The sequence below is a fragment of the Citrobacter sp. Cb031 genome (genome assembly GCF_030336725.1).
Lineage (GTDB): Bacteria > Pseudomonadota > Gammaproteobacteria > Enterobacterales > Enterobacteriaceae > Citrobacter > Citrobacter braakii.
In genome coordinates this window covers 57,672-173,014 of sequence record NZ_JAOWDA010000035.1, presented here as the reverse complement: position 1 = coordinate 173,014, position 115,343 = coordinate 57,672, and the positions used below count along the sequence as shown (strand labels likewise).

Genomic DNA, 115,343 nt, shown 5'->3' with positions numbered 1-115,343 from the left:
GAGCAGCCTGGTAGCTCGTCGGGCTCATAACCCGAAGGTCGTCGGTTCAAATCCGGCCCCCGCAACCAACATTATAAACACCCTAAAGGGTGTTTTTTTGTATCTGCGGTCCATAAAAAAAGCGCTTTTCAGCGCTTTTTTGTTATCCCCTTCTCGCCAGCGTCGCGCCATCGGCAAAGTAGGCTTTGATCCCCGCCAGAATCGACTCTGCAACTTCCTGCTGGAAGGTCGCAGTTTTGAGCTTACGCTCTTCCTCAACGTTACTGATAAATGCGGTTTCCACCAGAATAGACGGAATATCCGGCGCTTTAAGTACCGCAAACCCGGCTTGTTCAACCTGGTTCTTATGCAGATTGTTAACTTTACCGAGCTTATTCAATACCGCTTTACCAAACTTCAGGCTGTCGGCGATGGTCAGCGATTGCACCATATCAAACATGGTATGGTCGACGTAGCGATCGCCGCTCTTGCTGACGCCGCCAATCAAATCCGAGGCGTTCTGAGTTTGCGCCAGATATTTCGCGGCGGTGCTGGTCGCCCCTTTAGTCGAGAGCGCAAATACCGACGAACCTCTGGGCTGTCGACTGGTAAATGCATCGGCGTGAATAGAGACAAACAGGTCTGCACGCTGCTTCTGCGCTTTCGCCACGCGGACTTTAAGCGGAATGAAGATATCTTCATTTCGCGTCATAAAGACCTTCATGTTGCCCTCTTTCTCTATGAGGGCTCGCAGGCGTCGGGCAATCTGCAGCACCACATCTTTTTCACGCGTCTTGTATTTCCCCACCGCACCGGAGTCCTCTCCGCCATGCCCTGGGTCGAGCATAATGACAATGGGGCGATCGCGCCCCGCTTTACCCGGCTGTGGGCCACTTTGCGCAGGCGGCACCTGTTTGTCCAGATCGCCCTTGTTGTATTCTTCCAGCAACGCCAGCAGCGGATCCTGAACATCCTGGGCATTCGCAGGATAGAGATCCATCACCAGACGTTCTTTAAAGCCTGCCACCGGAGCCAGCGCAAAAAGTTGCGGCTTCACATTCTGTTTCAGCTCGAACACCATCCGCACGGTCTGTGGGTCAAACTGCCCGACGCGCGCCGATTTAATATACGGATCGTCAGGACGGATCTGCGCACCCATGCCCTTGAGCACCGAGTTCAAATTAACGCCTTCAATATCCACAACCACACGCTCAGGATTACTCAGGGCAAACTGTTTGTATTTCAGCAGACGGTTAGATTCTACCGTGACGCGGGTATAGCTGGACGCTGGCCAGACACGTACGGCAACGACCTGACTCATGGCAGCCAGACCAACCTGGCTGACGCTTAAAAGCCACATAGCACCCGCACCTTTCAGTAAACGGCGGCGACTGATTGCTGAATTGGATCCCGACATGCTTCTCCCGAGCAAAAAGAAATCTTTATTGAGGTAATACGTAAAACGTCTGAATTGACCGGAAACTTTAGCGAATGACGCATAATCTGTCATCTATAAAAGGGTAAACATTCTTTTTATATTCACGGCATTACTGAGAAAAATCTTCGGCATGGGTAAAAATTACGCTTGCGCACAGCGCCAAAACAGAATAAAAATACACAAATTACGAATAATCATGCAGCGAGGGTGTGCCGTGGTGAAGGAGCGTAGAACCGAACTGGTACAGGGATTCCGCCATTCTGTTCCCTATATCAATACCCATCGGGGAAAGACGTTTGTCATTATGCTGGGCGGCGAAGCCATCGAGCATGAAAACTTTTCCAGTATCGTCAATGACATTGGCCTTCTTCATAGCCTCGGCATCCGCCTTGTCGTGGTCTATGGCGCACGACCGCAGATTGATGCCAATCTTGCGGCACATCATCATGAACCGGTGTACCACAAGAATACGCGCGTTACCGACGCTAAAACCCTGGAGCTGGTCAAACAGGCGGCAGGGTTACTTCAGCTTGATATTACCGCCCGCCTGTCAATGAGCCTGAATAATACGCCATTGCAGGGGGCGCACATCAATGTGGTCAGCGGTAATTTTATTATCTCCCAGCCGCTGGGCGTTGATGACGGCGTGGATTACTGCCATAGCGGACGTATTCGTCGTATTGATGAAGATGCCATTCACCGGCAGTTAGACAGTGGTGCGATTGTGCTGATGGGCCCGGTCGCCGTTTCCGTCACCGGTGAGAGCTTTAACCTGACTTCAGAAGAGGTCGCCACGCAGTTGGCTATCAAACTGAAGGCAGAGAAAATGATCGGCTTTTGCTCCTCTCAGGGCGTCACCAACGATGATGGCGATATTATTTCCGAGCTGTTTCCTAACGAAGCCCAGGCGCGCGTTGAGTTGCAGGAAGAGAAAGGCGATTACAGCTCCGGCACAGTGCGCTTCCTGCGTGGGGCAGTGAAAGCCTGTCGCAGTGGGGTACGGCGCTGCCATCTGATCAGCTATCAGGAAGATGGCGCATTGCTGCAGGAACTGTTCTCCCGTGACGGGATCGGTACGCAGATCGTAATGGAAAGCGCCGAGCAGATCCGCCGCGCTACCATTAACGATATCGGCGGGATTCTGGAGCTGATCCGCCCGCTGGAGCAGCAAGGCATTCTGGTACGTCGCTCCCGCGAACAACTGGAAATGGAGATCGACAAATTCACGATTATTCAGCGCGATAACCTGACCATCGCCTGCGCCGCTCTGTACCCTTTCCCGGAGGAGAGAATTGGCGAAATGGCGTGCGTGGCGGTGCATCCGGACTACCGTAGCTCATCGCGCGGGGAAGTATTGCTGGAGCGGATCGCCGCGCAGGCCCGGCAAATGGGACTGAGCAAACTGTTCGTGCTGACCACGCGCAGCATCCACTGGTTCCAGGAACGTGGTTTCACGCCGGTGGATATCGACCTGCTGCCGGAAAGCAAGAAAGAGATGTACAACTATCAGCGGCGGTCAAAGGTGCTGATGGCGGATTTGGGGTAGTGGTCGTTGCCGGATGCGGTATAAATGCCTTATCCGGCAACGAATTTTATTGATTAAACAACGCCGACAATCCGCTGCGACGTTCGGTGCGGGTGGCAATGGCGTTACTTAATATCCGCTCATCGGCATACAGTGACAGACGCCGGCGCGCGCGGGTGACGGCGGTATAGACCAGCTCGCGGGTAACCACGGGTGAATGCTGGCTGGGTAAAATCAACGCCGCATGGTCAAACTCAGATCCCTGCGATTTGTGCACGGTCATCGCCCAGGTGGTTTCATGTTCAGGTAAGCGACTGGGCTGGACTGATTTGATAGAACCGTCCGGCAGCGCAAACCACACCCTCAGGCCCTGTCCACGATCGAGGGCAATGCCGATATCACCGTTAAATAATCCCAGCGAACTGTCATTGCGCGCGATCATCACCGGCCTTCCCTCATACCAGCGGCTATGCGTTGAACGATGAATTTTACGTTTTTGCGCCATCACCTGCTCAAGGCGTTCATTCAAACCACCCACGCCAAACGGACCTTCACGCAGGGCACACAACAGCTGATACTCATTGAAGGCCTGAATGACGGCATCCGGCTCAGCGCCCTCTCTCAGTAAATCCAGATAGTGCCCATAACCCGCCAGCGCCTCATCCAACATCGCGGCGTAATCTTCGCTGCTATGTAGCGTGCGTTTTTCGATGTCGCTAAACCCCTGCTGGAAGACCGTTTTTAGCGCGGCTTTGTCACCACGATTAATCGCAGCAGCCAACTGACCGATTCCGGAATCGCTACCGAAACGGTAACTCTTTTGCAGCAGACACAAACTGTCGCGCAAAGCGGCGGCCTGAGTTCCCGGACCTGCCGGAATAGCGCTTCCGGTCAGACGACTGAGCTGGCGGGCGCGTTCCGGGGTAAACCCGTCACCGACGAAAGCACAGATATCCCCCAGCACCGCCCCCGCTTCGACGGAAGCGAGCTGGTCACGATCGCCAAGAAAAATCACCCGCCCGTGCGGCGGCAGCGCATCGATAAGGCGCGACATCATCGGCAAATCAATCATCGAGGCTTCATCCACCACCAGCACATCCAGATGCAGCGGGTTTCCCGCATGATGACGCAGGCGCTGACTGCCTGGCTGAGCGCCTAATAATCGATGCAACGTACTGGCGTCATCGGGTATGCGTTTCTTTTGCTCTTCGGTTAACGGCAGTTCTCGTAGCGCTGCGCCCAGCGAGGCAGTCAGGCGCGCTGCCGCCTTTCCAGTAGGAGCCGCCAGACGAATACGGCAGCGTTCCCCCTCCGCCATCTGAATCAACGCCGCCAAAAGCCTCGCAACTGTTGTCGTTTTTCCGGTCCCCGGCCCGCCGGAGATCACCGATATACGACGGGTCAACGCCACCGCAGCGGCCACTTTTTGCCAGTTAACACCTTCCGCTGGTGGAAACAACGCCGCCAGCGTGTGGGTAAGCCGTTGTTCATCCACCTCAATGGCGTGGTTAACTTCACTGAAAAAGCGAGCCACCGCCCGTTCGTTATGCCACATCCGGTTCAGATACAAGCGATCGCCGTGCAGCACCAGCGGCGTGGGTTGCTCACCACGGCTTACCGCCCCGGAGGCCAGCAGACATTCCGTCCAGTCTTCTGGCTCCCCCACTTCAGCGAGCCAGGCGCTTAAAAGGGGATGGGCATCCTCGCTCAGGGATAACCGCGAAAGTGGTAAGCAGACGTGCCCTTCTCCTGCTTCACGACTGAGCAACGCCGCCGCCAGCGCAACGGCAGGGTTGTCATTTCCGGCAACCGCCAGCGCAAACTGAGCATCCAGAGGCCGGAGCTGTTTTTGCTCCACAGCTTCCAGTAATCGTTTCTGGATTGTCATGACATCTCCTCCAGTGGCGCACCGACAAACATCTCGTCCATCAAGGCGATTAACTCCCCGTCAGGTCGGGTCGCGTAAATTCCCTGTTGCGGATTTTCACTGTCAATGCCACGCAAGAAGAGATAGATAACACCGCCAAAATGGCGTTCATAATCGTAATCAGCAATGCGATGGCGCAAGTAGCGATGCAGCGCCAGGGTATAAAGTTGATACTGCAGGTCGTAGCGATGCGCCTGCATGGCAGAGGCCATCGCCTGCTGCGTATACGCTGAGCTGTCTTCCCCCAGCCAGTTCGATTTGTAATCGAGAAGGTAATAACGCCCCTGGTGGCGGAAAACCAGGTCAATAAATCCTTTCAGCATGCCGCGTACCTGCATAAATTCCAACGCAGGGCACCCCGCGGAGAGCGGATCGTATTGGCGAATTAACGCATCAAGTTGGCTGGCCATCAGCGGCTGCGAAATCGGCAGGTAAAACTCCATCTCCACCTGTTTTTCACCCGCGGAAAGATGGCTCAAACTCACGCCCGTCTCGTTGAGAGGCGCCTGCAAAATGGCGTCCAGCCATTCGGTCAAAACCGGCGTCCAGTGCGCGTCATAACCGCCCAACGCAAGTTTTTCCTCGACCCAACGCGGATCTACCGGTTGAGTAAAGTCGAGATCTTCAAACAGGCTATGCAAGAATGTACCTGGCGAAGCGCCGCGCGGGAACTGATGCGGTGTAAGCCCTGACTCTTCAATAACCTCACCAACGCCTGCGGCATCAATATCCAGTCGCGGGATCAGATCCTGCGCGATTCCATGCCCACGCTGCTGCAGACCGGAATAACTGGTCACGCGCCAGCTATCGCCGGGCGTACGCTGCAGTATTTTCGCACTCAGTTCGCAGCTAACAGCCTGCGCAACTTGCCAGCGTTCACCGTCAGGCTGCGCAGGCGTCTGGCAGGCAATATCATCACTGCACAGCGCTTCAATCGCACTACGCAGACCCGCGGCATCCATCGGCTCACCTTTTTGCAACAGGCGACCAAGGGCGCTGTGATGTACATCGGTATCCCCTTTTTTATCGCCCCGACGTCGCACCAACGGCGCCACGCCAAGGCTGCAGTGCCATACCGAACGGGTTAGCGCGACATAGAGCAAACGCAGGTCTTCCGCCAGACGCTCCGCTTCAGCCAGCTCAACGCTCTCCTCGGCATCGCTGAGATCCAGCACGGCTTCAAAAGAGCTGCGATCGTGGTAGAAAGCCTGATCCTGGACGCGGAAATTCGTGATAAACGGCAGCCAGACCAGCGGATACTCCAGCCCTTTAGATTTATGGATAGTGACGATTTTGACCAGATGCTTGTCGCTTTCCAGCCTGAGCTGCTGGCTGGACGCGTTGCTGTCGGGTTCAAGAATATGCTGGGACAGCCAGCGCACCAGCGCATGATCGCTTTCCAGCTGCGAGCCCGCTTCCTGCAACAGTTCGCTGATATGTAAAATATCGGTCAGGCGGCGTTCGCCCCCCGCCGTCGCCAGCAGGTTTTCCGCAATCTGGCGGGTTGTCATCAGCGCGCGCAGCATCGGCATCACGCCGCGTTTATGCCAGATCTGACGATAGCCATCAAACTCTTCGACCACCGCATCCCAGGCATTTTCGTCGTTATTTAAGGCTTCAAGATCCTGCGCATTCAGCCCCATCATTGAGGTCGCCAGCGCGCTACGCAGCGTGTTCTCACGCTCCGGCGTCATCACCGCCTGCAGCACCCACAGCAACTCCCGCGCTTCCAGCGTTTCAAATACGCTGTCACGGTTGGAAAGGTAGACGGAGGGAATTGCCAGCTGCGTCAGCGCATCACGGACCAGTGCCGCCTCCTGGCGGCTACGAACCAGTACGCTGATATCCGACGCGCGTACCGGACTGGATGTTTTACCACTGACCAGTTGCGCAGCGCCTGACTGCCCGGCCTTAAGCCAGTCGCGAATTTGCGTGGCGCACACCTGGGCCATGTAGTTTTGATAATCGCCTACGCCGCAGCTTTCCCCTTCCATCAGCCACATGCTCATGGCTGGCTGTGTCTCACCGTGTAAAACAAACCGAAACGACTGGTTTTTTTCTGCAAATTTTACCGGGCTAAAGGGGATTTCGCGGAACATAAAGGCGTCATCCATCTGGCTGAAAAGCGTATTTACGCTATTGACCATGCCGGGGGCCGAACGCCAGTTGGTATCGAGCGTATAGTGTGCGCTGACCTCGCTGCGCGCCTTCATATAGGTGAAGATATCCGCGCCGCGGAACGCGTAAATCGCCTGTTTTGGGTCGCCAATCAGCAGCAGTGCGGTATCCGGCTGATGCTGCCAGATCCGGCGAAAAATACGGTACTGCTGCGGATCGGTATCCTGAAATTCATCGATCATCGCGACCGGAAAACGGGTACGGATAGCCGTCGCCAGCGCATCGCCGCTTTCACTGCGCAACGCCGCATCCAGACGGCTGAGCATATCGTCAAAGCCTAGCTCACCGCGGCGTCGTTTCTCCTCGGCAACCGCTGAACGGATCTCCGCCAGCGCCCGGGTGATCACCAGATCGCGGAGAGTTAACGGTTCGCTAAGCAGTTCATCAATAGCGACAAACAGCGGGTGCTGAGGGGTTATTCCGCCCGCTTTGGTGCGTTCTTCCAGAAAACGCTGAGAGAATTTCTCCAGCGCGTCAGGAAGCTGATAACTTTGGGTTTCTTCTTGCGCCCATGCACCGATCTTTTCGATCCACTTGCCCTGGTTACCACGATTAAATTTACGCCGGTCGATCCCGGAGGCTTCCAGCAGGCCATCCAGCTCATCAACGGAATCACGCCATTGCTGCTTGATCTGGTTAATGCGCGTGAGAATTTGTTCGTGCCGGGAAGCCAGCGTTTCGTCATCAGACGGCGGAGCCTTGATGACCGGCGCTTCCCCCTGCAGATAGCGATCGATGTCTCTCAGCAGAGCCTGAGGTCCTTTCCACGTTTCAAAAATCACCAGCGCAATGTCGCGGGGTAGCGGATAGCAGTGTCGACGCCAGAAGTCCGCACAGGCCTGATAGCGCAGCAGCGATTCATCTTCTATCAGTTGCTGTTCGAACAGCATGCCTGATTCAAAGGCGTTGAGACTGAGCATACGCTGACAAAAGCCGTGGATGGTAAACACCGCCGCTTCATCCATCTGTCTTTCAGCCAATAGCAGCCACTGAGCGGCCTGTTTTTTATCGGCGATTTCATCTAACAAACGGGCATATAGCGGGTTGTCGGTTGTTTCACGCAGGCAGGCAATTCGCAGTTCATGAATGTTGCTACGAATTCGACCACGCAACTCTTCGGTGGCCGCCTCGGTGAAGGTGACCACGAGCAGTTCTTCAACGGTCAGAGGACGAGGAAAGGCGGCAGAGCCGCCCAGTCCAAGCAGTAAACGTAAATACAGGGCGGCGATGGTAAAGGTTTTACCGGTGCCCGCAGAGGCTTCAATCAGGCGCTCGCCCGTCAGGGGCAAGCGCAGTGGATCAAGGGACTCAGCGGCATCATTCATTCTTATCACTCATCAGGGGTAAGGTTTGCTGCAACGCGCTGACTGTCTGCCACACTTTCCAGCCTTCCGGGTGCACATATTCTGCTTTCCCGTTCTGACTGCCGGAAACCTGTGACAGTATCGCCATGCCTTGCGGCTCAACCACCGCCTGATGGAAGAAGTCGGCAAGTTTTTGCGGCGTCAGCAGTTTAATCTGAGCCACTATTTTATCACGTGAATCGAAGCGCATATTGCCGCGATCAAAATCTTTGCTTAACTGTGAGGCTTCTTCCCCCAGCGTTTGCGGCGCCTGCAGCATTTGCGCAATAATCGCCTGCTGAATTTGCGCAAACTCTTCAGGTTTCATCGCCCGCAGCTTCGCTTCCGCCGTCGGGAAAAACGCTTTATAACGCTCCCAAAGATAAGACGGCTGCTTATCATTGCTTTGCAGCAGGAACCCCATTCCCCACTGACGGCCGATACTCATCGGGAAAGCAAATACAGCGTAGCCTAACTGCTCTTCAGTACGCAGTTGATTGTAGAACCACGGCTGAACAATCTGCCCTAACATGGCGCTGTAGGCTGAACTGGCGTATTCATCGTATCCGGTTGGCACAAATACCGCCGCCAGCGCGGAGTCCGTGCTACTGCCTGCTTTTTCAAAGATGACGGACTGCTTCTTGTCCACAACCACATCTTTATTGCGACACCACTGTGACCCGTTAGCGCCAAGCTGTTGTTGGATATCCCGCGCCATGGTCGTCGCCTGAGCGGCGCTCATATTACCAATTACCAGGAATTCAGGCCGCGCACCGGTTTTTAAGGCGTCGCGGTACGTCATCACCTCTTTCAGGGTGATGGAAGGCAGTAGCTTACGGCGCTCATCGCGTGAGAAGTACGGCACCTGAGAAAGCATTTGCACTGGCATAATTGCCTGATCGTAGGCTTTACCCTTCTCTGCAGAATCCATCATCTGGGCATACCAGGATTTCGCCTGTTCCAGCTGTTCATCCGTTGAGGTGTAGCTGAAATAGCCGCTCAGCAGCGCCTGAAAAAGCTGCGGCAGACGTTGGGTGTAGCCGTTGGCGTTAAGCATTAACCCATTGTTAGCGTTGGTAGAGAAACCAATTCCACCTACCGACGCCTGGTTGCTTAACTGATCGAGCGCAATCCCCGCCAGGTAATCGTTAAGTGCGAATAATACCTGGTTGCGAGCGCTGTCCATGGCCTTCGGGTTACGCAGGATCACGCTGACGTCAGCCTTCGGCTCACTGGCAAAATACTGGCTCGGCGCATACACCACGCGTAGATCCGGCTCATCAACGATCAGTTCCGGGTGCGCGTATTTTTTATCCGTTTTAATCAGCGTGAAATCATCCGGAATGTAGGGGTTCAACTCCGGTAACGACAGCGCAATGCCCTGCGCTTTTTGCTGCCAGTCGGCAAAGGTTTTGTCGCTGATTTTATCCACCTGGTAAGGCGCATCGACAAAATAAGCGGTTTTATTATGCGGTTCTTTCGCACTGATATACCAGATACGCGCATTCTGTGGCGTCATCATTGCCAGGCGTTGCTCAACGGCTTTCACATCGTACTGGTCGGCAATATTCACCGCATCCAGCGTATGTTCGACAGGAACGCGGATCATGGTATCAGCCAGCCATTCCACGTAGTCCATATCACGGGTGATGGAGGGATAACGGAAATCGAGATCCAGTACGTGCGCCAGTTCGTCAAAATAGCGTTTATCGACGCCTTTATCGCGTAACAGATTGAGATAACTGAAAATTGCCGCAACAACTTCATCGCGGTTCGCCAGCCCTTTGTCGGTTAACGTCGCGGAAATGGCTAACACGCCGCTGTTCCCATTGACCACCGGATCGGAATCCGCACGAATACCTTCAACCAGTCCCTGCTTTTGCAGCCAGTCAGACAACGTGCCAGGGCTACGATTACCAATCAGATAGGTCACCAGCTCATCGGTTTTACTGCGGAACTGCGCGCTGTTGTTATCGATACGAAACTCGACGCGCAGTACTTTACGCGGCATTGCCGGAACATAGTGGATGATGACGCCCTTTTGCGCCTCGGTGACTACCGGTACGGTAATTTCAGGCTTTGCGATATTTCTGTTCGGTACGCGTCCAAAGGTGTCAGCAGCTATCCGCGCCAGCTCTGGCAGCGGCTTATTGCTATAAATCACCGCCTTCATCAGGTTCGCGGAGTAGTACTTTTCATGAAATTTTTGTAATGCCTGCACCACCGGGTTTCCCGGTTTATCGCTTAATGTCTCGAGATTTCCGCCGGAGAAACGCGAACCAGGGTGCGCCGGGTTGATGGTCTCAGCACTCACCTGCGCCATACGCATCCCGTCTCGGGTACGCGCCAGCGTCAGCTCGGAGTTCACCGCGTTACGCTCACGATCGGCATATTTTTTATCCAGCAACGGATCGGCAATAGCGTCCGCCAGGCGATCCACCGCCCCCACCAACGCGTCGTTTTCGACTTCAAGATAGAAGGCCGTACGGTAAGGCGCGGTGCTGGCATTGTGGCTGCCACCGTGCATTTTCAGGAATTCAGCCAGACTGTCCGGCTGTGGGTATTTTTTCGAGCCCATCAGACACATGTGTTCGAGATAATGCGCCAGCCCCTGATGCTCGTCCGGATCTTCCAGCGAGCCCACGGGAACCACCAGTGCAGAAAGGGATTTCACAGCCTGAGGATCGGATACCAGCAACACGACCATGCCGTTATCAAGGCGCACGGCCTGATACTGGCGGGTGTCTTTATCGCTTTTACGGATGGTTTCAGCTAAAGGCTGCCAACCGGTATCTGCCTGACTTACGGGAACCCAAAGGGCGACGAACAACAGTAATGCGCTGAACCAGGTGCTGCGGGGCATTCACAAACCTCATCATTAACGTATTCACCTGTTCACAGCAAAGCACGCATAAATACGTGGTCTGAACAGGGCAAGACTATGTGCTGAACGAGCCAGCATCCTCTCTTTGTAAGAATCAGTCCGTGACAGAATGCGCATCATAGTGGAAGCCATCGGACTGCGCAATTTTTATACAATCATCATGACTGATTAAAGCGAAAAATCGGTAACAGGTAACGCTGAGACTGTAAAACAATGGTCTCCAGCGTAGCCGCATCCAGTTGACGCCAAAGACGCTGATACCAGATATCATCACCTTCACCCCGTACCATCATGTTGCCTTCATAGGCCTGCAGAAACTTACTGCGCGCTTTTTGCAACGTTGCATCGTCATCTAACATGGCATCATTTACGGCGTCATAACAGGTTTTTATCCAGGCGCCGCCGCTTTCGGGCAATACCAGCAATGGTGACGACATGCCTTCCCGATACCCGTCAATGAGCTGCGACAGGTACAGCAGTGCCTGCTCTGCATCCAGTGGCGGAAAACGCCATTCCCCGTCTTTACGCAGGAACAACCGGCTCTCTCCCGTACCGCCACTGGCACAATAGACAAGATGTTCCAGCCAAAGTTGCACACCCTGCGCAATGCTTATCAAAGATGGGCGCCAGCGCAACAAACCGTCCTCTTGCACCTGTGGCAGCCAACCGGTGATTTGCACGCCGTTACAGTTAAGATCGATTTCCATACTCTGGCAGGGCTGACGACAGGCGATAATGCGTTCAGCCAGCGACTGCATCTCCTGACGCTGCGTATCCCACAGAATTTCGCCAAATGGCCCATAGGGAAGCGTGCCCGCCGCACGAAAACGGCGAAACAGTTGTTCAGCATCCTTCTCTTCAACCAGCGTGTTAAGCAATTGCTGATTAAGCTGATAGCGGGTTAATCCTTCAAGAGTGAACGGTTCCGTTTCCGGGATCTCACTTTCTTCAGAGCGGAAGTTGACCCTCAGACGCATCTGGAAAAAAGCCCTTACCGGATGAGCCCAAAATCGCTGCAGCGTTTCCAGCGTCAGCGCTTCAGGCATCTCAAAGGGAAGCGTCTGGACAAAATCCGTGTGCGCTTTTCCTGACAGGCTCGCCGCAGGCAGCCATTCCCGGGCATAGCTTTGCTGTTCGCCCGGCAGATAGTTTTGTGCATCAAAGGGCATACGGGTATGCAAACGGGTAATGTGTGCTTTTACCCGGGCCTCGCTTTGATCGCAGGTCAACGATTCATCGCCCGGCAGGTAGTGGCTTTGCCCGATGTAGTCCATCAGTTCCTGCACCAGTACCGACGGGAAGCGCTCGCTGTTGTCCTGAATGGAGCGGCCAATGTAGCTGATGTAGAGCGTTTGCTGTGCTGAAATCAATGCTTCAAGAAACAGGTAGCGGTCATCATCGCGACGGCTGCGATCGCCCCTCATCGGTTTTTGACTCATCAAATCAAAGCCCAACGGCGCAAGCTGACGCGGATAAACGCCATCGTTCATACCCAGCAGGCAAACCACCTTGAAAGGAATAGAGCGCATCGGCATCAGCGTACAAATGTTAACTGGCCCCGCCAGGAAGCGCTGGCTAATGCGCTCCTGGTCAAGACGCTGAGCCAGCTCATCTCGCAATAGAGAAAGCGGTATGGCATCACCATACTCAGCCCCCAGACCTTCAGTGATAATGGCCTGCCACTGCTGTTCAATCAGTGTCATCGCCGCTTCGGTATCTGCATCCGGCAGGAAGAAATCATTAAGCATGTCCCGACAAACGGGCAGCCACTCTTCCAGCGGGCGCTCCTGCGCTAACCCTCTACGCCAGAGATTGAGCTGCATCAGCAACGAGGCCAGATGCCCTACCAACTCGGCAATCAAACCGTTGGACTCATCGTATGGCAATACCGATTGCCACTCGCCCTGCGCGCTTTCCATCGCGTAGCCGAGCAGCATGCGCGTTAAACCAAATTGCCAGGTATGCTGACCTGTAGGCGGAAGTTCCAGTTCACGCACGTTATCGTCGTCAATTCCCCAGCGAATCCCGGATTCATTGACCCATAACCGAAGATAGCGCAGCCCTTCTTCATCGATATTGAAACGCGCCGCCAGCACGGGCACATCCAGTAATGCCAGCACATCCTCTGAGACAAAACGGCTATCCGGCAGCGACAGCAGGCTAATAAAGGCCTGTAAGACGGGATGAGACTGGCGCGCCCGACGGTCGGAAATCGCATAAGGTAAGTAACGCTCAGCTGGCGCACTGCCAAAGACCGACTGAATAAATGGGCTGTAGCTGTCGATATCCGCCACCATCACAATAATATCGCGCGGCGTCAGCGTGGGATCCGCTTCCAGCATTGCCAGCAGGCGGTCATGAAGAATTTCTACCTCGCGCTGTGGGCTATGACAAACATGGAAAGTCACGCTGGTGTCGTTCAGTTCAAGCCGTCGTTTATTGTCGCTACGCGAATACTCTTCCAGCGTAACGCCCGCCACGGCATGACTTTCAAGTTCCAGAATATCCGATTGAATATTATGCAAAAGATTGTCAGGTGTTATATCGACAAACGCATCCAGCTCCTGACTATTTTCCAGTTCTGAAAGCAGATAAATGTAATCGCGCCCCAGTTTGCCCCACGAGGCCAGCATCGGGTTGCCCACATCCTGTTCACCATCGCTGTTAAACAACCCTTCGGCTTTCTGACTATCGCGAAACAGCGGCAGATGGCGTTCTTCAAAGCTGTGCCGACGCTGACGCGCCATCAGCTTCGCCAGCCAGGCGGGATCTTTTATATCTCCCCAGTAGTAGCGACAAGGGTTGGTAAACAGCAGATGAATATCAATGTGCTTGCCCAGCGCCTGCAATGCCTGCAAATAAACCGGCGGCAGAGCCGAAATGCCGCAAATAAAGACGCGAGAAGGCAGTCCCTGCGGGCACTCGGACGCACTTTCCAGAGTCTGAATAAATCGTTGGTATAAATTGGCGCGATGCCAGCGCGGCTGGCCCAATTCCTCGGTGTGTTCCACCAACGCTTTCCACAACGGCGCCTGCCAGGCCTGAGATTCGCCGAGTCCCTCAACCAGTCGCCCGGCTTCCCACTGGGTCAACCACTCAGGGCGATAGACTAAATACTGGTCAAAGAGGTCAGCCGCGCGCGAGGAAAGCTGAAACAGCTTACGTTTATCGGTGTCGTCCGTCAGATAGTGGCGCAGCAATGCGAAGTCATCGCCATCCAGCAATTGCGGCAACAGCGTCATCAACTTCCAGCTCATGCTCTGTTTGCTGAACGCGCTCTCTTTCGGGATATCCGGCAGCACGCGCACAAACATATCCCAGATAAAACTCGCGGGCAGCGGAAAATCGATGTTGGCGGCAATACTAAACTTCTGTGCAAGGGTCATTTGTAGCCACTGCGCCATACCGGTACTTTGAACCAGGATCATCTCAGGTTCAAAGGGGTCGTCCAGCCGCTCGCGCTCAACGATAAATTCCATTAACGCTTCCAACACATCCAGACGATTGGAGTGGTAGACCCTTAACATAGCGACTCCTGACTACTGACGATTCGGGCAATGCAGACGCGTCATCTGACCCTGCCTGCCCAAGGGTGAAGAAATTTTAACGTTGATGCTGACACATCCCGCGCTCGTTGTCTGCATTCGGTTAACCTGCCAGTTCAAAGGCGATGAAAACTGATACAGCTGGGTTTGCTGCCAGGCGTGACGCCAGAGTTGCTGATACTGGTTTCTGATGATAAAGCTGTTCATCAGCGCCCGCTGGTATCCTGACAGCGCGGTCACAATCATGATCATCAGCACCATTGCCAGCATCACTTCCGGCAGGCTAAAGCCACGCTGTCTGTTCAGGGGATCTGACATAATGCCTGCTCCTTTAGCGGACAAAAATCGCTCCAGCCGTGCGCCGAGTATTCGATATTGTCATCAATAATCGCCCCCTGCCGCCATAACGATACCCCTTCATAATGGACTATAAGCAGCACGGAATTATTAGTGAGCTGTCGCAGACAAACCGCGGCATCCTGCGTGGTATAACGCCGACACTGTGCGGCGAGTTGTAAGCGCCAGGGCTGCATACGCCCCCATTCCATCGCAGATTGCACCACCACCTGGCGCTGCAGAGCCTGACTTTGCGTGACCACTCGCGAAGCAAAACGGGACTCCTGCCTGCTAACGCCTTGCAGCAGAAGGCTACCGAGCACCAGCAGTAACAGGACCATCGCTAAAGATGAAACGCCCCGCTCACGGTTCACAGGTTGAATCCTGTCACGCTGTAGACTGCTTCAATAACCTTTTGTGGTTCGACATTGTTCACTCCGCGCAAACGCAGCGTAAGGAGCGGGGAATATCCGCTGATATTCAGACGTTCAACCTGAAATGCCTCAATCTGTATCGTGGCTGGATCGGACATTTTCTCCCACCCTTTTCCATTGCAGTCCGTTACTCCCCGCAGGGTCTCCAGTACCTTGTCCTGTAAACGAAATCCAATCGTATCGGCCTCTTTCGCGGGACTGCTCTCCCAAATGCCGTTGCTATTGGCATCCCAGCGCGCAATGACACAGTCGCCCTTAGCCGATATCTCCAGCCCTTCTCCGACACAGTTTCCGCGGCAGTACCCTGCCCGCTGAAGATGCTTCGCCACGGTGTATACCCGCTGCCATATTTCATCTTCAAGCGCTAACTGGCGCGTGTTGCGCAGGATCTCTCGCTGCAGCGCGGGTAAAAATCGCGCTGAGCTAAGCAATAAAACGCTGCTAATCGCCATAGCAATCAGCACCTCCAGGAGTGAAAAGCCCCGTTCATTTACTGACATAACCTGGCCTCATCTTTCTCGCAAAGCCTGATTCGCCCCCAGCCTGACACCACCACGCGCCATTCCCCTGTCGTATTTTTCAGGCGAATATGTCCAGCCCATGCCGTATTGCGCAGACCAAAAAAGGCCAGTGAAGGCGTTATCTCTGCCATTTCGACATCGTCCCAGGGCGGTGTAAAAACCAAGGGCGAAACGGGTAGACACGTGGTTTGCACAGCAGCAGAGCTGACAAAACACCAGGATGTGCCATCCCGAATCACGCTGATGACGTGATCGCGGTTACGCCAGTTAGCATCTTCACGCAGTTGCAGCAGGTAATCTCGCACCTGAATGGCGGTTTGCCATAGCCGCTGTTGCTGTTGCCAGCGCTGCCAACCATACAGCCCCGAGGCGCCAAGCGCCGCGACGATCAGCATCGCAATCAGGGTTTCGAGAAGCGTGTAGCCGTGTTGTTTTTTCATGTCGCCAGTATGGCGTGAGGAAAATGAATAACGAGCGGGAAATTCGGTTTCTACGGCGAGCTACGAGGAATATTTGTCGCGTTGCAGGTCGTTGCAATATTTCAGGAACCCACGCCGAAGAACGCGATTTGAGACAAAAAAAACCGACGCACACGGGCGTCGGTTGTGACAGCATGAAGCCGATTAGATAGCCACTGGCGCTTTAATACCAGGATGCGGATCGTAGCCTTCAATTTCGAAATCTTCGAAGCGATAGTCAAAGATAGATTTAGGCTTACGTTTGATGACCAGCTTCGGCAGCGCGCGCGGTTCGCGGCTAAGCTGCAGATGCGTTTGATCCATATGGTTGCTGTACAGGTGCGTGTCGCCGCCGGTCCAGACAAAATCACCCACTTCCAGATCGCACTGCTGCGCCATCATGTGTACCAGCAAGGCGTAGCTGGCAATGTTAAACGGCAAACCGAGGAACACATCGCACGAACGCTGATACAACTGGCAGGAGAGCTTGCCATCCGCCACGTAAAACTGGAAGAACGCGTGGCACGGCGCCAGCGCCATTTTATCCAGCTCACCGACGTTCCATGCAGAAACGATAATTCGGCGAGAGTCCGGGTCATTTTTGAGCTGGTTTAACACCGTGGTGATCTGGTCAATATGGCGACCGTCTGGCGTAGGCCACGCACGCCACTGTTTGCCATAAACCGGGCCCAGATTACCGTTTTCATCCGCCCATTCGTCCCAGATTGAGACGTTGTTTTCATGCAGGTAGGCAACGTTGGTGTCGCCCTGCAAAAACCACAGCAGTTCATGAATGATCGAGCGTAAATGACAGCGTTTAGTCGTAACCAGCGGGAACCCTTCCTGCAGATTAAAACGCATCTGATGACCAAAAATGGAAAGCGTTCCGGTTCCGGTACGGTCGTTTTTCTGTGTGCCTTCATCCAGCACTTTTTGCATCAGTTCTAAATACTGTTTCATGGTTCCTCAGGAAACGTGTTGCTGTGGGCTGCGGCGGTACGCCCAAACCATCATAATAATGCCTGCGACAATCATCGGGATTGAGAGGATTTGCCCCATGCTGATGTACTGTACCCAGGTGCCGGTAAACTGCGCATCCGGCTGGCGGAAGAATTCAACGATAATACGAAACGCGCCATAACCAATCAGGAACAGACCGGATACCGAGCCCATCGGGCGCGGTTTACGAATGTAAAGATTAAGAATGATAAACAGCACAACGCCTTCCAGCGCCATCTCATAAAGCTGTGAGGCGTGGCGCGGCAGCGAGCCGTAGGTATCAAAAATTGACTGCCATTGCGGGTTAGTTTGCAGCAGTAAAATGTCTTCGGTACGGGAGCCCGGGAACAGCATGGTGTACTTGAAGTTCGGATCAACGCGTCCCCACAGCTCACCGTTGATAAAGTTGCCCAGACGCCCTGCGCCCAGACCAAACGGAATCAGCGGGGCAATGAAATCAGAAACCTGGAAGAACGAACGCTTGGTGCGTTTGGCGAAGATAATCATCACCAGGATCACACCAATAAGCCCACCGTGGAAGGACATCCCGCCGTCCCAGACGCGGAACAGATACAGTGGGTTATCGAGGAATAACGGGAAGTTATAGAACAGTACGTAACCAATACGCCCTCCAAGGAAAACCCCGAGGAAGCCCGCATACAGTAGATTTTCTACTTCATTTTTGGTCCAGCCACTGCCCGGACGATTAGCACGGCGCGTCGCCAGCCACATCGCAAAAATAAACCCCACCAAATACATTAAGCCGTACCAGTGAAGCGCGACGGGTCCGATTGAGAAAATGACCGGATCGAAATCCGGAAAATGCAGATAGCTACTGGTCATCTGTCACCACAAGTTCTTGTTATTTCGCTGAAGTCAGACAGCAATTGATAAGCGCGCCTGCATAATGCAGGCGCTCCAAAGGTGCGAATGATAGCACATGGGGATCGCAGCGGATGCCGATTACAGTTAAAAGATATGTATACCTACTGTTACCAGCCCCCGATTCACAATCCCCCGCGAATCAGTCCCCCCATGCCACGGCGTTCCATAAAAGCCGCCACCTGATGGCGTACTTCTGTCGCCATCTGCGCTTCCAGGCTGCGTTGCGCCAGCGTTTGCGCCTCATCAAAATCGATATGGCGCAGCAGATATTTAACGCGAGCCACGGAACGACCGTTCATCGACAAATGGCGAAAACCCAGGCCGATCAGAATGGCCACGCACATCGGGTCGCCCGCCATTTCACCGCACAATCGCAAATCGATACCGCTTCTTTCGGCTTCCTGCGCAATCATCGCCAGCACACGTAACATACCCGGATGCAGGCTGTCATAAATGCTGGCCACCCGCGTATTGTTACGATCAACAGCCAGAATGTACTGAGTGAGATCGTTGGTTCCGACCGAGATAAAGTCTATCCGGTTTATCAGATGCGGCAGCATAAACACCATCGACGGAACTTCCAGCATGATGCCAATGCGCGGTTTTGGGATCGCGTAGCCGATCATCTCTTCCACTTCGCGTCCGGCGCGTTCAATCAAACGTCGCGCTTCGTCCACTTCATCAATGCTGGTGACCATCGGCAGCAAAATGCTCAGGTTGCCGGTTGCCGCGTTGGCACGCAGCATGGCCCGAACCTGGATCAAAAAGATCTCCGGCTGATCGAGCGTTATGCGAATACCACGCCAGCCAAGGCACGGGTTCTCTTCACTGATCGGCATGTAGGGCAGTTGTTTATCGGCGCCGACATCCAGCGTACGCAGAGTCACCGGCTTGTCGTTAAACATTTGCAGCATGCCCTGATACTGCGCAACCTGTTCTTCTTCCGAAGGAAAACCGCTTTGCAGCATGAACGGGATTTCGGTGCGATACAGGCCAATGCCGTCGATCCGGCTCCCCAGCTTCTCTTCATGCTCCGGGCTGAGGCCCGCATTGAGCATCACCTTCACACGCTCGCCGCTTTTCAACTGTGCTGGCTGGTTGACGTCGTCTTCCGCCAGGCGGCTCAGCTCAATTTCTTCAGTGATAAGACGCTGGTATTCCTGGATCAATACCGGTTCTGGATCGACCAGCAGTTCACCGCGATAACCGTCCACGACCAGCGTACGGCGATGTAACACCGATGGCTGGATATCGGCCCCCATGACGGTAGGGATACCCAGCGCACGAACCATAATAGCCGCATGAGAGTTGGCCGCGCCGTCCCGGACAACCACACCGACTAAGCGGTCCTGAGGAAGTTCCGCCAGCGTGGTGGCGGAAAGTTCATCCGCCACCAGCACAAAGCGCTCCGGCCAGGTATTCGGCCCCTGGATCGAGTCGTCAAGATGGAACAGCAGACGCTGGCCCAGCGCGCGTAAATCTCCGGCCCGCTCTTTGAGGTAGTTATCACTCAGCGCGGCAAACTGTTCGGCAAACTTTTCAATGATCGTTTTAACGGCCCACTCGGCCACCGAACCGTTATCCACTTCCGCAAACAGCTCACGGCGCAGACGAGTATCGGAAAGCAAGTGTGAGTAGAGATCAAAAATCGCCGCCGTTTCTTTTTGCGCCCCAGCGGTAAAGCGTTTGCTGTAGCGGCGGAATTCATTCGCCGCCTCTTCCAGCGCACCGGTGAGTCGCTCGCGCTCAAGCACCGGATCCAGCGTTGAAGCCTGATAGACCTGCTCCATCAGCGGCAGCGTCGCATCCTGCCAGCCTTCGGCTATTGCCACACCAGGGGCGGCGGGCAATGCGCGGATGCGCGTTTGCCGGTATTGGCCGAACAGCGCGTTAAGCTGCGACTGCGAAAGAATCGCCGCCATTTGCGTGGCGAGCGTGACGAGGAAAGACTCTTCACTTTCATCGTACTGGCGCAATTCGCGCTGCTGGACCACCAGCACACCTAACAACTGACGGCGCTGAATAATCGGTACGCCTAAGAACGCACGAAAGCGCTCTTCTTTTACCGAAGGGATGTATTTAAAGCTGGGATGTTTTTGCGCATCGGCGAGGTTGATAGGTTCCGCCAGCCTGCCAACCAGGCCAACGATACCTTCATCAAACGCGAGTGCGACAGTACGACCACGCGGTTTCTTCAGTCCCCGGGTCGCCATGAGGTAATAACAACGTCGATCGTGATCGGCCAAATAAACCGAACAGACCTCTGTATCCATCGCAAGACAGATGTCGGTAACCAGAATATTCAGCGCTTCATTCAGACGCGGAGCACTGGCCACCTTTTCGACTATTTCGCGCAGGCGGGTGAGCATAATTTGCGTAGCTTAACCTCTTTTACGTCTGTACGCAGGTGCGCTTTGCGGCTTAGGAGTGCTTTCCTGAAGCGCCATGACAACACTTGCGAATTCTTTCATCACCCTGCGATAGACATCGCGTTTAAATGACACCACCTGTCGAACCGGATACCAGTAACTCACCCAGCGCCAGCCGTCGAACTCAGGTGTACTGCTGGTTTGCATATTGATTTCAGCATCGCTGCTGACCAATTGCAGAAGAAACCATTTTTGTTTCTGGCCGATACAAACCGGCTTCGTGTCCCAACGCACCAAACGTTTCGGTAACTTGTAACGCAACCAGTTACGAGTAGAAGCAAGGATCCGTACATCTTTACGACTGAGACCCACTTCTTCAAAGAGTTCCCGGTACATCGCCTGCTCTGCTGTCTCTCCTGCATTTATCCCACCTTGCGGGAATTGCCAGGAGTGCTGACCAAATCGCCGGGCCCACATGACCTGCCCCTGGCGGTTACAAATTACTATCCCTACATTCGGGCGGTAGCCATCGTCATCAATCACCGGACTACCTCAATATAAACCTTATATACAAACGATTGTTTCACACTCCAGAGAGGCGGTAAACCACTCTGTTAAGGGCGCGATACTCTAATAACAATTGAATAACTCACAGCTAAGGGCGAAGTTATAAACAGAAGAAGGGCAAGCAAGGCGATTTTATTCACCTTTTCTGTGGATATAGTTGTGAAGAAGTACGGAATTACTATGGGAAAACCCAGAACAGTCCGAATAAGACATTCGTCACATATCAAAAATAGTCTTCTATATTCATAAAGTTAAAACCGTTCAGCGCAAATAAACCCATAGAAACGTGACGTATATCACGCACACGATCTTCAGGCTGATGAAAGATCGACCAGCGTTGGTTTTATCCACAGATTATGCCAATAAGTTAGGCACAATTTGTGTGAAAATTCGATTTTCGTCGCACGTCAAGGCTGTAAATTGAAACAGTAGTGGGGGTTTTTCACAGTTATCCCATCTTTCTGTGGATAACATGGTGTAAGATCCTGTTCATTGTCAGTGACCAGAATTGGAAAACCCGCTTCGCTGTTGCGCAACTCTGCGTATGTGAATCTAAAAATCAATATAAATCATAGAATTGAATAAAGCATGTGGAAAAAGATAAACTCTGTCCACACGGTATAAAATCTTTGCTCATTTTTTCACCTAAGGGTTAACCCGATGTCAGAACTCCATCCGCTGCTTTCTCCCCCTGAATCTGAAGCCCAGTTGTTGAGCCAGGCACAGCTGCTTTCGGGCTACGCGCTGGGAGAGTTGGCGGCAATGGCGGGACTCGTCGCCCCCAAGGATCTCAAGCGCGATAAAGGCTGGATTGGCGTGCTACTGGAAATCTGGCTCGGCGCCAGTGCGGGCAGCAAACCGGAGCAGGATTTTGCGGCGCTGGGCGTGGAGCTGAAAACAATCCCAGTGGATAGCCTTGGCAGACCGCTGGAAACCACCTTTGTGTGCGTGGCACCGTTAACCGGCAATACCGGCGTTACCTGGGAAACCAGCCATGTGCGGCACAAACTTAAACGCGTTCTGTGGATCCCGGTAGAAGGCGAACGCAGCATCCCGCTGGCGGAGCGCCGCGTCGGTTCTCCCCTGCTGTGGAGCCCGAATGAAGAAGAAGACCGGCAATTGCGTCTGGACTGGGAAGAGTTGATGGATATGATTGTGTTAGGCCACGTCGAACGCATCACTGCCCGCCATGGGGAAGTGCTACAGCTGCGTCCTAAAGCCGCCAACGCCCGAGCGCTTACCGAGGCCATTGGCGCCCATGGCGAACCCATCCTGACCCTACCACGCGGTTTTTACTTGAAAAAGAACTTCACGCGCGCATTGCTTGAGCGACATTTCTTGTTCCAGGCGCAATAGCACCGTCCGGTCTTTCACCCGCCGCGTTACGGGCCTATAATTACCGCTTCTTTTTTTTGGCAGGACTTTGTTCGATGTTATTTGCATGGATAACCGATCCTAACGCCTGGCTTGCGCTCGGTACGCTGACGCTGCTGGAGATCGTTCTTGGGATCGACAATATTATTTTCCTCTCTCTGGTTGTAGCCAAACTCCCGACAGCGCAACGCAATCATGCCCGACGTATTGGGCTTGCGGCGGCGATGATCATGCGTCTGGCACTGCTCGCCTCTATTGCCTGGGTAACGCGTCTGACAAACCCGCTATTCGAAGTGTTTGGCGAGGCAATATCAGCGCGCGACCTGATCCTTCTACTCGGGGGATTGTTCCTGATCTGGAAAGCCAGTAAGGAGATCCACGAATCCATTGAAGGTGAGGAAGAGGGGCTGAAAACCCGCGTTTCCTCTTTTCTGGGCGCGATTGTGCAGATCATGTTGTTAGACATAATCTTCAGCCTGGATTCCGTGATTACTGCGGTAGGCTTGTCCGATCATCTGTTTATCATGATGGCGGCAGTGGTGATTGCCGTGGGTGTGATGATGTTTGCTGCACGCCCGATTGGCGATTTTGTCGACCGCCATCCTTCGGTAAAAATGCTGGCGCTCTCGTTCCTGATTCTGGTCGGTTTCACGCTAATTCTGGAAAGTTTCGACGTCCACGTTCCGAAAGGATATATCTATTTCGCCATGTTCTTCTCTATTGCGGTAGAGACCCTGAACCTGTGGCGTAATAAAAAAAATCCGCTCTGATGAAATCCATCGCTCCCCGCACGGGGAGCGAATGCGCGCCACACCTACCTCTTCTCACAGTTTAAGATTTTACTGCTTTCGCCATGCACAACTTCGCGTTATTACTAAACTATTGTCAGATGCAGGCCATGTGAGGATAAGCAGATGAAAAAATGGGCAGTTTTGATTTCCGCCGTAGGACTGGCTTTTGCCGTTTCCGGATGCAGCAGTGATTATGTAATGGCGACAAAAGATGGTCGAATGATCCTGACCGATGGAAAACCAGAAATTGACGATGATACCGGTCTGGTGAGCTATCACGACCAGCAAGGCAATGCGATGCAGATTAATCGCGATGATGTGTCTCAAATCATTGAACGCTGATGGTTGAGGTCAGCAGCGCGCTGGCCTTAACAATTTTACTTCCCTTTTTCTCTTCCCTCAGCCATTTTTATAATCCTTATGTCGTGATTATAAAAAGGAAACGGCTATGCAATATCACCGTATACCCCACAGCTCGCTTGAAGTCAGTACACTGGGGCTGGGCACAATGACGTTTGGTGAACAAAACAGCGAAGCCGACGCACATGCACAGCTCGATTATGCCGTAGAACAAGGCATAAATTTGATCGACGTTGCCGAGATGTATCCGGTACCGCCGCGTCCTGAAACCCAGGGTCTCACCGAAACCTACGTAGGTAACTGGCTCGCCAAACACGGCAGCCGTGAAAAGCTAATCGTTGCTTCTAAGGTCAGTGGACCTTCACGTAACAACGACAGCGGTATTCGACCGAATCAGGCGCTGGACCGTAAAAATATTCGTGAAGCGCTGCACGACAGCCTGAAAAGACTGCAAACCGATTACCTGGATCTGTATCAGGTTCACTGGCCGCAGCGCCCGACCAACTGCTTTGGTAAGTTAGGCTACAGCTGGACGGACTCTGCGCCAGTCGTTTCGCTGCTGGATACGCTGGACGCGCTGGCAGAGTTTCAGCGCGCGGGGAAAATTCGCTACATCGGCGTGTCCAATGAAACCGCGTTTGGCGTGATGCGCTACCTGCACCTGGCGGACAAGCACGATCTGCCGCGCATCGCCACCATCCAGAACCCCTACAGCCTGCTGAATCGCAGCTTTGAGGTTGGACTAGCGGAAGTGAGCCAGTATGAAGGCGTTGAACTGCTGGCCTACTCTTGCCTTGGTTTCGGTACATTAACCGGTAAATACCTGAACGGCGCGAAGCCTGCCGGTGCACGCAATACGCTGTTTAGCCGTTTCACACGTTACAGCGGCGAGCAAACGCAAAAAGCCGTTGCGGCCTATGTGGATATCGCGAAACGCCATAATCTGGATCCTGCGCAAATGGCGTTGGCATTCGTGCGTCGTCAGCCGTTTGTCGCCAGCACCCTGCTGGGAGCCACGACGATGGAGCAGCTAAAAACCAACGTTGAAAGCCTGCATCTGGAGTTGAGCGAAGAAGTACTGGCAGAGATTGAAGCGGTGCATCAGGTGTATACCTATCCTGCACCGTGACGGTTAGTGCCTGATGGCGCTACGCTTATCAGACCTACAAATTGCTGCTCTCTGTAGGCCAGATAAGGCGACGCTGCCATCCGGCACATTCATTGTTCATTCATCTCGTACCAGGCTGGCGGCGCTGCCAAATCCACAGCGCCGCAATCGCCAGCGCAAACAGCGCGCCGAAACCAATACCAATCGCTACCGCCGGGATCCCCACCAGCACTGCCAGTGAGTAAATCCCAAGCATCAGCAGCATCGCGCTGTTTTCGCCCAGGTTTTGCACCGCGATCGCATTACCCGCACCGACGCTTTTCTTGCCCCGCTCCTGCAGCAACGCATTCAGCGGTACCACAAAGAAGCCACCTGACACGCCGATAAGCATCAGCAACGCGTAAGCCGGAAGCAGCGCATGCTGAAGTGAGAAAATCAGCACCACGACGCCAATCAGGATCCCCGCTGGCATACAGCGCGACACGGTTTCCAGCGTCACCAGCTTCGCTGCCGCCCCCGCGCCTACGACAATCCCAATCGCTACCATAGCATTGAGGTAGGTCGGCGTAGCGTTATCGGTGATGCCGAGCGCCACCGGAACCCACAGCACCAGCAGAAAACGCAGCGTGACGCCCGCGCCCCAAAAAAGGCTGGTTCCGACCAACGAAAAACGGGTTTCACCGTTGCGCCACAGCGAAGAGGCGGCGCAGAAGAAACTGCGCGTCATTTTCCCCAGATGCCAGGATTGGCCAGGACGAGCCGCGGCCAGTTTCGGGATGTACAGGTTAGCCACCACGGCGCCAGCATAGGCCAGCGCACAGGCAGAAAGTGCGGCAATCACATGCCAGTCGGCCAGAACGCCGCCGGCGACAGAACCGAGCAAAATCGCGGCGATGGTGGAGGCTTCCATCAGGCCGTTGGCTTTCACCAGTTTGTCACCGGTGGTCAATTCACCGAGAATGCCATACTTGGCCGGTGAGTACGCGGCCGCGCCAATCCCCACCAGCGTATACCCGAGAAACGGATTAATGCCGAAGCAAATACTCGCCGCGCCCAGCAGTTTCAGGGCGTTCGCGAACATCATCACTCTGCCTTTGGCAAAGCTATCCGCCACCTGTCCAACAAATGGCGCAAACAGGATGTAAGCGCCCACAAACACCATTTGCAGGATTGGCTGGCTCCAGTCCGGATAAAATTGTTCCTTCAGCAGCGCCAGCGTGGCGAACAGCAGCGCGTTATCGCCAAACGCCGACAGAAACTGCGCGGCGATGACGGACATCATCCCTTTGGACCAGATTGAAGTGTTAGTGTGCGCTGACTCAATCATGTTGTTTTTCCGGCTCATCGACCCAGCTTTTCAGCGTAACAAAATCCGGCTTACCGCTGCCGAGTAATGGGAGTTGCTTCAGGTGGCGAATATCACGCGGTACGGCAAGTTCAGGCACGCCATGCGCTCGCGCATACTGCTGTAGTTTTTCACGCGTGAGTTCGCTGTCGGTAGTGAACAGCACCAGCGCCTCACCTTTGCTGGCATCGCTCTTGATCGCCGTGGCGTGCATTTTGTCTGCAGATACCGCCAATGCCAGTTGCTCAACCATTTCCAGCGAGACCATCTCTCCGGCAATTTTAGCAAAACGCTTGGCGCGCCCCTGGATCTGTACAAAGCCGTTTTCATCAAAGCGGACGATGTCTCCGGTGTCATACCAGCCGCGCTCAATCTCACCCTGCGCATTTTCTGCCGTCGGCACTTCCAGCACGCCAGGTTTTTCGACGCGCAAATAGCCGCTCATAATATTCGGGCCTTTCAGTTGTAAACGCCCACCGTCCTCAATACCCGGAACAGCCAGCAGTCGGGCATCCATGCCAGGCAAGATGCGCCCTACCGTTCCTGATTTTGCCGCCATCGGCACATTGATCGACACAACCGGCGCACATTCCGTCACGCCATAGCCTTCAAGGACGCGCAGGCCAAATTTCTCCTGCCATAGCTGCTTTGTGCTGTCTTGCAGTTTTTCTGCGCCTGCCACCACATAGCGCAGGCGGTGGAAATCGTACGGATGCGCGAAACGCGCATAGTTACCGAGGAACGTTGAAGTACCAAACAACACGGTGCAGTTCCGGTCGTACACCAGCTCCGGCACAATGCGGTAATGAAGCGGGCTGGGATAAAGAAACACTTCTGCACCGGTCAGTAGCGGCGTGAATAATCCCACCGTCAGGCCAAAGGAGTGGAACAGCGGCAGTGCCGACATAAAACGGTCATCGGCGGTGAAATCGGCAATTGTTTTAATCTGCTCAACGTTCGCCAGAATACTCTTGTGGCTGTGGACCACGCCTTTCGGATGGCCTTCCGAACCAGACGTAAAGAGGATCACCGCAGCCTCTTCCGGCTGCTGTTTCACCTGCGCCAGATGCGGTGCCAGCAGATGTGAGAAAATCCACAGCTTATCGCTCAACGTCACATCGGCTTTTAAATCTTCCAGATAAACCCAGCGTACCTGGGTGAGCTGTTCCGGTAGATGCCAGAGTTTGCCTTTATCGAGAAACTGTCGGGAAGTGAAGATCGTTTTGATTTCAGACGCAGTAATGGCGCTGGTTAACCCTTTCACGCCCGCCGTGTAGTTCATCATGGCCGGAATGCGTCGACGCGCAATGGCTCCAAAAATGACCGCCGCGCTGATCCCCGCATTTGGCAGCATCAGGCCGATTTTTTCACCTTCGGCGCTGTATTTTTCCAGAATACGGGCCACAAAGAGCGTCTTAGTCAGCAGTTTGCGGTAGCTGTCCGGCGTAAAGTTAACATCTTCAATGCAGTTTTTGCCCGCGCCAAAACGGTATTTTGCCGCCAGCAGCGACTCGTATAGCGTTTCACGCGGGCGTACCGCCATACGTGCTTCCATCATAATTTGATGCAGCATTTCACCGGCGATTTTGCGGCGATCGCGAGCTCGCGGGGCTTCCGGCATTGGCATTTGGGTCGGCGGTAGAATGTGCAGTTGGATACGCGGGAAGAATCGCTGTTTAACCAGACCTTTCAAGCGGCTGAAGTGGGAAAGCTCTGCCCCCTCAATGCGGACAGGAACGACCGTCGCTCCCGACTTCGCGGCGACAAACCCGGCACCGTCATATATTTTCATCAACGAACCGGTGGTCGAAATGCGTCCTTCGGGAAAAATCACCACCGGACGGCCCTGCTCGACCAGACGGACCAGATGCTTAATCGACATCGGTTTGGTTGGGTCTAACGGCACAAAGTCAATCAGCGGGGTTAGCCAGCGCATATACCATTGCTGGCTGATCGAGGTGTAAACGGCGAAGACGGGACGAATCGGTAAAAATAGCGCCAGTAGGATGCCGTCTATAAATGAGACATGGTTGGGAATGATTAGAACGCGTTCTCCCTGTAGCGCGCTGACATTGCCCGTGACGCGAACGCGGAAAAGCACGCGAAACAGATTACGAAAAAAGCCAAATAGCATCTCAACTCCCTGTGCCATTAATTATAGAAACATTAATGGTGGGAGAGTATACGAGTTGGGGAATGGGCGCGACAGGTAAACAGGTAAATACAGTCCGAAAAAAAACCTGCGCATCCGCGCAGGTCGGTGCAAGAGACAGGTACGAAGTGCGTACCGAATAATCTCACCAATCAATACCTCTGGGATCTTGATTGTGGTCGTCAGCAGCCAGATACGCCAGTACGAAAACGCAAAGGAATGAACCCAAATGCAACGAGTTGTGTAAATTATCGGTTACTGTTACAGATAGGCTGAAGGCAAAAAAAAACCTGCGCATCTGCGCAGGCTGGTGTAATTCTAGTGATCAACCCGAAAGTTGATTTCACCTATCAATACCTCTGGGATCCCAACTTTAGCAATCCGCTCAGTTCTCCCACCAGCGAACAATCGCAACAGCACATCGCAAAGTGTAAGCAAAAATTAGCATTTTCTATTTTCTGTCTTACTTCGCTCGCGCGCGCTCACATTTGCGAGGTCCTGACGGGCAATCTGCTTGAACAGCCAGCCATTTTCCGTAACACTGACGGAATGTAAGCGTTTACCCACAACAGGTACTATCATGGCGACCATAAAGGATGTAGCCCGACTAGCTGGTGTATCAGTCGCCACCGTTTCTCGAGTGATCAATGATTCCCCCAAAGCCAGCGAAGCATCGCGTCTGGCCGTAACGAGTGCAATGGAATCACTCAGCTACCACCCCAATGCGAATGCGCGTGCACTGGCGCAACAATCCACAGAAACCATCGGTCTGGTCGTTGGTGATGTGTCCGATCCATTCTTCGGGGCAATGGTTAAAGCTGTCGAGCAGGTGGCCTATAACACCGGGAATTTTTTGCTGATTGGCAACGGCTACCATAATGAACAGAAGGAACGTCAGGCGATTGAACAGCTCATTCGCCACCGCTGCGCGGCCCTTGTTGTCCATGCCAAAATCATCCCGGATGCGGATCTGGCTTCATTAATGAAGCAAATCCCCGGCATGGTATTGATTAACCGAATTCTGCCGGGATTCGAACAACGCTGCGTTGCCCTCGATGACCGTTTCGGCGCGTGGCTCGCTACCCGACACCTTATTCAGCAGGGCCATACGCGCATTGGCTACCTGTGTTCTAATCACAGTATTTCTGATGCGGAAGATCGTCTGCAAGGCTATTACGACGCGCTGGCGGAGAGCAATATACCGGTGAGCGATCGACTGGTGACGTTCGGCGAACCGGATGAAAGCGGCGGTGAACAGGCCATGACCGAGTTACTTGGTCGTGGCAAAAACTTCACTGCGGTAGCCTGCTACAACGACTCAATGGCGGCTGGCGCCATGGGCGTATTGAATGATAACGGCATTGATGTGCCGGGAGAAATCTCGCTGATTGGCTTTGATGATGTGCTGATTTCCCGCTATGTGCGCCCACGTCTGACCACGGTACGCTATCCCATCGTGACGATGGCAACCCAGGCCGCTGAACTGGCGCTCGCGCTGGCGGAGAAGCGACCCGCACCTGAAATTACCCACGTCTTTAACCCAACTCTGGTGCGTCGCCATTCCGTTTCGGCGCTGACAGAGCCGGGGAACTCATCGTCAAACGATTAACCAGGATTGCGTCATGACTACGATGTTGGACGTTTCACGACACGCAGGCGTCTCAAAAGCGACAGTTTCGCGCGTACTAAATGGAACGGGCCAGGTAAAAGAGAGCACACGCCAGAAAGTGTTCAAGGCCATGCAGGCACTCGATTATCGGCCCAACTTTTTAGCGCGCTCTTTGGCGAATCGCACCAGCAACAGCATTGGCCTGGTGGTTTCCACATTTGATGGATTCTACTTTGGCCGCCTGCTGCAACAGGCCTCGCGCCAGACGGAGTCTCACGGCAAGCAGTTGATCGTCACCGATGGTCACGACACGCCGGAGCGTGAGCAGGAAGCCGTGCAAATGCTGGCCGACAGGCAGTGCGACGCCATTATTCTCTATACCCGCTATATGAGTGAAACGGCGATTATGTCGCTGATGAACAGCATTGCGATGCCTTTGCTGGTCATCAACCGTGATGTCAGTCAGGCCCGCGATCGCGCGATTTTCTTTGAGCAGGAAGACGCGGCGTATCAGGCGGTCAATTATCTGATCTCGCAGGGGCACAGCGATATTGCTTGCATCACCGTGCCAGGCCATACGCCTACCGGTAAATCCCGCCTGATGGGGTATCGTAAGGCTCTGGAAAAAAACGGTATTCCCTGGGATCCTGATAAGGTTAAATACGGCGACTCCACGATGACGCGAGGCTATGAAGCCTGTCGAGAACTGCTGGAGGAAGGGGTGAAATTCAGCGCCCTGTTCGCCTGTAACGATGATATGGCATTAGGTGCATCAAAAGCGTTACATCAGGCCGGACTGAGGATCCCGACGGACGTCTCGCTGTTTGGTTTTGATGATGCGCCCAGCGCCAAATGGCTGGAACCGGGGTTATCTACCGTTTATCTGCCGATTGATACCATGATAACCACGGCAATCGACCAGGCTATACGTCTGGCCAACGGTGAGAGCGTGGAGCCGATCCCTCCGTTTACCGGCAAACTGGTATTACGTGACTCAGTAACGCTCGGACCGTACTTTAAGTAATATGAAAAAGAGCCGGATGGCGACGCAAGCACCTTATCCGGCCAGCTTTACTCAGATTAATTCCAGCGCTAACAGCTCATCAATGGTCTGGCGACGACGAATCAGTCGCGCCACGCCGTTATCAAACAAGACCTCCGGCAGCAGCGGGCGGCTATTGTAGTTTGACGACATTGACGCTCCGTACGCCCCGGTATCATGCAAAACCAGATAATCACCCGGCGCCACCGCAGGCAACAGACGGGTTTCCACATTTCCGCCTTCCTGCTGGGTAAACACGTCGCCTGATTCGCACAGCGGTCCGGCCACCACGGTCTCCCGTTGAGGAGTTTGTTCCAGAGAACGACCATCTCCCGCCAGCGCGGAGATATGGTGATAGCTACCGTACATGGCCGGGCGCATCAGATCGTTGAAGCCCGCATCGATCAGCACAAAGTGACGGCTGCCCATCTCTTTTACGCTGCGCACCTGCGCCACTAACACACCGGCTTCCGCGACCAGGAAACGCCCTGGTTCGATCTCCAGTTTGACGGCATGACCCAGATGACGCGCAATACTATCGCGCGCAGCGTTCCACAATCCAAAATAGTGATCGGTGTCGATCGCCTCTTCACCTTCGCGATACGGGATTGATAAACCGCCGCCTGCGGAGATCGCCTCCAGATCCTGACCAAATTCCACCACCTGACGCACCATCGCGCCGCACACCTGCTCCAGATGCGCGTAGTCCACGCCAGAGCCGATATGCATATGAATACCTACCAGCTTCAGCTTATAGCGCTGAATTACCTCCAGCGCCGCCGGAAGATCGCTGTACCAGATACCGTGCTTGCTGTTTTCTCCCCCGGTATTGGTTTTCTGACTGTGTCCATGCCCAAAGCCAGGGTTTACGCGGAGCCACACGCGATGGCCCGGCGAGAGCTGGCCTAGTTGTTCCAGCATATCGACCGACCCGGCATTTACCGGAATGCTCAATTCATGCACCCGGGCGAGCGTCGCTTCATCAATCATATCGGCGGTAAAGACAATCTCATCTTTGCCCGGTACAAAACCTGCCGCCAGCGCGCGTTCAATTTCGCCAAGCGAGACGGAATCGACCTTCACGCCCTGCTCGCGCATCAGGCGCAAAATATGAATATTCGAACATGCCTTCTGGGCAAAACGCACTACGTCAAACTGACTCAGTTTGGCAATCTGCGCGCGAATAATCTGCGCATCATAGACCCACACCGGGCAGCCGAATTCGGCAGGCAGGCGCAACAGGTTGTCGGCGGTCAGGTCAGTGTCTGTGTTGTTGAGTGGGCGTGGCATGGTGTGCTCCGGTATTGGCTTTTTTATGATTACGCCACAGCCCAAAAAGAATAAAAAATATCGTTTTATCGTGAGTCTATGCAAAAATGATATGGATTAGCTCATTCGAGGATTGCCTATGCCCGCGGTTAACCTGCGCCACATTGAAATTTTTCACGCCATCATGACCGCTGGTAATCTGACGGAAGCCGCGCGCATGCTACATACCTCGCAGCCCACCGTCAGTCGGGAACTGGCCCGATTCGAAAAAGTCCTGGGATTAACGCTGTTTGAACGCACGCGTGGCCGACTGCATCCAACCGTGCAAGGCTTACGTCTGTTTGAAGAGGTACAACGTTCGTGGTACGGCCTGGACAGAATTGTGAGCGCCGCCGAAAGCCTGCGCGAATTTCGTCAAGGTGAATTGTCGATTGTTTGCCTGCCGGTATTTTCACAGTCCTTTTTACCGCCGCTGCTGCAGCCATTTCTCGCGCGCTATCCGCAGGTCAACATTCAGATCGTGCCGCAGGAGTCACCACTGTTGGAAGAGTGGCTGTCGGCGCAGCGCCACGATCTGGGGTTAACGGAAACGCTGCATACGCCAGCCGGAACGAAACGCACCGAATTGCTGGCGCTGGATGAAGTGTGTGTACTGCCGCAGGGGCATCCGCTGACCGAGAAAGCGGTATTAACGCCGCAGGATTTTCAGGGAGAGAACTACATCAGCCTGTCGCGGACCGACAGTTACCGTCAGCTATTGGACACCCTGTTTAACGAACATCAGGTGAAGCGCCGCATGGTGATTGAAACCCACAGCGCCGCTTCAATTTGTGCAATGGTGCGGGCGGGCGTGGGGATCTCGGTGGTAAACCCACTGACCGCGCTGGATTATGCCAGCAGCGGAGTGGTTATCCGCCGCTTCAGTATTTCGGTACCCTTTACGGTCAGCCTGATCCACCCACTTCATCGCCCTGCCTCGGCGCTGGTCGATGCTTTTACGGCGCATCTGCAAGCCCAACTCCCGAGGCTTATCGATCCACTGGAGGCTATTTTGTATCCACAGACGAAAGCATAAACGCCACCGCATCTTGCGCATGGATTGCCGCGGTGTCGAAAACCGGTAATGGACTTAGCTCGGCTGGAACCAGCAGACCAATCTCGGTACAGCCAAAGATAACCCCTTGAGCGCCCTGTTTAGCCAACTGATCAATTACGCTCAGGTAGTAGTCGCGGGAGGCGTTGCTGAACTCACCGAGGCACAGCTCGTCGAAAATAATCTGGTTTATTTTCTGACGGTCATCAGCCTCAGGAATAAGCGTGCTAATACCAAATTCAGTCTGTAGGCGTCCGCGGTAAAAATCCTGCTCCATGGTGTAGCGCGTACCCAGTAGCGCCACATTGCTCATCTGCTGTTTTTGTATGGCCCGACCCGTCGCATCGGCAATATGCAGGAACGGCACGTCACAGGCGGTTTCAATCGCCTCAGCAACTTTGTGCATGGTGTTGGTACACAACACAATCCCTTCCGCTCCGGCTTGCTGAAGCCCTGCGGCGGCCTGCGCGAGGATCTCCCCAGCTCGCTGCCAGTCACCGCCAGACTGACAGGCTTCAATCTCGTGAAAATCTACGCTGTGCAACAGAATCTGTGCCGAGTGCAGGCCACCCAGACGCTGTTTTACCCCTTCATTAATGAGTCGATAATAAGGAATGGTGGATTCCCAGCTCATTCCGCCTAACAGACCGATCGTTTTCATCATTTCCCCTGATTTGTTGTTATCTCTCCAGTGAACCAAAGATGTGATCAACTTTCCACATCTGTTGGCGTGCATTTCTTTTTTTAATTTTCTGATATAGGTTTAATGAAACATTGTTTTAATTACAGGAATACCGGATGTTTATTTTTCATAAAGAGACCACCCTTGAAGATCTGGGCAATGGCGTTACCCGACGCATTCTTGCTCACGACGGTAAAATGATGGCGGTTGAGGTGAACTTCGAGCAAGGCGCGATTGGCCCGATGCACAATCATCCGCATGAGCAGCTGACTTACGTTTTGTCTGGGGAGTTTGAATTTACCATCGGCGAAGAAAAGCATGTCGTTAGGGCAGGCGATACCCTATATAAACAGCCCAACATTATGCATGGCTGCGTCTGTTTAAAACCGGGAACGCTACTCGATACCTTTACGCCCATGCGCGAAGATTTTCTGTCTGCGTAATTTTATCTGTTCGTAATCTGCCTGGCGGCATAATGTTGTTCCAGAGGGAATGAATATGTCGCCTCCGGTGTATTGCTACATTCACCTTATGTTTAACCGACAAAACCTGCCAAAGGGCAGGGTTTGTCGGTTCTGGAAAGCGGATTAACGCGCCAGCCAGCCGCCGTCTACCGCAACGGTATAGCCGTTGATATAGTCAGATGCGCTGGATGCCAGGAACACAATCGGCCCCATCAGGTCACTCGGCAGACCCCAACGACCCGCCGGGATACGATCGAGAATTTCTGCGCTACGCTGCTCATCAGCGCGCAGCTGTTGAGTGTTGTTCGTCGCCATGTAACCCGGCGCAATTGCGTTGACGTTGATGTTATGTTTGGCCCACTCGTTCGCCATCAGGCGGGTGACGCCCATTACGCCGCTTTTAGACGCGGTGTAAGACGGCACGCGGATCCCGCCCTGGAAGGAAAGCATAGAGGCGATGTTGATAATTTTGCCGCCGTTACCCTGAGCGATAAAGTGCTTCGCCGCGGCCTGAGACATAAAGAACACGCTCTTAATGTTCAGGTTCATCACGTCGTCCCAGTCTTTTTCGCTGAAGTCGATCGCATCGTCACGACGGATAAGACCTGCGTTGTTGACCAGAATATCGATATGACCGAATTCTGCCACTGCGCGCTCCAGCAGCGCCGGAATGCCGTCAATTTGACGCAGGTCGGCGGTCAGACTTAAAAAACGGCGCCCCAGCGCGGTCACGCGTTCGATAGTTTCCGTCGGTTCAACGATGTTGATCCCCACGATATCGCAGCCCGCTTCAGCCAAACCCAACGCCATACCCTGACCCAGGCCAGTGTCACAACCGGTCACAACGGCGACCTTACCTTCAAGAGAGAATGCATTCAAAATCATTGTAAATCCTTAATTTTTTATAATGCCCGCCGCAGCAGGCACGGCTATCGCCCGCAACTAGCGCAGATCTTTGACCGCTACATGGTCCATATCATCAAAGACCTGGTTTTCGCCGACCATGCCCCAAATGAACGTATAAGCTTTTGTGCCAACGCCGGAGTGAATTGACCAGCTCGGCGAAATCACCGCCTGCTCGTTGTGCATCACAATATGACGCGTTTCCTGAGGCTGCCCCATCATGTGGAAGACGCAGGTATCTTCTTCCATATTGAAATAGAAATAGACTTCCATACGACGTTCATGGGTATGACACGGCATGGTGTTCCACAGGTTACCCGGCGCCAGTTCGGTCAGACCCATGCTCAACTGGCAGGTTTCCAGCACATCCGGCACAAAATATTTGTTGATGGTACGACGGTTACTGGTGAGGTCATCGCCCAGCGTCACTGGCGCAACGTCTGCTGGCGTGACTTTTTTGGTTGGATAAGTCGTGTGGGCCGGCGCGCAGTTGTAGTAAAACTTCGCTGGTTTCGCCGTATCGATGCTGGCGAATACCACTTCTTTGGCCCCTTTCCCGACGTACAGCGCGTCACGATGACCAATTTCATAGCACTGGCCGTCAACGGTAATCGTGCCCGGGCCACCGATGTTAATCACACCCAGCTCACGACGCTCGAGGAAGTAGGTTACGCCCAGCTGTTTGCCGACTTCGCCACCCACAGAGACGGTTTTGGCCACTGGCATAATGCCGCCAACAATGATGCGGTCAATGTGGCTGTAGACCATGGTGTATTCATCTGCGACAAACACTTCTTCGACCAAAAACTCATTACGTAGCTCCTGAGTGTCCAGGGTTTTCGCATGCGCACTATGGATGCTTTGTCTTACGTCCACATTTACCTCCAGTGATAAATTGACCGTGAATGCTTAAACGAATAGCAAAACGCTGTTCCGTTTTATCTTATGCGCTCATGATATCCCTCCCAGAATGGGTTTTCAATTACAAATAAAACAACGTTTCACTTTTTCTGCATCTTATTATCAAAAGTGTAATTGCGATCACGCTAGCGCATATAAATCGCGGGAATAATTTCAATAAAATTATTTAAAACAATTAGATAGATAAAAATAAACAAGAGTAGTTCATGAAGGGCAGGGATAAGACACTGAAAATACAGCCAGCCTCACACGCCGTTCACACACCTTTTCTAACAAAGTGCGCTGTTAATCACATGAAATGAAACGCCGTTTTGATACGTTAGCAGAGTTTAGAGTGTATGTTTCTGTAACTGGCCTTGCCCTCCTGTTGGAGGGCTTTTTTATAGATGCAGGGGATATACAGCGGGAAAGGCGTTTAAGCAGAGAAAACTTCGGGTGGTTAATCTCGCTCGATAGCGAGCGCCACGCCCTGACCACCGCCGATACATAACGTTGCCAGGCCCTTGTGCGCCCGACGCTTCACCATTTCATGCACCAGTGAAACCAGAATACGGCAGCCAGATGCGCCAATCGGATGACCGAGCGCAATGGCTCCGCCGTTCACATTCACCCGCCGTTCATCCCACTCCAACATTTTACCAACGGACAATGCCTGTGCGGCAAAGGCTTCGTTGGCCTCGATAAGATCAACATCAGCCAGTTGCCAGCCCACACGCTCAAGGCAACGGCGCGTCGCGTACACCGGCGCAATTCCCATGAGCGCGGGATCGACCCCGACGCTGGCAAAGGCACGAATGCGGGCCAGCACCGGCAAATTCAGCTCCTGGGCCTTGGCCTCGCTCATCATCATCACCGCAGCGGCGCCATCATTGATGGAGGACGCGTTGCCCGCGGTTACTGAACCGAGCCTGTCGAAGGTCGGATCCAGACGCGCCAATCCTTCTGCGCTGGCATCGGTGCGCGGCTGTTCGTCGGTATCCACCACGAACGATTGCCCATTACGCTGCGTTACCACCGGCACGATTTCATCTTTAAAGCGCCCGGCGTCAATTGCCATCCGCGCCTTGTGCTGCGAATGCAGTGCGTAGGCATCCTGCAGTTCACGGCTGATGCCATATTCCCGCGCCAGATTTTCCGCGGTAACGCCCATATGGTAATCGTTGAAAGCGTCCCACAGGCCGTCATGCACCAGGCTGTCGACCAGTTGACTGTTGCCCAACTGTGCGCCGGTACGGCTATCAGTAAGGACATGCGGCGCACGGCTCATATTCTCTTGTCCACCCGCAATGACAATGTCGGCTTCGCCGCACTGGATAGCCTGGGTCGCCAGATGCAGCGCTTTCAGACCCGAGCCGCAGACATCGTTAATGGTGATGGCGGAGACGGTATTGGGTAGCCCACCATTGATGGCGGACTGACGCGCCGGATTTTGCCCGGCACCTGCGGTAAGCACCTGTCCGAGGATCACTTCATCCACAGCGTGAACGTCCACGCCCGTGCGCTCCAGTAACGCCCTGACTACCATGCTACCTAATTCAACGGCAGAGTGGCGCGCCAGCGTCCCCTGGAAGCAGCCGATTGGTGTCCGTAACGCCCCGACTATCACAACCTCTTTCATCACCACCTCAGCGCAAAATAACACCGCAATAGTAGATGATTGTTAAAAAGAGTTATCAAGGTTGTTTAAAAACGGTGATTTTTATCACAAAGGAAATTCGTATCATTTATTGGTCATCTGAACGCCACTCTGCTGTAAATGGTCGCGCAGCCAACTTCCCGCCACGCCAGGCGGTGATTTCTTATTCCACAGCAGATCGATAGAGATAGCCTTTGGCCAGCCGGGCAGCATCAATTGAACCAGCGGTTTTTCTGCCGCAAACTCCTCCACCAGCGCACAAGGGAGCGCGCACCAGCCGAATCCCTGCACCGCCATACTCAGCAGCAACAAATAGTTAGGCGCCGACCAGACGGGGCCGCGCGCCACGTTAGTGCCGCTCTCCAGATAGGTATTCAGCCGCAGCTCTCGCCAGGTATGCAGCTGTTCCCACTGCAGTTTTTCTTGAGTCGCCAGTGGATGCGATGCCGCAACGTATAATCCCATCCAGGTTTGCATCGGCAGACGCGTGACGCCCATGTCGGTCGGGTAATCCTCCCGGGCTTCGATCAACCCAACCTGAGCACGTCCTTTTTGCAGCAGATCGATAACGTCTTCATCTTCGCCAATCAGACATTCAAACTCGGTATGGGGAAACTTGTGGTCAAACTGCACCATCAATTCTTCCAGCACATCCGGGTGCAGCGTGTCAGACAAAACGAAGGTCAGACGCGCTTCCGTTTCACCCGACAGCGAAATCGCTGCCTCATCAAGACGTTCGCTGGCCGTCAAAATTGCCTGCACATAGCCCAGCACCCGCTTACCTTCTTCGGTTAGCGTCGGCTGACGTGATGAGCGGTCAAACAGCGCAAAACCGAGATCGGCTTCCAGATGCGCAATGGCCGTGCTGATGGTGGACTGACTTTTACGCAGCCGCCGGGCCGCAGCAGAAAATGAGCCGCAGGAAACGGTCTCCACAAATGCCGTTAACGCTTCAGGAGAGTAACGCATGAACTATCTACTTTATCGATGGATACTATCTTTTAGATATCACATAAAACGATAAAATTGCCACCATTCCGTTATCCGGGCATCAAAGAAGGTTTTAGATTATGCAACACGATACAGTCCAACGCCGCTCGTTACTGGAGCGAATTTTTCATGCCGTCTGCTTTGAAGGCATTGCCACCGCGATCCTCGCACCAACCACCGCATGGTTGATGCAGCGCTCGGTGCTGGAAATGGGCGGACTGACCATTCTTCTCGCCACGACGGCGATGATCTGGAATATCATTTATAACGCCCTGTTTGACCGACTGTGGCCGTCGCACCTGGTAAAACGTACGGCTAAAGTGCGGGCATTCCACGCCTTAGGCTTCGAGAGCGGTTTTATTGTCATCGGGGTGAGCATCGTGGCGTATGTGCTGAACGTCAGCCTGCTCCAGGCATTCACGCTGGAAATAGGTTTCTTCCTGTTCTTCCTGCCATACACCATGTTCTATAACTGGGCTTATGACACTTTACGCGAGCGCGTTATGAAGCGTCGCCAGCAGCGCGTTACTGCCTGATAATTCAAACAATAGCCGGAATCTTCTCGGTTCCGGCTTTTGATCCATTCACTCGCCCGCTTGTTGACACCTCCCCCAGCCCCTGCCATTTGTGGTAAATTGCGCTTCTTTTTGTTTATTTTATAGTTGATACGTTCAAATAATGTCGAAATTTTGGTCAAAAGAAGAGACTCTCTGGAGCTTCGCACTATATGGGACTGCCGTCGGCGCAGGAACCCTCTTCCTCCCCATACAGCTGGGTTCTGCAGGCGCGGTGGTACTGTTTATCACCGCACTCGTCGCCTGGCCTTTAACCTACTGGCCGCACAAGGCGCTGTGCCAGTTTATCCTGTCCTCAAAAACCTCGGCAGGTGAAGGGATCACTGGTGCAGTTACGCACTACTACGGCAAAAAGATAGGCAGCCTGATCACGACCCTCTATTTTATTGCCTTCTTTGTGGTGGTACTGATCTACGCCGTGGCGATAACCAATTCACTCACTGAACAACTGGCAAAACATATCGCCATCGATCTGCGTGTTCGCATGCTGGTCAGTCTTGGCGTGGTGCTGGTGCTAAACTTGATTTTTCTGATGGGCCGACAAGCAACCATTCGGGTAATGGGCTTTCTGGTGTTCCCGCTCATCGCGTACTTTTTGTTCCTTTCGCTCTACCTGACCGGAAGCTGGCAGCCAACGCTACTCACCGGCCAGATGTCTTTCGATCAGCACACGCTTCATCAGGTTTGGATATCTATTCCCGTGATGGTTTTCGCTTTTAGCCATACGCCAATTATCTCGACGTTCGCCATCGACCGACGTGAGAAATATGGCGAGCAGGCCATGGGTAAATGCAAAAAAATCATGAAGGTAGCCTACATCATCATCTGCCTGAGCGTGCTGTTTTTCGTCTTCAGCTGTTTGCTTTCGATTCCGACAAACTATATCGAGGACGCGAAAAATGAAGGGGTGACCATTCTGTCAGCGCTATCGATGATGCCAAACGCACCAGCATGGCTGTCGATTTCTGGGATCATTGTCGCCGTCGTGGCGATGTCAAAATCGTTCCTCGGCACCTACTTTGGCGTGATTGAAGGGGCAACGGAGGTGGTAAAAACATCGTTGCATCAGGTGGGAGTGAAGAAAAGCCGGGCCTTTAACCGCGCCCTGTCCATTATGCTGGTTTCGACCATTACGTTTATCATTTGCTGCATTAACCCTAATGCAATTTCAATGATTTACGCGATTAGCGGGCCGCTGATTGCCATGATTCTGTTTATCATGCCGACATTATCTACCTATCTGATCCCGGCGCTAAAGCCGTACCGTTCAGTGGGTAATCTGATCACCCTGATTGTCGGTCTGCTGTGCGTATCTGTGATGTTTTTTGGCTAGAACGTGTTTTTAACGGCTCATTCATCAGTATATGGATGAGCCGTTAAACTGACTTATTTGATGTACGAATCGAGCACCTTCAAAACCACATCCAAATCTTCTTCGCGCTTAATTTCATCGCCCTGATGCACAATGTGCTCGGTCAGATGACCTTTAATCACCTCGCGCATTAACCCGTTTACCGCACCGCGGATCGCCGCTATTTGCTGCAATACAGCCGCGCATTCATGCGGTTCATCCAGCATGGTTTTCAACGCCGCTACCTGCCCCTGAATCTTACTGGCTCGGGCTTTCAGCTTTTGTTTGTCGCGGATCGTGTGTGACATAGCAATACCTTTTCAACGTCTGGCTGTAGCGACAATACCATCGTCATTCTACTGGGGGGTAGTATTTAATACTGGGGGGGAGTAGAATCTGGCAAAATTAAACAACGAAGAATCATTCTCATGGGTGAGTTTTCTACGCTTCTTCAGCAAGGCAACGCCTGGTTTTTCATTCCCAGCGCGATTCTATTAGGAGTGTTACACGGTCTGGAACCGGGGCATTCTAAGACGATGATGGCGGCCTTTATTATTGCCATTAAGGGAACCATCAAACAGGCGGTGATGCTGGGGCTGGCGGCAACGCTGTCGCATACCGCAGTGGTATGGCTGATTGCGCTCGGCGGGATGTATATCAGCAAAGCGTTTACTGCCCAGGCCGTTGAGCCGTGGCTGCAGTTTGTCTCGGCGATTATTATTCTCGGGACCGCATTCTGGATGTTCTGGCGAACCTGGCAGGGAGAACAGAACTGGCTGACCCAGACGCATCATGACCACGATCATGAGCATCACCATGATCATGATGACCATCACCACCATCATAACCACGGTGAAGCTCACCACCATCATCACGAACATGATCATCACCATAGCGCCCTGGCCGGACTGAGCGAAGATTCAAAAGCGTATCAGGACGCCCACGAGCGGGCACATGCTACCGATATTCAGCGCCGCTTTGCAGGCAAAGAGGTCACCAACGGCCAAATATTATTGTTTGGTCTGACCGGCGGGTTGATCCCCTGCCCTGCTGCCATTACGGTACTGCTGATTTGCATCCAGCTCAAAGCCTTCACGCTGGGTGCCACCATGGTGCTGTGCTTCAGCCTCGGGCTGGCGCTAACGCTGGTAACGGTGGGCGTGGGAGCGGCAATCAGCGTGCAGCAGGCGGCCAAACGCTGGAGCGGATTTAACACACTGGCACGCAAAACCCCCTATTTTTCCAGCGCGCTTATCGCGATGGTCGGCTTATATATGGGGATTCACGGCTATATGGGGATCGTCGGTTAACGAGCAGAGAGCGCAGCAGCGATTGCCGCTGCGCATCAAACCAGGCTAGCTTGCGACGTTCCCCCACACCAGTTGGCCTTTATGGAAGGTCGCGGTGCGTGGGGAGATTCGCGCGACCGCTTGCGCTGAGCAGGAGGCATCCACCAGTACAAAGCTGGCTTCATCCTGCGCCTTCGGCCAGACGCGCTCACCTTTATCGTTAAGCGGCAGCACATCGCCGGTGGCGAGGAACAGCGCTCGCGACAGGTTGAGTTCATTGGGACGAATATACAGCTGCGCGTACAGATTCGCCTTCTCCAGCATGTCTCCAAGTCCGTACGGCGACCAATGGTCAATCACACTGTCAGTCCCGGTAATCACTTCCACGCCTTTGTCACGCAGCTGCTTGAGCGGCATATGCAAGGTACCGATCGGCACCGTCGAGGCAATGGTAATCTGCTGCGCCGCCATGCGGCTCGCCAGCGCATCCACCTGCTGTTCGTTCAGCGTCGCCAGCGCAAATGCGTGGCTGATGGTCAGTTTGCCCTTCAACTGCGGCGTTTTCTCCACCGTTTCCACCATGTAATTCACCGCCGCAACGCCCGCCGGGCTGGTTTCATGCAGATGGATATCCACGCCTTTATCGTAATCCAGCGCAATCTGGAACATGGTGTCGAGGGATTTTTCCATCGCCCCGTCCACGCTGGTTGGGTCCAGACCGCCGACGTAATGCGCCCCCGCCTGCATTGCTTCACGCATCAACGGTTCAGACTTCGATAACAGCAGGCCATGCTGCGGAAACGCCACGATTTCACAGGCAAAACCCGGCTGGCGACGCGCCAGCACCGCCTGCAGATTTTCCAGGTTTTTCAGCCCGGAAACCGGTTCGATATTGCAGTGGCTGCGGGCGATCGAGGTGCCTTTTGATTGCAGCAGATCGATGAGCTTTTCCGCGCGCTCCTGCGTGTAAGGCTGGAGTTCAGGCAGCAGCTTTTGCTCAAGGCGGATCATATCCTGAATGGTGGTGCCAGCCGGGCGATTCAGCGAACGCCAGGGACCGCCGTAAAAGGTTTTATCCAGATGGATGTGCATGTCGCGCATGGCGGGCAGCATCAGCTTTCCACCCGCATCGTAGTGCGGCAGCGTCGCATCCGGATGCTGCTTATTCTCACGCAGTGCAACAATTTTCCCGTCCTGAATTTCAACGGTTTGCAGCGCGGTATGGGTATGCACCACCACCGAGTTTTCGTAATCAAACCCCGCTTCCAGCAGGACGTTATCCAGGTAATAGTGCTTATCGTTAATCGTCATTGTGCTCTTCGCCCCGCAGGTGTTCCCGACAGGATTAGCAGCATACGCGACCGGAGCCACTGCGCCAAACAGCGCGGCAGCGGTGACCATTTTTCCGCTCTGACTTAAAAATTCACGGCGGCTGTTACTTTCCTTCATTCACATTTCCTCTCAGGAATGGACAATATGAGTGCCCGTTTCGCCGCGCAGTGCGGCCGGCAGGCATTCCGGCGTGGTGATGATCACTCGCTTACCGCCACGCGCCAGGAACGCCAGACTGGCAACGATTTTGGGTAACATGCTCCCCGGCGGGAAATGTCCCTCCTGCATGTAACGGGTCATCGTTGCGACATCCACCTTATCCAGCGCCTGCTGGTTGGGTTTGCCAAAATGAATACAGACCTGTTCGACGCCGGTGGTGATCACCAGAATGTCAGCGCGGATCTCCTGCGCCAGCAGAGCCGTGGAGAGATCTTTATCAATCACCGCATCCACGCTCTGATAATCCCCCTGATCGCTACGCACCACCGGGATCCCACCGCCACCCGCGCCAATCACCACAAAGCCTTGCTGGGTCAGCGTTTTGATCGCCTCCGCCTCGACAATACGCTTCGGTTCCGGAGAGGCGACGACCCGGCGGTAGCCGCGTCCCGAATCTTCAACAAAGCGCCAGCCCGGATTGACCCGCTGCAGTTCATCGCGCTGCGCTTCGCTAAAGAACGCGCCGATAGGCTTGGTCGGGTTAGCGAAGCCCGGATCGTTTTTGTCGACCTCCACCTGCGTGACCACCGTAACCGCCTTCTGATCACCGCGCCGCGCCAGGCGGTTGTTCAGCGCCTGTTGGATCAGATAGCCGATCCCGCCCTGCGTATCGGCGACGCAGTTTGCCAGCGGGGTGAGCGGCAACCCTTCACGCTCATGCGCGATTTCCGCACGCCGTAGATCCAGCCCCACCTGCGGCCCGTTTCCGTGCGTCAGCACAATGTTGTAGTCCGATGCCAACATCTCCAGCACCGTGTCCGCCACCGCTTTCACCGCTTCAGCCTGGTGCTCAATCGACTGGCTGGCGTTATCTTTGATAATACTGTTGCCGCCAATGGCAACGACCACAAGTTCTTTCATAGTGTTATCTTCCGCTTACAGGCGATTCAGGTCGTTTTCGTCGGTTCCTGCTCAGGCGCAGTCACCGCTTCACGGCTATCAAGAACATGCTTGAGGACAAACATGCCGCTCATCATCAGGTAGGCCACAACAAACATCATCGAACTGCCTTCTGCAAAGCCAACCGTCGGAGAGTGGATCACACCAAACAGCGATAACAGCGCGCCAAAAGCTGCGGCAATCGCCCCACGCAGCGGCTTATTCATAATGGCGAAGATAGCGACGCAGCCCCACAGCATACTGGCCAGCGGCGCGCCGCTTCCCAGATGCACCAGCCCATCGTAATAGACACCTTTGCTGTGCAGCAGGTCGCTGCCCAGTTTCCCCGCGGATGTTCCGGCGGCGCCCATCACGCTGTTGACGATGGTCAACGCCCAGTTAGCGATCCACGGGAACAAGCAGATAAAGATAACGGGAACCTCGACTTTGGGCGTCTCTCGCACCACCTGGTTGGCGGTCACCACGCCGATAAACACCAGAATCGGCACTATCGCAGTCATCGGAATAATCGCGAGCATAAACGCCCCCAGCCCAAACAGCGGTACCAGGAACATGGTGATGCCTGAAGCGAGGGTATAACCGATGCTGGCCCCCATCGCTTTCCAGCCCGCATGCCCAACATATACGGTCACCGGGAATGGGTTGCCCAGCATGCAGCCGAGCATGGAGGCAAAACCGTTCGCCATCATGACTTTACGGGTGTTGTACTCATCCCCCGCCGCATGCGCACTTTCAATGTTCTCAAGGTCAAAAATGTAGTTCGCCAGACCCAGAGGAACCGCAGAAGCCAGGTACGGCAGCGCGTGCGGCAAACCCTGCAGGAAGCTGTCGACATGGATTTCCGGCGGGTTGAATCCAAAGGAAGACATCGAAGATTTAATGGCTTCCGGGCTTTGCAAACCGGAGATCCACGCCAACGCTGTACCGGCAATCAGCAGCAGCAAACCGGTGGGGATGCGGGCAAAAATCGGCTTCTTACCGAACCAGTTAATGAAGATCAACAACAAGACGATGAAAGAGACGGTCGGCGCTTCGAATGCCTGCAGCATCGGGTTCATCGCCAGCAGCAACAGTCCCAGACCGGACAGACAAGAAAGTAATACCGTACGCGGGATCATCTTGCGGATGGTCTCGCCTAGGAAGGAGCCGCCGACCAGGATCAACGCTTCTACAAAGCACCACACCAGGGCTATCTGGATAGCAAAGTTGGCATCTTTGGTTTGCTGATATACCGGCATTAGCACCAGGAAGGTCACGGTAAAAATTGACGGTGCGCTCGGCCCGGACGGTAGCGCTGTCACGTCTTTGCGCCCGGTGTGCTTTGCCATCTGCAGGCCAAACCAGGCGTAGCAGACGCTGGCCACCAGCACCGCCAGACCAAAGGCAGGCGCAATGCGACCATAGACAATTTCGGTAGGGATCCCGACGACAAAAATGAGCAGCCCCATCATTGTCAGCAGGTTAGTCAGGTTGTTGGTCATCAGCCCAAAGTAAGCAGCCCAGTCACCACGTTTCCATTCTAGTTTTATGCTGTTCATGGAATATCCTTAACAGGTTAAGCATCGTTTGCGATCCCGGGGATCGCCCAGCCCTGCAGGTAAGCAACGTTTTTCGCTTCGCTACTGTGGGGCTAACAGCGTTAGCCCCGATTGTTGTTATTGGCAGTAGCGGTCGCGCCAGTTGAGGATCGCCTTTTCAAAACAGGCGAACGGCGGATGGACTATTCCGGCGCCGATCATGCCGATCCCCGCATCTTTGTGCGCAATTGCGGTGTTAATCACCGGCAGAATGCCGGTGCTACCCACGCGCGTAATGTCGATAGCGGTCGGTACGCCCATAAAACCAAGTAACGGAATGGTAACGTTGGGGTTTTCGCCGAGAGTGATTTCACGCATCTGGCGAGAGAAATCGACCGCCTCTTCAACCGTACCGCCCACCAGCGCCACGATGGCCGGTGCCGTGGCCATGGCAAAACCGCCGATGCCGTAGGTTTCGGTAATTGCGCTATCACCGATATCACGTCCGGAATCTTCGGGCTTATAGCCCGCAAACATCGGGCCAATCACCTGCTGCGCCGGACCGGTAAACCACTGACCCGGTAAGCCGCTGATGCGCAGACCGAATTCAACGCCGTTACGCGCCATCGTCGTGACTACGGTGCTGTATTCGATCCCGTGTGCGGCGTCCATTGCGGCTTTACACATCGCCATCCAGGTCGGTCCGGAGAAGTAATCGCTGCTGAGGACGAACTCGAATACCTCACGCTGCTGCTCAACCGGATAGCCGGTCTGAATAATCCACGGCGTCAGTGCCTGTATCAGTAGCGCCGTCCCGGCGTTGTTGCGGTTATGGCACTCATCGCCCATGTGCAGCGCCTGCGCCAGCATCAGGCGCAGATCGATTTCGCCCGCCAGCTTCATGGCGTCGCGCAGCATCGGTCCCATCACATCGCGCATCCAGTTCAGGCGATCGATAACGCTCTGATCGTTCGCGCCCATGCGCAGGATCTTCGCCATCTGCTCGCTCATATTGGTATATGCGCGGTTGCCGTAGGTTTTGTTCTCGACGATGTGCATAAACATCGACGCCGACGTCACACCCGCCATCGAACCGACACAGTCATGCTCGTGGCACGGTGAGAAGATGATTTCACCCGAGGCGGCCAGGTCGGCGGCTTCATCCAGATCTTTCGCCAGCCCTTCAAACACCAAAGCCCCGGTGACCGCGCCCTTCATTGCGCCGCACATTTTTTCCCAGCAGATGGGCGGTCCGGCGTGCAGGATGGTGTTGCGGGTCATGCCCGGCACGACGTTGATCGCCTGGTCATAGCCAATCAGCACCGGATGCGACTGGATAATGCGTTCCAGCGCCTGCTGGTTAGCGGCAGCGATTTTGTCAGCCAGCGGCGAATCGGCAATTTCGTCCAGTGCGGCCACGACCTGCATGTTGCCCTGGCCCGGCGGCGTCCAGTCGAGCTGGGTCACGGGAACATTCTGCTTTTTCAGGTCATCGCTGAACATCGCGATGCCGACGTTAATTACGTTCAGCGGCTGGTTAAACAGTGTCTGGCTCATCAGGCTTCCTCCCCTTTACAGATAAATTCACGCGCCAGCAATCCGGTATTGGTGCTACTGCTCGCCCAGATCACACCTGCATCGGTCAGCATCTGGCACTGTTTTTCCAGCGACGGCGTATCGAGATCGGTTCCCAGCACGTAGCCGAGGATCTCAAGCGGACGCCCCTCTGCGGCGGCGATCGCTTTGGCTTCGACGATCGCCTCGATCATCACGCCAACCGGATCTTCATGTGATCCATATCCAAGAACGAAGTCCATAACGATCACGCCGACTTCAGGATCGCGTGCTTCCTGCAACAGACGACTAATGCGGTTGGTTGGATCGATCATCGGGTGCGGTTTACCGTTGGTAAAATCGTCATCTCCGAAATCAAGGAAGGTATGTCCCACGCTGCGGTTGAGATCTGTCAGGCGAAAAGCCGGATCCGGATGAATGTTGCTGTAAACCTCCGCATGTTTTTCCATGGCAGCAAACATCGCCTCATCACACAGCGTACCGCCACAGAACAAGCCGCGAATGTACTTTTGCTGCGGGGTCAGGCGGGCGCGAACCTCTTCAATCAGCGGCCAGTTGAGCGGATGCAGATCCAGACTCTCTTTTTTCACGCCAGTCAGCAGTACCGCTTTCAGCGCCGCCTCTTTAGTGCCGCGTGCAAACAGCAGACCGTTTTCATCCGCAGGCGCGGCTTCACGTCCGAGGAAACACACCACGACGGGCTTATGGCAGGCGCGCGCACGTTCCAGCACCTTGCGCGCCACTGTTGGCGCAGGAGGTTTGGAGATAAGCGCGATGATCTCGGTTTGCGGATCGGCCTCCAGCATGCCAATCGCGTCAAGCATCATCAGGCCGCCAATCTTTTCGCTCAGATCGCGTCCACCGGTGCCAATCAGTTGGGAAATCCCGCCGCCAAACTCGTGAATGCGTACGCTCAGCTCCTGGCTACCGGTACCGGAGGCACCAACAATTCCGATGTTGCCGCGACGCACCGCATTGCCAAAACACAGCGCCGCGCCGTTAATAATGGCGGTTCCGCAATCGGGCCCCATCATCAGCAGCCCTTTTTCATGCGCCAGCTGCTTGAGCGCCAGTTCGTCTTCAAGAGAGACGTTGTCAGAGAACAGCATCACGTTGAGGTTATTTTGCAGCGCCTGACGCGCTTCACGCGCGGCAAACAGACCATTGACCGAGATCACCGCCAGGTTGCTGTCAGGAACATGCTTCTTCGCACTGGCAAGCGTGGCATAGCGCGCTTCATGCTGCCCCCCCTGCTCTTTATGCGTAAACAAATCTTCAATCGCCACCAGCGTCTGATCGTTCGCCGCCTCGCTGGCACCTTTAATGACAATCATCAGGTCGCCACTTTTCGCCTCTTCAAGTTCAGGCGTGAGCAGACCGAGATTCTTCAGTACGCCCTTATTCATTTCTGTCGCCATAGCCACGAACGCCTGCTCAACGCCATCGAGCTTATTTGCGCGTGTGGAGATAGACATCAGTGAGACAGAATCAAAATACGTATTCTTTTTAACAACTATCCTGATCGACATAATTCCCTCCGGACCTGTGGCTCAGGGCGCAGGCATCCGCCATGCCATACAGCATGTCGCAGCCAGAACTTGAGCCGATATTTTTAATGTCAGTAATATATTGCGTAGAAACGGGTTGTTGCTCAGTAATAATATGGTTCAGCAGCCGTCCGACGCTTTCCCGATAACGTTGATGAAAGGCTTCCTCTAGCGTTATTTTGCTGAGTAGCGTGGTATTATTTCCGGCACGTTGTAAGGCTGCTAAAAAATCATCACGATATTTCCCCAGCGGATGTCCAGGAATAAATAAAATAGTGCTTAAACCCACTAAATAATCATCAGATGAAGGCGTCAAACCAATCCCCAGACCAATTAAATGGCTGACCGCTGTAGAGATATTTTCTCCTGTATGCAACACCGCCAGTAATGTTTGCCGGTGACTCAGTAATTGACGGGTGATTTCCAGATAAAACGGGTTATCACCCTGGTACAGAAATAATGTGTCAGCGCTTCTTAGCTGTTGGCGGATAACCTCTTCCCAGCGCAGCCAGCGGATTGCAGCAAGGCTTATTGCATCAGGCCTCCACTGTGGTATGCGCCACGGCAGACAACCGGAAGTTTCTATCCATTTATCGTTGCCAACGGCTATCCCCGATTCGGTAAAACTGACTCTCTCACCGGGGTGAAACAGCTCTTCACAATGCGTCAGCGCCAGCCGACAGCTGTTAGGCGCGTTATCACAACCTTCACTCAGTAACGTCAGCAACCGCTGCTGTTCAGGTATCAACAGGTTTACCGCGCGGGAAAAAACCTGTTCAACCCGTCCCGTTCCCCGGAAAGCGAGAAACGCGCCGTCTGCGGTTAGCGCCCGTACGCATCGCCGTGATGGCGTGGCGATAGTGGCGCTCCTCTGTCAGGCTCCGGCCGCAATCAGCAGCTCGGCAATTTCGTGGTATCCTTTCTCCCGCGCCAGCTCCAGCGGGGTTTTACCGTATTTATCCGTCATGTGCGGGTTTGCGCCATGGTCGAGCAGCAGCTTGACGATTTCCTGCTGTTTCGCGCCGCCGTCATTAAGCACGATGGCTTCCAGTAACGGCGTCCAGCCGACAAAGTTGGTATGATTAACATTGATATCGGTACGCAGCAGCAGTTCGCGCACGATCTCTACATGACCTTTTTCGCTGGCTGGCGTAATACCGACGCCGCCAAAACGGCTCAGGCAATTAAGATCGGGATTGGCCGGTAATACGGTACGCAGCAGCGTTAAATCGTTAGTCAGACAGCTAATCAGGAATGGATTAAAACAGGTTTGATCCTGTTTATTAATATCGGCACCGGCAGCAATCAATAAAGAAACACAGTCATAATGTTTATTCAGGCTGGCAATAATTATGGCAGTGCGCCCCTGGCGGTTAGTGGCATTAATATCCACATTTTTTGCCAGGCAGGATTTTAATCCATCGGCATCACCCTGCTCTGCCGCCAGCAGAAATTCAGTAATGAGTTCTTTCTCTGACATAATCGCTCTCCTGCAGTTTTTTAGACTTTTTAAATATCCGATAAGTTGAGAATAGCAACAGAGTGCAGAGAATAATATCCGCTTAAATTTCATTCATCGTAAGCGTGTCGATTATTGAATCAAATTTAACAATGAGAACAAAACGTGCTGTAGTGCAATCTTTTCCTTATGACAGAGCCGCTTTTAGCCATTAATCAGTTGTCAGAAAAATCAGGCGTGATGCTACACGGATAGCGGCCTGCAATTAATATACAGAAGTGTGATTGCCTTCAAATCAATTGTAAAACTAGTGTTAAATTCTGTTCAAAACTGATTGCTCTGCATAAGGATTACAAATACATTCAACAATCATCGCGTCGCAGATGCGCGTTTGTCGCCGGAGGGGAGGAATATGAATTCAATTTTTACCGAGGAAAACCTGCTGGCATTTACGATGGCAGCCCGCTACAGCAGCTTCAGCAAGGCGGCTGAGGAACTTGGCTTAACCACATCAGCAATTAGTTACACCATTAAGCGCATGGAGCTGGGGCTCGACGTGGTGCTGTTTACCCGCAGTACCCGCAGCATTGAGCTGACCGAGTCCGGACGCTATCTGTTTCGCAAGGCGACCGACCTGCTCAACGATTTCCACGCCATCAAGCGCAGTATTGATACCATTGCTCAGGGCATTGAAGCCCGGGTACGCATCTGTATTAATCAACTGTTGTATACCCCTCAACATACGGCACGACTGCTGCAGGTACTCAAGAAACAGTTTCCAACCTGCCAGATAACCGTCACCACCGAGGTGTATAACGGCGTCTGGGATTCGATCATTAACAACCTCGCCAACATCGCTATCGGCGCGCCGGATACGTTACTGGACGGCGGGGGGATTGATTACACCGAGATCGGCGCGATCCGTTGGTCGTTTGCGATTGCCCCGGATCATCCGCTGGCTTTTATGCCTGAACCGATTTCTGAGAGCCAGCTGCGCCTGTACCCGAACATCATGGTGGAAGACACCGCGCACACCATCAACAAGAAGGTCGGCTGGCTGTTACACGGACAGGAGTCGATTCTGGTTCCTGATTTTAATACCAAATGCCAGTGCCAGATCCTGGGTGAGGGCATCGGTTTTCTGCCGGACTATATGGTACGCGAGGCGATGGAAAAGTCGTTGCTGGTCACGCGGCAGATCCACAACCCGCGTCAGGATTCAAGGATGCTGCTGGCGACCCAGCATTCGGCCACCGGTCGTGTAACCCAGTGGATTAAAAAAGAGTTTGGCCCACAAGGTGTATTGACGGGAATTTATCAGGATTTGCTGCATCGGGAGTGATGCGCCGGACGGCGGTCATGCCTTCCGGCGCACGTAAGATTATCAGGCGCGAATATCGTCGTACTCGCGGGTTTTATCAAACTCATGTTTGGCAAACGGGCACAGCGGAATAACTTTGCGGTTTTCGGCGCGCATTTTCTCCACCACCTTCGCCACCAGCAGTTTACCGACCCCCTGGCCTTTCAGGCTGGGGTCGACATCGGTATGTTCAATGATGCTCAGATGCTCACCCGTCGGCACGAAGACAATCTCGGCAACCTGATTGCCTTCGGCATCGTTAACATAAAATTTGTTGTGGCCTGCAAGAATTTCCATGGTCCCCTCACTCATTTCTGGCGATATTTCAGCGCACCGCTCGGACAGGTATCAATCACTTTAATGACCGTCGCGACATCCACTTCATCCGGAATGATCCACGGTTTACGCTTCAGGTTAAAAAGCGCTGCGCTTCCCCGCACGCAGTTGCCCGAATGTTGACATATCGCCGTATTGAAGTAGACGTCAATCTTCTCACCGGTATAGGCCCGGTAACCGGCATCCAGTAGTTCCTTATCCACGACATTGCCTCGCATTTTTTTATTGTCTGGGTCTAATCATAGACCTGTGCGAGGCTGAAGGAAGCAACTGAAAGTAGAAATATCACTCAGGCCTTTTCTGCAACAACGGCTGCGGCTCTGGCGGCAAATACTCCAGCATCGCAGGCGTCGGCGGCGGTAGACGGTTATCGGCGATGTCCCTGTCCACATCGATATGACTGATTTCACCACTTTCATGATGGTGAACCGTCAGCACCCGCGCTTTGTTCAGCTCTGTCACCAGTTCCCGGGTAATACGTAAACTTTCCGCCAGCTCATGATCTTCCAGTCCGGGCCTGCGACTGCGACGTTCCACCCGAAAACGAAACTGGTTGTACTTCGCCCAACCAATCAGCACCAGTCCGTTGACCAGCGCGACAAGGATGTAAAACGTGACCGTATCCAGCGTGGTGAAAAAGGGTCGCACGCCTATATAAGGTGAGTGCGCCAGAGCGGTGATCAGCCCTTTATAGATCAAATATAAAAAGCCAACCCAGGCAAAAAGCGTTAACAACACGTCAATGATGCGCGGCAGCAAACGCTGCTCCGTAAAGATCAGCGGCTGGCTCATGATTCGATCCTCCCAATTCCACGATCGGGACTCACCCAACGCGCCCTGCCGCGTTTGCGTTTGAGCATTACTTTCGGGAAAGCGACCAGCGTGGTGAACAGGCTTAGCATCCAGTACACCACCGGGAACCAGATAATCCAGAACAACGACGCGCCAATGCCTTTTTCATAGCGCCGCTCAATCATCAGACTCACCGCAAACTGCAGCAAGCACACCACGCCGAGGATTAGCCCAGTAAAGGCCGGCGGGAACAGATGTTGTACATACAGCGAGTCCGGCATCGGGATCATCAGCCCTAACAGGAACAGCACGATACTGATCGCATAGGCAAACGCCCAGGTGGTAGAAAAACAGAACTCAAAAAACAGCGGCCACATACGGCGATATTCCCATGACCACAGGCGGCGCATGTTCACGATAAACACCTCCGCACCGCCTTGCGCCCAGCGCAGTCGTTGTTTCCATAACCCTCTTAACGTTTCAGGCATCAGGATCCAGCACAGTGCGCGCGGCTCAAAGAATATCGACCAGTGGCGCAATTGCAGCTTCCAACTGATATCGATGTCTTCGGTGATCATGTCCGGGCTCCAGTAACCGACCTCGGCCAGCGCGCGACGACGAAACGCAGCAACCACGCCGGAAACGGTAAAGATCTGCCCATAAACTCGCTGAGTGCGCTTAATCAAGCCGATAATGGAAGAAAACTCCCCGACCTGCACCCGACCGATTAAGGTGGAGCGGGTTCGAATACGTGGGTTCCCGGTCACCGCACCGACGCGCGGGAACTGGATCAGCGGCGCCACAATATAGGCAACGGCATCACGGTCCAGTAACGCATCGCCATCAATACACACCAGGTAATCACTGCGCGCCGCTGCTGCCCCGGTCTTGAGCGCCAGCGCTTTGCCCTGGTTTTCAGCCAGATGAATCACCCGCAGACTGGGGTATTCCACCGCCAGTTGTTCCAGCACGTCGTGGGTGTCATCCGTTGAACCATCGTTGATGGCAATCACTTCAATATTTTTATATCGCTGCGCCAGCGCGGCCTCAATGGTTTCGCGCGCATTGATCCCTTCGTTAAAACAGGGGATCAGAATGGAAACCAGCGGATTCCCCTCCAGCGTCGGTGGCGGTGTGTCATCTCCCCATTTCCAGTGACGCTCACGGTAGAACCAGAAATAGACCCCGCCGCTTATCCACAAAGCAGACATAAACAAGGGCCAGAAGAAGACGAAGTTCAACATCACTTCACCTGTAAAGATGACCGCCACGCCAAACGGCAGGCTGAACATCAGGCAAAGTATCAGGAAAGCAATTATGCGATCGGTCATTTTTGCGGGTACCAGTATGAGGAGAACGTCGAGCGAATCTCTGACATCTCAGGTTTGTCGCTGATGAAATCATCCGGGTAATAGCCGTAGTTACCTGCACCGCTTAGTTTCAGCTGGCGCATCCATTCGGCTATTTGTTTTCCGCTGATTTCAGCCTCGTCCCCGGATTTACGCCAGTCTCGTGCCTGTAGTTCAAACACGGTTTTGTCCAGCGCGCCGGGCGTTTGTGCAACGGCATTCACTAATCTGTCGAGCCAGGCGTTGGCATCATTAGCCGGGATCTGCTCCATGAAAGGCATCGCCATCGGTGCCGTCCAGTCATAGGTATTGAGGAAATCATTCAGGTTCTGCGCAAACCAGGCTTCACTCTCCGGCTCCAGTACCGGCATGGCGTAAATATTGCGCGCCGTCTGCACCTGCGGACCGCGAATATTACGCACCGCCTGGGTCAGTTGTTTGGTGAAGTCGATCAGCACCTTACTTTTCAGTCGCGTCCAGCGCTCGAACGCCTGTGGATTGCTACGGATTTGCTCAATGCTTCCGGGAAGCCCTGCGGCGCGGTAGGCTGCCAATGCTTCCGGTGACGCGTCTTCAAAGTCCGTCAGGAAAGCATCGTCATGGAACAAAATCCCTTTGAAGCTGGCGTGTTTGGCCAGGTCTTCATAGATTTCAGTGATGCGCTGACGCGCTTCGCTGCTCCAGGGGGACAGACGGACATAATTCTCGCGGTTGATCGCTGTACGTCCCGTTTTCGGATCCCAGGCAGTTACGCGTGGGATGGAAGCGTCGAGATCGAAAGCCAGAACCGGCATCCAGGCATACACCGTCACCCCTGCCCGCGTTTGTAACTGCCAGGAGATATAGTTAAAGAGGTCGGCACGCATCGGCAGCCAGCGGTTAGGGAAATAGAGCTCGCGAATATTTCCGTCACCCTGCGGATCGGCGTAGGCCTGCAGGAAGACATGAGAAATACGCATGTCATAAACGCGCTGGATAAGTTTGTCGATGTTTCGCTTCTGCTGAGCAGGGTCCTTGTCATACACGTAATCCAGATCGACATGCATCACGCGCATCGTCTGCGGTTCACGTACCTGAGCGACCTGGCTGGCAAAGCGCTTAAGAGAGGGGTTATCAGAGATTAGCACGCGCGGGATGTCATCAAGAAACGCGGCATTCGCCAACCCTTCGTTGAGCGTGAAGGCCATCTTATAGCCATGCTCTTTAGCCAGGTTTAACGTTGTGCCATTGGCCGCACCGTAAGGCCAGACCCACGCGCGCGGTGATTTCCCGGTCACCGATTTGATCTTGTTGGTGATGAGAGAGATATCCGCGTTTATACGGCGCGTGTACTGTTCATCCGTTTCGTAAGTGCCGGTTTTCTTATCATACAGGCGGTTCGCCACCGCCGGTTCTTTACTTCCCTGCGGGTTGGCTTGTGCACCGAAATGCGAATTCCAGGTGTGCGCACCGACTTCCACCAACGGTGATTTGCCCATCTCTTCGACCATTTTCCAGGTGGCGAATTTATCTCGCGCCGTCATTAAGCCGCCAAAATCGACTTTTTTGTTGGCGGGAGCATCAACCCAACTCCCCACCGGCGCCCAGAGCGCAGGCCAGTTATAGGCTTTCAGCAGCGGCCAGACGCGGGTATAAAAACTGCTATATCCGTCATCAAAGGTGAGTAATACCGCTTTTTCCGGCAACACGATTTTACCGTCATGGGCGTCCAGGATTTGCTGCACGCTGATCGGGTTATAGCCATTATCACGCAGCCAGGCCATTTGGTCGCTCAACGCGCTGGTGCGCACAGAAAGATAGCGTTGGTCGGCGGCACCATCCTCGACATCGTGGTAGCCGAGCACCAGGAAGCTATTTTTCGGCCACGGATGATCCGCCGTCAGCGGCGTTCTCTCTGCGGGAGGAACGTAGCGAGGCGTTGTATTGTGCGCACTACTGCACGCGGTAATCATCAACCAGCCAGCGATTAATGCGCTAAGCCACAGGCATCTTTTCAGCATGAACAATCCTTAAAACCTGACATTTAAATCGAAAGCGAGGGAGATATTCCGCTCACGTTTACCGTCGTAGGGGCGTTTATCCCAAATAAGCATCACCCCGCCATCTACGACGTTGTTCCATTTGAGCCGTTGTCCGTATCCCACCTGAACGATGGCACCAGCGTCCTGGCCTTGCTGCCAATAGCCACCTACGCCAGCCAGACCTTGCTGCGTCCACACGGTGTCATAATGGCGGTAAAGAACCTGCTCCGCACTCAGACCCGGTACCACGGAAAAATCACTCTTCGGGTTGTAATACGGCACATTCTCTTTGGTGTTGGTGCTCCCGCCGATGCCCGGGGTAAAGTCCAGGGTGAAGCGCGGCGTTGTCCACATGCGCTCTTTTCCGCTGAGTCCGTATTCGATGCGATCGTTACCGTCTGAGAAATGTGATGCGGCAAACGACAGTTGATATTCACGTCGTTCGTTTTGATACCAGCGAACAAACATATCGCCGCCGTTGGCATACACGCCGCTACGCAGCGCGCGCAGTGGCGTATTACGCGACAAGCGCTCGGCCGAACCGCCTACGCGCCAGTTGTCATTGAAGTCATGCCAGCCGGAAAGACGACCGCCAATTTTCTGACCATCGCCATAATTTCGGCCAGAGACTTCCATTTCTGCCCAGTAGTCGCGGGAAGTCCATTCCGCCCCTGCCGCCAGATCGCGGCTGATGCCTTTACCTTCCTCAAATTCGCCAGTAGCAAAGTTGAATCCAGTAAACAATCGCCAGTTGTCGTTAATTGGCGGACTGTAAATGGCAGTATTGATATTGAAGTCATTCTTACCGCTGACCGGGCTATCGGACGAGATCCCTTGTGTGCCGCTAATGCGCACTTCCGACATTTTGTGGACATCACGAATACGCGCGAGGCGCAGCGTCGCTTCATCATCTGGGCTACGAGCGATGACGTCATCCGTCAGTTCATCGGCCTGCCTCCATTCCTGGAGATCCAACGCAACATAAGCCTGCTGACGCTCCAGTTCCAGGTTACTTGGCTCAATCACTTCCGCCAGCTTCAGCTCTTTCTCCGCCGCATGCGGCAAGCCACGCGCTTCAAGAACGGAGGCATAAGATATGCGCAGCCCCTGGTTACCTGAACCTGTTCGCGCCAGATGCTCTGCGAGCTTTTCAGCCTCAGGTAGTTCATTGGCAGCAATATAATATTGCGTCAGCATCGACTGTCCGAGCAGCCAGTTATCGTTAGGCTGCGGCGTTGGCGAACCATAGATGCGTCGCAGGTACGGACTCTCTTTGATTAGGTTTTCGGCCTGTTTTTTAGCGGCATCAAAGTTTTCATTATCGATATGCGCGTAGAACAGATCCTGTTGATCCTCAGGACCAAGCGGCGTAACGGGAATCGGTCCATTCGGGTAGTAGATGCTCATCAGCATCGCTTCGGTTTTTTCTGGCTGGCGTTCGCTTAACCATGCCGATGCTACCCAGCGTTTTGCGTAGTTTGGCACTTCGCCGCTCGCAGAAAGCGATTCGTATTCCTTAATCACTTCAGACGTTCGCTTACGAACCAGCAAAGCGCCCATGCGGTCAATTCTCGCCCGACGGACATCATTCTGCGCGGATGGCTCATCCTTCCAGGCAGCCAGCAACTGGTCATAGCGGGCCAGCGCTTTATCCGCCACGATAAACCGCTCTTCTTCATTACGTGCGGACGTATAGGAGGAACGTACCATTTCGGCGGCCGCATCAAGCTCAAGGCGGCGCTTCACAGGATCTGCCGTAGGCACTACCTCCGCCATATTTAAGGCGGGCCCGGAAACACGGTTTGCTGACAGAGCAGACAGCAGCGTAGATTTTGCATTTTTGTTGCCAGGATCAACGTCATCCGCCTGGCTGGCAACCAACAGCGCGTCCCAGTTTTTTCCCTGAGAATGATATACGTAGGCAAGTAGCGCATCGGAGTCAGCCCCCGGATGTGCCTGTGCCCATTTATTCGCTTCAGTAAGGGCTTGCTGATTGTAGCGAGCATCTGCCAACGTCATTATCCAGCCAGTGCGTACGTCAACGTTGTCAGGCTCTTCCTGTAAAACGCTTTCCCATACCGCCAATGAATCATTCCAGTTTTTCTGGTTACGGTACGCACGTGCAGCGGCGACTTTGCCGCGTGCAGGCACATCCATCTGCCCACGATAGCGCTGCCAGATTTCAATAGTGGCTTTATCGTTGTTATCAACCCAACTGGAAACTTGCAGCCAGTCGGCAACCTGATTTGGCGTTAGCGCGCTTTGCTTTCCCTGATCCTCTAGATAACGCAATAACGGTGCACTATTACCACCCCGCGCTTCAATAACCAAAGCGTCATAATCTGATGTCGCTGCAGAGATTTGCATAGGGAAAAGAACGCTTGCCGTAAATAAACAGCTTAAAGACTTAAAACGTTTAATGAAGTTGGCATGTCGACGCATACTTAACATATCTGCCCTTATAACTTACATCAGAGTAAAAATAAGCGTTTTCAATATATTACAGTCGGTTACTAACGATACCCGACCATGTAAGATGCACTGCCGCTTATTTTGCAATAGGGTTATGAAGCAATTAACTCTTTCGTCTTATTGACTACCCGCGCCTCGCCCTCTAATCGTGGGAAAGCAGGCGTAAACTCGAAAATTTTATCACTCAGCGTAGTTCGTGGCTATGCGATACGAAAACTCTTAGACAAAAAAGTATTTTAGACTAAATAATCCTAATACTCTTGGGATTGAATTCTGGATTTAGATTAAGTTTGCATGACGAAACCTTGTGACGATGATAACTATTGCTGGTTGGCATAGCTACACCGCGCAACTGTTTGCATGGTAACTATTGTGTGCGGATAGAGAAAGTTCTGATAATAATGCCCCTGATAACAACAAAGATAACAATGTAAATAATATAACCTAATTTTAAGTTTCGAACAGGGTCGATAAAATGAAATTAAAGGTACAGTCATAAGCAGAACTAAGTACAGTAAAAACTCAATAAAATCAAATAACTTCTTGACCTATCCTTGAAATCTACCAAAATTGGTATTTTGGTATCCGCCATAATACGTGCGCGAAGAATTGTGCATTGCTCAACTCGCTAATGTATTTACCAACCTTGCGTATTATTGACAGTATCAACCCCACTCACTTTACCCTTACAATTTGAAAGCTTATTTACATTGAAAATAATTTATATACCCTAAATAATTCGAGTTACATGAAGGCGGCAAGTGAGTAAATCCCCAGGAGCATAGCGAACTATGTGACTGAAGTGAGCTAGCGTAGCCAACGCACATGCAGCTTAAAGAATGACGGGTATAGACGCATAATTTTTTGCACTTACCTTCTCTCCAGCCTTTGAGGTAATTTGGACAAAGATGCCAATGGGAGCTGGTCAATGAAAATCGTTAACGCTGAAAAAAAACACATCCCCGCCATACGCGATATCTACGCCCATCATGTTATTCACGGTACCGGCAGCTTTGAAACTGACCCGCCGGATACCCGCGAGATGCAGGATCGTCTGGAAAAAATCCGCAGTCTTGGACTGCCGTGGGTTGTCGCATTGCAAGAAGATAAGGTCATCGGGTATTGCTATCTCACCCGCTACCGCGAGCGTTATGCCTATCGCTATACCCTCGAAGATTCGATTTATATTGACCCGACGGCACAGCGTCAGGGGGTGGGAAAAGCGTTGCTACGCCATGTAATTGAGTGGGCTGAAACGCAGGGTTATCGGCAGTTGATCGCTATCGTCGGCGACAGCAATAATCAGGGATCGCTGAAAGTCCATCAGCAGGCCGGATTTACGAAAATAGGTACGCTGACGAACATTGGATTCAAGCATGGGCTCTGGCTTGATACGGTATTAATGCAACGCAGCCTGGGCAAAGGAAACAGTACGCTACCAGCAGATTTCGATGCCGCTATTTAACATTGCTAAGGGATGACTTCAGGATACTGTCTTCTGGTAATCCTCAGACAAACAGAACCACAATCAGGTATAACGTAGTTATTAAATAATTCTCCATTTTTCAGCTCGTTAGAACGAAAAAAGCACCCGAACGTTAATGAACGGATGCTTTCTAAATAGAATAACTCAGTTTTACTTAGCGGGCGGCCCCGCCTGGTGCGCCAAAGGCATCGCGGGGCAAATGTCTTTTCAGCCCGAAGATGTTTCATCCCTGCGCGTGATATTTCGCCAAATCCCCCCCGACAGTCTCAGATTTTCAGGCCCGCTATTCAGGATTTGGGTTACACATTTCAGGTAATTGTCTTTCCAGCGCTCAATAAAAGAAGACTGGCTTTCGAACCTCTGCGGATCGACCATTTTCTCCAAAACAAAATGGATGCGCCCGTCTCGCCACACCGGAACACCAAATACGGTGGGTAGGTGCATTTTCCAGGCAAGTCGAGAGCAAAAGGTGGAGTAGGTAATCTGCTGGCCGAAAAAGTCGATAGTCGGCGCGCTCAAATTCAGCGCGCCGTCGATCGCCACAACAAGCGACTGCCCACGATGTAAGGTCTGTATGCAGGCCCTGACCACGTCCGCTTCGCTTTTGTCACTAACCGAAATCAACCGCTCACCGTAGCCCCCTTTGAGCACGCCAGGCGTGGAAGCCACCCATTTGCTGTTCATTTCCAGCAAGGAGAGGATCATCGGCCCGGCATACATTGCGCCCATATGAGCCGATACAACAATGCAACCACGCTTATCGAGCTGCAGCCGTTGGAAAAACTGCTCGACATGCGATATATCGGCCAATCGGTACATCGGTTCGTCGGCCTGCTCTCCACGGCATTCAAGCCAGTCGAGGAGATAATTATCGGCAAGATACCCCCACTTCGCCCGGCGTTCCCATTCATCGCGCTCGATACCGGACTGTCTGCCGGCAACTTCCCATGCCCAGTCAAGGCGCTCAGGCGGTAGATTAACGGCAGATATTTGCCCATCAAGCGCCAGCAGCCCCTCTTCGAATGACTGAGGCAGATGGCTTGCTCTGGCCTGAATATAGTGCTCAAAGACGCTTTCCGCTTCGCTTGTTTTCCCCGCCTGTAACAACGCCGCCGCGGCATAACGGTTCCATTTACTGGTCGCCCCTTTTTCCCTTGCCAGTTGTACAAACTCATCGCTGGCAGCAGCGTATTGCCCAACCTGGCGCAGTGCTCGGGCATACATGGCTCTGACATAAGGAAGATCAGGATGAGTCGCGAGCGACTGCTGCAGTAACGGAATGGCTTTCTCATTCTGACCCGTTCTGATTAAGGCATCGGCATACAGGGTCACGATCCGTAAATTATCAGGGTTAAAATCCAGGGCATGACGCCAATGCTCAGCGGCCTGAAGCTTCGCTTCCCGGCTGCGACCGGATTGATAGTAGGCAAGCCCCAGGCTACGACGCAGCGCCGCACCATCCAACCCACGGGCTAATGCGGACTCCCCAGTCTGAATGGCTTCCTGATATTTACCGACAGCGCACAGCGTATCAACCGCCAGCCCCGCCGACTCCTGGCTTTCTAACGCGAAGAAAGGGAGCAATGCGCGGGCCAGGTCATGATCTTCTGGTAGGCGGCTTTTATTTAAGAAACGGAGGCAGGTCTCAATCATATCTCCCCGCGGGGGAACTTCCTGCGCCTGTGTTCTGGCCAACGAGATTGCCTGTAACTCTTTATCCACCAGCGTCAGGCTGCGCAGATGGAGGGCAAAAATTTTGCTATTGCCCGAAAAAGCGAGCCATGCCCGCTCGGCTAAGTCAGCAACAGTCGCATATTGTTTACTCTTAAGCAGCACGCTTGCGACCAGCAGGACATCCTCCGGCTGGCACACATTCACCGCCAGCAGTTTGTTAACCACCTGTAGTACAGCGTCCCGATGATGTGATGCCAGCGGCGAAATAACCCAGCGTCGCAATAAATCACGGCTATTCTTTGCCGTCAGCACACGGTCGGACAACAAAGTCAGCGCGGCATCTGTTTCATCTTTACGCAAACACGCGATAGCGAAGAGAAGAATGTTTTGCTCATTTCCAGCACTATCTCGTACTTTTTCGGGATGCTGACCGAAATAGTGACATAGCCCCTCCCAATCCTCTTGTTTGAGCAGGGTGGTTGGCGATATTTTTTTACATGTAGAGTGCAAGCTCATCGTATTTCCTTACTCCGCCTTATTCACGCATCCGCCTGATGGTTATCAGGAGAGAAGTCACCAGGTACGCGATGCCCAGCAACACGAAGAACAGTAACCACTTTGTTCCATCGGCATAGCGAGTGGTGTCAGACACCACCATCGGTTGAGAAATGATCAGCAAATACCGTCTCTCACGTAGCGCTTGAAGCTTCCCTTGCTGTAAGGTCTGCAAGGCAGATTCCCAGCGTGTTTTGGCGATCTCACTCTGCAGGCGAAGATCTTCAAACAGGGACAGACTTTCTGAAGAACCTTGCGACCCTAACTTATTTGACAGGCGGTTACGTTGTTCGCCGATCTGCTTTTCCAGGACCTTGATTTTGGCCGACAGGCGAGGAATAAGGGGGTTCTGATCCAAACCATTAGCCATTAATTGCGCGTATTCCGCTTTCGCCTCCGCCAACTGCGTTTCAAAGCCAGCAATTAATTGATAAATCGCGGTCACGGTTTCCTGCGGTTCAATATCTTTCTGTATATGCTGTATTTTTAGCAATTCAAGCCGAGCGGCCCCCAGATTTTCCTGGGCCGATTTAACATCGTTTTCCAGCCATAAAATCCGTTCCTGCTGCATCCGCGCTGAAACGGTATTAACGTGCTGTTCAGCAAAAGCCAGAATGCGCTGGGCAAAAAACTCAGCCTGTTTCGCACTCCGCGCCTTGACGTTTAAACGCAGCATGCCCTGTTGAATATCGACAGCAACCGAGACTTTCGATAAATAGTAACGATAAGGATCATCATTAATACCCAGCGGCGCGTGGTAGCGGGAAAATAATGCGATATCGTCTTGCGCGAAATAAGATAAAAAACCGAGCTCTTTTTCCATCCGCTCCATCATTTCTTTCGAAAGTATAAACTCGCGAACCTGAAAGCCTTCCGACATCTCATTGCCTGCACCAAAGAAAGCTGTTCCAGAAAAATTATCCTGGCTGGCATCAGTTTGCACAATAAAGGTGGCATCCGCGCTATAAAAACGCGAAGTTAATAGCCACGACATAAGCATAATAACCAGCAGCGGCAAAGCAATATAAAGAAAGAGCCGACGTAGCGATTGTTTGGCTTGCTGAACACGTCGCTCTTTAATAACCAATGACGCTCTACGGACGGAATCAGCATCCGTCGCGGACCACCCGGCGTCTGGGCGATGATGACTTTTCGCATCGGCCGTTTTTTCCGTCTGGCGAAGGGAGCGTTCATTCTCTTTTTGTTGTAGTCGCGAGGCTCGGCTTTCTTCTGCTACCTTCGCCCTTTCCTCTTTCCATTTTTTAATACGTTCTGAATTTTCCACACTCTATCCGTATATTTTCTAATTATATATCAAAGGAATAATCATCAGTTTGAATCGTCGCCTGATTTGACTGATATTGTTCAAAAAGCGCAGATGCCTGTGCTAAATCTTCACACATCGTAATTTTTCCATGCAGCAGTACGCCAAACGCATGACAGTGTTCTTTAATAAGCCGAGGGTTGCGCGTTAGCACAATCAACCCTTTCTGTTGCAGCTCATAAGCTAGCGCCGCCTGCATACGCAACTGTGTAGCATTATCCCCGGTGTACAGCTTGTCATCGGCAATATAAAGGCGGCAGGGAAGCAGTAAATTAATGGCAAATGCCAGATGCGCTTTCATCGTGACAGAATATTCACTCACCCTGTCGGTATAGCGCTGTTCAAGCTGGGTCAATTGATAGCAGAAATGTGAAAATTCATCGCCATCCAGGCCATAAAGACTGGCCATCATGCGCGCATTCTCTTCGCCGGTTAACCCCGGCAGAACAAAAGCATTTGCCCCCAGTGGGAGCGCATCACCCCGTAGCCCAATAAAATCCCCTTCATCAGGAGCATCTATACCGCACAGCAATCGGGTTAGCGTCGTTTTGCCTGAACCAGGGGCCGCCAGAATACCGATATGCTCATGGTAATCCATGACAAAATCTGTTTTATCAAGGACCACCCGCGGGCCCTTATCAGACTCAAAATAGCGTGTACAACCTAATAAACCGAACACGAACGCGTCTCTCCTGAAGCTAAAGTCAGTGATTTTCAGTGTCACAAATCAGGTGAAAAATGATGCCCGCGAGGAATAACGTTGCGGAAAATGCCAGAGGGTAAAGAGGTTCAAGGTACAAGGAGTTATACCCCTCAAACATTCCTTCTCTGACTATCTCATTAGCATGAAGTAGAGGGTTCCAGCTGAATATGCTTAATAATGAATAGGGCAATTCATTCGCCGTATAAAAGACAGCTGAAATCAAAAACATCGGTCTTAGCACTACAGGAACGGCTTTGTAGACCAGCGGAAACCGTTCAGACAGTGCGTCACAAAAGTAACCAAACGATAATCCCAGAAGCCATGCGATAACCATCCCTTCAAAAATCAGGATCGGTTTCTGGGCTTCCCAACGGGAAAAGATAAGAAAGTTAATTAATGAAACAATAATATAAATGATAACCGCATTAACAAATTCGACTGCGGCAAGAGCAAAAATCACATGTCTTTTCTTAACCTGCGAGACAACCGCCAACGATGTAAAGAATGAACGGGTGCGCATGGTTGCGGTAATGGTATAACGAAATAACAGATACGGTAATATACCTGCAATAACAAAGCTGATATCGTCAGTGAATATTGGCACGGTGCGATTTAAATATTGAAAAGAAATAACGGTAATGGTTATCCATACCAATGGTACGGCCAGCACCATCATATAGTTTAGCAAATTACCGTTATAGCGTGTTTTGATATCGCGTGACATTAACAAAATGATTAACTCACAGACGGTAATGAGTTTCATAAAATAATAAGTATTATTTTTCAAAATATTCATATGGCGCGTTAGAAAGAATTAGAGCCGCGGATCAAAAAGCTATCGAATGCGGCTTTCACCTTAGCGAAATCAGTCAAGGAGGCGTTCGAGATATAGATAACATCGCCGTCTTCCACCCGCATGGCCTGTGCTAAAAACACCGAGTCAGGTTGGCTCATATCGACATGATAGATATTCAGCTTACGCATCTGCTGTTTCGCTTGCTCCGCTTCGTCATGCTTGTACAGAAAAACCGCCTGCGGATCGGCAAGATTGTCGTTTAATCCTTTCGCCAGCGCCAAAGCATCCACTACGCTGGAATGACGCTGAACCAGAGCATGTTTTCCCTGAACACCCGCCGCGCCGAGCACATTAACATACTCGGTCACTTGACGCAGAGTGATACGGTCATCCGGCTGTAAGACAATATCCAACCCGGGATACTGATAAATATCTGACAGTCGCGCGTTGAAATAATGCTGCTGGCGCGTCACGTGAACTTCCATCATATCTGCGCTGGTATTTTCTACTGCCGCCGCCGTTGCCAAAAAATGACTAAGACGATTCATACTCTGTTCGAGAGGGTAGCGACCCGTTTTCCCGCTGCCCTCGACCGTCACCATGGCTCCGGTGCGGGCGGTAAGCGTCACCAGCACCTGAGGATTCAGGACAACGCGCGAAAGTCGCTTTCTGATCTCTTCAGCCAGTTGTGTCACATCCAGCCCGGTAACCGGAATGATCCCGGCATAAGGCACCTGAACGATATTACCGTCAGTCACAAGAATATTTTCAAAATCCGCCCGGTCGCCGCTCACGTTATTGGATAAATACCCCGCCCCGCCCGAGGATAAAATAGTGATATGCAGCACATCGCCTTTAGCCAAAGATGTCCAGTGCCAATTATTTTCGGCAAAGACCGGATCGACAATAGTTTTCGGCACAGTATCGGCATCACTCAGTTTTAATGTCGGCGTGACTTCGACCAGATGATAATGAGGATCGTCCTGATTAATCAGGCTGGATTTAAATACCGCCCTGGGAATAGTGCATCCCGAAAGCAGAAAAAACGTCGTTAATAATATAATAATTTTTTTCATAACTTATTTTATAAATGAAATAGCTGAAAAAATGCTGCCCATTAATTAACGAGGCTGAGAGGCAATGGTTTGTACAAACGTTCCCACCATATGTTCCACGGTGAAGCGTTCTTGTAAAAATGACTGCGTCTGTTGGCAAATACCGGTTCTGCTGCGCCATAAATTGACCAACTGTTCTGCATAGCGGCAAGCCTGGTCAAGATTGACCGTCTGTGCATCATCAAGAATGAAACCCGAAACACCCTCAATAAAGCATTCTGCCGATCCACCTGCAGGGGTTGAAATCACCGGCACCCCGACCATTTGTGCTTCAATGAGCACATTGGGTAGCCCTTCATAACGCGAAAACAAAATGAATACGTCCATTTTTTTCAGCCAATACCCCACGTCACGCGAGACGCCAACGAATAGTATTCTCTCCAGAATCCCCAACTGTTCGGCGCGTTTCTGCGCTTCAGCGCGCAAATCACCATCGCCTACCAGCACAAAGCGTGTGGCGGGGTGGTGCTGTAAATAGCGTGCTGCAAAATCAATCCATGCAAAAGGGTTCTTATCGCCTACAAAGCGGAAAACGCCACCAATAGTCGTGTCCGCATCCTGTGTTTTTTGCGTAAACTGCTGCCAGATTTTATGTGGCACCTCAGAAGAGGTTTCGGTAGATGGCGGTAAGACGCCGTTATATACAACCTGGAAGTGCTTCGCCTCCAACTTTAGCCAGTCGGCATAATGGTGGGTCACACAATGGTTGTTACTCATAAAATCAACGCCAGGCACGACCGCCAGCGCCTGGTAGAGAGGCTCATATTCCGGCTTGAACAGACGCTTTCTCACCACCGGCGGTAAGCCACGTAATCCCAGTTGAATTCTGGGCACGCCAGCAATCAGCGCTGCAAGCGCAATCATCAGACAAGCGCCATCCTGCCAAACGGAGAGATAATCCAGCTTGCGCTCGCATAAGTGGGGGACCAGATGCTTGATACCGTAGTTACACACCGGCGGCAGATGAGAGAGCAATAAGCGCAACTCCGGAGATTCTATTGTCGCATCGTCAAAGAAGTTTCCGGTAATCTTCGCGATTTCAAGCACCTCGACCTGTTCTTCCAGCACTTCTTTCAGGAAAAAGTCTTGCCTGAGTTCCGGTGCCAGGGAGCGAATAATGAGCTCTACCGGCTCTTCTACTTTCAGGCCGCCAATTTTCCCCTGTTGCCGATATTTTCTGGCGATCTCAATAGCCAGCCTGGAAATCTGACGCTCTGCACCGCCGCTACCTAGCGAGCCTGTACAGAGCGCAAGGCGACCAAAAGATCCGACGGGAAGCTGCCGCGGCTGACGATTTCGATAGAACAAGATGGCATGCTTCATTGCAATAATACGGGTGTTGGTTCCCACAGGGATCGCTTCCCCTTCAAGGCGTTCAAGCAAATCGCAGATCTTATTTATTTTGCCTAAATAATTGTTATATTTTTTCTGCACGCCGGTGCTAACCTTTTTAAGAATTAGCTGCGCATCTTTGGCTAGCCCCGTATTATATAAACGACGCGCATACTCATAACGAGCTTCATCATTGTTTTGTGCAATCAGCGTTTCGTAGAGCGCGTATGCACGCGCCGTTTCATTGAAATCATGAAGAAATTCTGCTTTTTTTAGCATCGCTAATGAAGTTAAAGCCTCAGCCGGTAATTGACTGTCAATTAACGCAACAGCTTGCGCAAGCTTCTTCTCTTTTTTCAATGTTAAAAGCGTTTTCCCTAGCGCAGCTAAATTTTCTTCCTGCGTAATCATTACGACTTCCCTGATGTATTTTTTTGTAATGCGGTTATGCAGGTCGAGATCTGCCTTGTCACCGGCTCCGTTGGTCCATTCACTTTCTCCAGTCGCTGCCAATACTGCAAAGCCTGGGTGTAGTCGCGTAAATGCATTGCGTTTAATGCGGCATATTTCAAGGCATAGGCATTTTCGCTATCAAAAACGAGTAATTTTTTCGCATAATCTAGATGTTCATAAGACGCGATAGTGCTACCGCCATCCTTCAGTGACTCATTAAATAATCTGATAATTTGCTTATATTCACGCATCAGGCGAGAAACATCAGGATCAATTCGTTTCAGGCTAATCAATACAGACAATGCTTCATCCAGACGCCCTTCAGTTTTCTTCTGGCGTACATATTTAAGGGCTCTGGTTGCAACATTGCGACACTCTTTCTCAAACAACTCGTTCATCGAGGCATTCTGGAATGATGGAGAAATGCTCATGACGTTAGCAATCAAATCAATGAGGAACGGAATGTCGTTAATATGACGTATACTGCGTAACATAATCGACTGCAGGCTGGTAATATTCGAATTACGAATCAAGGTCATATGGGCCAACGTGCACGCGTCTTTCCAGGCACCAAGATTCACCAGCGTTCTTGCACAATATACGGTGCTAACGGGATCGAACTCCAGAAGCGGCCACACTATTTTCGCCCCTGCCAGGATATTTTCATAATCCTCACGCTCATACATTTCTCTTAATTTCTCGCGCCATGCCATTTTAACTTCATTATTAAAGCGAGAAATACGTGCATGGGGATAAACCATAAATGCAGAGTAGCTGTAGACCAGCGAAGTACTCAGTGAGACAAAATCATCAACCGAATGTAGCGACAGCGCAGTATTGTTCCATGCCTCAAAAACGTCGTGGAGTTTATCTTTATACGAGGTGCTAAGCGCCTGATGATAGCTCATATTCTTGATACAGAAAGCTGTGCGGATAACGAGACCGGTATCATGAATCGTCGACAATACCGTCAGCGCAAATTCTGACTCATGGCGGAGTAGCTGCTCGAGCGCATGCATGAAAATCAATTCATCACTGAATTTGATTGCCAAAGATAACGCTGTTTCCATAAACGCATCATTTAGGCGCTGCGATTGAATGCCGGCATGGAAAGCTTCGGAGAATGCGTTGCCATCATTGAAATATTGCGTGCTGCTCAGGAAATTAACCCATCCGCTTTGGGTTTCAGGATTTAATAACAGTACACGTTTCCAGTATTGATATGACTTATCAAACAGATGTAAAGCATCGGCTGAGCCGGCGGCAACGGTAAGGACTTCTTCATCTTCAATTTCATTGGAAAGCATCATCTCGGCCGTCGATAAGGCTTCCCGCCAACGCGCTAATCCATGTAGAGACCTCAGCCGACAACGTAATGTACTGTCCGTCGTACCGATAATTTTCTCAACATCACTAATATCCTGATAAGCCTGTTCATAATAACCTAAACGGCTGAAGATTACGGACCGAAGTTGGATTAGAACAGGCTCTTGCTGCTGATTTCTTAATGCGGCAAAAAGTTGCTGTGATGCAGTAATAATGTCGCCATCGGCAAGCAGCTTAGTGATCGATAGGGTAATCTCACGTATTTGGTCCTGTTTCTCTTGTCGCCCCTCATCAAGATGATGATTAGTATTATTGATCACTCCCTTAAAAATAGCCGCAACGATCGCGTCACCAAACATGTCGGTATAATGAGTAAGATCGTCGCCATTTTTTTCCAGGGCTCTTTTCTGTCCCCACTTTTCCATCAAATTTGTCGGATTAACGCAGGGAATATCCATCCTGGTGGCGATGGTCTCGACATTTTTAATCAATCGACTGCGGGACTGAATGACGGTTCCAGCACGAGTCACGGCATCAACATGGGTCATAAACATAACGCGATCGCGACCAAGAAGCTGAACGATTTCCATCATGTCCTGTTCGATAGCATGCTCATCCATCTGCTCAACATTGATATTGCTTAATAAGGCACGATCGTCTTCCGACATTCCGGCAAAACAGGGATCGTCTTTGAGATAGGCCAGCAGTTTGTGTTGATTTCCTTGCGTGGCCAGCGACCAGTACACACGCGCCCGCTCTGTTTGGCTAAAAAACTCATAGAAATGACGAGTTAAATAATTTATTTGTAAGCAGAACCCATAGGCCATAATCTTCTTCTGACTTGAAATCTCAACGATATAGAAATCAGAACGACTATGAACGTCGGTGTTTGAATAATTTACGGCAGGTCTAAAAATAAAAGGCCGGACCTTTTCAGGAATATCTATCAAGCCTAAAATAAAACGAACCTGCTGTAATGCCTCGCTGCTCGTATGCGTAAAACCATATATCCTTTTAAAATTAGCCTTGAAATTAAAATAAGGCTGAGCTCGTTTTACCGGACTCACAATACGGCAACTACCAATGGCTGTAAGCGTAAACATCCCTGACGATTTCATTAAATTCATCCACGTGAAAGGAAAGTGAGTAGTTTTACTCAGGAATACAAAGCAGTCTTTTTATCGATATACCATTTTAGAGTCTGCTTAAGTCCTTCTTTGATATCAAACTCAGGCTCATATGAAAGAAATGTTTTTATTTTGGTAATATCTGCCTGACTATGCTTAACGTCACCGTCACGAAAATCTTTATAAATTGGTTCAGCACTAATTTGTTCGTCCCGCCATAAATTCACCCCATCGCGGATGAGATAATAAAGCTCATTTAGCGAAGTTCTGTCTCCAACAGCCACATTATAGACTTTATTTTTTGAGGTTAAATCATTAGTCGTTGCTGATAATAAATTGGCCTGAATCACATTTTCTATATAGCAAAAATCGCGGCTTGTTGAACCATCGCCATTGATATAAATTGGTTCATCTTTAAGAAGCGATAGTATCCAGCGAGGAATGACTGCAGAGTATGCTCCGTTAGGGTTTTGGCGGCGGCCAAATACATTAAAGTAGCGCAGGCCAATAGTGTTAAAATCATAGCTGCGAGCAAACACCTCGGCGTACAATTCATTGACGTATTTTGTAACCGCATACGGGCTTAATGGCCGGCCGATCCGGTCCTCAATTTTAGGTAAATCGGGATGGTCACCATAAGTACTACTGCTTGCGGCATAGGTGAAACCAGATACATGTGCATCTCTCGCCGCCGTCAACATATTTAAAAAACCATCAATGTTAGCGCTATTTGTCGTGATAGGATCCTGCAAGGAACGTGGTACGCTTCCCAGAGCGGCCTGATGTAAAACGTAATCGACATTCTCACAAACAGCCTGACAATCGGCAAACGACCGGATATCCCCATGAACAAAGGTAAACCGCGACCATTGTTCTTCACTGACAGCGGCACGCACATCCTCTAAATTATGTTGATAGCCAGTTGAAAAGTTATCCAACCCAATTACTGTTTGATTTAAATAGAGTAGTTCTTCTAATAATCCGGAGCCGATAAAACCTGCTACGCCAGTAATAAGCCAACGTTTTGGTTCAAGAACGAGTTGTATTTTTAATTCATCATAGGCTGTCATGATTATAACCTCACATCTGACTGCTCAGGCGAAAGGATATACTTCAAATCATAAAGCACATGTTTATCTTTTCCAAAGCCACGAATATCAGTACTCCCCATCTTCTTAAACTGCTCATGGCCAACGGCAACAATAATGGCATCATAAGAAGCAGCCTTGATTTCCGATACAGGTATAATCCCATATTCCTCTTCGACTTCCTCAGCATCCACCCAAGGGTCAAAAATATCAACATTACAGCTGTAATTGCCCAACTCTTTTACAACATCGATAATGCGGGTATTCCTGATATCCGGGCAGTTTTCTTTAAAGGTGAACCCCAGAATCAGAACGTTAGAACCCTCAACATTAATTCCTTTTTTGATCATGGCTTTGATCAACTGTCCCGAAACATAGTTACCCATATTATCGTTCAGTCGACGACCCGCGAGGATAATTTCCGGATAGTAACCGATGCCCTGAGATTTATGAGTGAGATAATAGGGATCGACGCCAATGCAGTGACCACCAACCAGTCCCGGACGGAATGGCAGGAAGTTCCATTTACTTCCCGCTGCTCGCAGCACGGCTTCAGTGTCAATCTCTAATCGGTTAAAGATAATCGCCAATTCATTTACCAGCGCGATATTGAGATCGCGTTGGGTATTTTCAATCACCTTTGCCGCTTCCGCGATCTTAATGCTTTCCGTTTTGTACGTTCCTGCCGTGATGATCTGTCGATAGATCTCATCAACCAGACAGGCCGTTTCTGCAGTTGAACCTGAGGTAATTTTCTTGATAGTTGTCAGACGATATTTTTTATCGCCGGGATTGATGCGCTCTGGGCTATATCCGACAAAGAAGTCTTTGTTAAATGTCATCGCTGACATACGCTCAAGGATCGGCACGCATTCTTCTTCAGTACACCCTGGATATACCGTAGATTCATACACCACGATATCCCCCGGCCTCAGTACTTTGCCAACAGTTTCACTTGCCATAATCAAAGGGGTGAGATCTGGTTGCTTATAATCGTTGATCGGCGTCGGGACGGTAATGATGTAAAAATTGCATTCTCTGATTTCATCAATTGATGAGGTAAACGTCAGATGGCGAGCATCACGTAGCTCTTCTTCTGTGGTTTCGAGATTGACATCGATCCCTTCTTTTAGCTCGAGTATACGTTTATGATTAACATCAAAACCAACCACCTGACGAATTTTCCCAAATTCAGCAGCCAATGGTAAGCCAACATACCCGAGTCCAATAATGGCAATTTTTACATCATCTTTGCTGATCATTACTGATAAGTCCCTTATTTAATAATTATTAACTTTAAATAAATCCCAGATGTTTTCTGGAACGCTACCGCCCCTGACGTTCTTAGCCAGCGTATCTATTCTTATCGAAATCACGACAGTTTCTAGTCTAAGCAAGGCTAGAAATTTTATATTTCCTAATTTTAGTTAAATGGAAGTCGTATGCAGTATCCGTTCTAAAACAACAATTAAAGATCGGATCTTTAATTGTAATTCTTAATGAGAAAACGCATAGCATTTTATTCTGGCAATAGAAGATATCGAGGGTCTCGCACGCCAAATTTAAGGGCAATCTCTTTTCTCCAACGATACAATGTTGACGGCGAGTTCATAAATCTATCCTGAAGTTCCTCCATACCGCTTTCGGTTAAGAAGTACTTCATCTTCATGATATCTTTGTTGCTAATCTTAAAGTTACATTCCCTTCGCCCTGCCGTTATCTTGTCACCATTTCGTCGATATAGGCTTATTTTCTTAATCATCTCCGACACAGATGTTGAGGTATCGAAAACAGCAATAACATTTTTGATATTATCCAGCCAAAAAAGAGCCAAAGGCATCAACCGTGAGCTGGAAATGATGATTATGATTTTATTGATATTTTTATTCCGTGAGAAAAAAACCAAGGTGCTACGTAAGCTATATTGATTAAGATTCACGAATAAATAATTTCTTTCGTTTGTAATCAGTGACATTTCATCAATAACACTAGCGACACCACCCCCAAAGTAAATATCATTAGGTGGCCAGAAATGTTGATACTTCATGAAGCCTCCATAACCTCAAAAAACTCTATTTCATCCATGGAAAGGTAAGTGTGTACTTTTAAGCACACCGACCCTCTAAAAAATACCTAACAATCGAGTAATTGATTTTATTAATATTGCTAAATACATGAGATGAACTTTTACACAACAAGGATGTGATATCAACCCCTCGCCATTCATAGCTAAAAGCTATCAATCACTCATTCTTAGATTTGAGTTACTAATGGATACCGGCATTTCAATACGATTATTGGTTGTATTATTAGCACCACCTGTGAAACCGCACTTTCATCTTTTATTCAAAATGAGAAAATTCTCAAAACACAATGAAACATTTTCTTACAAATTACCAGCATACATACTGTGGTTAAAGGTAGCCTGACTGAATTGTCACCCATATATCTACCTTTAAATTCGTAGCTATACCGTGTGAGATTTTAATCAGTACAACTGAAGTCTATCTAACTATATTTGCTATATTTTTCAACAACAATGACAGAATATACACAAGGCTAACGAGCCCCCCGGCATAGCAAGCATTCAAAATGGTACAAAGTACTAAACTAACTCGTATATTTTTGTGTATCTACATAATTTCGTGACAGGATAATGAGAACAAAACTAGTCACCTTAAGAAATTATTACTAATGATAAAACTACTGAAGATATTTTTAACAAAATAGATGTCCACCATGTTTATCCAGGTAAGATCCTACCAAGTCTAAACCATTTAAAACCTGTTACTACCGATTAGAGAAAATTGACCTACAAAAAGAATACATTACTTATTTATGAAGAATGACCAATCTTATATCGTGTTCAAAAAAGATAACTATTGAATTATAATCTAACAATTAACTACGTGACCTATATTAGCGTTGATATATTTTCAGACAGACAATCAAACATACTCCTTAAAATTTCTTAAATAAATTCAATTGATTGATAGTTGATTTTTTGTACCACGGGAGAAATGCGATATTTAAGACACCAGTATCGCGAATTGTAAGGATTAACCAGCATATACAAAGCTCTACTATCCGAGAGCGTCAAAGATTTCTCTTTGGCCCCTGTGGATAGTTAGTTTCATATGAGGTATCTCCCGCCAGGGGGGGCCTATCGTCTCCCACAATCGCTTTAGCCTGCATAGTCGTGCATTGAGTCTGTCTGACCGTTAAACAAAGAAACACATTGAGATTACGAAGGATAATTGAATCAGGAGAGTCAGTGAGAAGTAAGTCGTGGAGCGGGCGAAGGGAATCGAACCCTCGTATAGAGCTTGGGAAGCTCTCGTTCTACCATTGAACTACGCCCGCATTGGAGTGCGTAAGGGATTATAAACCTTACGCTCTTCTTGGCAAGGGACTAACTGACTGACTGGCGATTAATTCACCGTCAGCATTTTGGCTTACTGCCCTTTGGTGGCAAATAACGCAGCGGATCGATAGCCGTCGCCCGATAGCGGATCTGGAAATGCAGCCGCACCGTGGTCGCATCCGAGCTGCCCATCGTCGCGATTTTCTGCCCGGCTTTCACGTTTTGACCGTTGTTCACCAACATGGTGTCATTATGCGCATACGCAGTGATGTAGTCCTCACTGTGCTTAATCATAATGAGATTACCGTAACCCCGTAGCTGATTACCGACATAAACCACCTTCCCGGCTCCGGCGGCATAAATCGGCGTACCGCGCGCAGCTGAGATATCAATGCCTTTATTGCCGCCGTCCGCGGTTGAATAAGGCAGAATCACTTTACCGCTGGCAGGCCACTGCCAGCAACGCTGTCCGACCGGTGGCCAGGAGGACTGCGGTACGGACGAAGATGGTCTGACCGCCGCCGTTTTGGTTGAGGATTTCGTCGTTGTTTTGCCAGAGCCTGAACTGGTTTTCGCGCCGCCGCTGACCTTCAGCTTTTGCCCCACTTCAATGGTATAGGGCGGTGAAATATTATTCAGGCGTGCAAGCTCTTTTACGCTGGTCCCGGTGGCGCGCGAAATACGGTATAGCGTATCTCCCCGCTTCACGGTATACACGGAGCCGGAATAACTTCCTGTATCAGACGACTTGCTCCCGGAACAGCCTGCTAACAGCAGACCGACACACAGCAGCATCGCGATACTCAGGCCATTTTTCTTCAGGCGTCCTGCACTCAAAACAATACCTCGCAACATTTTCAGACGCTTTATCATAGCAGCCAGAAACCGGATGCCAAATCATATCGCGCAACGAAGCGTCGACTCTGGCATTTCACACCCTCTGTTAATCATTCTGACTTAATAAAGCATATAATGTGAATGCTTAAGATTGATGGTGGACGCTATGCGACAGGAACATGTCATTTTATTGAATGAGCAGGGCCAGCCCTGTGGAACACTGGAAAAGTATGCGGCGCATACCGCCACAACCCCCCTGCACTCTGCTTTCTCATGCTGGATATTTAACGAGCAGGGTCAACTGCTGGTCACCCGCCGTTCGCTGCACAAAAAAGCCTGGCCAGGCGTCTGGACCAACTCTGTCTGCGGTCACCCGCAGTTGGGTGAAAGCACCGAAGCCGCTATTATCCGCCGGGCTTGCTTCGAGCTGGGTGCAGACATCGACTCACTCAGCCCCGTGTATGCTGATTTTCGTTATTGCGCCACGGATCCGAGTGGAATAGTGGAAAACGAAGTATGCCCGGTTTATGCCGCACATATCGTCAGTGAGCTACAGCTAAACCCAGATGAAGTGATGGATTCCCAGTGGAGCAATCTTGAGGATGTTTTAAGCGGGATTGACGCGACGCCGTGGGCTTTTAGCCCGTGGATGGTAATGCAGGTTTCTGACGTTAAGGCGCGAGAGTTACTGCGTAAGGTTGCCAACGGGAATTGATTGCCTGACGGGGCTACGCTTATCAGGCCTACATAACGCATCGTAGGCCTGATAAGGCATCAGCCGCCATCCGGCATTTCACATATTATTTAACCGGGCGCATTGCCGGGAACAGGATTACGTCGCGGATAGTATGGCTGTTTGTGAACAGCATAACCATACGGTCGATACCAATGCCCAGGCCCGCAGTCGGCGGCAGACCGTGTTCCAGAGCGGTAACATAGTCTTCGTCGTAGAACATCGCTTCGTCGTCACCTGCATCTTTGGCGTTAACCTGATCCTGGAAACGCTGCGCCTGATCTTCTGCATCGTTCAGCTCGCTGAAGCCGTTACCGATTTCACGTCCGCCAATGAAGAATTCGAAGCGATCGGTGATTTCCGGATTTTCATCATTACGACGCGCCAGCGGAGAAACTTCTGCCGGGTACTCGGTAATGAAGGTCGGTTGAATCAGGTGCGCTTCTGCAACTTCTTCAAAGATTTCGGTCACGATACGGCCCAGACCCCAGCTCTTCTCAACTTTGATGCCGATAGATTCCGCAATCGCTTTTGCAGAATCGAAGTTATCCAGATCGGCCATGTTGGTTTCCGGACGGTATTTCTGAATCGCTTCGCGCATCGTCAGTTTTTCGAACGGCTTACCAAAGTCAAAGACTTCTTCGCCGTAAGGCACTTCAGTCGTTCCCAGAACGTTCTGCGCCAGCGTACGGAACAGCGATTCGGTCAGTTCGATCAGATCTTTGTAGTCCGCATAAGCCATGTAGAGTTCCATCATGGTGAACTCTGGATTATGGCGAACAGAGATGCCTTCGTTACGGAAGTTACGGTTAATTTCGAATACGCGTTCGAAACCGCCAACCACCAGGCGCTTGAGGTACAGTTCCGGCGCGATACGCAGGTACATGTCCAGATCCAGCGCGTTATGATGGGTGATAAACGGACGCGCTGCCGCCCCGCCAGGGATCACCTGCATCATCGGGGTTTCTACTTCCATAAAGCCACGACCAACCATGAACTGACGGATACCAGCCATAATCTGTGAACGCACTTTAAAGGTATTACGGGATTCATCGTTAGAGATGAGGTCCAGGTAGCGTTGACGATAGCGCGCTTCCTGATCCTGCAGACCGTGGAATTTATCCGGCAATGGGCGCAACGCTTTCGTCAGCAGACGCAGCTCGGTGCAGTGGATAGACAGCTCACCGGTCTTGGTCTTGAACAACTTACCTTTCGCGCCGAGGATATCGCCCAGATCCCATTTTTTGAACTGCTCGTTGTAGACGCCTTCCGGCAGATCGTCGCGAGCAACGTACAGCTGAATACGGCCGCCAACATCCTGCAGCGTAACGAATGATGCTTTACCCATAATACGGCGGGTCATCATACGGCCAGCAACGGATACCTCAATGTTCAGCGCTTCCAGCTCTTCGTTTTCTTTCGCGTCGAAGTCAGCATGCAGTTGGTCTGAGGTATGATCGCGACGGAAATCGTTCGGGAAGGGGATCCCCTGCTCGCGCAGGCTCGCCAGCTTCTCACGGCGCGTTTTCAGTTCATTGTTAAGGTCGGCTACCGCGTCAGCGCCCTGTACGTGTTGTTCAGACATGTTGGTTCCTCATAACCCTGCTTTCAAACTTGCTTCGATAAATTGATCCAGGCTGCCATCCAGCACCGCCTGCGTGTTGCGGGTTTCAACCCCGGTACGCAGATCTTTGATGCGGGAGTCATCAAGGACATAAGAACGAATCTGGCTACCCCAGCCGATATCTGATTTAGTATCTTCCATCGCCTGTTTCTCGGCATTCTTCTTCTGCATTTCCAGTTCATAAAGCTTCGCTTTCATCTGCTTCATGGCCTGGTCTTTGTTCTTGTGCTGGGAACGGTCGTTCTGACACTGCGTCACAATCCCGGTCGGGATGTGGGTGATACGCACCGCAGATTCGGTACGGTTAACGTGCTGACCGCCCGCACCAGAAGCGCGGTAAACGTCAATACGCAGGTCCGCCGGGTTGATATCGATATCAATATCATCGTCAACTTCCGGGTAGACAAACGCAGAGCTGAACGACGTATGGCGACGACCGCCGGAGTCGAATGGGCTTTTACGCACCAGGCGATGTACACCGGTTTCGGTACGCAACCAACCGTAAGCATATTCGCCAGCAATTCTGATGGTCACGGATTTAATACCCGCCACTTCACCTTCAGATTCTTCAATAATTTCAGTCTTAAAGCCGCGCGCTTCAGCCCAACGCAGGTACATACGCATCAGCATGCTTGCCCAGTCCTGTGCTTCCGTACCGCCTGAGCCAGCCTGAATATCGAGATAGCAATCTGCGCTATCATATTCACCGGAGAACATACGACGGAATTCCAGCTGGGCCAGCTTATCTTCCAGCGTATCAAGTTCTGCTACGGCTTCGTTAAAGGTTTCTTCGTCGTCGGCTTCTACAGCCAGTTCCAGCAGGCCGGAGACATCTTCCAGGCCCTGGCTCATCTGATCAAGCGTATCAACGATGGCCTCAAGGGAGGAACGCTCTTTACCCAGCGCCTGCGCGCGTTCGGGTTCGTTCCATACGTCCGGCTGTTCCAGCTCGGCGTTTACTTCTTCCAGACGCTCTTTCTTGGCATCATAGTCAAAGATACCCCCTAAGAACGTTAGAGCGCTCCGTGAGGTCCTGAATGCGGTTATTTACCGGATTAATTTCAAACATTGTCTGATTTCTTTTATTGGACTAGTCAAAATGCGGTTATAAGAGCGGGATTGTAACTAATCCACACCCTTTTTTATAGCGAATATACACATCATCCTTCAAGCTGCCTCTTTGTTGGCTGCGCGATTTCGCCCCAGTCACGTACTACTCATACGCTCATGGAGACTCATCCACTTGCCGCCTCAATGCAGCTTGAATGATTTTGTGTAAAGTGACGCTAAAGTGGCCAGATATTATCGATTATAATCTGCAGGCTGCGGTTGCCGCGAAACTCATTAATATCCAGTTTGTAGGCAAGCTGAACTTCGCGAACACCGTTATCCGGCCAGCAGGTGGTATCAACGTTAAACGCAATACCGTCCAGCAACGGTCCACCACCGACGGGCTCCACCATCACCTTCAGATGACGCTCACCGACCAGACGCTGCTGGAGCAGACGGAAATGCCCGTCAAACAGCGGTTCCGGGAACATTTGTCCCCACGGTCCGGCATCACGCAGCATTTGCGCGACCTCCATGGTCATCTCCGCCGCGCTCAGAGCACCGTCTGACACCACTTCGCCCTGCAGTAAGGCGGGGTCCAGCCACTCGGTTACCAGTTCACCGAAACGCTGCTGGAAACGCTCAAACTGCGCCTCTTCCAGCGACAAACCCGCCGCCATAGCGTGACCGCCAAACTTGAGGATCATACCTGGATGAAGAGTGTCCAGGCGCTCCAGCGCATCGCGCATGTGCAGCCCCTGAATCGAGCGCCCGGAGCCTTTCAGCGTACCGTCACCGGCCGGGGCAAACGCAATTACCGGACGGTGAAAGCGCTCTTTAATACGCGATGCCAGAATCCCCACCACTCCTTGATGCCACTCGGGATGGTACATCGCCAGACCGCCCGGTAGCGTATCGCTACTGCGCTCCAGCTTTTCACACAGAGTCAGCGCTTCCGCCTGCATACCCTGCTCGATCTCTTTACGCGTCTGGTTGAGTGCGTCCAGCTCATTGGCCAGCACGCGTGCTTCACCAATGTTGTCGCACAGCAACAGCGCCACACCAACGGACATATCGTCCAGACGCCCCGCTGCATTCAGCCGTGGCCCGAGGGCAAAACCTAAATCACTGGCAGCCAATTTGAGTGGGTCGCGATTGGAAATCTCCAGCAGCGCTTTTATACCAGGGCGGCACTTTCCGGCACGAATACGGCTTAAGCCTTGCCACGTCAGAATGCGGTTATTGGCATCCAGCGGGACCACGTCGGCCACCGTGCCAAGCGCAACCAGATCGAGCAAATCCGCCAGGTTCGGCGGCGCAATTCCTCGTTCATCAAACCAGCCTTTGTCACGCAGGAAGGTGCGCAGCGCCAGCATCAGATAGAAGGCCACGCCAACGCCAGCCAGCGATTTAGACGGGAATTCACAATCGTGCAGGTTAGGATTGATGATCGCTTCAGCGCCCGGCAGCGTGTCCCCAGGCAGATGGTGATCGGTCACAACGACCGGGATCTCCAGCGTTCTGGCATGTTCAACACCCGCGTGGGACGAGATGCCGTTGTCGACGGTGACAATCAACTGAGCGCCCCGGGCATGGGCCTGATCAACGACTTCCGGGCTTAAGCCATAACCGTCTTCAAAACGATTAGGCACCAGGTAGTCCACGTTACTGCAGCCCAATGCGCGCATCGCCAGAATGCTGAGCGCGGTGCTGGTCGCGCCATCGGCGTCAAAATCGCCGACCACGATGATTCGGGTTCCTTCGCGAAAAGCGTTATAGAGGATTTCAACCGCTTTTTCGACACCGTTCAAATGCTGCCACGGCAGCATGCCTTTCACACTACGCTCAAGCTCCTGCGCGCTGCGCACGCCGCGGCTGGCGTATAAACGGCGCAGCAATGGCGGCAAGTCGGCAGGTAGCTCGGCGGTCTCGTCGGCTTCACGCCGACGAAGTTGTATCTGTTGTTTCACGCGAATTATTTACCGCTGGTTTGTTTTGCATGTGCGTCGAGGAATTCTTTCATCTCTTTCGGGCCCTGATAGCCAGGCACTACATAGCCATTGCTCAGCACAATCGCCGGCGTACCGCTGACGCCAAACTGTACGCCCAGCGCGTAGTGGTTAGCGATGTCCACATTACAGGCCGCAGGCTTCACATCTTTGCCAGCCATGGCGTCGTCAAAGGCTTTGTTTTTGTCCTTCGCACACCAGATAGATTTCATATCCTGCTCGGCCTGACTTTCCAGCCCCTGACGAGGGAAGGCCAGATAGCGTACGGTAATCCCTAACGCATTGTAGTCTTTCATCTCTTCATGCAGCTTGTGGCAGTAGCCACAGGTGATGTCGGTGAAAACGGTAATGACGTGTTTTTCCTGCGGCGCTTTGTAGACGATCATCTCGTTTTCCAGCGCGTTCAAATGCTTCATCAGCAGTTGGTTGGTGACGTTTACCGGGCTTGCACCGCTCACGTCATACATCGGTCCCTGAATAATATGTTTACCGTCTTCGGTAACGTACAACACGCCGCTATTGGTCAGTACAGTTTTCATGCCCGCAACCGGAGCAGACTGAATCTCGGTACTCTTAACACCCAGCTTCGCTAATGACTGGCGAATCGCCGCATCGTCTGCATGTACCATGCCGGAAAACGCCGTCGCCAGCAGGGTGAACATCATAAAACGTTTTTTCATAACCTATCCTTTCCTGTCAGCACTCACGCTCGCGGGTGATGCTGTTGATGTAGTTGCCGCAAGCGCTCCGTTGCGACATGAGTATAAATCTGCGTTGTCGAGAGGTCGCTATGCCCCAGTAGCATCTGCACCACGCGCAGATCAGCGCCATGGTTGAGCAGATGTGTGGCAAACGCATGCCGCAGAACGTGCGGGGACAGCTTTTCGCTGTCGATTCCAGCCAACACAGCATAGTGTTTGATACGATGCCAGAAGGTTTGACGAGTCATCTGTTGCGCCCGCTGGCTGGGAAACAGCACATCTATTGATACACCGTTGAGCAACCACGGACGCCCATGCTCCAGGTACGTTTCCAGCCAGTACACCGCCTCCTCACCTAACGGGACAAGGCGCTCTTTATTACCTTTACCGATCACCCGAACCACGCCCTGACGCAGGCTGACGTCACTCATCGTCAGCCCCACCAGTTCAGACACGCGCAGGCCTGTGGCATACAATACTTCCAGCATGGCTTTGTCGCGAAGTTCCAGCGGTTGTTCTATCAGCGGCGCCTGCAGAAGTCGTTCGACCTGTGCTTCGCTGAGATCTTTGGGCAGACGCTGCGGAAGTTTAGGTGATGCAAGCGAGGCGCTGGGGTCATCTTCGCGATATTTTTCACGGTACAGATGCTGAAAAAAACGCCGCATTGCACTGAGCAAGCGTGCGGAACTGGTGGCTTTATATCCCCCATCCATCCGCTCAGCCAACAATGCTTGCAGGTCATCACTCTGCGCGGTCGCAAGCGAGGCGCCGCGGTGATGTAGCCATTCAACAAGCATGGTCAGATCGCGACGATACGCACTTAGCGTGTTTTCCGCCAGATTTCGTTCCAGCCACAGGGCATCAAGAAACTGCTCGATGCGCGCCAGATCCTGTTCCACTCGCGCCCCTTATTTCACTCTCATTTTTGATGCATTATGCCTCATTGTGCCGAGAATGCGGCGATTCTGTTACACTACCCGCAACGCTACAGCAGAATTGAGATGTTTACGTCATGAACATGGGTCTTTTTTACGGTTCCAGCACCTGCTATACCGAAATGGCAGCAGAAAAAATCCGCGATATCCTGGGTCCCGAACTGGTGACACTGCACAACCTCAAAGATGATTCCCCGACCTTAATGGAGCAGTATGACGTGCTCATTTTAGGCATCCCAACCTGGGATTTCGGTGAAATCCAAGAGGACTGGGAAGCGGTCTGGGAGCAACTGGACGACCTCAACCTGGAAGGCAAAATTGTTGCGCTTTACGGTATGGGCGATCAGTTGGGATACGGTGAATGGTTCCTGGATGCGCTGGGTATGCTGCACGATAAACTGGTCACCAAAGGCGTAAAATTTGTTGGTTACTGGCCAACCGAAGGGTATGAATTTACCAGCGATAAGCCCGTCATTGCCGAGGGACAGCTGTTTGTTGGCCTGGCACTGGATGAAACAAACCAGTACGATCTCAGCGATGAACGCATTCAGGCCTGGTGCGAGCAAATCCTTGGTGAAATGGCCGAACACTGGTCCTGATAACCATTTTGCCGGATGTAGGCGTAAACGCCATATCCGGCCTACATGCCGCACCGAACCGTAGACCTTAACGCTGCACGCCATCAGGCATTCATCAGCATTATCCCTGCTTCGCCTGTTGCAGTATTAACCGCCGCAAATCCCGCCACTCCGCGTCATCCATACTGTCTGCCGCCAGCCACAAATGCTGACGTTTTCCGGCATCGGAACGTAAACGCAGCATCATGCCTGTTTTGACCATCCAGGGTGCGCTAGCAATAGTCCACTCTTGCCCTTGCCAGCGCAGACGACCGTCCATCAGCAGCCGAATCTCGCCCTGACAGGCATTGATTCGGCGCTGGCTACGGACGCTATCGAACACCACCAGAGAGAGCAGAACCAGCCATAATGGGGTGTAGCTCAATGGCCAGGGCATCAATAAAATAAATACCGCGACCAGCCCATGAATGAGCAGCGAAAGCCATTGCGCGCGCCATGAAACGCGTAAATCAGATTGCCACTGGACCACGTTCCCGATTCCGTGTCTGGATAAGTCGCACCATCTGCTCTAGCTGAGCATCAGCCGGTTTCCCATGATTCATCAACCAGTTAAATAAGTCTGGATCATCACATTCTAGCAGACGGATAAAGATACGTTTTTCTTCGTCACTTAAGCTGTCATATTCATGTTCGAAAAACGGCATGATCGAGATGTCCAGCTCACGCATACCGCGACGGCATGCCCAATGAATACGTGCTTTGTTGTTAATATCCATGTTCTTCTTCCTGTCTCGCGAAAACGAAGTATCCCGCTATTGTAACGTGTTTTTCCCTCATATTTACGGGAATATCAGCAAACGGAAGCGTGCTCGCCAAATAAAACCACATTAAGTCAAAGGATTCAGCATTTTTGGATGTCTCCTCGCAAAGCTTAATATATGGCACAAATAGCCTGTTTAAACCGCTTGCAATGGGCCATAGCTCTTTTACCATTAGTCATTATCACTGCGTTAAGCAAATCAGGACATTAATTATGGCTTTTATATCTTTTCCTCCTCGCCAGCCTTTCGCGTCAACGCGCTTGCCTCTGACGCTAATGACGCTCGATGAATGGGCGCTCGCCACCATCACCGGTGTCGACAGTGAGAAGTATATTCAGGGTCAGGTCACAGCGGATGTCAGCCAGATGACTGAGCATCAGCACGTGTTGGCAGCACATTGTGACGCCAAAGGTAAAATGTGGAGCAACCTGCGTCTGTTCCGCCAGGGTGACGGTTTTGCATGGCTTGAGCGCCGTAGTCTGCGCGATGCGCAGCTCACCGAACTGAAAAAATATGCGGTCTTCTCGAAGGTGGCGATTGCCCCGGACGACGAGCGCGTACTGCTGGGCGTCGCGGGATTCCAGGCGCGCGCAGCGCTGGCCAATCTCTTTAGCGAATTACCAAACAGCGATAAGCAGGTCATTACTGAAGGTTCTTCCACCATATTGTGGTTCGAACATCCCGCTGAGCGTTTCCTGCTGATCGTTGATGTTGCAACGGCGGAAACCCTGGTAGAGAAGCTGCGCGGTGAAGCGGAGTTAAATAACAGCCAACAGTGGCTGGCGCTGGATATCGAAGCAGGTATTCCGGTGATTGATACTGCCAACAGCGCACAGTTTATTCCGCAAGCCACCAATCTGCAGGCTCTGGGCGGGATCAGCTTTAAAAAAGGCTGCTATACCGGTCAGGAAATGGTTGCTCGCGCAAAATTCCGCGGAGCCAACAAACGTGCCATGTGGACGCTGGCAGGTGCGGCCAGTCGGGTACCGGAAGCAGGTGAAGACCTGGAGCTGAAAATGGGTGAGAACTGGCGTCGTACCGGCACCGTACTCGCCGCGGTGCAACTGGCGGATGGACAGGTACTGGTGCAGGTTGTGATGAATAACGACATGGAAGCCGACAGCGTGTTCCGCGTTCGTGACGACGCGAAAACGCTGCATATCGTACCGCTGCCTTATTCGCTGGAAGAGTAAATCGCCGGGTGGTGACTTTATCTTACCGGGTCGCGCGTTTTAAAGACCCGGTAAGCACAGCACTGCTGGGTAATGATAATTACGCCTGCCCCACGTACAGGTAGATCGCCAGGAAATGGCAAACGCTGCCACCCAGCACAAAGCCGTGCCAGATCGCATGGTTGTATGGAATGCGCTTACAGACGTAGAAAATAACGCCCAGCGAATACACCACACCACCAACTGCCAGCAACGTCACACCACCCACCGCCAGCTTAACCGCCAGTTGATACACCACAATCAGCGATAGCCAGCCCATCGCCAGGTAGGTTACCAGCGACAGGACCTTAAACCGGTGCGCAATGGTCAGTTTGAATAAAATACCGAGCAGCGCCAGGCTCCAGATAACAATCATCAGTCCACGTGCCAGCGGCGAATCCAGCCCCACCAGCAGAAATGGCGTGTAGGTCCCGGCAATCAGCAGATAAATCGCGCAGTGGTCGAACTTTTTCAGCCAGACTTTCGCTCTTTGATGGGGGATCGCGTGATATAAAGTTGAGGCGAGGAACAGCAGGATCATGCTGCCGCCATACAGGCTATAGCTGGTTATCGCCATGGCGCTGGCGTTGGTATCCACTGCCTGAACCAGCAACAATACCAGTCCGACAATCCCAAACACCAGCCCGATACCGTGACTGATGCTATTGGCTATTTCCTCTGCCAGCGAATATCCCTGCGCAATTAATGGCTTCTGAACCATATTTTACTCCCGAGAAACGAACACTATCGTGATTGCTCCTCTAGCGTAACTGAGAATGGTTCCAGTGAACACATGTTAGCTAAAATATTTGCCAACTAAATAATAATCAATAAAAATCATGACATTATATTTTAATATTCAGCTAACAGGCGTACCGTTAAAATCAAAGACATTTAAAATCAATCACATAAAATTGTGTTTGATCCGGGTAAATCTCGGCAATCACGTGTTTAAGTTCTTCTAGCGTCATGTTTTCCTGGCGAGCATGTTTCTCCGTCAGCGTATCCAGCGTGACGGTTGAGGTGCCAACAACCTCAATCGTGCAGAAGTACCCCTCATCTTCGAAGCGCCCAACCCGTAGAATGTCACCGGCTTTGAAGTGTGATTCGGACTCGTCACGAATCGTAATGGTTTTGCGTCCGGCCAGAATGTCATCCTGGAAACGCTGAAAAAAAGTGATGTCATTTGGCTGCATGTTATTATTCCCTGTAGATGAAGTCTGATGAGTGAGTTTTGCCATTGTGAGTATGTTCTCCCACGCTGCCATCGCCAGTCTCAACAATCTTGAGATGCTGGTCTACAACTATGTCATCAAAAACCGTGACAAAGTCATGTACATGACCATTCGCGAACTGGCGGATGCCGTGGGCGTTTCCACCACCACCGTACTGCGCTTTTGCCGCAAGCTTAAGTGTGAAGGTTACTCAGAATTTCGCGTACGCTTCAAATTATATTTAGAGCAGAATGAACCGCAACAGGCTAATTTCGGTGCCAGCGAAATTATCAGCTTCTTTAAAGGCGTCAATAACGACGAGTTCGACAATTTACTCGATCAGGCTGTTGATATTATATTATCTTCCGAGCGTATTATATTCGTCGGGGCGGGAACATCTGGAGCTCTGGCAAAATATGGCGCTCGTTTTTTCTCAAACGTCGGAAAATTCAGTAACCACATCGATGACCCTTATTTCCCGGTAACTAATGATATGGCCAGAAACGCGCTGGCGATCGTACTTTCCGTTTCTGGAGAAACCGAAGAGATCCTACGCTTTGCCAGCCAGTTCAGCCTGCATAACTGTAAGGTTCTGTCGGTCACCAGCCATGAACATTCGCGCCTCGCGAAACTTGCCGACTTTAATCTCTCCTGGCACGTTCCACAGACACGCATTGCCGGGGTATACGATATAACCACGCAGATCCCCGTTATTTATATTCTGGAATCACTCGGTCGCAAGCTGGCGAAAAGAATAGCGTAAAAAAACAATATGTTTTTTTGATGTAACAAATCACATTAACGCTATTTTGTTATATCGTGACATTTATCTTTCCTTTGTTAGACTCAAAATCAGATTGTATTAATTTGAGACTGAGCGCAGATGAAAAAACTTACCTTACCAAACGATTTTTTATGGGGCGGCGCGGTTGCGGCGCATCAGGTTGAAGGCGGCTGGAATAAAGGTGGCAAAGGGCCCAGCATTTGCGACGTACTGACCGGGGGGGCACACGGCGTTCCGCGAGAAATCACTCAGGACGTCGTGCCAGGTAAGTACTACCCCAACCACGAAGCCGTCGATTTTTACGGTCATTACAAAGAAGACATTAAGCTGTTTGCCGAGATGGGCTTCAAATGCTTCCGTACGTCAATTGCCTGGACCCGTATCTTCCCCAAAGGGGACGAAACCCAGCCAAACGAAGAAGGGCTAAAATTCTACGACGACATGTTTGATGAACTGCTGAAGTACAATATCGAACCGGTCATCACCCTTTCCCACTTCGAAATGCCGCTACACCTGGTTCAACAGTACGGTAGCTGGACCAATCGTAAAGTCGTCGATTTCTTTGTCCGTTTTGCTGAAGTGGTCTTTGAGCGCTACAAGCACAAGGTCAAATACTGGATGACCTTCAACGAGATCAACAACCAGCGTAACTGGCGTGCACCGCTGTTTGGCTATTGCTGCTCCGGCGTGGTGTATACCGAGCATGAAAACCCGGAAGAGACTATGTACCAGGTGCTGCACCACCAGTTCGTGGCCAGCGCTCTGGCGGTGAAAGCCGCACGTCGCATCAACCCTGAAATGAAAGTCGGCTGCATGCTGGCAATGGTCCCGCTATACCCGTACTCCTGTAAGCCTGAAGATGTGATGTTCGCGCAGGAATCGATGCGTGAACGCTATGTATTCACCGACGTTCAACTGCGCGGCTACTATCCATCTTATGTACTGAACGAGTGGGAGCGCCGCGAATTCAATATTCGAATGGAAGCTGGTGATGAACAAATCCTGCGTGAAGGTACCTGCGACTATCTCGGATTTAGCTACTACATGACCAACGCGGTAAAAGCGGAAGGTGGTAGCGGCGATGCAATTTCCGGTTTTGAGGGCAGCGTGCCGAACCCGCACGTCAAAGCATCCGACTGGGGCTGGCAGATTGATCCGGTCGGCCTGCGTTTCGCCTTGTGCGAACTGTACGAGCGTTATCAGAAGCCATTGTTTATCGTTGAAAATGGATTTGGCGCTTACGACAAAGTGGAAGAAGACGGCAGCATCAACGACGACTACCGCATCGACTATCTGCGCGCCCACGTCGAAGAGATGATGAAAGCGGTAACGTATGACGGCGTAGATCTGATGGGCTACACGCCGTGGGGCTGCATCGACTGCGTCTCGTTCACCACCGGCCAGTACAGCAAACGCTACGGTTTTATCTACGTGAACAAACACGACGACGGCACCGGCGATATGTCGCGTTCGCGTAAGAAAAGTTTTGAGTGGTATAAAGCGGTGATTGCCAGCAACGGCGAGAATCTGTAATTTTTTGCCGGATGGCGCTGCGCTTATCCGGTTTACGGGAACTGAACCTGTAGACCAGAGCAGACATTTACGCCGCCATCCGGCAAGCAACGCATTACTTCCCGCCGGCCAGCTCCAAAAAACTGCCCGTGACGTAAGACGCCTTCTCACTCAGCAGCCAGGTTATCGCCTGCGCGACCTCTTCCGGCTGTCCGCCGCGCTGCATAGGCAACATGGATTTCACGCGATCCACCCTTCCCGGCTCACCGCCTGACGCATGCATTTCCGTGTAGATAAGACCGGGTCGCACGCAGTTCACGCGTATCCCCTGCGCCGCAACCTCCAACGCGAGGCCGGTGGTAAGCGTGTCCACCGCACCTTTTGAGGCTGCATAATCAACGTATTCGAACGGGGCGCCAAGCCGTGACGCCGCCGAAGAGACATTCACAATCGCCCCGCCCTGACCGCCGTGCTTAAACGACATACGCTTTACCGCTTCCCGACAACACAGAAAATAGCCGGTAACATTAGTCGCCAGGACGCGATTAATACGCTCAGCGGTTAGGCTTTCCACCGTGCTCTGTTCAAACAAAATCCCGGCATTGTTCACCAGAGCAGTCAGCGGCTCACCCTCGCGGTCAATGGACTCAAACATCGCCCAGACCTGGCTTTCATCGCTGATATCTGCCCGCAGAGCAAACGCCTTTCCTCCCGCAGCGGCGATATTGTTCACCACCTCCGTTGCCGCACGAATATTGTGATGAAAGTTAACGGCGACCGTGTAACCCTCTAGCGCTAACTGCAGCGCGGTTGCCCGGCCAATACCGCGACTGCCCCCCGTAACCAGTGCTATAGCCATCACTATTCTCCCCAAAAATAAAGGCGCCGAAGCGCCTTTAAAAGATAGCTGAATCAGTCGATTACTGATAATCGCTCAGCGGCACGCAGGAGCAGAACAGGTTACGGTCACCGTAAACGTCATCAAGGCGTTTCACGGTCGGCCAGTATTTGTTCGCTACGCCCGCCGGGAAGACGGCGATTTCGCGGCTGTAACCGTGATTCCACTCCGCGACCAGCTCATTTTGCGTGTGCGGGGAGTTAACCAGCGGGTTATCTGTAAGCGACCATTCACCGGCTTTCACGCGATCGATCTCAGCGCGGATTGCCAGCATCGCATTGATAAAGCGATCCAGTTCCACTTTGCTTTCCGATTCAGTCGGTTCCACCATCAGCGTACCCGCTACCGGGAACGACATGGTCGGCGCGTGGAAACCGTAATCGATCAGACGCTTGGCAATATCCAGTTCGCTGATGCCGGTCTCTTCTTTCAGTGGGCGAATGTCGAGAATACATTCATGTGCCACGCGACCATCGCGACCGGTATACAGCACCGGATAGGCATCTTTCAGACGGCTGGCAATGTAGTTAGCGTTCAGGATCGCCACCTGGCTTGCCTGCTTCAGACCTTCTGCGCCCATCATACGGATGTACATCCAGCTGATCGGCAGAATGGATGCGCTACCGAACGGTGCTGCAGAAACCGCGCCCTGACGGGTGAGCATCCCTTCAATCTGTACTACGCTATGACCCGGTACGAACGGCGCCAGATGCGATTTAACACCGATTGGTCCCATACCAGGGCCGCCGCCGCCGTGCGGAATGCAGAATGTTTTATGCAGGTTAAGGTGTGAGACATCGGCACCGATAAAGCCCGGTGTGGTGATCCCAACCTGAGCATTCATGTTCGCGCCATCAAGATAAACCTGTCCTCCAAACTGGTGCACAACGTCGCACACTTCACGGATCGTTTCTTCATACACGCCATGAGTAGAGGGATAGGTCACCATGATGCAGGAGAGATTTTCACCCGCCTGCGCCGCTTTTTCACGCAGATCGCCAAGATCGATGTTGCCATTCTTATCACAGGCGACAACCACTACCTGCATACCCGCCATCTGTGCGGAGGCCGGGTTGGTACCGTGGGCAGAGGCCGGGATCAGACAGATATCGCGATGGCCTTCGTTACGGCTTTCGTGATAATGGCGAATCGCCAGCAGACCCGCATACTCGCCCTGTGCGCCGGAGTTCGGCTGCATGCAGACTGCGTCATAACCGGTCAGTTTTACCAGCCATTCGGAAAGCTGGCCGATCATCTGGTGATAACCTTCTGCCTGCTCTGGCGGGCAGAACGGATGCAGTTCAGCGAATTCCGGCCAAGTGATAGGGATCATCTCGGCGGCAGCGTTCAGCTTCATGGTGCAAGATCCCAGCGGGATCATTGCCTGGTTCAGGGCCAGATCTTTGCGCTCCAGCGAGTGCATGTAACGCATCATCTCGGTTTCGCTGTGATAGCGATTAAACACTGGATGGCTGAGGATCGCATCGTCACGCAGCATGCTGTCCTGAATGGAACGGCTGTCGAGCGCCACGTCTTTGTCCAGCGTATCGATGTTCAGACCGTGGCTGTCTCCCAGCAGAACATTGAACAACTGCACCACGTTTTCACGGGTGGTGGTTTCATCGAGCGTAATACCTACCGCGTTATGGATATCGCTACGCAGGTTGATTTCTGCCGCTTCAGCACGCGCCAGTACCGCAGCCTTATCGGCCACTTCAACACACAAAGTGTCAAAGTAGTGCGCATGACGCAGCTTCAATCCTTTCTGTTGCAGACCGGCTGCCAGAATATCGGTCAAACGATGGATGCGATTAGCGATACGTTTCAGGCCAACCGGGCCATGATAAACGGCATACAGGCTGGCGATGTTGGCCAGCAGAACCTGCGAGGTACAAATGTTGGAGTTCGCTTTCTCGCGGCGGATATGCTGTTCGCGAGTCTGCATCGCCATGCGCAGGGCGGTATTACCCGCTGCATCTTTGGAGACGCCGATAATACGGCCTGGCATGGAGCGTTTGAATTCGTCTTTAGCGGCAAAGAATGCCGCGTGCGGGCCGCCGTAGCCCATCGGTACGCCGAAGCGTTGCGCAGAGCCGAAAACGATATCCGCGCCCTGTTTGCCCGGTGCAGTCAGCAGTACCAGCGCCATAAAGTCGGCAGCGACGCTGACCACTATTTTACGGGATTTCAGCTCAGCCATCAGGGCGCTGTAGTCGTGCACTTCACCGGTGGTGCCAACCTGCTGCAACAGCACGCCGAACACATCCTGATGATCCAATGCTTTTGCCGCGTCATCAACAATGACGTCAAAACCAAAAGTTTGCGCACGAGTACGCACTACGTCCAGCGTTTGCGGATGAACATCAGCCGCCACAAAGAAACGGTTGGCGTTTTTCAGTTTGCTGACGCGTTTGGCCATCGCCATGGCTTCAGCTGCAGCAGTAGCTTCATCCAGCAGAGAAGCGGAAGCCATGTCCAGGCCGGTCAGGTCCAGCGTCACCTGCTGGAAGTTCAGCAATGCTTCCAGACGGCCCTGGGAGACTTCCGGTTGATACGGGGTGTAGGCGGTGTACCAACCCGGGTTTTCCAGCATGTTACGCAGGATAACCGGTGGCAGCTGCACGGCGGTGTAGCCCATGCCAATGTAGGACGTGAAGCGCTTGTTACGCCCGGCGATGGCTTTTAATTCAGCCAGCGCAGCGTATTCGGTCGCCGCCTCGCCCACCTGTGGCGGGGTTGCGAGCTGAATGTCTTTCGGCACAATCTGGCCGATCAGCGCGTTTAACGACTCGGCGCCAACCGCATTCAGCATCTCTTGCTGCTGCGCGGCGTCCGGTCCGATGTGGCGTTCAATGAAAGCGCCGCTATTTTCAAGCTGGCTTAACGTCTGTGTCATGGGCGATGGTTCCTGAAACGTGCAGTGAATCGTAGGTGTCTCTACTTACCTGAATACGCAAAAAATTCGCGTTGCAGGAAGGCGGCGACGCAGCACATCCCCAGGAACTTACATCAGTAAGTAACTGAGGTGTGCAAGAAAGCCAACACACCTGCAACGTGAAGAATGAAGCGTATTTATTCGTCTTCTAACAAAGCTTCATATGCAGTCGCATCCAGCAGCGATTCAATTTCGCTTTCATCGCTGGCTTTGATTTTGAAGATCCAGCCCCCTGCATACGGCTCGCTGTTGACCAGTTCCGGGGAGTCGCTGAGCGCGTCGTTAACCGCAACAATCTCACCGCCTACTGGCGCATAAATATCGGATGCCGCTTTTACGGATTCCGCAACGGCGCAGTCATCGCCCGCGCTGACGGTTGCGCCAACTTCGGGCAGGTCAACGAAAACCATGTCACCTAACAGCTCCTGAGCATGTTCGGTGATCCCAACGGTGTAAGAGCCGTCAGCTTCTTTGCGCAGCCATTCGTGTTCTTTGCTGTATTTCAGTTCTGCAGGTACGTTGCTCATCAATCAATCTCCAAAAAAGGATGAATTACGCGACGGCTTTGCCGTTACGCACAAAAACAGGTTTAGTCACTTTTACCGGCATTTCGCGGTTACGGATCTGTACGATCGCATTCTCACCAATACCCGCAGGGACACGCGCCAGCGCGATGCTGTAACCCAGGGTTGGGGAGAATGTCCCGCTGGTGATAATGCCTTCCTGCTGATTGCCGGAAGCATCAGTGAAACGCACCGGCAGTTCATTACGCAGTACGCCTTTCTCGGTCATCACCAGTCCAACCAACTGTTCGTGGCCTTTTTCACGCTGCATTTCCAGCGCTTCCCGACCGATAAAGTCGCGGTCAGTCGGTTCCCACGCGATGGTCCAGCCCATGTTGGCCGCCAGCGGAGAAATGGCTTCGTCCATCTCCTGACCGTACAGGTTCATGCCGGCTTCCAGACGCAGCGTGTCGCGCGCGCCAAGACCGCAAGGTTTGACACCTGCTTGTACCAGCGCACGCCAGAAGTCTGCCGCCTTTTCACTCGGCATAGCAATTTCATAGCCTGCTTCGCCGGTATAACCGGTGGTTGCGATAAACAAATCACCCGCCTGAACGCCGAAGAACGGCTTCATGCCTTCTACCGCCTGACGCTGCTCGTCAGTAAACAATGTGGCTGCTTTTTCCTGCGCGTTTGGACCCTGCACCGCAATCAGCGACAGATCGTCTCGAACGGTGATGTCGATGGCGTAATGTTCAGCGTGTTGGGTAATCCAGGAGAGGTCTTTTTCGCGGGTGGCGGAGTTTACAACGAGGCGGAAGAAATCTTCAGTGAAGTAGTAGACAATCAGGTCATCTATCACGCCGCCCGAAGCGTTGAGCATACCGGAGTAGAGGGCTTTACCCGTCTTCGTTAGCTTCGCGACGTCGTTTGCCAGCAGATAACGCAAGAACTCCCGGGTGCGGCTACCGCGCAGGTCGACGATGGTCATATGTGACACATCAAACATTCCGGCATCGGTGCGAACAGCATGGTGTTCATCAAGCTGAGAACCGTAATGCAGTGGCATCATCCAGCCATGGAAATCTACCATGCGCGCGCCACATAGCGTGTGTTGTTCGTACAAAGGAGTCTGTTGAGCCATCTTTTCCTCGTTGAATAAGCGGGGCTACCAACTCTTTCGCGGTGAAATTTTCGCCACGAAACCCAGCACCGCAGCCGCTCCAGGGGCCACGACGCAAACGTTCTCTTTGTCCTGAACTTACCACCGAAACAGACGCTAAACCATAAGGCAAAATTAACCATCACATTAGCTTATGGCCAAAAACAGCAAAATCACCGACAGAACAAAAGTCCATCCATACGGCAAATAATCAGAATAAAAAATAAATACAAGCTGGAATTAACAGCACCAACCAACATTAAATGTGGAAAAATTGTCAAAAATGGCGTTATGAAAAAAACGTAATATTAAAAAAACTAATGCGAAAAAAGGCGTGGAATTAGATTATTTCAAATGAGAGAAGCACCCCGACGCGCAGGCCGGGAGTGGAAAGTGTGACGGGTCTCAAACTCTTAAGATTGTCCTTACGGACGCTAGCGTAACCACTCAGGAAGATCGTTCAGTCCCATCGCCTGGCGGATGAGCTGTGGTTTTACGCCTGGCAGGGTATCGGCCAGTTTCAGACCAATATCACGCAGCAGTTTTTTCGCCGGATTCTCGCCTGCAAACAGTTCACGAAAGCCCTGCATACCGGCCAGCATCATCGCTGCGCTGTGCTTACGGCTGCGCTCGTAGCGACGCAAATAGAGATACTGACCAATATCTTTGCCCTGACGCTGGAGCCGCTTCAGCTCATCGATCAGCTCCGCCGCATCCATAAATCCAAGGTTAACCCCCTGACCCGCCAGCGGGTGGATGGTATGCGCCGCATCCCCCACCAGCGCCAGACGATGAGCAGCGAACTGACGGGCATAGCGTCCCGTCAGCGGAAACGCCTGACGCTCGCTTTCAAGGCTGCACAGCCCCAGGCGATTATCAAAAGCGATATTCAGCGCCTGATTAAACTCGTCAACGCTTGCCTGCTGCATGCGTTCTGCTTCTTGCGGCGAAAGCGACCAGACGATAGAGCACAGGTGCGGGTCACTGAGCGGCAGGAACGCCAGGATCCCCTCACCGTGAAACGCCTGCCGCGCAACCGCGCCGTGAGCTTCCTGCGTACGGATAGTCGCCACCAGCGCATGATGACGGTAATCCCAGAAAGTGAGCGGAATATCCGCTTTGTTGCGCAGCCAGGAGTTAGCGCCATCGGCGCCGACCACCAGGCGAGCTGTCAGCATTGCGCCATCTTTCAGGGACAGAAATGCCTCATTCTCACCCCAGGCTACCTGCTGTAACTCAGCGGGCGCCATCAGCGTAATGTCCGCTGAACGCTGCGCTTTTTGCCAGAGTGCGTAATGGATCTCTGAGTTTTCAACGATGTGGCCTAAATGGCTGTAGCCCATGCTCTGGTCATCAAACGCAATACGCCCAAAGCTGTCTTTGTCCCAGACTTCCATGCCGTGGTAGCAACAAGCGCGACGGGCAACAATGTCGGACCAGACGCCCAGTCGGCTAAGCAGTTTTTCACTGGCGGCATTAATGGCCGATACGCGAAGCTGGGGAGGTGCATCCGCCGCCAAAGGCTGCGGAACATGTTGTTCTAACACCGCAACGCGCAACCCGCTGCCCTGCAAGCCGCAGGCAACCGCCAGTCCCACCATGCCGCCACCAACAATTGCTACATCAACACTTTGCACTGTTTGCTCCTGAAAATAGGACAATCAAAAACCGTAGGCCGGATAAGGCAAAGCCGCCATCCGACATTACTTCCGCGACATTGCCTGATGGCGCTGCGCTAATCAGCGCCTGCTTTTTTAATTCGGCCTACAGGTTATATCTATCGCGCAACCCAACCGAGGGTCCGCTCCGCCAACGCATCGCGCGCAGGCGTGAATAATTCCATCGCCATCAGCCCGACATTACGCCCAACGACCAGCGGGGCCCAGCGATTGGCAAACAAATACACCAAATTGTTGGTCACACCAATCGTCGTTTCGCGATCGCGTTCGCGGCGCTGCTGATAGTGTGCCAGCACCGCATAATCACCGATATCTTCCGCGCAATTTTGCGCCTGCGTCAACGTCTCAGCCAGGCTCATCACGTCGCGCAGACCAAGGTTGAAACCTTGTCCGGCAATGGGATGCAGCGTCTGTGCTGCGTTCCCCACCAGCACAGTACGATGGGTAATGGCTTTTTGCGCCGAGGTTAATGAAAGCGGATAAGCGTTGCGTTTACCGGCCTGGGTAATACGCCCCAACCGCCAGCCAAACGCAGTTTGCAGTTCGCGGCAAAATTGTTCGTCGGACCAGGCCATAATCTCATCCCGCCGCTCCAGCGGATGGCACCATACCAGCGAGCAGCGACCATCAGACATCGGTAGCATTGCCAGAGGACCATATTGCGTAAAACGTTCAAACGCTCGCCCGTCATGCGCAACGGAGGTCGTGACGTTGGCAATCACCGCCAGTTGTTCATAGGGTTGTTGCTGCCAGTCAACGCCGCAGGCGGTAGCCAGTGCGGAGCGCGTGCCATCGGCGGCCACCAACAGGCGACCATTGATCATCTCGCCATTTTCCAGCGTTACCTCAACGCGTTCCTGCGTGCGTGACACGCTGGCTACACGGTCGGGGCAGTGCAGCGTGATGCCCGGCGCTTTACGCAGCAGCGCAAACAAACGCAGCCCGACATCGTGCAGTTCCACCACCTGACCCAGCGCCGGAATACGGTATTCCTGCGCATCCAGCGTCACAAATCCGGCATGGCCGCGATCGCTGACGTGAACCGTTTTGATCGCCGTTGCGCAATCGGCAATCGCCTGCCATACGCCAATTCGCGCCAGCTGTTGGCAGGTCCCTGCCGCAAGCGCGATCGCCCGGGCGTCAAACCCTGGATGGCGGTCAGTTTCAGGTTCGCTCGCTTCTATCAGGTGAACAGGCAGAGTCCCGTGGCTGAGCTGAGAAATGGCCAGCGCCAGCGTCGCACCGACCATACCACCACCAACGATAATCACGCTCATTGCAGTCGCGCCGCAGCCATTAAGGCTTCAATGTCATCCGCTTTCTTCACCACGCTGGCGGTCAGGTTCTCATTGCCGTCCTCGGTGATGAGGATGTCATCTTCAATACGAATGCCGATACCACGATAAGCAGGCGGCACATCGGCGTCCGGCGCGATATACAGCCCCGGTTCGACAGTGAGTACCATTCCTGGCTCGAGAATACGTGAGCGGTCCTGACCATAAACGCCAACGTCGTGCACATCCAGTCCCAGCCAATGGCTAAGACCATGCATAAAGAATGGGCGATGCGCATTTTCGGTAATCAGTTGGTCGATCTCGCCGTGCAAAATGCCAAGCCTCACCAGACCCGTAATCATGATGCGCACCACTTCGCCGGTGACTTCCTGGATGGACGTCCCCGGGCGATACAGGCGCAGGCTGGTCTCTAATGACTCCAGTACGATGTCGTAGATTTCACGCTGAGCAGGGGAAAATTTGCCGTTTACCGGGAAGGTACGCGTAATGTCGCCCGCATAACCTTTGTATTCACACCCGGCGTCAATCAACACCAGATCGCCATCGCGCATTTCACTTTCATTTTCGGTGTAATGGAGAATACAGCCGTTTTCGCCGCTGCCGACAATCGTGTTATAGGATGGGTAACGCGCGCCATGGCGAGTAAACTCGTGGTGAATCTCCCCTTCCAACTGGTATTCAAACATTCCCGGACGGCATTTTTCCATCGCGCGGGTATGCGCCAGCGCACTGATCTCTCCGGCACGGCGCATGACCGCAATTTCTTCTGCTGATTTGAACAGGCGCATTTCATGCACCATTGGACGCCAGTCGATGATCGCGGCGGGTGCGTGCAGATTTTGTCTGGAGCCTTTACGCAGTTTATCCAACGCCGTGCACACAATCTCGTCTGCCCAAGCATATTCGCCCTGTGCGTGGTACACCGCGTCCAGGCCATTGAGCAACAGGTGCAGCTGTTGGTTGATTTCACTGAAGGCCAGCGCCCGGTCAACGCCGAGTTTTGCCGGTGCGGCATCCTGGCCCAGACGGCGGCCAAACCAGATCTCCGCCGTCAGATCGCGAACCCGATTAAACAAAACGCTGTGGTTATGAGTGTCATCACTTTTAATCAGCACCAGCACGGCTTCCGGTTCGTTAAAACCGGTGAAGTACCAGAAATCACTGCTTTGGCGGTACGGGTATTCACTGTCCGCGCTGCGCGTCGCTTCAGGCGCGGCAAAAATCAGCGCGGCGCTGCCGGGCTGCATTTGTGCCAGTAAAGCCTGGCGACGACGCTGGAATTCTTGCTGAGATATCTCGCTCATCACACTCTCCTTTGCGTTTCGTTCTTAGTGCAGAGTCGGTTTACGGACTTCCGGCGCGGTCGGCTGCTGACGCGTAAACGTGTCATGACACAGCAAGGCGGCTACGCGCACGTATTCGATAATCTCTTCGAGCGACATTTCCAGCTCTTCCTGATCTTCGTCTTCGTCATATCCCAACTGAGCGATATTGCGCAGGTCGTCAATCGCTTCACCGGTTTCACCGGTCACTTTGTCGAGCTTTGGCTGCGTAACGCCAAGGCCCAGCAAAAAGTGGTTTACCCACCCCGCCAGCGCATCGGCACGATCAAACACGCTAACGTCGTCGCCTTCAGGCAGATAAAGCTGAAAAAGGAAGCCGTCGTCCTCGAGGGCATCGCTGGTGGCAGAGTGCATTTTCATCAGTGCCTGAGCCAGCTCGTGACCGAAGGCCAGACCTTCGTTCGTCAGGTCGTGCAGCAGCGGCTGCCATGAGCTGTCGTTGTTGCCGCCGCAAATCATCCCGCTGATCAAGCCGTGCATTTCGGCCGGGGTTAATCCAGCCCCTTGTTGGTTCAAAAACTGGCTAACGTCGTTGTAGCCAGGCATTTCGTTCTGTATAGACATAAGCATTCGTCATCAAAGGGAGGAATATTCATGGTATGCTACCACTTTGGGCCCTGGTGGACCAGAAAAGGGCTTGTATCTTGATACCAGGGTAGCTATAGTGTCGCCCCTTCGCGGACCCAAGGTCTGGAGACGAAGGCAGCGCAGTCAATCAGCAGGAAGGTGGCATGTCTGCACAACCCGTCGATATCCAAATATTTGGCCGTTCACTGCGAGTGAATTGCCCGCCTGAACAAAGGGATGCGTTGAATCAGGCTGCGGACGATCTCAATCAGCGATTGCAAGATCTGAAAGTTCGCACTAGAGTCACAAATACTGAGCAGTTGGTTTTCATCGCCGCGTTGAACATCAGCTATGAATTAACTCAGGAAAAAGCGAAGACGCGTGAGTACGCGGCGAGCATGGAACAACGTATTCGGATGCTACAACAGACCATCGAACAGGCGTTGCTTGATCAGGGTCGCATAACCGAAAAAACGGGCCAAAACTTTGAATAACACTTTTCGGTTTACTGTGGTAGAGTGACCGTGAAGACAAAATTTCTCTGAGATGTTTGCAAGCGGGCCAGTCCCCTGAGCCGATATTTCATACCACAAGAATGTGGCGCTCCATGGTTGGTGAGCATGCTCGGCCCGTCCGAGAAGCCTTAAAACTGTGACGACGCATTCACCTTGAACCAAGGGTTCAAGGGTTACAGCCTGCGGCGGCATCTCGGAGATTCCCTTCTACCTGGCAACAGCCATGACACTACTTTCTGAACTCCCTTTATCCCGGCAAGAAATTCGTCAACTGATTCGACAGCGTCGTCGCGCGCTGACCTCTGAACAGCAACGACAATACGGTCAGCAAGCCGCGACCCGAATGCTCAGTTTTCCCCCTGTTCTACTCGCGCATACTGTGGCGGTATTTCTCTCGTTCGATGGCGAACTCGATACCCAGCCGCTGATAGATCAACTGTGGCGAGCGGGCAAGCGCGTTTACCTTCCGGTTCTTCATCCCTTCAGTCCCGGTAATTTACTGTTCCTGCACTATCATCCGCGCAGCGACCTGGTGACCAATCGCTTAAAGATCCAGGAACCACGGCTTGATGTACGCGACGTATTGCCGCTGTCAAAGCTGGACGTACTGATTACGCCGTTAGTGGCATTTGATGAGGACGGGCAACGCCTGGGCATGGGCGGCGGATTTTATGACCGCACGCTACAAAACTGGCAACAGCATAAGATCCAACCCGTGGGCTACGCGCATGACTGCCAGTTAGTAGAAAAATTGCCGGTTGAAGAGTGGGATATCCCGCTGCCAGCGGTGGTGACGCCGTCCAAAATCTGGGAGTGGTAGCCGTTTTTTGCCGATTGACAGCGTCGTTTTTTTGACCTAAATTCCTCGGTGAAGGGTGAGGGAGGCGAACCTCCCTCCTGCGTACTCTCTGTTAATATGCTGGCCAAGCGATGATTAACAGGATCAGCAGCATGATGACGTATCTCATCATCGTCCCTTTCCTTTTTAGAGCCCCTGCTTCGGTAGGGGCTTTCCCGTTTCAGCGCTATGCTGCGCCCCTATCGTAAATTCCTTTTATTGCTGTACAACACGCAATGCTGCCTTTAGTTGCCAACTGCGGCAAAGCTCGAAAACAGAATGTATGCGTTACAGAAAGAGATTTTGAGGCAGGGAAATCAGAGGAAAGATGGGCAGGTCAACCGCCTGCCCATGTAGAGGAAATCAGTACAGCAGACGAGCGCGAATGGTTCCCGGAAGGGCTTTCATCGCCAGCAGCGCTTTCTCCGCCACTTCTTCATCCGCTTCAATATCGATAACCACATAACCTACCTGCGCGGAAGTTTGCAGATACTGCGCGGCAATGTTGACGCCCTGCTCGGCAAAAATCTGGTTCAGTGCCGTCAGTACGCCCGGACGGTTTTCGTGAATGTGCATCAGACGACGACCACCGTGCAGCGGCAGCGAAACTTCCGGGAAGTTTACCGCAGACAGCGTAGACCCGTTGTCGGAATACTTGGTCAGTTTCCCAGCTACTTCCAGACCGATGTTTTCCTGCGCTTCCAGCGTTGAACCACCAATGTGCGGCGTCAGGATCACGTTATCGAAATCACACAGCGGCGAAGTGAAAGGATCGCTGTTAGTTGCCGGTTCGGTTGGGAATACGTCGATTGCAGCCCCCGCCAGATGTTTAGTCGCTAACGCGTCGCACAACGCAGGAATATCAACAACCGTACCGCGTGCGGCGTTAATCAGCAGCGCCCCCGGCTTCATCAGCGAAATCTCACGCGCGCCCATCAGGTTTTTGGTGGAGGCATTTTCCGGTACGTGCAGACTAACCACGTCGCTCATATTGAGCAGGTCGGAAAGATGCTGTACCTGCGTGGCATTGCCAAGCGGGAGTTTATTTTCAATATCATAGAAAAAGACATGCATCCCGAGCGATTCCGCCAGAATGCCCAACTGAGTACCAATGTGGCCGTAGCCGATGATCCCCAGTTTTTTACCACGCGCTTCAAAAGAGCCGGTAGCCAGTTTATTCCACACGCCGCGGTGCGCTTTGGCGTTCGCTTCGGGTACGCCACGTAGCAGTAGCAGCAGTTCGCCAATCACCAGCTCAGCAACGGAACGTGTGTTAGAGAATGGTGCGTTAAACACAGGGATCCCGCGCTTTGCCGCTGCACTTAGATCAACCTGGTTGGTGCCAATGCAGAAGCAGCCAATCGCGACCAGTTTCTCTGCGGCGTCAATCACATCTTCAGTCAGATGGGTACGGGATCGCAGGCCAATGAAGTGGGCATCACGGATGGACTCTTTCAGTTGTTCAGTGTCCAGAGCACCTTTGTGAAACTCGATGTTGGTATAACCTGCTGCACGAAGGCTTTCGAGTGCTTTTTGGTGCACGCCTTCAACCAGCAGAAATTTAATCTTATCTTTCTCCAGTGATACCTTTGCCATTTCCCCGACCCTGTCTTTTTTGTTCAAACTGATGTGTTGTGTGTGGGATTTTCATCCGTCTCTTCAACATATCAAAAAATAATATTGCGGCAATATGAACGTTTGCGTCGCCGTGCTGAAGAAATGTCATTCAACGGGAAATGTCAGAGGAAAATACTGGCGATAACTTTTTCTTTGGAGAGATCGGCAGGACAATATTATAAACGTGACACAAGTCACCAAATTTGCCCTGCCAAAATTTTTTTAACGGGAGAAGACGCTCCCGTCAGATCATTTTACGATAGTTTTCACGCCGTCAGGCGTACCGATCAGCGCGACATCCGCGCCACGGTTGGCAAACAGGCCGACGGTTACCACACCAGGAATCGCATTGATGGCATTTTCCAGCGCGATGGCGTCGAGGATCTCCAGACCGTGCACATCGAGGATCACGTTGCCGTTGTCTGTCACGACGCCCTGACGGTATTCAGGACGACCGCCCAGCTTCACCAACTGGCGAGCCACAGCGCTGCGCGCCATTGGGATCACTTCGACCGGCAGCGGGAAGTTACCGAGAATATCGACTTCTTTAGACGCATCCGCGATGCAGATAAATTTCTTCGCCACGGAAGCAATGATTTTTTCACGGGTCAACGCTGCGCCGCCGCCCTTGATCATCTGCATGTGACCGTTGATTTCATCCGCGCCGTCAACGTATACGCCGAGGCTTTCCACTTCGTTAAGATCGAACACGTGGATGCCAAGGCTTTTGAGTTTTTCAGTCGATGCGTCCGAACTGGATACCGCACCTTCAATCTGACCTTTCATTGTGCCCAGCGCATCAATAAAGTGTGCGGCTGTTGAACCTGTACCTACGCCCACAATGGTGCCGGGCTGTACATACTGAAGTGCCGCCCATCCTACTGCTTTTTTCAGTTCATCCTGCGTCATGATCGTTTCGCCTGTGGTGTGAATATGGTGGGAAAATTCACGCGCATTATAGAACATTGTGCAGAAAAATGTCCCCACACCCGCTCGCAAGCGGCGGATTTCGTCTTTACCCAATCAAAAATTGTGTCATAGTGCAGAACAAGCAAAAATTTCAGGAGTGCGTCAAAGCAATGAAACGTCCGGACTACAGAACACTACAAGCACTGGATGCGGTTATTCGTGAACGAGGATTTGAGCGCGCGGCGCAAAAGCTGTGCATCACGCAATCCGCGGTTTCACAGCGCATAAAACAGCTTGAGAATATGTTCGGACAACCGCTGCTGGTGCGTACCGTACCGCCGCGCCCAACGGAACAGGGACAGAAACTACTGGCGCTTCTGCGCCAGGTTGAACTGCTGGAAGACGAGTGGCTGGGCGATGAACAAACCGGCTCGACGCCGCTTCTGCTTTCGCTGGCGGTAAACGCCGACAGTCTGGCGACCTGGTTACTTCCGGCGCTGGCCCCGGTACTGGCTAATTCACCGATTCGACTGAACCTGCAGGTTGAAGATGAAACCCGAACCCAGGAACGTCTGCGTCGTGGTGAAGTAGTCGGCGCGGTGAGTATTCAACATCAGGCGCTGCCAAGCTGTCTGGTGGATAAACTGGGCGCGCTGGACTACCTGTTTGTTGGCTCTAAACCTTTCGCCGAGCGTTATTTCCCAAACGGCGTCACCCGTTCCGCCCTGCTGAAAGCCCCGGCGGTCGCGTTTGACCATCTTGATGATATGCACCAGGCGTTCCTGCAACAAAACTTCGACCTGCCGCCGGGCAGCGTACCGTGCCATATCGTTAACTCGTCTGAAGCTTTCGTCCAGTTAGCCCGTCAGGGAACAACCTGCTGCATGATCCCACACTTACAGATTGAGAAAGAGCTGGAAAGCGGTGAGCTTATCGACTTAACCCCAGGCCTGTTCCAGCGTCGGATGCTGTACTGGCACCGCTTTGCACCAGAAAGCCGCATGATGCGCAACGTCACCGACGCGCTGTTGGCCTATGGCCACAACGTACTGCGTCAGGATTAACTCCTCGAACAGAGGCCGGATAGCGGCGTAAAGCCTCATCCGGCCTGCAATCCTTTCCCCTCATTTCATGCTATTCCCGCCACGTCTTTGAAATACATCACAAAATAAAACACGCCACACGGCAAAAAACGACGTCCTGTTGGCTATTTTTTGCTGGCGACAAGCCAAATGAAAAAGCACACCGTATTCGCAAAGATTCAACTTATTGCGTAATACGGAGCAAAAAATGGCAAACGTGCAGGAGTGGCAAACACTCGCCAATAAAGAACTCAGTCGACGGGAAAAAACCGTTGAGTCGCTGGAAAGACAGACGGCGGAAGGGATTGTCATCAAGCCGCTGTACACCGAAGCGGACCTCGATAATCTGGAAGTCACGGGCACCCTGCCCGGTCTGCCGCCTTACGTGCGTGGCCCGCGCGCCACTATGTATACCGCGCAGCCGTGGACGATTCGCCAATACGCCGGTTTCTCTACCGCCAAAGAGTCCAACGCCTTTTACCGCCGTAACCTCGCCGCTGGGCAAAAAGGGCTTTCCGTTGCCTTTGACCTTGCCACTCATCGTGGCTATGACTCAGACAACCCGCGCGTGGCGGGCGACGTCGGCAAAGCCGGCGTGGCGATCGATACCGTCGAAGATATGAAGGTGCTGTTCGACCAGATCCCGCTGGATAAGATGTCGGTATCGATGACCATGAACGGCGCGGTGCTGCCGGTACTGGCGTTTTATATCGTCGCGGCGCAGGAGCAAGGCGTGACGCCGGAACAGCTCACCGGGACCATTCAGAACGATATTCTGAAAGAGTACCTGTGCCGCAACACCTACATTTATCCGCCAAAACCCTCCATGCGCATTATCGCCGACATCATCGCCTGGTGCTCAGGCAACATGCCGCGCTTTAACACCATCAGCATCAGCGGCTATCACATGGGTGAAGCCGGGGCAAACTGCGTACAGCAGGTGGCGTTTACGCTGGCAGACGGTATTGAATACATCAAGGCCGCGCTTTCCGCCGGATTGAAAATTGATGACTTCGCCCCGCGCCTGTCATTCTTCTTCGGCATCGGCATGGATCTGTTTATGAACGTCGCCATGCTGCGCGCTGCACGGTATCTGTGGAGCGAAGCGGTCAGCAGTTTTGGCGCGACCAACCCGAAATCTCTCGCTCTGCGTACCCACTGCCAGACCTCAGGCTGGAGCCTGACCGAGCAGGACCCTTACAACAACGTGGTACGAACCACCATTGAAGCGCTCGGCGCTACGCTTGGCGGCACCCAGTCTCTGCATACCAACGCTTTTGATGAAGCGCTCGGTCTGCCCACCGATTTCTCCGCCCGTATTGCGCGTAATACGCAGATCATCATTCAGGAAGAATCAGAGATCTGCCGCACCGTCGATCCGCTGGCCGGATCGTATTACGTCGAATCACTCACCGATCAAATCGTGAAGCAGGCGCGCACGATCATCAAGCAGATTGATGAGGCAGGCGGCATGGCGAAGGCGATTGAAGCCGGACTTCCTAAACGGATGATCGAAGAAGCGTCCGCGCGCGAACAGTCGCTGATCGACCAGGGTAAGCGCGTTATCGTCGGGGTGAACAAATACAAGCTGGATAAAGAAGACGACACGTCGGTGCTGGAGATCGACAACGTGAAGGTGCGCAACGAGCAGATTGCCTCACTGCAGCATATCCGCGCCACCCGCGACAATGATGCGGTTAAAACCGCGCTATCCGCGCTGACCCACGCCGCGCAGCAGAATGAAAATCTGCTGGCAGCCGCCGTCAACGCCGCCCGCGTTCGCGCCACGCTCGGTGAAATCTCCGATGCGCTGGAGGCCGCCTTTGACCGTTATCTGGTTCCCAGCCAGTGTGTTACTGGGGTGATTGCGCAAAGCTATCACCAGTCCGATAAATCCGCCGATGAGTTCGATACCATTGTTGCGCAAACAGAACAGTTCCTCGCAGAAAATGGCCGCCGCCCGCGTATTCTGATCGCCAAGATGGGTCAGGACGGCCACGATCGCGGCGCAAAAGTGATCGCCAGCGCCTACTCCGATCTCGGCTTCGATGTCGATCTCAGCCCGATGTTCTCCACACCGGAGGAAATTGCCCGTCTGGCGGTAGAAAACGATGTGCATGTCATTGGCGCATCATCGCTGGCGGCGGGTCATAAGACATTGATCCCGGAGCTGGTCACCGCGCTCAAAGGCTGGGGACGCGAAGACATTTGCGTCGTCGCCGGCGGGGTTATTCCGCCACAGGATTACGCTTTCCTGCACGAGCATGGCGTGGCAGCCATATATGGCCCAGGCACGCCAATGCTCGACAGCGTCCGCGATGTGTTAACCCGTATCAGTCAGCATCATGATTAACGCCGCCACGCTTGAGGATACCGTCCGCCGCTTGCGACTCGGTGAACGGGCTACGCTCGCCCAGGCGATGACGCTGGTCGAAAGCAATCACCCGCGCCACCAGCCGCTGAGTACGCAATTGCTGGACGCGATTATGCCGTTCACCGGTAACGCCCTGCGTCTGGGGATCACCGGCACGCCGGGCGCGGGTAAAAGCACCTTTCTGGAAGCATTCGGCATGCTGTTAATTCGCCGCGGGTTACGGGTAGCGGTGATCGCCGTCGATCCCAGCAGCCCGGTCAGCGGCGGCAGCATTCTGGGTGATAAAACCCGCATGACGGAACTGGCTCGCGCAGAATCTGCGTTTATACGTCCGGTTCCTTCCAGCGGTCATTTAGGCGGCGCCAGCCAGCGCGCCCGCGAATTAATGCTGCTGTGCGAGGCGGCGGGCTTCAACGTGGTGATTGTGGAAACCGTCGGCGTTGGGCAGTCAGAAACCGAAGTCGCAGGCATGGTGGATTGCTTTCTCTCACTGCAAATCGCCGGCGGTGGCGACGATTTGCAGGGCATCAAAAAAGGCCTGATGGAGATGGCGGATCTGGTCGTCATCAACAAGGACGACGGTGATAACCGTACCAGCGTTGCCATCGCCCGCCATATGTACGAATCCGCCCTGCATATTCTGCGCCGCAAATATGACGAGTGGCAGCCGCAGGTTCTGACCTGCAGCGCCCTGGAAAAACGCGGCATTGAGGAGGTTTGGCAGGCGATAACCGACTTTAAAACGTGCCTTACCGCCAGCGGTCGACTGGAAAAAGTCCGCCAGCAGCAGGCGGTGGAATGGCTACACAAGCAGGCTGAAGAAGAAGCCCTGCATCTGCTGTTTGCACGGGCTGATTTCGACCAGTATTTCCAGCAGACGCTGCTGGCCGTCAAAAACAATGATCTTTCGCCGCGCACCGGCCTGCGGCACATCAGCGAATTTATCCAGCATCATTACTTTCAATAAAGAGAACATTATGTCTTATCAATACGTCAACGTGGTCATCATCCAGAAAGTCGCGGTCATTGAGTTCAATTACGCCCGCAAGCTCAATGCCCTGAGCAAAGTGTTTATTGACGATCTGATGCAGGCGCTGAACGACCTCAATCGTCCGGACATTCGCTGCATCATTCTGCGCGCCCCGAGCGGGGCCAAAGTGTTCTCTGCCGGGCATGATATTCATGAACTCCCCACCGGACGTCGCGATCCGCTCTCTTATGACGATCCGCTGCGTCAGATAACTCGTATGATCCAAAAATATCCGAAGCCGGTGATCTCCATGGTTGAAGGCAGCGTCTGGGGCGGCGCGTTTGAGATGATCATGAGTTCCGATCTGATCATCGCAGCCAGTACGTCTACCTTCTCCATGACCCCGGTCAACCTCGGCGTGCCCTATAACCTGGTGGGCATCCACAACCTGACCCGCGACGCTGGTTTTCACATCGTTAAGGAGCTGATTTTTACCGCCTCGCCCATCACCGCTCAACGCGCTATGGCGGTCGGGATCCTCAACCATGTCGTTCCAACCGAGGAACTGGAAGATTTCACCCTGCAAATGGCGCATCACATCTCGGAAAAAGCGCCGCTGGCAATCGCCGTCATCAAAGAAGAACTGCGCGTGTTGGGCGAAGCACACACCATGAACTCTGACGAATTCGAGCGCATTCAGGGCATGCGCCGCGCGGTGTATGACAGCGAGGATTATCAGGAAGGGATGAACGCGTTTATGGAAAAACGTAAACCTAATTTTGTTGGCCATTAATCACGTCCGACGAAGGAGACGGCCATGAAACGGATGAGCGCCGAACAGGCGGCAGAAATTATCCAGCACGATGATATGGTGGCGTTCAGCGGCTTTACCCCCGCGGGTTCGCCAAAAGCGTTACCCACCGCAATTGCCCAACGCGCCTGCGAACGGCATCAGGACGGGCAGCCTTTTCAGATCCGCCTGCTGACCGGGGCGTCAATTGGCGCCGCCGCTGATGATGCACTATCCGCGGCGGATGCCGTTTCCTGGCGTGCGCCTTATCAAACCTCATCTGGCCTGCGCGAGAAAATTAACCAGGGCCAGGTGAGGTTTGTCGATCTCCATTTGAGCGAAGTCGCGCAGATGGTTAATTACGGCTTTTTTGGCGATATCGATGTTGCCGTCATTGAAGCTTCCGCCATTGCGCCGGATGGCCGGATTTGGCTTTCCAGCGGTATTGGCAATGCACCCACCTGGCTGCTGCGGGCGAAAAAGGTGATTATCGAGTTGAATCATTACCATAATCCACGCGTGGCTGAGTTTGCCGACATCGTAATACCCGGCGCACCGCCGCGGCGTAACAGCGTGCCCATATTTCATACCATGGATCGCGTGGGCAGTCAGTGCGTGCAGATAGACCCCAGGAAAGTGGTCGCGGTGGTGGATACCGAGCTGCCCGATGCCGGGAATGTGTCGGATAAAACCAATCCGCTCAGCCAACAAATTGCCGATAACGTAGTCACTTTCCTACTGACAGAAATGGCGCACAAACGCATTCCAGCAGAGTTTCTGCCCTTACAAAGCGGCGTGGGCAATATCAATAACGCGGTAATGGCGAGACTGGGAGAGAATCCGGATATCCCGCCCTTTATGATGTATTCAGAGGTGTTACAGGAATCGGTGGTGCATCTGCTGGAAACGGGCAAGATCACCGGTGCCAGCGCCTCCAGCCTGACCATCTCAGCCCCGTCGCTACAGAAGATTTACGACAACATGGACTTCTTCGCCAGCCGAATTGTGCTGCGCCCGCAGGAGATCTCCAATAACCCGGAAATCATCCGTCGGCTGGGGGTCATTGCACTCAACGTTGGGCTTGAGTTTGATATCTACGGCCATGCCAATTCCACGCACGTTGCGGGCGTGAACCTGATGAACGGTATCGGCGGCAGCGGGGATTTCGAGCGCAACGCCTATCTGTCTATCTTTATGGCGCCGTCGATTGCCAAAGGCGGGAAAATCTCAACCATCGTGCCGATGTGCAGCCATGTCGACCACAGCGAACATAGCGTTAAAGTGATCGTGACCGAACAAGGGATTGCCGATCTGCGTGGGTTATCTCCGATGCAGCGGGCGCACACGATTATCGATAACTGTGCGCATCCCCTTTACCGGGACTACCTGCACCGCTATCTGGAAAAAGCGCCCGGCGGGCATATCCATCACGATCTCAGCCATGCGTTCGATCTGCATCGCAACCTTCTCGAGACAGGATCGATGCTCGGTTAACTTGCCGTACCGTCACGATCTTCAGCAATATGCTGGAGCATGGTGCCGGTATAGCGATGATTTTTCAGCGAATAGAGAAACTCCTGCATATACATGGGGCTGCCGGGCGCGTCGAAATACTTTAGCGTCGACGGATTCACCAGCCGCCAGGCAAAATGAGGGATCACCGTCAAAAACTGCCCGCGCTCCACCGCGCTAATCTTGGCCATAAAGCTGTACGGACGGTAGATAATCGTCGGATTGATCCCACAGGGCCGCATATAAGCATCCAGCATCGCCTCAAAGTTGGCGCGATTCTGGAAGCGCATTTGCAGCCAGGGTAGCTCGCGCAGCAGATCCTGCGGCTGTTTCTCTTCGTAGCGCCGGGAAACGAGAAACCCCAGACGTAGCGGAGGCAGTTCGCTGATCGCCAGATTTTCCAACTCCTGTACGCGGGGAGAAACGTGCTGCGGCGAGATAATGAAATCCAGTTTGCGGTCGAACAGATTATCAATCACCCCATTCTCACTGAATTCAACGGCCTGGGCCGTAACGCCGTCATATTTATCGCCAAGGCTAATCAACTGGTCAAAAATAATCGTTGGATAAGTATTATCGATACCGATGACGATTTCCCGCGAGCGACAAGAGGCGTTATGGATTTCATTATCAATGGCAGAGAGGCGCTGATAGACGGGAAACAGCTTCTGATACAGCTCCTGTCCGGCTTTATTCAGGCTGATGTTGTTATCTTTACGGGTAAACAGCGTATAGCCGATTTGATCTTCCAGTGCAGCAATGCTTTTACCGAAAGGCGATGCGGTCATATGTATTTTTTCTGCCGCTCTGGCGATGTTATTGGTTTGCGCCAGCAGAATGAAATTACGCATCTTTTTCGAGATAAAAATATCCATAGCGTCCCCTTAAAAATCGCTATGGCCTATCCTCATTACCACGAAAAAAAAGACTGAATGTGAGGTCTCATTTTTACAGTTGCTCACAGAAAAAACCGGCTGGAATGTTTTGTCGGCCTGATGAGACGCGTAAGCATCGCCATCAGGCTAAAATCTTGCCGGATGGCGACTTACGCCTTATCAAGACTACTTATTGGTTACTGTAGGCTCAATCTGGAAGACGACATCAACCTGATCGTCAAACTGAATAACCGGCTGTTCGTAGGTTTCCTGAGCGGAGGTTGCAGGCGCTGCATCTGCTTTCATCATCCGTACCATCGGGCTCGGTTGATAATTGGAAACGTGGTAACGCACACTGTAAACGGGACCCAGTTTGCTATTAAAGCCGGCGGCCAGCTGTTCAGCCTGATGAACAGCATCATCAATCGCCGCTTTACGCGCTTTGTCTTTGTAAGCATCCGGCTGGGCAACGCCCAGCGATACCGAACGAATTTCATTCAGACCAGCCTTCAGCGCGCCATCAAGCAGAGCGTTGAGTTTGTCCAACTGACGCAGCGTGACTTCAACGGTGCGCACTGCACGATAACCTTTGAGGATGCTTTTGCCGTTCTGGTAGTCGTAGTCCGGCTGCGTACGCAAGTTTGCAGCGCTAATGTCTTTCTTCGCTATCTGGTTCTGTTCAAGGAAGGACAGATATTGCGCCACGCGCTCATCGGCCTGCTTCTTCGCGGAAGCCGCATCCTTTGCAGCAACGTTCACTTCAATCGCCAGGGTGGCGATGTCTGGTGTTGCATCTACGCTTGCCGTTCCGGAAGTCACGATGTGCGGTCCATTTGGCAACTCATTTGCCTGTACCGATAGTGCGCTGAATCCGACTAATGCCGCCAGGGCCATTATTTTGAACTTCACGGTCGTTCCTCCATGTTTCATTAATTACCCCAAAACTCAGGGCACATGCAGGCAAGCTTAGCCGATCTCGCTGCGTTGTCCATCAGACAACACTTAGTTGAACAGCGCATGAACGTGCGCAACACCTTCTTTTGCCAGTTGAAAAGCAATAAACCACATCACTAATCCTACCAGCGTATTGATGATGCGCTGTGCTTTCGCAGTTCGCAGACGTGGTGCCAGCCAGGCCGCCAGCAATGCCAGACCGAAGAACCACAGGAACGAAGCGCTGACGGTTCCCAGTGCAAACCAGCGTTTAGGCTCAACGTCCAGTTGCCCCCCCAGACTCCCGAGTACCACAAAGGTATCCAGGTAAACATGTGGGTTGAGCCATGTCACCGCCAGCATAGTGGCGATAATTTTCCAGCGCCCCTGCTTCATCACTTCGGCGCTGGCCAGTTCCAGATTACTGCTCATCGCCGTTTTTAGCGCACCGAATCCGTACCAGAGTAAAAATGCGACCCCGCCCCAGGTGACCAGCGCCATCAGCCATGGCGACTGCATCAGCAAGGCGCTACCGCCGAAGATACCCGCGCAAATCAGCACTAAATCGCTGATGGCGCAGAGTAAAGCAATCATGATGTGATACTGACGACGGATCCCCTGATTCATCACGAAGGCATTTTGTGGACCAAGCGGAAGTATCATGGCTGCACCAAGCGCAAGCCCTTGAAAATAGTAGGATAACATGTAAAACATCTCACATAATTGTCTTGTGGGCAGACTATACTGCGCGGGATTCATTAGAGGAAATGGATAATATTAATCAGTAATTAGCATTATTAATAATACCGTGCACACTCCCCTCCATATTCAGTCTCTGACAATAGCGATTGTGCGTTACCCGGGGTATGCTGAAAGATAAATCTGTCTATACCAAAGGAATGGGTATGAAGCATAACGCGAACATTTTTCTCTTCTGTGCCTCGCTGGTAGTTACCAGTTTGTGGCCCACTGTCGCCAGCGCAGACAGAACGCTGCGCTATACCGATCACGAGCCATATGGCAACATGCGTACCCGGCTCATAAAAGAGACTTTTTTTCGCGCGATCGAACAAGAGTCGCTTGGACGTTTGAAAATCGACGCTCACTGGAACGGCGAGCTGTCCACCAGCTATGACGCCTTAAAAACTATCGGCCAGGGCAGCGTGGCGGATATGGGGATCGTGGTCCCTGAGTACACGCCCGAACAACTGCCGCGACACCAGATTTTTAAGAGCTTCCCCCTCGGACCGGGTCGTGGTGAAGCGCAGGTTAACGCCTTTCAGCGGATTTTCCGCGAGTATCGCCAGTTTGGTCGCGAGCTGGAAAACAACAATCTGGTGAATCTTCAGTTTTTCCTCGGCTATCCGGTTGGATTTTTTACTACCAAACCGAACGTCAATTTGGCACAGCTGAATGCAAGCCAATGGCGGACCGCCAGCTTTTGGCATCAATCATTTTTACGCAACGCGGGCGGCGTGCCGGTCAGCATGCCATGGAATGAAAAAATTACCGATGCGCTTCAGACCGGACAGCTTGACGGCCTGATGGTTAACCTCGACAGCGGAGATGATATCCATGCCCAGCGGGCGGCCCCCTATATTCAGCTCTCCCCTTCGCTCTGGCTCGGACACGTTTATCTTCTGGTGATGAATAAAGACGTCTGGGATAGCCTGGACGTGAAAGATCGCGCAGCCATCAATCGGGCCGCCGCCATGACGCAAAAGCGTATTGGCGCAGTGCAGGACGCAAGCCTGACCGCAATGGCGAAAAAGATGGCAAAAGAGGGTGCACACGTTCATTACCTGACCAACAGCGAGCTGAATGCGTGGCAAGCCGCTACCGGGTATCAGCACGTTCAGGCCGAATGGATTGCCCAACAGGAAAGTAAAGGAATAAACGATGTTGGCGAGCTGATGCAGGGTGTCAGCGCAATTCTTAACAAGACGAGATAAATCAACGCCCGCCTCTCTCTGGCGGGCGTTTTTAGCTGAAGTTACTCGGTCGCGTTCTCTTTCACGCGTTTAAAGTTCACATCCATCTGCGGGTACGGGAAGCTGATACCGTTGGCGTCAAACTCGCGCTTAATACGCTCCAGTACATCCCAGTAGACGCTTTGCAGATCGCTGCTGTTGCTCCAGACGCGTACGACGAAATTAATCGAGGAAGCGCCCAGCTCATTCAGGCGCACCGTCATTTCACGGTCTTTTAGGATGCGATCTTCAGACTGGATGATATCAGTGAGGATTTTTTTCACCTGATCAATATCGGAGTCGTAGGCCACGCCGATAATAAATTCGTTACGACGGACCGGCTCGCGAGAGAAGTTAATGATGTTCCCGGCAATGATTTTACCGTTTGGGATCACCACAATCTTACCGTCTACGGTACGCATAGTTGTGGAGAAAATCTGCACGTTAAGCACGGTTCCCGCAACGCCGCCAAGGTCTACATATTCACCCGCGCGGAACGGACGGAACATCACCAGAAGCACGCCTGCGGCGAGGTTGGACAGCGACCCTTGCAGTGCCAGACCGACAGCTAAACCTGCGGCACCGAGAACGGCGATCACGGAGGCAGTTTGCACCCCAACGCGACCCAGCGCGGCAATCAGCGTGAAAGCGATAATACCGTAGCGCACCAGTGCAGAAAGAAAGTCGGCAACGGTGGCATCAATTTTACGCGCCAGCATCAGGCGATTAACGGTGTTTGATACGATACGCGCCACGATCATACCGATAATGACAATCGCGAGAGCCGCAACGATGTTGACGGCATAGCTCAACAGTAGTTCCTGATTGCGGACCAGCCAGGTGCCCGCACCGTTTATGCTGTCGACAACATTCAAATCTTCCATTCAATATTCCTTTTTTGCTTACCCAAACGGGAGAAATAAAGCCGCCCTAACGGGACTGGCAACCTGACAAGGGTAAACAATAAACTCAGATTTTGCCAAACAGATCACAGAATTCTCTG

96 protein-coding genes, 2 tRNA genes and 1 other RNA gene (1 of these 99 only partly in view) are annotated in these 115,343 nt (G+C 52.5%); 29 read left to right on the top strand and 70 right to left on the bottom strand.

Features of this window, described 5'->3' with window-relative positions; translation table 11 throughout:
- Positions 1-68 (top strand) — tRNA-Met (locus OGV93_RS22565) (it extends 9 nt beyond the left edge of the window).
- A 74-nt stretch (positions 69-142) separates the two neighbouring features.
- Here the strand turns inward: OGV93_RS22565 and amiC are convergent.
- Positions 143-1,396 carry an N-acetylmuramoyl-L-alanine amidase AmiC gene (gene amiC / locus OGV93_RS22560; RefSeq protein ID WP_016154266.1) on the bottom strand — a complete coding sequence of 418 codons (1,254 nt, stop codon included), beginning with the start codon at positions 1,394-1,396 and terminating at the stop codon, positions 143-145.
- 235 nt (positions 1,397-1,631) lie between these two features.
- On the opposite strand from amiC, the gene argA reads away from it, so the two are divergent.
- Positions 1,632-2,963, top strand: a complete 1,332-nt coding sequence (gene argA / locus OGV93_RS22555) for an amino-acid N-acetyltransferase (RefSeq protein ID WP_008785703.1) — start codon at positions 1,632-1,634, stop codon at positions 2,961-2,963.
- A gap of 46 nt (positions 2,964-3,009) precedes the next feature.
- On the opposite strand, the gene recD is transcribed toward argA, so the two are convergent.
- The 12 genes from recD to rppH all read right to left on the bottom strand — a co-directional run bounded on the left by recD (position 3,010) and on the right by rppH (position 21,364).
- Positions 3,010-4,830 carry an exodeoxyribonuclease V subunit alpha gene (gene recD, locus OGV93_RS22550; RefSeq protein WP_103284174.1) on the bottom strand — a complete coding sequence of 607 codons (1,821 nt, stop codon included), beginning with the start codon at positions 4,828-4,830 and terminating at the stop codon, positions 3,010-3,012.
- Positions 4,827-8,372 (bottom strand): exodeoxyribonuclease V subunit beta, encoded by a 3,546-nt coding sequence (recB, locus tag OGV93_RS22545; protein WP_287110192.1) that lies wholly within the window; start codon positions 8,370-8,372, stop codon positions 4,827-4,829. Before recB ends, recD begins: the two co-directional genes overlap by 4 nt.
- Positions 8,365-11,253 (bottom strand): pitrilysin, encoded by a 2,889-nt coding sequence (gene ptrA, locus OGV93_RS22540; protein WP_103928550.1) that lies wholly within the window; start codon positions 11,251-11,253, stop codon positions 8,365-8,367. The genes recB and ptrA overlap by 8 nt, the downstream gene beginning before the upstream one ends.
- Positions 11,254-11,432: 179 nt before the next feature.
- Complete coding sequence (gene recC, locus OGV93_RS22535) at positions 11,433-14,801, bottom strand: exodeoxyribonuclease V subunit gamma (RefSeq protein ID WP_220221995.1); 3,369 nt, start codon at positions 14,799-14,801, stop codon at positions 11,433-11,435.
- Positions 14,802-14,813: 12 nt separating this feature from the next.
- Positions 14,814-15,137, bottom strand: coding sequence for a prepilin-type N-terminal cleavage/methylation domain-containing protein (locus tag OGV93_RS22530; protein ID WP_047359086.1), 324 nt, complete (start codon positions 15,135-15,137; stop codon positions 14,814-14,816).
- The gene (locus OGV93_RS22525) at positions 15,122-15,529 is read right to left on the bottom strand and encodes a DUF2509 family protein (protein WP_047359085.1); all 408 of its coding nucleotides are present in this window, start codon (positions 15,527-15,529) and stop codon (positions 15,122-15,124) included. Before OGV93_RS22525 ends, OGV93_RS22530 begins: the two co-directional genes overlap by 16 nt.
- Positions 15,526-16,089 carry a prepilin peptidase-dependent protein gene (locus OGV93_RS22520; RefSeq protein ID WP_047359084.1) on the bottom strand — a complete coding sequence of 188 codons (564 nt, stop codon included), beginning with the start codon at positions 16,087-16,089 and terminating at the stop codon, positions 15,526-15,528. Before OGV93_RS22520 ends, OGV93_RS22525 begins: the two co-directional genes overlap by 4 nt.
- The gene (locus OGV93_RS22515) at positions 16,080-16,550 is read right to left on the bottom strand and encodes a prepilin peptidase-dependent protein (RefSeq protein ID WP_016157377.1); all 471 of its coding nucleotides are present in this window, start codon (positions 16,548-16,550) and stop codon (positions 16,080-16,082) included. The genes OGV93_RS22520 and OGV93_RS22515 overlap by 10 nt, the downstream gene beginning before the upstream one ends.
- A 183-nt stretch (positions 16,551-16,733) precedes the next feature.
- Positions 16,734-17,528, bottom strand: coding sequence for a thymidylate synthase (gene thyA, locus OGV93_RS22510; RefSeq protein WP_103928555.1), 795 nt, complete (start codon positions 17,526-17,528; stop codon positions 16,734-16,736).
- Positions 17,529-17,534: 6 nt separating this feature from the next.
- Complete coding sequence (gene lgt / locus OGV93_RS22505) at positions 17,535-18,410, bottom strand: prolipoprotein diacylglyceryl transferase (protein WP_016157378.1); 876 nt, start codon at positions 18,408-18,410, stop codon at positions 17,535-17,537.
- 164 nt (positions 18,411-18,574) lie between these two features.
- Positions 18,575-20,821: a phosphoenolpyruvate--protein phosphotransferase gene (gene ptsP / locus OGV93_RS22500; RefSeq protein WP_287110190.1), complete on the bottom strand. Its 2,247-nt coding sequence runs from the start codon at positions 20,819-20,821 to the stop codon at positions 18,575-18,577.
- A 12-nt stretch (positions 20,822-20,833) separates the two neighbouring features.
- A complete protein-coding gene (rppH, locus tag OGV93_RS22495; RefSeq protein WP_003825602.1) occupies positions 20,834-21,364 on the bottom strand; it encodes an RNA pyrophosphohydrolase in 531 nt (176 codons plus the stop codon).
- Between the two features lie 684 nt (positions 21,365-22,048).
- On the opposite strand from rppH, the gene mutH reads away from it, so the two are divergent.
- The 4 genes from mutH (at position 22,049) to OGV93_RS22475 (ending at position 25,042) form a co-directional block, all read left to right on the top strand.
- Positions 22,049-22,744, top strand: a complete 696-nt coding sequence (gene mutH / locus OGV93_RS22490) for a DNA mismatch repair endonuclease MutH (protein ID WP_016157380.1) — start codon at positions 22,049-22,051, stop codon at positions 22,742-22,744.
- Positions 22,745-22,818: 74 nt separating this feature from the next.
- Complete coding sequence (locus OGV93_RS22485; protein WP_016154277.1) at positions 22,819-23,532, top strand: TerC family protein; 714 nt, start codon at positions 22,819-22,821, stop codon at positions 23,530-23,532.
- 144 nt (positions 23,533-23,676) lie between these two features.
- Positions 23,677-23,895: a lipoprotein YgdR gene (gene ygdR / locus OGV93_RS22480; protein WP_000758660.1), complete on the top strand. Its 219-nt coding sequence runs from the start codon at positions 23,677-23,679 to the stop codon at positions 23,893-23,895.
- Between the two features lie 106 nt (positions 23,896-24,001).
- Entirely contained in the window at positions 24,002-25,042 is a 1,041-nt protein-coding gene (locus OGV93_RS22475; RefSeq protein WP_016154278.1) for an NADP(H)-dependent aldo-keto reductase, read from the top strand.
- A 100-nt stretch (positions 25,043-25,142) separates the two neighbouring features.
- On the opposite strand, the gene lplT is transcribed toward OGV93_RS22475, so the two are convergent.
- Together lplT and aas are read right to left on the bottom strand one after the other, a co-directional pair.
- Entirely contained in the window at positions 25,143-26,348 is a 1,206-nt protein-coding gene (gene lplT / locus OGV93_RS22470) for a lysophospholipid transporter LplT (RefSeq protein WP_016154279.1), read from the bottom strand.
- On the bottom strand, positions 26,341-28,500 hold the full coding sequence (gene aas, locus OGV93_RS22465) for a bifunctional acyl-ACP--phospholipid O-acyltransferase/long-chain-fatty-acid--ACP ligase (protein ID WP_287110188.1): 2,160 nt from the start codon (positions 28,498-28,500) through the stop codon (positions 26,341-26,343). Before aas ends, lplT begins: the two co-directional genes overlap by 8 nt.
- A gap of 598 nt (positions 28,501-29,098) precedes the next feature.
- Between aas and galR the strand changes: the two genes are divergently transcribed.
- Both galR and OGV93_RS22455 read left to right on the top strand, forming a co-directional pair.
- On the top strand, positions 29,099-30,127 hold the full coding sequence (galR, locus tag OGV93_RS22460) for an HTH-type transcriptional regulator GalR (protein ID WP_016157382.1): 1,029 nt from the start codon (positions 29,099-29,101) through the stop codon (positions 30,125-30,127).
- A 13-nt stretch (positions 30,128-30,140) separates the two neighbouring features.
- Entirely contained in the window at positions 30,141-31,151 is a 1,011-nt protein-coding gene (locus OGV93_RS22455) for a LacI family DNA-binding transcriptional regulator (protein ID WP_016157383.1), read from the top strand.
- A 51-nt stretch (positions 31,152-31,202) separates the two neighbouring features.
- On the opposite strand, the gene lysA is transcribed toward OGV93_RS22455, so the two are convergent.
- Positions 31,203-32,459 (bottom strand): diaminopimelate decarboxylase, encoded by a 1,257-nt coding sequence (lysA, locus tag OGV93_RS22450; protein ID WP_200083907.1) that lies wholly within the window; start codon positions 32,457-32,459, stop codon positions 31,203-31,205.
- A gap of 118 nt (positions 32,460-32,577) precedes the next feature.
- On the opposite strand from lysA, the gene OGV93_RS22445 reads away from it, so the two are divergent.
- Complete coding sequence (locus OGV93_RS22445; RefSeq protein ID WP_016154283.1) at positions 32,578-33,513, top strand: LysR family transcriptional regulator; 936 nt, start codon at positions 32,578-32,580, stop codon at positions 33,511-33,513.
- Here OGV93_RS22445 and OGV93_RS22440 read toward each other — a convergent pair.
- A complete protein-coding gene (locus tag OGV93_RS22440) occupies positions 33,485-34,192 on the bottom strand; it encodes an aspartate/glutamate racemase (protein ID WP_016154284.1) in 708 nt (235 codons plus the stop codon). The genes OGV93_RS22445 and OGV93_RS22440 overlap by 29 nt on opposite strands.
- Positions 34,193-34,329: 137 nt before the next feature.
- On the opposite strand from OGV93_RS22440, the gene OGV93_RS22435 reads away from it, so the two are divergent.
- On the top strand, positions 34,330-34,656 hold the full coding sequence (locus OGV93_RS22435) for a cupin domain-containing protein (protein ID WP_049282194.1): 327 nt from the start codon (positions 34,330-34,332) through the stop codon (positions 34,654-34,656).
- Between the two features lie 144 nt (positions 34,657-34,800).
- Here OGV93_RS22435 and kduD read toward each other — a convergent pair whose 3' ends face one another.
- The 4 genes from kduD to OGV93_RS22415 all read right to left on the bottom strand — a co-directional run bounded on the left by kduD (position 34,801) and on the right by OGV93_RS22415 (position 39,106).
- Positions 34,801-35,562 (bottom strand): 2-dehydro-3-deoxy-D-gluconate 5-dehydrogenase KduD, encoded by a 762-nt coding sequence (gene kduD, locus OGV93_RS22430; RefSeq protein ID WP_016154286.1) that lies wholly within the window; start codon positions 35,560-35,562, stop codon positions 34,801-34,803.
- Positions 35,563-35,619: 57 nt separating this feature from the next.
- The gene (gene kduI, locus OGV93_RS22425; protein ID WP_016154287.1) at positions 35,620-36,456 is read right to left on the bottom strand and encodes a 5-dehydro-4-deoxy-D-glucuronate isomerase; all 837 of its coding nucleotides are present in this window, start codon (positions 36,454-36,456) and stop codon (positions 35,620-35,622) included.
- Positions 36,457-36,940: 484 nt separating this feature from the next.
- Positions 36,941-38,119: an acetyl-CoA C-acetyltransferase gene (locus OGV93_RS22420; RefSeq protein ID WP_006686936.1), complete on the bottom strand. Its 1,179-nt coding sequence runs from the start codon at positions 38,117-38,119 to the stop codon at positions 36,941-36,943.
- 102 nt (positions 38,120-38,221) lie between these two features.
- The gene (locus OGV93_RS22415; RefSeq protein ID WP_016154289.1) at positions 38,222-39,106 is read right to left on the bottom strand and encodes a LysR family transcriptional regulator; all 885 of its coding nucleotides are present in this window, start codon (positions 39,104-39,106) and stop codon (positions 38,222-38,224) included.
- 101 nt (positions 39,107-39,207) lie between these two features.
- Here OGV93_RS22415 and OGV93_RS22410 point away from each other — a divergent pair, with 101 nt between their 5' ends.
- Both OGV93_RS22410 and OGV93_RS22405 read left to right on the top strand, forming a co-directional pair.
- The gene (locus OGV93_RS22410; protein WP_016154290.1) at positions 39,208-39,663 is read left to right on the top strand and encodes a multidrug/biocide efflux PACE transporter; all 456 of its coding nucleotides are present in this window, start codon (positions 39,208-39,210) and stop codon (positions 39,661-39,663) included.
- A gap of 142 nt (positions 39,664-39,805) precedes the next feature.
- Positions 39,806-41,035: an amino acid permease gene (locus OGV93_RS22405; protein WP_049269331.1), complete on the top strand. Its 1,230-nt coding sequence runs from the start codon at positions 39,806-39,808 to the stop codon at positions 41,033-41,035.
- Between the two features lie 53 nt (positions 41,036-41,088).
- On the opposite strand, the gene rcnR is transcribed toward OGV93_RS22405, so the two are convergent.
- Positions 41,089-41,361, bottom strand: coding sequence for a Ni(II)/Co(II)-binding transcriptional repressor RcnR (rcnR, locus tag OGV93_RS22400; protein ID WP_016154292.1), 273 nt, complete (start codon positions 41,359-41,361; stop codon positions 41,089-41,091).
- 120 nt (positions 41,362-41,481) lie between these two features.
- Here rcnR and OGV93_RS22395 point away from each other — a divergent pair, with 120 nt between their 5' ends.
- A complete protein-coding gene (locus OGV93_RS22395; RefSeq protein ID WP_287110187.1) occupies positions 41,482-42,363 on the top strand; it encodes a nickel/cobalt efflux protein RcnA in 882 nt (293 codons plus the stop codon).
- A 45-nt stretch (positions 42,364-42,408) separates the two neighbouring features.
- Here the strand turns inward: OGV93_RS22395 and OGV93_RS22390 are convergent, their stop codons facing one another.
- The 7 genes from OGV93_RS22390 to OGV93_RS22360 form a co-directional block, all read right to left on the bottom strand.
- Positions 42,409-43,791, bottom strand: coding sequence for an amidohydrolase family protein (locus tag OGV93_RS22390; protein WP_287110186.1), 1,383 nt, complete (start codon positions 43,789-43,791; stop codon positions 42,409-42,411).
- A 12-nt stretch (positions 43,792-43,803) separates the two neighbouring features.
- Complete coding sequence (locus OGV93_RS22385; protein ID WP_103928557.1) at positions 43,804-44,754, bottom strand: carbamate kinase family protein; 951 nt, start codon at positions 44,752-44,754, stop codon at positions 43,804-43,806.
- Positions 44,755-44,780: 26 nt separating this feature from the next.
- Positions 44,781-46,331 carry a permease family protein gene (locus OGV93_RS22380; RefSeq protein ID WP_172860673.1) on the bottom strand — a complete coding sequence of 517 codons (1,551 nt, stop codon included), beginning with the start codon at positions 46,329-46,331 and terminating at the stop codon, positions 44,781-44,783.
- Between the two features lie 117 nt (positions 46,332-46,448).
- Positions 46,449-47,867 carry a YlbE family protein gene (locus tag OGV93_RS22375; protein ID WP_016154297.1) on the bottom strand — a complete coding sequence of 473 codons (1,419 nt, stop codon included), beginning with the start codon at positions 47,865-47,867 and terminating at the stop codon, positions 46,449-46,451.
- Complete coding sequence (fdrA, locus tag OGV93_RS22370; RefSeq protein ID WP_016157393.1) at positions 47,867-49,414, bottom strand: acyl-CoA synthetase FdrA; 1,548 nt, start codon at positions 49,412-49,414, stop codon at positions 47,867-47,869. The genes OGV93_RS22375 and fdrA overlap by 1 nt, the downstream gene beginning before the upstream one ends.
- Positions 49,392-50,291 (bottom strand): oxamate carbamoyltransferase subunit AllH family protein, encoded by a 900-nt coding sequence (locus OGV93_RS22365; protein WP_491700574.1) that lies wholly within the window; start codon positions 50,289-50,291, stop codon positions 49,392-49,394. Before OGV93_RS22365 ends, fdrA begins: the two co-directional genes overlap by 23 nt.
- A gap of 15 nt (positions 50,292-50,306) precedes the next feature.
- Positions 50,307-50,912 carry an ankyrin repeat domain-containing protein gene (locus OGV93_RS22360; RefSeq protein ID WP_016157395.1) on the bottom strand — a complete coding sequence of 202 codons (606 nt, stop codon included), beginning with the start codon at positions 50,910-50,912 and terminating at the stop codon, positions 50,307-50,309.
- A gap of 391 nt (positions 50,913-51,303) precedes the next feature.
- Here OGV93_RS22360 and OGV93_RS22355 point away from each other — a divergent pair, with 391 nt between their 5' ends.
- Positions 51,304-52,233, top strand: coding sequence for a LysR substrate-binding domain-containing protein (locus tag OGV93_RS22355; RefSeq protein WP_016154301.1), 930 nt, complete (start codon positions 51,304-51,306; stop codon positions 52,231-52,233).
- A 42-nt stretch (positions 52,234-52,275) separates the two neighbouring features.
- Here the strand turns inward: OGV93_RS22355 and OGV93_RS22350 are convergent, their stop codons facing one another.
- The 6 genes from OGV93_RS22350 to pgaA all read right to left on the bottom strand — a co-directional run bounded on the left by OGV93_RS22350 (position 52,276) and on the right by pgaA (position 59,200).
- Complete coding sequence (locus OGV93_RS22350; RefSeq protein ID WP_016157396.1) at positions 52,276-52,548, bottom strand: GNAT family N-acetyltransferase; 273 nt, start codon at positions 52,546-52,548, stop codon at positions 52,276-52,278.
- Between the two features lie 11 nt (positions 52,549-52,559).
- Positions 52,560-52,790: a 4Fe-4S mono-cluster protein YjdI gene (gene yjdI, locus OGV93_RS22345; RefSeq protein ID WP_016154303.1), complete on the bottom strand. Its 231-nt coding sequence runs from the start codon at positions 52,788-52,790 to the stop codon at positions 52,560-52,562.
- Between the two features lie 82 nt (positions 52,791-52,872).
- Positions 52,873-53,379, bottom strand: coding sequence for a poly-beta-1,6-N-acetyl-D-glucosamine biosynthesis protein PgaD (gene pgaD / locus OGV93_RS22340; RefSeq protein WP_016154304.1), 507 nt, complete (start codon positions 53,377-53,379; stop codon positions 52,873-52,875).
- The gene (gene pgaC / locus OGV93_RS22335) at positions 53,376-54,710 is read right to left on the bottom strand and encodes a poly-beta-1,6-N-acetyl-D-glucosamine synthase (protein WP_016154305.1); all 1,335 of its coding nucleotides are present in this window, start codon (positions 54,708-54,710) and stop codon (positions 53,376-53,378) included. Before pgaC ends, pgaD begins: the two co-directional genes overlap by 4 nt.
- Positions 54,707-56,728 (bottom strand): poly-beta-1,6-N-acetyl-D-glucosamine N-deacetylase PgaB, encoded by a 2,022-nt coding sequence (gene pgaB / locus OGV93_RS22330; RefSeq protein WP_016157399.1) that lies wholly within the window; start codon positions 56,726-56,728, stop codon positions 54,707-54,709. Before pgaB ends, pgaC begins: the two co-directional genes overlap by 4 nt.
- 9 nt (positions 56,729-56,737) lie before the next feature.
- Positions 56,738-59,200: a poly-beta-1,6 N-acetyl-D-glucosamine export porin PgaA gene (gene pgaA / locus OGV93_RS22325; RefSeq protein WP_016154307.1), complete on the bottom strand. Its 2,463-nt coding sequence runs from the start codon at positions 59,198-59,200 to the stop codon at positions 56,738-56,740.
- Positions 59,201-60,149: 949 nt separating this feature from the next.
- Between pgaA and OGV93_RS22320 the strand changes: the two genes are divergently transcribed.
- Positions 60,150-60,686, top strand: a complete 537-nt coding sequence (locus tag OGV93_RS22320; protein WP_103928561.1) for a GNAT family N-acetyltransferase — start codon at positions 60,150-60,152, stop codon at positions 60,684-60,686.
- Between the two features lie 228 nt (positions 60,687-60,914).
- Here OGV93_RS22320 and vexE read toward each other — a convergent pair whose 3' ends face one another.
- The 12 genes from vexE to actS all read right to left on the bottom strand — a co-directional run bounded on the left by vexE (position 60,915) and on the right by actS (position 76,401).
- Positions 60,915-62,897 (bottom strand): Vi polysaccharide transport protein VexE, encoded by a 1,983-nt coding sequence (vexE, locus tag OGV93_RS22315; RefSeq protein WP_103928562.1) that lies wholly within the window; start codon positions 62,895-62,897, stop codon positions 60,915-60,917.
- A 19-nt stretch (positions 62,898-62,916) separates the two neighbouring features.
- Positions 62,917-64,221, bottom strand: a complete 1,305-nt coding sequence (gene vexD / locus OGV93_RS22310; RefSeq protein WP_016154310.1) for a Vi polysaccharide ABC transporter inner membrane protein VexD — start codon at positions 64,219-64,221, stop codon at positions 62,917-62,919.
- 22 nt (positions 64,222-64,243) lie between these two features.
- A complete protein-coding gene (gene vexC, locus OGV93_RS22305; RefSeq protein WP_016157403.1) occupies positions 64,244-64,939 on the bottom strand; it encodes a Vi polysaccharide ABC transporter ATP-binding protein VexC in 696 nt (231 codons plus the stop codon).
- A 25-nt stretch (positions 64,940-64,964) separates the two neighbouring features.
- Entirely contained in the window at positions 64,965-65,759 is a 795-nt protein-coding gene (gene vexB, locus OGV93_RS22300; protein WP_016154312.1) for a Vi polysaccharide ABC transporter inner membrane protein VexB, read from the bottom strand.
- Positions 65,760-65,767: 8 nt separating this feature from the next.
- Positions 65,768-66,835 carry a Vi polysaccharide ABC transporter protein VexA gene (gene vexA / locus OGV93_RS22295; protein WP_101700197.1) on the bottom strand — a complete coding sequence of 356 codons (1,068 nt, stop codon included), beginning with the start codon at positions 66,833-66,835 and terminating at the stop codon, positions 65,768-65,770.
- 45 nt (positions 66,836-66,880) lie between these two features.
- Positions 66,881-68,617 (bottom strand): Vi polysaccharide biosynthesis glycosyltransferase TviE, encoded by a 1,737-nt coding sequence (gene tviE / locus OGV93_RS22290; protein WP_103928563.1) that lies wholly within the window; start codon positions 68,615-68,617, stop codon positions 66,881-66,883.
- A complete protein-coding gene (tviD, locus tag OGV93_RS22285; protein WP_103928564.1) occupies positions 68,617-71,112 on the bottom strand; it encodes a Vi polysaccharide biosynthesis protein TviD in 2,496 nt (831 codons plus the stop codon). Before tviD ends, tviE begins: the two co-directional genes overlap by 1 nt.
- Before the next feature lie 29 nt (positions 71,113-71,141).
- The gene (tviC, locus tag OGV93_RS22280; protein WP_094168628.1) at positions 71,142-72,182 is read right to left on the bottom strand and encodes a Vi polysaccharide biosynthesis UDP-N-acetylglucosaminuronic acid C-4 epimerase TviC; all 1,041 of its coding nucleotides are present in this window, start codon (positions 72,180-72,182) and stop codon (positions 71,142-71,144) included.
- A gap of 2 nt (positions 72,183-72,184) precedes the next feature.
- Positions 72,185-73,462, bottom strand: coding sequence for a Vi polysaccharide biosynthesis UDP-N-acetylglucosamine C-6 dehydrogenase TviB (gene tviB, locus OGV93_RS22275; RefSeq protein ID WP_016157409.1), 1,278 nt, complete (start codon positions 73,460-73,462; stop codon positions 72,185-72,187).
- 257 nt (positions 73,463-73,719) lie between these two features.
- A complete protein-coding gene (locus OGV93_RS22270; protein ID WP_046274927.1) occupies positions 73,720-74,247 on the bottom strand; it encodes a Vi polysaccharide biosynthesis protein TviA in 528 nt (175 codons plus the stop codon).
- A gap of 1,242 nt (positions 74,248-75,489) precedes the next feature.
- Positions 75,490-75,563, bottom strand: a tRNA-Gly gene (locus OGV93_RS22265).
- A gap of 79 nt (positions 75,564-75,642) precedes the next feature.
- Positions 75,643-76,401, bottom strand: a complete 759-nt coding sequence (gene actS / locus OGV93_RS22260) for an amidase activator ActS (RefSeq protein ID WP_046274955.1) — start codon at positions 76,399-76,401, stop codon at positions 75,643-75,645.
- Positions 76,402-76,567: 166 nt separating this feature from the next.
- On the opposite strand from actS, the gene idi reads away from it, so the two are divergent.
- The gene (idi, locus tag OGV93_RS22255; protein WP_080859191.1) at positions 76,568-77,116 is read left to right on the top strand and encodes an isopentenyl-diphosphate Delta-isomerase; all 549 of its coding nucleotides are present in this window, start codon (positions 76,568-76,570) and stop codon (positions 77,114-77,116) included.
- A gap of 85 nt (positions 77,117-77,201) precedes the next feature.
- Here idi and lysS read toward each other — a convergent pair whose 3' ends face one another.
- The 5 genes from lysS to xerD all read right to left on the bottom strand — a co-directional run bounded on the left by lysS (position 77,202) and on the right by xerD (position 83,417).
- Positions 77,202-78,719: a lysine--tRNA ligase gene (gene lysS / locus OGV93_RS22250; protein ID WP_005123357.1), complete on the bottom strand. Its 1,518-nt coding sequence runs from the start codon at positions 78,717-78,719 to the stop codon at positions 77,202-77,204.
- Between the two features lie 9 nt (positions 78,720-78,728).
- Positions 78,729-79,827 (bottom strand): peptide chain release factor 2 gene (prfB, locus tag OGV93_RS22245; protein ID WP_100250065.1). Its coding sequence is split into 2 segments (ribosomal slippage): positions 78,729-79,751 and positions 79,753-79,827, totalling 1,098 coding nucleotides; the frame shifts between segments, so codons are not numbered across the junction.
- Positions 79,828-80,044: 217 nt separating this feature from the next.
- A complete protein-coding gene (gene recJ / locus OGV93_RS22240) occupies positions 80,045-81,778 on the bottom strand; it encodes a single-stranded-DNA-specific exonuclease RecJ (RefSeq protein ID WP_049269301.1) in 1,734 nt (577 codons plus the stop codon).
- 5 nt (positions 81,779-81,783) lie between these two features.
- Positions 81,784-82,497: a bifunctional protein-disulfide isomerase/oxidoreductase DsbC gene (gene dsbC, locus OGV93_RS22235; protein ID WP_103928566.1), complete on the bottom strand. Its 714-nt coding sequence runs from the start codon at positions 82,495-82,497 to the stop codon at positions 81,784-81,786.
- 23 nt (positions 82,498-82,520) lie between these two features.
- Entirely contained in the window at positions 82,521-83,417 is an 897-nt protein-coding gene (gene xerD / locus OGV93_RS22230) for a site-specific tyrosine recombinase XerD (RefSeq protein ID WP_016154346.1), read from the bottom strand.
- A gap of 113 nt (positions 83,418-83,530) precedes the next feature.
- On the opposite strand from xerD, the gene fldB reads away from it, so the two are divergent.
- Positions 83,531-84,052 carry a flavodoxin FldB gene (fldB, locus tag OGV93_RS22225; RefSeq protein WP_287110180.1) on the top strand — a complete coding sequence of 174 codons (522 nt, stop codon included), beginning with the start codon at positions 83,531-83,533 and terminating at the stop codon, positions 84,050-84,052.
- A 100-nt stretch (positions 84,053-84,152) separates the two neighbouring features.
- Here fldB and OGV93_RS22220 read toward each other — a convergent pair whose 3' ends face one another.
- Together OGV93_RS22220 and sdhE are read right to left on the bottom strand one after the other, a co-directional pair.
- A complete protein-coding gene (locus tag OGV93_RS22220) occupies positions 84,153-84,560 on the bottom strand; it encodes a protein YgfX (protein ID WP_016154348.1) in 408 nt (135 codons plus the stop codon).
- Positions 84,541-84,807: an FAD assembly factor SdhE gene (sdhE, locus tag OGV93_RS22215; RefSeq protein ID WP_016154349.1), complete on the bottom strand. Its 267-nt coding sequence runs from the start codon at positions 84,805-84,807 to the stop codon at positions 84,541-84,543. Before sdhE ends, OGV93_RS22220 begins: the two co-directional genes overlap by 20 nt.
- A 257-nt stretch (positions 84,808-85,064) precedes the next feature.
- Here sdhE and ygfZ point away from each other — a divergent pair, with 257 nt between their 5' ends.
- A complete protein-coding gene (gene ygfZ / locus OGV93_RS22210) occupies positions 85,065-86,045 on the top strand; it encodes a tRNA-modifying protein YgfZ (RefSeq protein ID WP_016154350.1) in 981 nt (326 codons plus the stop codon).
- Between the two features lie 79 nt (positions 86,046-86,124).
- On the opposite strand, the gene trhA is transcribed toward ygfZ, so the two are convergent.
- Both trhA and yqfB read right to left on the bottom strand, forming a co-directional pair.
- Complete coding sequence (gene trhA, locus OGV93_RS22205) at positions 86,125-86,784, bottom strand: PAQR family membrane homeostasis protein TrhA (protein WP_016154351.1); 660 nt, start codon at positions 86,782-86,784, stop codon at positions 86,125-86,127.
- Positions 86,785-86,947: 163 nt separating this feature from the next.
- Positions 86,948-87,259, bottom strand: coding sequence for a N(4)-acetylcytidine aminohydrolase (yqfB, locus tag OGV93_RS22200; RefSeq protein ID WP_016154352.1), 312 nt, complete (start codon positions 87,257-87,259; stop codon positions 86,948-86,950).
- Positions 87,260-87,311: 52 nt separating this feature from the next.
- On the opposite strand from yqfB, the gene OGV93_RS22195 reads away from it, so the two are divergent.
- Positions 87,312-88,040, top strand: coding sequence for a MurR/RpiR family transcriptional regulator (locus OGV93_RS22195; protein WP_008785744.1), 729 nt, complete (start codon positions 87,312-87,314; stop codon positions 88,038-88,040).
- 120 nt (positions 88,041-88,160) lie between these two features.
- Positions 88,161-89,594 (top strand): 6-phospho-beta-glucosidase, encoded by a 1,434-nt coding sequence (gene bglA / locus OGV93_RS22190; RefSeq protein WP_206164962.1) that lies wholly within the window; start codon positions 88,161-88,163, stop codon positions 89,592-89,594.
- 94 nt (positions 89,595-89,688) lie between these two features.
- Here bglA and OGV93_RS22185 read toward each other — a convergent pair whose 3' ends face one another.
- From OGV93_RS22185 to OGV93_RS22150, 8 genes are all read right to left on the bottom strand, one after another.
- Positions 89,689-90,432: an SDR family oxidoreductase gene (locus OGV93_RS22185; protein WP_206164963.1), complete on the bottom strand. Its 744-nt coding sequence runs from the start codon at positions 90,430-90,432 to the stop codon at positions 89,689-89,691.
- 61 nt (positions 90,433-90,493) lie between these two features.
- Positions 90,494-93,367 (bottom strand): aminomethyl-transferring glycine dehydrogenase, encoded by a 2,874-nt coding sequence (gene gcvP, locus OGV93_RS22180; RefSeq protein ID WP_095716014.1) that lies wholly within the window; start codon positions 93,365-93,367, stop codon positions 90,494-90,496.
- A 176-nt stretch (positions 93,368-93,543) separates the two neighbouring features.
- Positions 93,544-93,933 carry a glycine cleavage system protein GcvH gene (gene gcvH / locus OGV93_RS22175; protein ID WP_003026965.1) on the bottom strand — a complete coding sequence of 130 codons (390 nt, stop codon included), beginning with the start codon at positions 93,931-93,933 and terminating at the stop codon, positions 93,544-93,546.
- A 25-nt stretch (positions 93,934-93,958) separates the two neighbouring features.
- On the bottom strand, positions 93,959-95,053 hold the full coding sequence (gcvT, locus tag OGV93_RS22170; protein ID WP_206164964.1) for a glycine cleavage system aminomethyltransferase GcvT: 1,095 nt from the start codon (positions 95,051-95,053) through the stop codon (positions 93,959-93,961).
- A 452-nt stretch (positions 95,054-95,505) separates the two neighbouring features.
- Positions 95,506-96,708: an FAD-dependent 2-octaprenylphenol hydroxylase gene (gene ubiI / locus OGV93_RS22165; protein ID WP_016154357.1), complete on the bottom strand. Its 1,203-nt coding sequence runs from the start codon at positions 96,706-96,708 to the stop codon at positions 95,506-95,508.
- Between the two features lie 140 nt (positions 96,709-96,848).
- Entirely contained in the window at positions 96,849-98,027 is a 1,179-nt protein-coding gene (ubiH, locus tag OGV93_RS22160) for a 2-octaprenyl-6-methoxyphenyl hydroxylase (RefSeq protein WP_019077635.1), read from the bottom strand.
- Positions 98,024-99,349, bottom strand: coding sequence for a Xaa-Pro aminopeptidase (gene pepP / locus OGV93_RS22155; protein ID WP_047357826.1), 1,326 nt, complete (start codon positions 99,347-99,349; stop codon positions 98,024-98,026). Before pepP ends, ubiH begins: the two co-directional genes overlap by 4 nt.
- Positions 99,350-99,373: 24 nt before the next feature.
- The gene (locus tag OGV93_RS22150) at positions 99,374-99,952 is read right to left on the bottom strand and encodes a YecA/YgfB family protein (RefSeq protein ID WP_016157420.1); all 579 of its coding nucleotides are present in this window, start codon (positions 99,950-99,952) and stop codon (positions 99,374-99,376) included.
- Between the two features lie 167 nt (positions 99,953-100,119).
- On the opposite strand from OGV93_RS22150, the gene zapA reads away from it, so the two are divergent.
- The 3 genes from zapA to OGV93_RS22135 all read left to right on the top strand — a co-directional run bounded on the left by zapA (position 100,120) and on the right by OGV93_RS22135 (position 101,290).
- A complete protein-coding gene (gene zapA / locus OGV93_RS22145; RefSeq protein ID WP_003026980.1) occupies positions 100,120-100,449 on the top strand; it encodes a cell division protein ZapA in 330 nt (109 codons plus the stop codon).
- Between the two features lie 41 nt (positions 100,450-100,490).
- Positions 100,491-100,674, top strand: a non-coding RNA gene (gene ssrS, locus OGV93_RS22140) — 6S RNA.
- 19 nt (positions 100,675-100,693) lie between these two features.
- Positions 100,694-101,290 carry a 5-formyltetrahydrofolate cyclo-ligase gene (locus tag OGV93_RS22135; protein WP_103928573.1) on the top strand — a complete coding sequence of 199 codons (597 nt, stop codon included), beginning with the start codon at positions 100,694-100,696 and terminating at the stop codon, positions 101,288-101,290.
- Between the two features lie 381 nt (positions 101,291-101,671).
- On the opposite strand, the gene serA is transcribed toward OGV93_RS22135, so the two are convergent.
- Both serA and rpiA read right to left on the bottom strand, forming a co-directional pair.
- Positions 101,672-102,904: a phosphoglycerate dehydrogenase gene (gene serA / locus OGV93_RS22130; RefSeq protein ID WP_080859196.1), complete on the bottom strand. Its 1,233-nt coding sequence runs from the start codon at positions 102,902-102,904 to the stop codon at positions 101,672-101,674.
- A 270-nt stretch (positions 102,905-103,174) separates the two neighbouring features.
- Positions 103,175-103,834, bottom strand: coding sequence for a ribose-5-phosphate isomerase RpiA (gene rpiA / locus OGV93_RS22125; protein ID WP_287110176.1), 660 nt, complete (start codon positions 103,832-103,834; stop codon positions 103,175-103,177).
- A 170-nt stretch (positions 103,835-104,004) separates the two neighbouring features.
- On the opposite strand from rpiA, the gene argP reads away from it, so the two are divergent.
- The 5 genes from argP (at position 104,005) to scpC (ending at position 110,544) form a co-directional block, all read left to right on the top strand.
- Positions 104,005-104,898, top strand: a complete 894-nt coding sequence (gene argP / locus OGV93_RS22120) for a DNA-binding transcriptional regulator ArgP (protein ID WP_003825477.1) — start codon at positions 104,005-104,007, stop codon at positions 104,896-104,898.
- Positions 104,899-105,124: 226 nt separating this feature from the next.
- Positions 105,125-107,269, top strand: a complete 2,145-nt coding sequence (scpA, locus tag OGV93_RS22115) for a methylmalonyl-CoA mutase (protein WP_101700207.1) — start codon at positions 105,125-105,127, stop codon at positions 107,267-107,269.
- Positions 107,262-108,257, top strand: a complete 996-nt coding sequence (gene meaB / locus OGV93_RS22110) for a methylmalonyl Co-A mutase-associated GTPase MeaB (protein WP_016154366.1) — start codon at positions 107,262-107,264, stop codon at positions 108,255-108,257. The genes scpA and meaB overlap by 8 nt, the downstream gene beginning before the upstream one ends.
- A 10-nt stretch (positions 108,258-108,267) precedes the next feature.
- Entirely contained in the window at positions 108,268-109,053 is a 786-nt protein-coding gene (gene scpB, locus OGV93_RS22105) for a methylmalonyl-CoA decarboxylase (RefSeq protein ID WP_016154367.1), read from the top strand.
- Positions 109,054-109,077: 24 nt separating this feature from the next.
- The gene (gene scpC / locus OGV93_RS22100; protein ID WP_101700208.1) at positions 109,078-110,544 is read left to right on the top strand and encodes a succinyl-CoA:acetate CoA-transferase ScpC; all 1,467 of its coding nucleotides are present in this window, start codon (positions 109,078-109,080) and stop codon (positions 110,542-110,544) included.
- Here scpC and srsR read toward each other — a convergent pair.
- The 3 genes from srsR to argO all read right to left on the bottom strand — a co-directional run bounded on the left by srsR (position 110,541) and on the right by argO (position 113,075).
- On the bottom strand, positions 110,541-111,437 hold the full coding sequence (srsR, locus tag OGV93_RS22095) for a LysR family transcriptional regulator SrsR (RefSeq protein ID WP_046274941.1): 897 nt from the start codon (positions 111,435-111,437) through the stop codon (positions 110,541-110,543). The genes scpC and srsR overlap by 4 nt on opposite strands.
- Before the next feature lie 186 nt (positions 111,438-111,623).
- Positions 111,624-112,346 carry an oxidative stress defense protein gene (locus OGV93_RS22090; protein ID WP_029139653.1) on the bottom strand — a complete coding sequence of 241 codons (723 nt, stop codon included), beginning with the start codon at positions 112,344-112,346 and terminating at the stop codon, positions 111,624-111,626.
- 93 nt (positions 112,347-112,439) lie between these two features.
- A complete protein-coding gene (argO, locus tag OGV93_RS22085; RefSeq protein WP_003027005.1) occupies positions 112,440-113,075 on the bottom strand; it encodes an arginine exporter ArgO in 636 nt (211 codons plus the stop codon).
- Between the two features lie 200 nt (positions 113,076-113,275).
- Here argO and dctP point away from each other — a divergent pair, with 200 nt between their 5' ends.
- Positions 113,276-114,322 carry a TRAP transporter substrate-binding protein DctP gene (gene dctP / locus OGV93_RS22080; RefSeq protein WP_101700292.1) on the top strand — a complete coding sequence of 349 codons (1,047 nt, stop codon included), beginning with the start codon at positions 113,276-113,278 and terminating at the stop codon, positions 114,320-114,322.
- Between the two features lie 41 nt (positions 114,323-114,363).
- On the opposite strand, the gene OGV93_RS22075 is transcribed toward dctP, so the two are convergent.
- A complete protein-coding gene (locus OGV93_RS22075) occupies positions 114,364-115,224 on the bottom strand; it encodes a small-conductance mechanosensitive channel MscS (protein WP_019077645.1) in 861 nt (286 codons plus the stop codon).
- Positions 115,225-115,343: the final 119 nt, after the last annotated feature.

Excerpts from the sequence above, each read along its gene's own strand:
- amiC (WP_016154266.1), bottom strand. The coding sequence starts at position 1,396 with ATGTCGGGATCCAATTCAGCAATCAGTCGCCGCCGTTTACTGAAAGGT.
- recD (WP_103284174.1), bottom strand. The coding sequence starts at position 4,830 with ATGACAATCCAGAAACGATTACTGGAAGCTGTGGAGCAAAAACAGCTC.
- recB (WP_287110192.1), bottom strand. The coding sequence starts at position 8,372 with ATGAATGATGCCGCTGAGTCCCTTGATCCACTGCGCTTGCCCCTGACG.
- ptrA (WP_103928550.1), bottom strand. The coding sequence starts at position 11,253 with ATGCCCCGCAGCACCTGGTTCAGCGCATTACTGTTGTTCGTCGCCCTT.
- recC (WP_220221995.1), bottom strand. The coding sequence starts at position 14,801 with ATGTTAAGGGTCTACCACTCCAATCGTCTGGATGTGTTGGAAGCGTTA.
- OGV93_RS22530 (WP_047359086.1), bottom strand. The coding sequence starts at position 15,137 with ATGTCAGATCCCCTGAACAGACAGCGTGGCTTTAGCCTGCCGGAAGTG.
- OGV93_RS22520 (WP_047359084.1), bottom strand. The coding sequence starts at position 16,089 with ATGTCAGTAAATGAACGGGGCTTTTCACTCCTGGAGGTGCTGATTGCT.
- OGV93_RS22515 (WP_016157377.1), bottom strand. The coding sequence starts at position 16,550 with ATGAAAAAACAACACGGCTACACGCTTCTCGAAACCCTGATTGCGATG.
- thyA (WP_103928555.1), bottom strand. The coding sequence starts at position 17,528 with ATGAAACAGTATTTAGAACTGATGCAAAAAGTGCTGGATGAAGGCACA.
- lgt (WP_016157378.1), bottom strand. The coding sequence starts at position 18,410 with ATGACCAGTAGCTATCTGCATTTTCCGGATTTCGATCCGGTCATTTTC.
- ptsP (WP_287110190.1), bottom strand. The coding sequence starts at position 20,821 with ATGCTCACCCGCCTGCGCGAAATAGTCGAAAAGGTGGCCAGTGCTCCG.
- mutH (WP_016157380.1), top strand. The coding sequence starts at position 22,049 with ATGTCAGAACTCCATCCGCTGCTTTCTCCCCCTGAATCTGAAGCCCAG.
- OGV93_RS22485 (WP_016154277.1), top strand. The coding sequence starts at position 22,819 with ATGTTATTTGCATGGATAACCGATCCTAACGCCTGGCTTGCGCTCGGT.
- ygdR (WP_000758660.1), top strand. The coding sequence starts at position 23,677 with ATGAAAAAATGGGCAGTTTTGATTTCCGCCGTAGGACTGGCTTTTGCC.
- OGV93_RS22475 (WP_016154278.1), top strand. The coding sequence starts at position 24,002 with ATGCAATATCACCGTATACCCCACAGCTCGCTTGAAGTCAGTACACTG.
- lplT (WP_016154279.1), bottom strand. The coding sequence starts at position 26,348 with ATGATTGAGTCAGCGCACACTAACACTTCAATCTGGTCCAAAGGGATG.
- aas (WP_287110188.1), bottom strand. The coding sequence starts at position 28,500 with ATGCTATTTGGCTTTTTTCGTAATCTGTTTCGCGTGCTTTTCCGCGTT.
- galR (WP_016157382.1), top strand. The coding sequence starts at position 29,099 with ATGGCGACCATAAAGGATGTAGCCCGACTAGCTGGTGTATCAGTCGCC.
- OGV93_RS22455 (WP_016157383.1), top strand. The coding sequence starts at position 30,141 with ATGACTACGATGTTGGACGTTTCACGACACGCAGGCGTCTCAAAAGCG.
- lysA (WP_200083907.1), bottom strand. The coding sequence starts at position 32,459 with ATGCCACGCCCACTCAACAACACAGACACTGACCTGACCGCCGACAAC.
- OGV93_RS22445 (WP_016154283.1), top strand. The coding sequence starts at position 32,578 with ATGCCCGCGGTTAACCTGCGCCACATTGAAATTTTTCACGCCATCATG.
- OGV93_RS22440 (WP_016154284.1), bottom strand. The coding sequence starts at position 34,192 with ATGAAAACGATCGGTCTGTTAGGCGGAATGAGCTGGGAATCCACCATT.
- OGV93_RS22435 (WP_049282194.1), top strand. The coding sequence starts at position 34,330 with ATGTTTATTTTTCATAAAGAGACCACCCTTGAAGATCTGGGCAATGGC.
- kduD (WP_016154286.1), bottom strand. The coding sequence starts at position 35,562 with ATGATTTTGAATGCATTCTCTCTTGAAGGTAAGGTCGCCGTTGTGACC.
- OGV93_RS22420 (WP_006686936.1), bottom strand. The coding sequence starts at position 38,119 with ATGAAAGAGGTTGTGATAGTCGGGGCGTTACGGACACCAATCGGCTGC.
- OGV93_RS22415 (WP_016154289.1), bottom strand. The coding sequence starts at position 39,106 with ATGCGTTACTCTCCTGAAGCGTTAACGGCATTTGTGGAGACCGTTTCC.
- OGV93_RS22410 (WP_016154290.1), top strand. The coding sequence starts at position 39,208 with ATGCAACACGATACAGTCCAACGCCGCTCGTTACTGGAGCGAATTTTT.
- OGV93_RS22405 (WP_049269331.1), top strand. The coding sequence starts at position 39,806 with ATGTCGAAATTTTGGTCAAAAGAAGAGACTCTCTGGAGCTTCGCACTA.
- rcnR (WP_016154292.1), bottom strand. The coding sequence starts at position 41,361 with ATGTCACACACGATCCGCGACAAACAAAAGCTGAAAGCCCGAGCCAGT.
- OGV93_RS22395 (WP_287110187.1), top strand. The coding sequence starts at position 41,482 with ATGGGTGAGTTTTCTACGCTTCTTCAGCAAGGCAACGCCTGGTTTTTC.
- OGV93_RS22390 (WP_287110186.1), bottom strand. The coding sequence starts at position 43,791 with ATGAAGGAAAGTAACAGCCGCCGTGAATTTTTAAGTCAGAGCGGAAAA.
- OGV93_RS22385 (WP_103928557.1), bottom strand. The coding sequence starts at position 44,754 with ATGAAAGAACTTGTGGTCGTTGCCATTGGCGGCAACAGTATTATCAAA.
- OGV93_RS22380 (WP_172860673.1), bottom strand. The coding sequence starts at position 46,331 with ATGAACAGCATAAAACTAGAATGGAAACGTGGTGACTGGGCTGCTTAC.
- OGV93_RS22375 (WP_016154297.1), bottom strand. The coding sequence starts at position 47,867 with ATGAGCCAGACACTGTTTAACCAGCCGCTGAACGTAATTAACGTCGGC.
- fdrA (WP_016157393.1), bottom strand. The coding sequence starts at position 49,414 with ATGTCGATCAGGATAGTTGTTAAAAAGAATACGTATTTTGATTCTGTC.
- OGV93_RS22360 (WP_016157395.1), bottom strand. The coding sequence starts at position 50,912 with ATGTCAGAGAAAGAACTCATTACTGAATTTCTGCTGGCGGCAGAGCAG.
- OGV93_RS22355 (WP_016154301.1), top strand. The coding sequence starts at position 51,304 with ATGAATTCAATTTTTACCGAGGAAAACCTGCTGGCATTTACGATGGCA.
- OGV93_RS22350 (WP_016157396.1), bottom strand. The coding sequence starts at position 52,548 with ATGGAAATTCTTGCAGGCCACAACAAATTTTATGTTAACGATGCCGAA.
- pgaD (WP_016154304.1), bottom strand. The coding sequence starts at position 53,379 with ATGAGCCAGCCGCTGATCTTTACGGAGCAGCGTTTGCTGCCGCGCATC.
- pgaC (WP_016154305.1), bottom strand. The coding sequence starts at position 54,710 with ATGACCGATCGCATAATTGCTTTCCTGATACTTTGCCTGATGTTCAGC.
- pgaB (WP_016157399.1), bottom strand. The coding sequence starts at position 56,728 with ATGCTGAAAAGATGCCTGTGGCTTAGCGCATTAATCGCTGGCTGGTTG.
- pgaA (WP_016154307.1), bottom strand. The coding sequence starts at position 59,200 with ATGTTAAGTATGCGTCGACATGCCAACTTCATTAAACGTTTTAAGTCT.
- OGV93_RS22320 (WP_103928561.1), top strand. The coding sequence starts at position 60,150 with ATGAAAATCGTTAACGCTGAAAAAAAACACATCCCCGCCATACGCGAT.
- vexE (WP_103928562.1), bottom strand. The coding sequence starts at position 62,897 with ATGAGCTTGCACTCTACATGTAAAAAAATATCGCCAACCACCCTGCTC.
- vexB (WP_016154312.1), bottom strand. The coding sequence starts at position 65,759 with ATGAATATTTTGAAAAATAATACTTATTATTTTATGAAACTCATTACC.
- vexA (WP_101700197.1), bottom strand. The coding sequence starts at position 66,835 with ATGAAAAAAATTATTATATTATTAACGACGTTTTTTCTGCTTTCGGGA.
- tviE (WP_103928563.1), bottom strand. The coding sequence starts at position 68,617 with ATGATTACGCAGGAAGAAAATTTAGCTGCGCTAGGGAAAACGCTTTTA.
- tviD (WP_103928564.1), bottom strand. The coding sequence starts at position 71,112 with ATGAATTTAATGAAATCGTCAGGGATGTTTACGCTTACAGCCATTGGT.
- tviC (WP_094168628.1), bottom strand. The coding sequence starts at position 72,182 with ATGACAGCCTATGATGAATTAAAAATACAACTCGTTCTTGAACCAAAA.
- tviB (WP_016157409.1), bottom strand. The coding sequence starts at position 73,462 with ATGATCAGCAAAGATGATGTAAAAATTGCCATTATTGGACTCGGGTAT.
- OGV93_RS22270 (WP_046274927.1), bottom strand. The coding sequence starts at position 74,247 with ATGAAGTATCAACATTTCTGGCCACCTAATGATATTTACTTTGGGGGT.
- idi (WP_080859191.1), top strand. The coding sequence starts at position 76,568 with ATGCGACAGGAACATGTCATTTTATTGAATGAGCAGGGCCAGCCCTGT.
- lysS (WP_005123357.1), bottom strand. The coding sequence starts at position 78,719 with ATGTCTGAACAACACGTACAGGGCGCTGACGCGGTAGCCGACCTTAAC.
- dsbC (WP_103928566.1), bottom strand. The coding sequence starts at position 82,497 with ATGAAAAAACGTTTTATGATGTTCACCCTGCTGGCGACGGCGTTTTCC.
- fldB (WP_287110180.1), top strand. The coding sequence starts at position 83,531 with ATGAACATGGGTCTTTTTTACGGTTCCAGCACCTGCTATACCGAAATG.
- sdhE (WP_016154349.1), bottom strand. The coding sequence starts at position 84,807 with ATGGATATTAACAACAAAGCACGTATTCATTGGGCATGCCGTCGCGGT.
- ygfZ (WP_016154350.1), top strand. The coding sequence starts at position 85,065 with ATGGCTTTTATATCTTTTCCTCCTCGCCAGCCTTTCGCGTCAACGCGC.
- trhA (WP_016154351.1), bottom strand. The coding sequence starts at position 86,784 with ATGGTTCAGAAGCCATTAATTGCGCAGGGATATTCGCTGGCAGAGGAA.
- yqfB (WP_016154352.1), bottom strand. The coding sequence starts at position 87,259 with ATGCAGCCAAATGACATCACTTTTTTTCAGCGTTTCCAGGATGACATT.
- OGV93_RS22195 (WP_008785744.1), top strand. The coding sequence starts at position 87,312 with ATGTTCTCCCACGCTGCCATCGCCAGTCTCAACAATCTTGAGATGCTG.
- bglA (WP_206164962.1), top strand. The coding sequence starts at position 88,161 with ATGAAAAAACTTACCTTACCAAACGATTTTTTATGGGGCGGCGCGGTT.
- OGV93_RS22185 (WP_206164963.1), bottom strand. The coding sequence starts at position 90,432 with ATGGCTATAGCACTGGTTACGGGGGGCAGTCGCGGTATTGGCCGGGCA.
- gcvP (WP_095716014.1), bottom strand. The coding sequence starts at position 93,367 with ATGACACAGACGTTAAGCCAGCTTGAAAATAGCGGCGCTTTCATTGAA.
- gcvH (WP_003026965.1), bottom strand. The coding sequence starts at position 93,933 with ATGAGCAACGTACCTGCAGAACTGAAATACAGCAAAGAACACGAATGG.
- gcvT (WP_206164964.1), bottom strand. The coding sequence starts at position 95,053 with ATGGCTCAACAGACTCCTTTGTACGAACAACACACGCTATGTGGCGCG.
- ubiH (WP_019077635.1), bottom strand. The coding sequence starts at position 98,027 with ATGAGCGTGATTATCGTTGGTGGTGGTATGGTCGGTGCGACGCTGGCG.
- pepP (WP_047357826.1), bottom strand. The coding sequence starts at position 99,349 with ATGAGCGAGATATCTCAGCAAGAATTCCAGCGTCGTCGCCAGGCTTTA.
- OGV93_RS22150 (WP_016157420.1), bottom strand. The coding sequence starts at position 99,952 with ATGTCTATACAGAACGAAATGCCTGGCTACAACGACGTTAGCCAGTTT.
- zapA (WP_003026980.1), top strand. The coding sequence starts at position 100,120 with ATGTCTGCACAACCCGTCGATATCCAAATATTTGGCCGTTCACTGCGA.
- OGV93_RS22135 (WP_103928573.1), top strand. The coding sequence starts at position 100,694 with ATGACACTACTTTCTGAACTCCCTTTATCCCGGCAAGAAATTCGTCAA.
- serA (WP_080859196.1), bottom strand. The coding sequence starts at position 102,904 with ATGGCAAAGGTATCACTGGAGAAAGATAAGATTAAATTTCTGCTGGTT.
- rpiA (WP_287110176.1), bottom strand. The coding sequence starts at position 103,834 with ATGACGCAGGATGAACTGAAAAAAGCAGTAGGATGGGCGGCACTTCAG.
- argP (WP_003825477.1), top strand. The coding sequence starts at position 104,005 with ATGAAACGTCCGGACTACAGAACACTACAAGCACTGGATGCGGTTATT.
- scpA (WP_101700207.1), top strand. The coding sequence starts at position 105,125 with ATGGCAAACGTGCAGGAGTGGCAAACACTCGCCAATAAAGAACTCAGT.
- meaB (WP_016154366.1), top strand. The coding sequence starts at position 107,262 with ATGATTAACGCCGCCACGCTTGAGGATACCGTCCGCCGCTTGCGACTC.
- scpB (WP_016154367.1), top strand. The coding sequence starts at position 108,268 with ATGTCTTATCAATACGTCAACGTGGTCATCATCCAGAAAGTCGCGGTC.
- scpC (WP_101700208.1), top strand. The coding sequence starts at position 109,078 with ATGAAACGGATGAGCGCCGAACAGGCGGCAGAAATTATCCAGCACGAT.
- srsR (WP_046274941.1), bottom strand. The coding sequence starts at position 111,437 with ATGGATATTTTTATCTCGAAAAAGATGCGTAATTTCATTCTGCTGGCG.
- argO (WP_003027005.1), bottom strand. The coding sequence starts at position 113,075 with ATGTTATCCTACTATTTTCAAGGGCTTGCGCTTGGTGCAGCCATGATA.
- dctP (WP_101700292.1), top strand. The coding sequence starts at position 113,276 with ATGAAGCATAACGCGAACATTTTTCTCTTCTGTGCCTCGCTGGTAGTT.
- OGV93_RS22075 (WP_019077645.1), bottom strand. The coding sequence starts at position 115,224 with ATGGAAGATTTGAATGTTGTCGACAGCATAAACGGTGCGGGCACCTGG.